Raw genomic sequence first — 115,343 nt, forward strand, 5'->3', positions numbered from 1 at the left:
CTTGCACCGTCTGTGGCACTTGACAGCGTTACTGTCTGCACCGAAGTATAAATTCCTCCCTCAGGTGAAGCTGCCGGTGCTTGGACCTGCAGTGGCCTGACCTGCAAACCGTTTATTGCGGCATTCAGGTTATTGAGAGCCGCAGTTACCTCTTCCTGTGTTGAACCCTTGTTGTCACTGACACTTACCGCTGCATTTAATGCGGTTTGCAATAAGGACCAGGATTCTGGGGTATAATCATCTTCTGCCAGAGCTTGCACTTCACTGATTTTGGGTATTAGCTCTGTCTTATCTGCCGGAATAATTATGTAATCTATGTTGGCGGCAACATCACCTGAATCAAATTGGAATTTGATACTTGCCCCGGCAGGGATATCAACATTAAAGGTTTTTTCAGCGTATTTGCCTGCGCCGTTCCAGCCTCCCGTATTTGTGAAGGTCACATCCTGATTGTCGACTCCGTTGATATATAGGCTAAGCTTCGGATTGCTTTTACCTGAAGCATACCCTATTATTATATTGTTTGTCGGTGCACATTTTATAAGTTCGAATGCCGCTCCGGCATGGTCTATGCTTCCGGCTATAAAGCCGCCTGATGCATAAGCATCCTCTTGTTTATACGCAGTTCCATACATCTTCCCGATTTCAGCCTCTATTTTCCCGGAATAGTTCCCAGGATACAGTTGTAATCCATCTATCACAGCTTGTAAATTGCTTAATGCCAAATCTGCCTCTTGCTGGGTAGGAATTGCTGCAGTAACATCTGTTGCTGTAGTTATTGCCGCTTGCAGGGTTTTCCACGCTGCTGCGGTATATTCCTGCTCAACAAGCTCTTTTGCATCATTAATCTTCTCTGTAAGTGCTGAAATATCAGTACTTGTTAAACCGATATAATCTATGTTTGCGGCAACATCTCCTGAATCATATTGGAATTTTATGGTTGCACCTTCTGGAATTACTACGTCAAAGGTCTTTTGTGCAAAGCTACCGCCCCATCCTCCGGTTTTGGTAAAGGTCAGATCCTGACTGTCTACTCCGTTGATATAGAAACTGAGCTTTGGATTGTCCAGGCCGGATGCATAAGCTACTATCAGCTTGGTTGCCGCACCGCAATTTTTCAGTTCAAAGGCCGCACCAATATGGTCTATACTTCCAACCATAAATCCTCCGGATGCCCCGGAGTCTGCCTGACTGTATGCAGTTCCATACTTTTTGCCTTTTTCGGCTTCCACTTTTCCGAAATACCGAACAGTTACCAGGCTGTCCACTACTGCTTTAAGAGCATCGACTGCCGTATCCACCTCAGCTTGTACGGTATCTGCCCTGTTATAAACCTCAAGTGCGGCATCTATGGCCGGTTGCAGTAAATCCCAGGTTTCGGGAGTATAATCGTTTTGTGAAAGACTCATTGCGCTGTTTATGGTTTCTGCAAGAATTGATTTATCTGCTTCCGCATCTGATATAAACCTTATATAGTCAATATTTGCGGCGGCACATCCATCATCATATTGAATTTTAACAGTTGCTCCTTCCGGAATACTTACATCGAATATTTTTTCAGCATATGTACCATCCCAGCTTCCTGTCTTATCAAAGTTCAAATCCTGACTGTATACTCCGTTTATATACAGGTTGAGCTTTGGATTGTCCAATCCCGAACAGTAACCCACTGCTAATTTCTGTGCTGCAGCACAGTTCTTAAACTCAATTGCAGATGCCGAGGTAGTTTCAGTTGCTGCGTGATCTATACTTCCCGCAACATATCCGCCTGAAGCAGCATGGTCAGCCTGTTTATATGCAGTTCCATATTTAACACCGCTTTCAGCCTCAACTTTTCCGGATAAATACCCGGGCTGTGATGCCAACAGGCTGTAACACATAAGGGTAAGTCCTGTAGCATTTGCCGTCGGTCTTACAGTTGTGCCGTCATATGGCGTATTCCAATAGGGAGCTGTGAGGTCGTCTCCGCTTCTGTTATTATAAGCGGCCTGAGCATTTTTTGTTAACCAGTCGGTATACTGTGTCTGTCCGCCAAGGGTGATGAGCTTGTATATTCCGCGCATCAAAATGCCCCTGAATACAATCTCATAGCTGTTGGTTGGATCCGGCATGTAAAGTCCGCTGCCACCCACATCATCTTCATACACTACGATTTGGTCAGCTCCCGTTGTAAAGCGTTTTTTTGCGAAATCAGCCGCCTTGCAGGCGTCTGCTATATAGCTGTTATCTTTGGTAAGGTCATACAGGTATGACGCAAGTTCAATGAATATTCCGGCGTTATAGGTGTAAAGATTATCATCCCAGCCAAGCTTACCTGTTGTTATTGAGTTTTCTATACCTCCATCGGGGCGCATAAAACTTGCCTTTACCCAGTTGTATATGTCAATAGCCGCTTCCTTATAAGTTCTGGAGACACCGTCTGCATCAGTGACCTTTTCATCAGGATAGTACTTTGCCAGCTGGGCAGCAACAATAGCCCATCCGTTGGTGGGCACATCCTTCTGATTCTGCACACTGCGTTCACGCCACATTCCGCCGCCCCAGGTGTCATCTACGCTTGTTTTATAAAAGAAGTCAAAGTGCCATTTGGCCTGATCCAGCATATGCTGGTCGCCGGTTATGGCATATGCAGACATTGTAAACTGCGACTGCCATGAGTAATCATCATTCCAGTCACCTTCACTTGCTATCCATGATTGCGGATTTCCATATTTATTTGCCGTGTGGTTATCCTCAAACCAATAAAATGTTTCGCTTATTTTATCCTTGTTCTTGCCCGTCAAATTATAGTATGCGCAGAGCAATTCACGGGAATAGGCGGCTTCCCAGAAATGGGAAGTATAGATATCGCCGCTTCTATAATGTGTGTTCAAGAAAGCGTCCATGCATCTTTCTACATCCGGCTGGTTAAAAGAATAAGCAGCCATTGTGGTGACTGGAAGGCTTAAGCTGAGGATACATGCGGCCAATATTACCGCCAGCAGCTTAATAACGCCTTTCTTTTTTAACATAGATATTTCCTCCTTTGACAATTTGATTTGATACTTTGATTTACCATTGTCTGTGCAACAATGCAGTCTGATATTTCGATCGTATTATGTAAATATAATGTTACATTTATTGTTTATAAAAATTAATGTAATTTTGTAGACACTCAAAGGTAAAAATGTGATATTTTATTGCAGTCTGTAAACTCTGGCTTCGTAGGGCATTAATACAAAGTCCCCGGCCATGCTTACATCAAATGAATCGTAATTCGCCAAAAGCAATTGGGCTTCCTGATATTTTGGAACAGCTTTTATATCAAATTGTGATGATTCCTTTGAAAAATTCATTATTATTAACACACAGTCACCCTCCAACTGCCGGATATATGAAATTATTCTGTTGCTGTCTTCAAGTAACGGAATGTATTGGCCGTAAATCAATACAGGATTTTCCTTTCTGAGTTTTATAAGCTTTCTGTAAAAATTTAAAACGGAATTTTCATCCTTTACTTCATTTTCAACATTGATATACCGGTGGTTGGAATTTACTTTTATCCATGGAGCCGCTGAAGTAAAACCGGCATTTTTACTGCCGTCCCACTGCATTGGAGTGCGTGCGTTGTCCCTTCCTCTTCTGTGGATCAGCCGCATTATCTCCCTTTCATCTTTTTGCCTTTCAAAGACCATTTCCCTGTAGAAGTTCAAGGTTTCTATATCCCTGTAGTCATCAATTGATTTGAAGGCTGCATTTGTCATACCTATTTCCTCACCCTGGTAGATATACGGAGTGCCTTCAAGGGTATGAGTCAGGGTGGCCAGCATTTTAGCACATTTTTCTCTGTAAAGCCCATCATCTCCAAACCGGGACACTGCTCTGGGATTGTCATGATTGTTCAGGAACAGGCTGTTCCACCCCTTCCCGTGCAGCACTTTCTGCCATTTTGACAAAATTTCTTTAAAATCGGTTAATTTCCAGTCAACAACATCCCACTTTCCGCCTTTACCCGTATCTATTCCCATTAATTCAAACTGGAATATCATATTCAGCTCATTTCTTGACCCATCAGTATATAAAAGACCTGTCTCGGCGGTAACATTAACTGTTTCCCCGACTGTCATGCAATCATACCTGCTCAATACCGTTTTGTTCATCTCTTGCAGTATTTCATGAATTCCGGGCTGATTGGCATATAGATCCTCATCAAAAACATATTTATCTGTTGTTGAAACAGCCCTTTCAGAGTTTCTCAAACCCTCGGGTTTACTCAGCAGATTAATGACATCCATCCTGAATCCGTCTATACCCTTATCCAGCCACCAGGTCATCATATTAAATATTTCTTCTTTTACTTCCGGATTCAACCAATTTAAATCCGGTTGTTTCCTTGAAAACAAATGAAGGTAATATTCATCCGTCGTTTTGTCATATTCCCATGCAGAGCCTCCAAAATACGATTTCCAATTGTTTGGTTCACTTCCGTCCCTACCCTGTCTCCAGATATAATAATCCCGTTTGTCACTGCCGGTGCCTGCTCTTGATTCAACAAACCATTTATGCTCATCAGAGGTATGATTTATTACCAGATCCATAATAATTTTCATATCCCTTTTATGGACTTCTGAAAATAAAGTTTCCAAATCCTCCAATGTTCCAAGTTCCTTCATAACTCCATAATAATTTGAAATATCGTATCCATTATCATCATTTGGGGATTCATAAACAGGACAAAGCCATATTACATCAATCCCCAGATATTTCAAATAATCCAGCTTGCGGATGATACCCTTCAAATCACCTATTCCATCGCCATTCGAATCATAAAAACTTCTGGTATAAATCTGATATACAATTGCCTCTTTCCACCATTTTTCACTCACAGTTTTGTCCCCCAATACCGGTAAAACTTTTCCAAGAAAAACATACATCCAGAGAGTAGTCTACCCCTGGATGTATTAAAGAAAATTCTCTTTGCCTTAAGGCCAATGAGTATTACTTTGCTGCACCTAATTTAACCCATGCTTTCTGTATCTCGTCTATAGCCTGTTCCTTTGTTTTTGCCTTTTCTATGTATGATTGCATTATTTCGCCAAACTTCTGATGGAAACTGTCAAGAGAATAGTTGACAGGTGCACCCGACGAGGGGGTAGTCTTTGTCAATTCAGCAAATGCCTTTGGCAGCTTCATGTCAGGTGCCGCAATATCCTTAACCGGTCCTATAACCTTGGCAACTCCGCCAAACCAGTTCTTTCCGTAATCAGATGTATATAACCAGTTAAGAAGATTCTTTGCATCTGTTAATACCTTTGAATCTTTATTTACTCTTAAACATTGTGCCGAACCTGCACATACATTTGCCTTGCCGGCATCCTCGCTTACAGGATACAACATCACTCCGAAATCAAAGTCCGGAGTTATCTTTGTAACACCTGATTCAATCCATTGACCCTGACCGGTGATCATTGCAGCCTTGCCATTTGCGAAAGTACCAACCTGAGCATTGAAATCACTTTCCAGAGGCTTTGGAGTACCATATTTTACTGTCATATCTATGAAATTAAAATAATTCATCAGGGTCGGATGCTCTTCAAACTTTGTAGTTCCGGCAATGAAGTCATCTACCAGTTTTGCAGAATCAGAGCTTTCTCCGGCAATAAAATGCTGGAATATGTGCTTTTGAACCCACCACTCCTTATATCCGTTTGAAAATGGAGTGATGCCCTTTGCAGTCAGCTTCTGGCAAACAGCCTCCAATTCACTGAGGGTTTTTGGTAATTCAGTTATTCCTGCTTCCGCAAACAACTTCTTGTTATAGATTAAGGGAAAGGTATCCATTACCAGCGGAGCTCCCATTAATTTGCCGTCATAGGTCATGTCTTTCTTTACTCCATCCAGCATGACACCTGCCAGGGGCTCATTTGTCAAATCTGCCGAGTATTCTGCATATGCTTTTAACTCTCCGCCTGCTGTTGTCATAAAAATGTCAGGAATTGTTCCGGCTGCAATTTTGGATTTTAAGACAGTTGGGTAATCTGCCTGCATTACCTGAAGATCTATAGTTACATTGGGAGCTACCTTTTTATACTCACTTACATATGCATTATATGCATCAGTATATTCTGCCTGACTTTGCAGAATAGATATTGTTACCGGTTCAGCCTCCTTTGATTCCGCAGCTGCTGTCGATACAGCCGATTGTGATGTCTGTGCAGCTTCAGATGTACCGGAAGGTGTGGATGAACTGCCGCAGCCACTGGACATTCCGGCCAGCACCGCCAGGCATACACCCAAACTTAATATTTTTTTCATCTTTGATTTCCTCCTTATAAAATGTAATTTGGTATAGTTACATATTAGCGAGATATCCGTATGTATAAAATATATATAAGTGATATTTTAGTGGTAAAAATGTGTACAATGTATTCTACCCTCTATTGACAATGCACAATATGTTTTTGAGAGGGTATTATCCAATTAAAGTATTTCTATAGTCAGAAGGAGATATTTTGAAAAAATTCCTGAAGGCCTTGCTAAAATAGTTATTGTCACTGTAGCCTAACATCTGGGCTATACTTTGAATCTTTATATTGGGATCTGCTATAAGTTCCCGGGCTTTTTCCATTCTTACCCTGAGTACATATTCGTATATTCCGCAGCCAAATTCATTTTTAAATAATTTCATCAAATACTCCCTGCTTAAAAAGTACTTGTCGGTAAAAAGAGAAATTTTTATGTCCTGATAATAATTATTGTCGATATACTCCTTAATCTCATAAATATTGAGATTGTCATTTTTGATCTGCTTCCTTGCCAGATTGTAAAATAATTCTGTTATATCAAGCAAATACTTTTTAAACTGTTCAAAATTGCAGACAGTTTTTGAAAGGTTTTGAAAGTAGGATAAGAGTTCGTTTGCTTCAAACCCCTTGACCATTGAAAAATTGTTTAATAAAAGCAGGAGTTCATCAAATATCCTGTTTGCATCTCTCAGACTGAGATATCCGGCTTGTTCTATCCTGTCGGCAAGTTCATTGACTATTCCCTTGGTATATGACAGGCTTCCGCCTTCAATTGCGTTAAAAATAAGATCCTTTTTCCCCAGCAGGGATACATTTTTTGTGTTTGCGTTTTCAGGCACAACATTTGAACCGCTTTCAATTTTATTTAAAATATTGAAACCATTTATACTTTTTTCTGCCTCTAAAAACGATTCCTTTAATGAATCTATTCCTTCAAAAAAGCCGCCGACACCTGCTATAATTACTAATTCAAATAATTCCTTAAGCTTTTTCCTGGACTTTTGTATCAAATGAAGATAATTGCTGCTCAGTTTTTCATTACAGTTATTCTCTATGGAAATTATTGCTATAATCTCGTTTTCAGCCTTGGGATTTATCAGATTGAAACATTCAACCTCATCATTAAACAGCTCATTAATGGCATTTGAAACAGCAAACTGCGCAAATCCGGTATCTCCGAAGTACTTCTCACTGACTTCCTCATAATTCATTATTCTGAAAATCACTATGGAATAATATTTTTTTCTGTTTCCGTCATCTATGATTTCCTTGTATATTTCACTCATCTGCCGGCTGATGCTGCCTTCAATGGCAGTAAGATAGACCTTTTCCTTTAAACTGGGCAGGGATAAATTCAGCAGGATATTTTTATCTATATACTGACTCTGCATTTTTCTTTTATTTGAAATAACATCAACAGCTTTTGCCAGTGCACCGTTGAGCTCATTTCTTTTAATGGGCTTTAACAGATAATCGATAACTTTGGAGTGTAGAGCCTGACGTGTATACTCGTAATTGTCATAGCCGCTGATGACAATAACAGCCAGGTCAGGATACCGGCTCTGAACCATACGGAGTAAATCCATACCATCCATTCCCGGCATTTTCATATCAACCAAAATAATATCCGGCCTTTTTTCTTCTATAAGTCTTACTCCATTTTTTCCATCCCATGCCTCAAAAACCTCATAAATATTTACACTATTCCAGTCAGCCAAAATCTTTATTGCTTCTCTTGCCGGTTCTTCATCATCAATAATTAAAACTTTATACATACTAATGCCCTTGCCCGGCATTTTTCAATCTTCATGACAAAAATGGCACGGGCTCGGTACCTCCTTGATACAATATTTTAATTATATTTCTCAACCTTATTTCCACCGTCCGGTATAATAAAGCTTATTGTAGTTCCCGTACCGTCAGATTCGATATACAAGCTGGACTTTTCCTTATATAGCAGGTGCAGCCGGGTATCAAGATTTTTTAAACCGATTGCTTTATTCTCATTCTGCCCATTTTCACTGTCCATATAGAATCTGATTTGCTTAAATCTTTCAGGCGATATTCCCGGTCCATTGTCACTGACCGAAATCAGTATATCATTACCTTCCAAATATGCTTTAATTATTATAGCTACTGATGTAAAGCTTTTTTCCAGCACGTGCTTTATGGAATTTTCAACAAGAATTTGTATGGATATCTTTGGTATGAGAACATCCAATACATTATCATCCATTTCATAGGTTACCGTCAGCCTGTTTCCGAATCTGGCCTTTTGAATAATAAGATAATCATCTATATATTTAATTTCATTTTCAAGTCTGACAAGGTTTTTTCCGTTTATGGTATATCTGAAAGTTGAAGCAAGAGCATCTACCATATCGCTTATATGAAAGGCTTCTATTTTTAAAGCAGTGGTTGATATGGCCTGCAGCGCATTGTATAAAAAATGAGGATTGAGTTCTGCTTCCAATGCTTTCAAAATAGCATTCTTTTCTTCAATCTTCGTTTTGTATTCCTCATTAATTAAATCATTAATTTTGGCTACCATCAGATTGAATTGTATTGTCAGTTCCGCAATTTCATCATTGCCTTCAACCTTTGCCTCCAGGTCAAATCTACCCTCGCTGAAGCTATGCATTTTTTTAGTAAGCTTTTTAACCGGCTTGGTTATTGCATTGGCTGACAGGACCACCAATATAACCGAGATAACCAGAATTATACAGCCTACAAATGTTCCCAACGACCTGTTTGTCTGTGCCGCACTGTATATTTTTTTATATGGAATGAGTTTAACCAGCCTGAATTTCATGCTGTCCGAAGCGTTGTAAATTGTCAGGTAACTCTTATCCTCACTTTTCCAGTCAAACATATTTGTACCCTGTTTTTGAAGTCTGGCTTTAAAATCCGGCTGGTTAAAGTATTTATAGTTGTCTTTATTATTGGAATAAAAGGTACTGCCATCTTCGCCCATGAATATAAGCTGCTCCCCGTCTGTAAGAGAAGTATTCCTTATTATTTCATTCCAGATACTGTAATTGCAAAAGAAGGATAATACGGCATATGGCTTTTTGTCTACAATATTTTTAATTGCTCTATGATATGCAAAAAAACATTTTTCCTGATTAATTGAATAAGTTCTTTTTTTTGCCATAAAAAGAGATTCAATATAAACATTGTTCTTGCTTTTTATAGTCCTGATATACCAGTCTTCGTTGGGAACATCAGTATTATAAGCTTTTCTGACCTTTAAAACCATTCCGTCCCCTCTCGTTATGTAATAGTAACAATTCTGCTCAACTATATACAGGCAAATACCTTCAAAATCATTACGGGAATAAAACATACTTCGGATATAGTCTTCCAAATAGACTTCTGCCGATAATTCATCCGTTACCCCTAACAGGGCATTCATAATATTGTCATACTTTATATTCGGCAGGGACACCTGGTTAATATCATTGAAATAGCTCTCAATATTCTTGTTAATCAATGTTAGATTGTCTCTGTTCCCATCAATAATATTCTTAACCGATTCTTTTTCTATTATTTTATAGGAAACAAAAGTCAATGAAATTATTGTAAGTATAATTATTGCAGAAAAAAGAAGTACCAGCTTGTTGGCAAGCTTTTTGAAAAACAAGCATTTTATTTTATTCAATACTATATAAACTATATTTTTCATATTAGTTTACATCCCTCTTTGTCAACACTGACAAAATACTACCCTCTATTGACAATGTATTGTACATTGTTAATAGAGGGTAGAGTCATTGCAGTTAAAACTACGACTGAAACCTTTATGTTTTAACCGTAACGACTCTATAAAATTAAACATCATTCTACATATTTCCCTTAAATAATACGATATTTCGACAAATTATTCAACTTCAATATCTATCCGTATGGTATTCTGCCATTGAAGTCAGAAGTGGTCAGAAGTTACCTATCCCTTGACTGCACCGGCTGTAACACCTTTAACAATATTTTTCTGCATTAATATAAAGAATAAAATTGATGGTATCACAGCAAGAACAATAGCCGTCATTGTATACTGCCAATCGGTTACATACTGTCCAATGAAGGTATATGCAGCAAGTGTCAGGGTTTTTGACTCCTTTGTCCCGTTAAGGAATATCAGCGGCAAAAGGAAGTCATTCCATACCCACATTACGTCTATGATAATAATTGTACTTGTAATAGGCTTCAGCAATGGGAATATTACGGAATAAAACATCCTTAGCGTTGATGCTCCGTCAACTACGGCACTTTCATCAATTTCTCTCGGAATGCTTTTAACAAAACCATGGTACATAAATATTGCGGTAGGTGCCGCAAAACCCCAGTATAGTGTACCTAATCCCCAGATATTATTCGGTAATTTAATAATATTTAAAAACTTTATCAATGTAATCATAATTGTCTGAAAAGGAATCAGCATTGGCGAAATACAAAAAATATATATCACCCAGCTCAATCTGGTCTTTGTTCTGGACAGCATAAATCCGGCAAGAGAGCTGAAAAGGATTATCCCTAAAATGGCCAAACCGGTCACTATAGTATTGTTCAAGAATAATTTGGGGTAGTTGATATTATTCCAAACGTAAGAATAATTTTCAAAATGCAGAATTGCAGGAAATGCTGTAACGTCTGTCATCACTTCTTTAAAACTCTTCAAGGAATTCAGCAATACCAAAAATATAGGGTATAAAAATAATATTACAGCCGCCAGCAGAACCAGTTCCATAACTATTAAGCTCTTTTTACTTTTATTCATTATATTTCAACCTCCCTGCTCTTGAAGAATGTAACCTGTACAAGCGTTATAACCAGTATGGCTATAAAAAGAACAAGTGCTTTTGCAGTTCCATAGCCATAGGTGTTATTCTGAAAGGCTTCCTTATAAATATCATATGTAATACTTGTAGTAGCTCCCCCAGGTCCGCCATTGGTCAATGAAACAATAACATCAAATACCTTGATGGAATTTGTCAATGCCAAAAATACGCATGAAGTTATAGAGGGCATTAAAAGAGGAATAGTCACACTGAAAAACCTCCTTATGCTGCCTGCCCCGTCAACAATTGCCGCCTCAATCAGTTCATAGGGAATAGACTGCAGACCTGCAATATATATAACAATATAGAACCCTATAGACTGCCATATGGAAACGAATAATATCGACCAAAAGGCCAGCTTTGCGTTACCAAGCCAACTCCATGAAAACATGTCCCAATTCGTAATTTCTCCAAGACTCTGGAAGCCTTGAATAAATATAAATCTCCATATGAAGCCTACAATTACCAGGCTTAAAATATAGGGAATAAAAAATCCCGCACGGAGAATGTTTGTGCTATGCAGCTTCTTGTCAAGCATCACAGCTATCAATACAGCCAGAACGTTAATTATAAGGATAAACAATACCGAGAACTTTATGGTAAATACGGCCGAGGATTTAAATGCAGTGTCTTCAGTAAATATTAATTTAAAGTTTTCTGCTCCGACAAACCTGGCTGCTTTGCTAATACCGTTCCATTCAGTAAACGAATAAGCCATACTCATAACAAAAGGAATATATACTACAAATGAAATGAGAACCACCACCGGTAATACATATATAAGATACTCAAATTTACCTATGCCTTTTTTAAACATACGTACCTCCACTTTCTTAATTTAACTCGTTATTTAACTCGTTGTGCCGGTTATTCCATATTTGCTTTACCAGTTGATTTCAATAAATCTATCTGTAAAGCAAAACACAATTTCAATTAGCAACACGTTAATTTATATTTATTATCCAATATGGATGAGATATGGAGAATGTATATTCGTAACATGGTATAGGTAAAAAAGTGTACACTTTTTACTGCAGGAAATGGGACTTTCCTTTTCAAATCCTGTGTATAGGAATTTACTGTTTGGAATTTTCTAGTGCGTACGCTCAAAAAGCCGGGAGCTTTTGGCGGCCTTCTTTTTGTATACAGTTTGAACCATGGGTTTAAATTCACAACCGAATTATAGTATGTCCTTGTCTAATATTCTTTGAACATTTTGTTTCCTATGGAGTATTCGATGAATTTCCACCGTCTCATTCGATTCATTTACTACATAAAAAGCGATAAAAGCGGCATTATCTTCTGTTGGGTAATGCCGCTCTTATCGCTTCGGAACCTCCAATTATTATTTGTCTCATAACTAACCTCTATCTAACATAAGCCAAATCAATAGACCTTACTTAATTCTATTAAAACAACTCCATGAGGTTTTATAGTTATATCCCTTTCATATGCGTCGGTATTTTCCAAATAACATATACTTCCTTTTGGCTTCATATTTGCTTTAAGGACTGCTAGATCGTCGGTGTCAGGGTTTTCCGTTGTACCATTTGCTACCCAGCTGTCAAAAACAGAGCCATTTTCACGGTCATTTACATAAGTTACAGCTTTATATCTTCCCTCCAAATTCTCTATTACAATCTGTAAATTTTCATCCTCTTTATTTTCAAATACAGAATACCTGTCGTAATCAGACAAACCCGTACGAACTCCATCTGAAAAAGCATGATTAAAGTGGCAGTAATTCCACATTAATATTTGAATTTTATCTTCTTTTCGTGTGACTATATAATTTTTGCCGCTATAAAGCTTTTCACAGCCAAGCCTGGATAAAAACCAATATCCATTGTAAGACGGTTTTTCAAGTCCCTGGGCATTTATTAACCCAAAGCCTCCATGAAAAATGGACCTGCCGGCGCCTCTTTCTTCAAAGATATCTGTAAATGCCCAAAAACCAAGTGAATCTGCCAAACCCAGGCACTTAATATTGTTCTGTATGATAAATGGAGCCATGTACATGGTATCGTGTATCAGATCTCTATCATTTGGAGAAGCATTCCACTCAGTTATATGTACTTCAGTGTCAATGTAACCGCAGTTGTTCATTATATCTTTGAGCCATATCAAGCTGTTGTATGTACCGTTTTCATCCCTGTAACCCTCACGTTGATTTCCATCAGAGCCAATTGGATAAGTATTTGGATATGGATGAGTAGAAACAAAATCTACCGGTACGCTATTGCTTGTGCAATAATTGAGGAAATCTTCAACCCATGGAGGGCTTCCGTCTATCGAGCCAGAAGATGCAGGACCGCCAACTTTCATATCAGTATCTATTTGCTTTATAGTCTCGGCTGTAACCTTGTATAATTTAAAATACTCTTCCTGGGTTCCAGACCAGAAAAGATTTAAATTAGGTTCATTCCACACTTCAAAATACCAACTTAAAACTTCCTTTTTTCCATACCTGTTTATACAGTGTTTTACAAATGTTCCAACCAGCATGGACCATTTTTCATAATCCTTCGGAGGTGTAATATTCCCCTTCCACCAAAATACGGTTTTATCCCCGCTTCGCAAATCATATGGTGTGAAGCTAAGCTCCATAATCGGACGGAGGTTAACACTATGCAGGAAATCCAGTAAGGAATCTATATACTGCCAGTTATACACAGGCTTTCCGTTTTCATCCTCATGGTAGACCATCATATCTTTATGAAAAACACCGTGGAAACGTATATATTCAAAGCCTATCTCCTGCTGTATTTTTGATAGCTGTTCACGCCATTCCGCTCTTAAGCCCTCGTTTGCTCTGCCCGCTGTTATAAGCTTTTTCCATATAGGCTTAAACAGCTCACCCTTATGTTGTAAATCAATTTTTATTTCTTCCATGCTTTTCAGCCTCCTATACATTATCCGCTATCGTTTATCAAAGCCTTAGATTGAGGCATTATAGTAACTTTTTTGCAATCCAGCGGTACGTTTTGCCCTATAATTTTGATATGCCGCAGGAATTTTATGCCTCGACATGGTCAATAGTACACACAACCTATGCCTTTTATTTTAATGGCCTTTTATGACTAAATTGGAGAGTTGATTTTGTATTCCGTTTGAACACAGATTTTAATATCATTTATTGAGAATCAGAGGTAAAGCATCTGTGAGATTTTTAAATTCCTTTAACAGTAAGGGTCTAACTCCACTTTTAGCAATGTTTCCTCCACCTATGCCAATGGCACTAAAACCCGCCAGTCTTATAGAAACTATTCCAGCCGATGAGTCCTCAATTCCGATAACCCGGTTGCTTATTTTTGGGTCCAGTCCAAGTCCAACTCTGGCAGTTTCCGAATAAAGCCAGGGGTGAGGCTTGGGAGCCAATTCACCTATTGTTCCGGTCTGTCCTTTGCGCAATGCCTGTCCTGCAGTAATTATAGCATCATAGAAGTCCAGAGGATCACCCATCTTCAGAGTATCAAAAGCAGATATTATTTCAGGCATGGCCTTTTCATACAAACCTGAAGTAACCAGTCCAATTTTTATTCCATTACCTTTTAGTTCATATAAGAATTCCTTTAAGCCCGGACTCGGAGTAAAAGCATTCTTTCTGCCCCTGCCTGCCATTATCTCCTTCATTTCAAAATGAGTTATATCATAGTATATTTTTCGAGCTTCCTCCACGCTTTTACCGGGGCAATACTTATCGGAGCAATACTGAAGATGTTCCGATACTGAATGCCCTGAGACAAACGGCTCATCCTCTTGTTCCAACGAAAACTTTGGATCTCCAAGCAATTTTGATGTAGTCTGTTCGATTATCCACATCCAAAAGGATTCACTATGTACACTTGTTCCATCAAGATCCATAAGGACTGCCTTGGCAGGGCCCTCGAAGCTCACATCCTTCAGTTGATAAATTGCTGGATATCCCATGGAAGACTTTACGTATACCAAGGTTTTGTCCTCATACACTATGAACTCTATCTTTTTATCAGAAGGTGTCAAAATCATTCTTACACCTTCTCTGCCTGCTTTCCACAACCCGCTTCCGCCTGATTCCAATTCAATAAAATCTCTCTTATACTTTTCATCAATCATGCCTATTCCTGGGATTTTGTTCATTATCAAATCTGTTCCTCCATTTCCATCTCCAATGTGACTATCTTATTGCTTACCGCACTTAAAATTACTGAGTTGGTATCCAGCAACATAACATCTCCTATGCGTTTCTCATTGAGATCTGTAAAATAAGCCGCTTTAATTTTGGCACTAAAATTTACAATTCCCCTTACCCTTTCACTGGCCGGATTGAACAATCTCATGATATAACTATTTCTGTCTTCTGCTTTCTTAAAAGCGGACATTACAAAACTTGACGGTTCGACTGAGTAGAAGCTGTGATTCAGAGGCAAAGCTCCGCCTGTATGTTTACCTGTTTGTATTAGTTTAAGTGGTACATTGGTCTTTTCTGCCTCATAATAAATATGTGCATTCTCCCAAGTTCCCTTATGAGGATAAATAGAGTACTCATATTCCAGAGTTCCAATGCACTGGCCTCCCTTCTGATGCGGGAATATTCCTGCCGAGCGGAATTCAGTACAAATGATGTTTCTTACACTTCTGAATAAAGTCAGTGCAATAGTACCTTTTTTATTATCCATAGCTTCAAATTCGGTTAAACAGTTATTTAAAAGAGCAAATCCTTTTTCTCCGTCACTCAGGTCTACAAAGGTTTGTTGAGGAAGTGTCTGCATTTCAGGCCAAAATTCATCTTTTATTGGAGAAACAGGTCGTCTGTCTACAGTAAAATGACCTGCCGCATCCGAATACTCGGCATTTATTCCGGTATCAAACATGACTCTGAATCTATGATCCTCAACAGTATTTTCAACTTTAAGCTTTACATCCACCTTTCTAGAGCCATACTTGAGTGTATAATAAACATTCGCTGTCAATTCCTTTTCTTCATCTCCACGCCTGCTTTCTCCCCTGATTTCATTTTCAGGTCTTAATGCATATGCCGGAAGCTTCATTTTTATCTCGGCTGCTATGGTTGCAGAGAGAGGGCCATTGTCCTCAAGCCATATTTTTGCCTGGCTTCCAAGGCTGGTAAAAGTCTTATTATAATGCGGCGGATAATACATCCAGTAATCTCCGCAATCACCTGTGTCTTCAAAATAATTTAATTTCGAATACTGTGTATTTGTTATCTTGTCATATAAATTTATGGTTCCATTATTTTGTATTTCAACCTTTAGATATTCATTTTCCATGGTGTTAACGGATTGGGATATATCCCTTCCTTCACTGGTTCTCATTTCAGCCCAGAATACCGCTTTTCTGTTGAAATTCTTTGTAGGTACAAGTTTATATACCTTGTAACCTCCTGCAGGAACCTCTCCTGTTTCCATATAGAGACAATGCCTGTCGACATAAAAAGGCAGCGGTCTTGAATGCAGATCATTTACCGGAATGGTTCCTTCTCTTCTGGAAACCCTTTGTTTCTTCATCTTTCTACCATTGCAGTCCACTATTTCAAAATCCCAAATATTATATTCGCTGGGTGTATCCAAGTAACACTTTATAATCTCGCTTCTACTATATGGTGAAGGATTGACTGCTACCAGCAATATGTCTTTACTATCAAAGCAGTCGGTATTAATATTTTTCACTATTTCTGCACATGCTGTATTATTGATTACGCCGCTTATCTCCAAAGCCTGATTCAGCATGTACATAACATCCTCAACGGTTTTGTCCTGAGTAACTCCATTTATGGAATCATGAGGGTGTGACAGCAGCATGTATTTGATAGCTATATCAAGAAAATTTCTGTCATATTTGCCTCCCACCATGGCACTTATCACCGACAAAGGCTCTGCTATATGAAATAATGAATTCTGAACCTTTTTATTAAGAATCTTAATATACGGCCTTGTCATTAAAGCATTTGCAGAACATGCCGGAGCAGGCCCGTCCCTCAATTCACCTTTTACAATCTTTAGTCTATCGTAATCCAAAAGTTCTTTTAGCTTTTCAGTGTATTCCTCCAGTGTTGTAAGGGCAAATTCCTTATCATCAAATATTCCATTTGCCTTCTTAATTATTTCGGTAAGCATTGGCTGCGAGGTAGTGGAATCGCTTCCATTCATTAATACTCTGTGTGATTTCACCATTGTGTCTTCCACAGCATCCCACGCAATTTGAACAGCATCTCTTACCATATCCTCATGCAGCTTTTCGGTATTCTCAAGTTTAAGATAATCCTGAAAGTAACCCTGTTCATCAGCCTGATGATAGATAGTCCCTGCTTTGTCCCATTCCAGTTTGTAAGCCTCAGAATGATAGTCCATACCGGTCATTATTTTCAGGTAGGAATTCATAAAAAAGTTTGCTCTTCCAAACTGGCCGAGTCTTGTTGCCAATATCCTTGTTCCATCAGGACCTTCCCAGATGAATTCACTGTCTGGAGCTCTTTCCTTTGACACATTCTTTGCAACAATTACAATATCAAATCCAAAACCCTTATAAATTTGTGGAAATTGTGATATCTGCCCCCAGCCGAAAGATTCATAAGCTATATGCAAATGACCTCCCAACTCATCAGAATACCTTATACCCTTCATCAGATTTCTTATAAGGCTTTCTCCATCTAATGGGTATAAGTCAGGTAACGTATACCATGGACCTACTGAAATTCTTCCTTCCTTTATATATCTTTTTATTTTTCCCATATTTTCAGGTCTGACCATAAGATAATCTTCAACAACGACACTCTGTCCATCCAATATGAAAGATTTATATTCGTCATTATTATCCAAGGTTTCAAGCAGTTCATCTATCAGATTAACAAGATACATCCTGTTTTCCCACAATGGATATCTCCATTCTCTGTCCCAATGGGTATGCGTTACTATATATCCTTTTTCTTTGTTACTGTCCATTCCACACCTCCTGGCTTTATTTTCCGAATTCAATTTTTATACTTTGGCTTGCCTTTACTTAGATTTTTCTACAACTCCAAAAGGCACCGTTATATACCGAGCCTGGCATAAGTACATGAAATCATATTTGAAATTCTATAGAAATCTAAAATGAACGGAGAAGTGCACACTTGTGCACTTTCCCGTTTATTCCGATTATTCTGATGCAGGCTTATTTATTAAATATCTTATAAATTATTACTGCTGTTTGCGCCCTGGTAAGCTTTCCTTTAGGATTCAGATTATTTCCTCCGCCCACAAGAATGCCCTCTTTAACCAGTGAAGCCAAAGCCTTTATGGCATATCCGGCAATTTGTGATTTATCATCAAATTTTCCTAGTTCAGATGTTGCTCCTTCTTCCAGAGATTTTCCCGCCAGTTCCATCGCTTTTACCACGAGTACTGACATCTCCTGTCTTGATATCTGAGCATCAGGGCTGAAGCTGCTATTGCCTGTTCCAGTTGTTATGAAAAGCTTCTTTGCAATTCCTACCGATTCATAGTAACTGTCTGTCTTTTTGACATCACTAAAGTTATTTTCAAACTTAGCTGTTAATCCCAGAGCTTTAACCAGTGCATCAATAAACTCTGCCCTTGTGATATTGGTCCCAGGGCTGAACTTATCGGCATCTGTTCCAATCATGATTCCTTTTGATGCAACCATTTCAATTGCTGATTTTGCCCAGTTGTAATTTTTCAGGTCACTAAAAGCTTTTAAATTGTATGCAACAGCATATATGCCAAAACATGTTGTCTTAAAAGTAACTTTACCTGTTGCGGCATCATATCTTGTATTTGGAACAGGTTGTATGCTGCCTTTTCCATCAATATACCAAATAACAATACCATCAGGATTTTTTAATTCATCTGTTGTAGGCTTATAGTCTATGCTTATGGTTACAGGCGCATCGTTGTTCTTCCATTCAATTGTTTTCCCGTCTAAAGTCGCATTAAATTCAATTACGGGTTTGCCCTTTAGCTTTTGTTTAATATCTGAGCCGAAATTGGATAAATCAGCCTGACCTATAGATATTGCAACCTGTTTTGCCTTTTCAACCTCCATGCCGCTAAACATAGTATCAGGTACTACAATAGTTCCCAAGTCGGTTTTTATCTCGATTTTCTTTGAGGTATTGTGGGTTTTATCTGTTGCAAAAACATCCTTAGGCAGTTCCAGAATATATTGTGTAGTAGCACTTATGACTTTGATCTTAATTACGGCTGTTTTAACACCGTTTTCATCCTCTTTCACCTGTTCAAAGATTTTGGAAAGTATGCCCATACCAATTGTTTCTTTAGCTGTACCATTTTTCACTTCTGGTTTTATTTCAATAGTACCATTAGATATTGTTGGCGTAGTTGGTGTAGCAGGTGCAGAGGTTATTGGCGTTGATGGTGAAGCAGCCGGTGGAGTAGGAGGAGTCGGTACCGCATTTACAGTAAAACTGACAGTATTGCTTGTTATACCGCCTACCGCAGCTGTTATGGTACCCGTTCCTGCACTTACAGGATTCAATGTATTTCCTGAAATTATTCCATAGGTTTCGCCTGAAGCAATCGCCCATGTAATCGGGAGACTCGCAATATCATAGGAAGCACTATGCTGATCCTTTCCTTCTATAGTGAGATTGCTTAAATCATAACCTGTTTCTCCAACAGTTAATGCCGGTATTGAACCGCTTACTGTAATCGAAGTAAGCGGAGCTGGTACTGGTGCAGGCTGAGTCAGAACCTCTATATAATCAACATTACAGCACCAATCATTACTATTTGCAATATTATCCTCACTGTTAATCTGGATCTTGACACTTCCAGTAATTGGTATGTTTAAAGTCAGGTCGGAATAATACGGCCAATCCCCGGTATTTGGTAAGGAAAGTTTCTGTACAAAAAGCCCGTTTACATATAAACTACATTGTTTTGTAGTACCAGAACCGTTAGAATAGTGTATTCTTAGGTGGTTACCGGAAACTACCGAACTGAAATTAATATTAAATCCTGAATCCCTAAAGAAACCAACAGCTTTTCCTCCCGAGCAGTTTGCATTAGGCTCTACCTGTGCTCCAGTTAATATAGCATTTTCAGCTTCATATCTATTTGAAACCTCATTTGAAACTTCAATAAAGTCAACATTACAACAGTAATTATTACTATTTGCTGTATTATCAGCAGCATCAATTTGAAGCTTGGCACTCGCAGTTATTGGTATATTTACATTAATATCGGAATAATTTGACCAACCTCCTGTACCCGGAAAGAACAATTTCTTAACAAAAATCCCATCTACATATAAACTGCATTGTTTCGGTTGTTTTGATGTAGACCCGTTAGAATAGTGTATTCTTAGGTGGTTGCCGGAAACTACTGATTTGAAATTTATATAAGTTCCAGAATCTTTAAAGTTATTGACATTTCTCCCTCCGGAACAACTTTCTGTGGATTCTGTAGTCACCCCGCTTAATTCAGCATTTTCAGCTTCATATCTCGCCAATCTTAGTTGTGGATTGACAGAGAAACTTACCGGGCTGCTTCTTATTCCGTCCACCATCGCTGTTACTGTTCCAGTTCCTGCACTTACAGGCTTCAAATTACTTCCTGAAATTGATGCAAACGATCCGCCTGATACTATTGTCCATGTAACCGGAAGATTCGTAATATCATATGTAGTACTATACTGATCCAGTCCTGCTATAGTAAGATTACTTAAATCAAAAGCTGTTGCTCCTTCAGTTAATGCCGGTATTGAACCGCTAACTGTGATTGAGGCAAGCCGTGGAGGTGCGGGTGAATTGACTGTGAAATTTATTGCGCTACTTGTTGTCCCGTTCACCGTCGCTATTAGTGTACCCGAGCCAACGCCTTCAGGAGTCAGATTGCTTCCTAAAACTGTTGCGATTGCTCCACCTGTTACAATTGTCCATGTTACCGGGAAACCAGCAATATTATAGGAAGCGTTGCCTTGATCTCTACCATCAATATTCATAGTTCCTAAATCAAAGCTTGCTCCTCCGGTAGTTAACAACGGAATTGAACCGTCAACTGAAATTGATGTAAGCTGTGGAGATGCCGGAATTTCAATATAATCAACATTACAGCACCAATCGTCACCATTTGCAGCATTATCATCACTGTCAATCTGAATCTTAACACTTCCGGCAATTGGCACATTTACGGTTAGATCAGAAAAATACGGCCAATCTCCGGTACTTGTTAAGTTCAGTGTCTGAACATCAGTCCCATTTACATATAAACTGCATTGCTTTATAGTGGAAGAACCATTTGAATAGCGAATTCTGAGCTGATTACCATTAACTACTGAACTAAAATTAATACTAAAACCCGTATCCTTAAAGAAACCTACAGCTTTTCCTTCCGAGCAGTTTGCATTACTCTCTACCTGCGCTCCGATTAATGTAGCGTTTTCAGCTTCATATCTATTTGATACCTCACTTGAAACTTCTACGTAGTCAACGTTACAGCAGTATTCACCAGCATTTGCAGTAACATCATCGTTGTCAATCTGAAGTTTGACATCTGCTCCAACTGGTATATTTACATTTACATTAAGATCTAAATAATTTGACCAGCTTTTTGTACTTGCCAGATGTAGTGTCTGAACGTCAACCCCATTTACATATAAACTACATTGTCTTGAATATTTACTATCACCATTTGCATAGCGTATTGTAAGGTGATTACCAGAAACTACTGATTTGAAATTTATATAAGTTCCAGAATCTTTAAAATTATTGACATTGCTCCCTCCGGAACAGCTTCCGGTGTTCTCTGTGGTAACTCCGCTTAATTCAGCACTTTCACCTTCATATCTTACCTTTGCTGTTGCTGCATTGACAGCGAAATTTATTGGGCTGCTTGTTATACCATTCATCGTCGCTGTTAACGTGCCCGTGCCTGCGCTTACAGGGTTCAGGATACTTCCTGAAATTGCTCCATACTCTTGACCTGAAGCAATTGCCCATGTAACTGGGAGACCCATAATGCTATAGGAAGCATTATTCTCATCCGATGCGACGATAGAAAGATTGCTTAAATCATAACCTATTCTGCTAACAGTTAATGCAGGTATTGAACCACTGAGTGTAATTGAGCTAAGCTGTGGCGGTGTCGGGATCTCAATGTAATCAAGATTACAACACCACTGGTCACCATTAGCAGCCAGATCGTCTGTATCAATCTGAAACTGGATGCTACTTGCATTAGGAATCGGTACATTTACAGTAATGACAGAATAATTAGGCCAATCCTGCGTTGTCGGTAATAAAATTGTCTGAACATCTGTTCCATTTACATATAAACTACACTGGGTTCCGCTTGCATTTCCATTAGAATAGCATATTCTAATTTGGTTACCAGCTACTACCTGACTGAAATTAATAGAATCTCCAAGTTCTTTAAAGTAGTTGGTAGCTTTTCCACCGGAACAAGCCCAATTATCTTCTGTGCCCACCCCATTTAATGAGGCGTTTTCACCTTCATATCTATTTGTAACCTCAATATAATCAACATCACAGCAGCCATTGCCACCATTTGCAGTTTCATCAGCAGCGTCAATCTGAAGTTTTATACTACTGTTACCGGCAATTGGTACATATAAATTCAGGTCGGAATAAGTAGACGCATCTCCTGTAGTTGGGAAGGAAAGGGTCTTATGGAAAGTCCCATTTATATACAAGCTGCATTTTGCTATGGTTGAGGCTCCATTTGAATAGTGTATTGTAAGGTGGTTACCGGAAACTACACGATTGAAATTAATAAAATCCCCCGTGGTATCAAAGCCTTTGATATTATACCCTCCAGAATAGCTTCCATTACCATGTTTAGTCACCCCGTTTAATAGTGCATTTTCGGCTTCGTATCTCCCCTGTATCGTGGGTAGCGCTGATGCACTGACAGTAAAACTTACCGGGCTGCTTGTTATTCCATCTACTGTGGCTGTTAGCGTGCCTGAACCTGCACTTACAGGACTTAGTGTATTTCCTGAAATCTCAGCAAAAGCATCGCCTGATGTGATTGCCCAGGTAACAGTATCCCCAATACTATAGGTAGCATTATATTGATCCCGTCCAACGATAATAAGATCATTTAAATCAAAACTTAATCCACTGGTTAATGTAGGTATTGAACCGATAACAGAGATTGAGGCAAGCGCTGCGGGTGCTGTCCTAAGACCCTTATTTATAATCTTGATGTAATCAACATTACAGCAGTAATGATCGCCATTTATAGCAGCATCATCAGCATCAATCTGAAGCTTTACACTTGCCGCAATTGGCATATCTACTGTATAGTCGTTATAATTAGCCCAACTTCCTGTAGATGGTAAAGAAATTGTCTGAACATCAATCCCGTTTACGTATAAACTGAATTGTGTTGCAGCTGTATCCTCTTTTGAATAGTGTATTTTAATTTGGTCACCGGTAGCTACTGCATTAAAATTAATATAATCTCCCGAAGCATTAAAGTAACCTATAGTCTTTCCTCCAGAGCAGTTTCCGTTATCTTGTGCACTTACTCCGTTTAGTATAGCGCTTTCAGCTTCATAGATATTAAAAACATCATTTGAGACTTCTATGTAGTCAATATCGCCGCAGTAATTGGTACCATTTTTAGTCTTATCAGCAGCATCAATCTTAAGCTCTAAACTTCCGGTAATTGGTACATTAATATCAAGGTCAGAATACTTCGACCAATCTCCTGTGTTCGGGAAGTAAAGGGTCTGATTGAAACTCCCATCTACATATAAACTACACTGTGTTCCACTTGAATTCCCATTCGCATAGTGTATTTTAAGGTGTTTGCCAGAAACTCCCGAAGAGAAATTAATAGAATCGCCTTCATCACCAAAGTATCCGACAGTATTTTCTCCAGAGGCCGTTACATCATTTATTATATTCACACCAGTTAATGTTGCACTTTCAGCTTCGTATCTCCCTTGAGGCACTGGTGTTAGCTCTGGTAATGGCAAAATCTGCGGCCATCCTCCAGCAAGGCTTGTAATTTCTTGACGTAAACTGTCATAGCCCGCTGGTTTTGAAGCACTTATAACATTCTTAGTCCAGTTATTGGTTGTATTACGGCTATTGTCAAATATCCCAGTTCCGCCACTCCAGAATATATTACTATCTATAGTATTATCTGATGTGTGGTTATCCATATATATGCTAACACCCCTAGTTAAAGTGCGCTTACCAACATTTTTGTACCACTTTGTATCAACCCCTGCTTCCCAAGTATAAAGGGCACCCCCATCCTCCATATCACGCATATAATCATCACAAATATTATATTGTACCAGATTATTGTCTGAATGTAGATATGGCTTGTTGGAAAAAGTAGCTGCATCAAATGGCCTGTGGAGTGCAAGTTCATTCCATCTTGCCTGGAACATTGCGGTACTGTTTCCGTACGAATCGGTATTTTCTATGTTTTTTTCATCATTCATTTGTTCAGCCATCATCCCTACAATTGATATGGATGCATACGCTGTTGTAGAAATCTTATTGTACTGGATAGTATTATCATGACTTCCATAAATCGATACAGCCCCTGAATGCATATACTCCAGGCCCATGTCATGAATATTGTTTCTCTCTATAAGATGGCCATAATTTAAATCCGCATCACCAGGTCCGTATCCAGTTATCTGTACACCGCCCGAGGAATTATATGCAATCTCATTACCGATTATTTTAATATTTTGAGCATAATGATCCAGTGCAATACCCTGACTTCCCGAATACGCAATTAAGTTACCATCAAATACACAATCACGCACTCCCTGCATATATATCATAGCATCTGGATTTTCCGCATTACGTGTCAGCCAGGTTGAATTAAACTCGTCTTCAGGAGTACGGTCTGTATACTTGAACTGGAGGTCTCTGATTTCAACATCATGCACTTGATTTTTCCACCCCTGTGCCTCCTCATCCCCTTGAAGACGTACAAGTTCTTTAAGTACCGGAGCAAATACAGTTTTCCCTGCCATTGTATCATCTTTAGGCCAGTAATATACCTTGCCTGCTGAAGAATCTACGACCCATTCTCCTGCCTCGTCTAATACTGGCAGTGCATTGAATATATTGAAATATCCCCCCAACAGTCCTTTAAAGTCCGGATATTCTACACAAGATTTACTCTGGAGGCGAGCAGTATTTTTACCCGAATTTATTGTATCTATTGGTGCTATAATATTCCACCACCATGCAGTGGTCACTGAAATCTCAGCATCCCTATTACTTGGCATATTATTTAATGCACCAGCAGGGAAAGTAATTAACCTTCCTGTAGTATTCGGATTGTCATGAGTTAAGGTTTCAACAGAAGTTAGTCTAGCCCAATTAAGCCATTCTTTACTTTGTGTACTCTTAGCTACTGGCTGACTAACATCATCAACATACATAAAATGAAATCTCCATGCAGTCGGTATAGTCGCTACATAAACATGTCCCTGGGCTATGGTTGGAAGACCTGCCGGATATTGATCACTGGTTAACAGACTCCAACCAGTAATAGCTTGCCTGCTTTCTAAAATTGCAGATTCATTGGCATACGATCTATAAACTACAGGTTTGCCTGGTTCACCTGAATCCTCTGGTGTTAACGTGAATGTGTTTTGCAGGTTGTACTCCCCACCCATTAAATATACCGTTACGCCGCCGTCAGGTAAGCCTTCCTCTGATTTTAACTTCCTTATGGTATCTCTGGCCTTCTCCAAGGTTGCAAAAGGTGAAGTTTCTGTACCTGGGTTTTCGTCACTTCCATTTGTTGCAACGTAATAGGCTTGGGTCGAAACCGCAGCCGCGGCAACCTTGTACATCCCCTTTGGCATTATCACCGATGTCAGAAGCATAGCTACAACCAATAAAGTGACTATGAGCTTCCGCTTAATCATATTCTTTCTTTTTAACATTATTATAACCCCCGTTGAATTTTTAGATTTTTCTCTCAAAACATATTGTTTTTTCAAAAAATTAATTTTAAGGGCAAGTGACTTCGTAGTCGTCAAGATTTAATAAATTCCATTATCACATTTGCTCCGGCTTTGATATTTACTTCCCTACAGCCCCAAAGCGCATTCTGTCCGAGTATCCTTGATATATCAGAAGATTTCTCAGAAAACATTTTGACTTTTGCATCAAATTCTGTAGGATTTATCAACTTTAATATGAGCTTTTTATAACCATTTTCTAAAATAACAGCTTCAATATTATCTATCACACAAATGAAACCAGTATCCAATTGTACATACAAACCCGGCACTTCCATATATGTAAGCATATTTGAAATTTCACACCAGCAGGAACTGTAGAAAACTTCTCCTATCGGCTCAAGCCAATCACTCATTTGAACTCTTTCATTCATCCAACCGGCAGGCATGAGTTTTTCTGACCAATGCTCCTTATTTTTACCAGGCCAATACCCCTCCAATGCTTTTATAGGCCTATCTTCTCTTGATAGATATTGGACTTGGTTATGCGCCATTTCACGTATTAATTCCAAGTATTTTACATCCCCGGTTGCTCTGTAGAGTTTGAACAGCGAGTCCCCTGACAAGGTGCATATTCCAGGTGCACTGTGCTTATTCTGTACATTGGCATAAACGGAACCTGCCGTACGCATATCCAGGCTTCCAAAAGTAGAATATGAAGGGAATTTGAAATCATAAGAAACACACCAGGTAAAGCACTGGTTTGCCATATCTCTGGCTTTATCAACCCAATGTCTGTTTCCTGTAACTTCATAAAGTACCACAAAGGACTCCAGTAGTCCAAAAGCCGATTCGCTATCGGGGCATTGGCATATTTCTCCCGGGCCTCCAGTGGTAAAACCCTTTTTTACAAAGTTTTCATAGAAAAAGTTTGCTGAGGCTTCAGCTACATCTAAATAAGTTTTTTCTCCAAAAAACTGTCCTGCCAGCGCCAGCCCGCCAGGCGCAATACCAGCACTTGTTGAGCCATCTACAATTATTTCTCCTGTCTCACTGTCTACAAACTGGCCGAACTGCCCATAAACTTTCCACAACCTCACAAATGCATCAGCACATTTACGTGTTCCATCCTTCCATTTCTTCGGTATAGTAAAATCCTCATACTGCTTTTTTAGCAACATGAACTGCTTAATCGTAAAGTATAGGGCATCACTGCTTTTTCTTATTAAATGCCAATTGCGATCAGTATCTTCCAAATTGTCACTATACCATTTTCCTTGATGACCACAGCCAAAAAAGAAACCTGCTTTGTCCTGCCCACCACTAAAAGCAAACTCAAAAGTCTTTAGTGCCCTCTCTTTAGATAGCTGTGAGCCTTCAAATATCATTGGGAAGGTAGACATTAGTCCTCCTACCCATCCTATTTGCAAGTCCGCAAACACATTTTCCCGCAGCCCTACAGAATAATAACCGTGCTCATCTTCCCAATTTTGTTCATTATATTTTTTCTGCTGTATATCCCAGGCCTTTGAAAATGGTATATGGTTGCTGAGTTTAACTTCGCCCGTCAGATCTTTTCGGATATCCACGAAATAATCGTACAAATCTTGAACACGGCTACACCTGAATAAATATAGTCTTATATTTAATTTAACTGAATCCCCTTCCTTAAAATCCGCACCCTTATCTTCAGAAGGGAACTTGGTATTGCAAATAATATATCTTTTGTCGCGCCGGACACCAGGCGCAGCTACTGATATAACAGCACTACTTCTGTCCTCATTCTCTTCGATTTTTATTCCTGAATCCCCCAGCACCGTAAATTGCTGTGTCATTAGCCACAATCCTCTGCTTTTCGCTGGTTTATAGCATCCAATCGCTGGAGTAGAAAGATCTCTGGTGAGCAATTGTATTTCAGATATTCCTTCATTGATATTTAGCCGCGGTACATCGGTAATAACTGCTTGTGCCCCTATCCCCAAATCCTCAGTTTCGGATACTTGTGGCGGATATGCAATATCTCTTGATTTGAACCTGTTTCCGTTATATACTGCAGCCGGCATTAAAACAAAATTGTCCTTTGACCATTGCTGTTCCCGAATGAGTATGGATACATTTGAATTACTGCATTTTCCCCTTTCCAGAACAAAATTAGCATGTATATCCACAATACCCTCTGAAATCTGGTCGGCTTCAACCGCTATACGCCATATGGTTCCATCCGGTTCAGACCTCATATATTCATCATTTGTACCTGACCATTCCGTCTCGCATGCATCAATCAGATGGCTATTTTCGTATTTTTCCGCCTTAAATCCCAGTTTGATATTGTTATTGTCCAGCAGCATTTTAATATTATTCAATATGATTCATTCCTTTTTATCGTTATGTTTAACTAAAGGAATACGACTATTTTCGTATTCCTTTAGCGAAACTTTACTTACAAACAGCTTTATATTTATTATTTTCCATTGTCCTTTTTCCACTGATCTATCTGTTTTTGTTCTTCTGCTAAAAGTTTATCTACTCCTGCAATCTTTAGCTTATTTAAGAATTCAGGCAGTTTCTTGTCGGGATCAACTGACCCGGTCTCCAGCATAATGCTATATTCCGACACTACTGAATTACAATTCGCCAATTCAGTTTTTACAGGCTCAGGATCAAAACTAAATCCAAGAATCGGTGAACCTTCAGCTGAATTGTTCAACTTAACAGTTTCATCCCAAATATTTGAAGCTTGACCTTTTAAGAATTTTGCATTAAACTGGTTACCAAACTCCCAGCCACATCCGCTGTAGTCATAGCCTGAGTTTTTAATCATTTCTATCGTACCATCTGAGTTAGTTTTATAATGTTTATTCTCAATACCAAAGGTAAGTGTATTATAGAGTGTTTTGTCTTTGAACAATAAGTCATAGAACATAACCGCTCTTGCAGGGTCCTCTGAAGTCTTGCTGACAGCTGTCATTGTTGCAATGATACTACTCGTAAGAAGGTATGATTTTGAAACAGGCACATCGTATACATCATTACCGCCGAATTGAGCCTTCCCCCCTACATCTGCTCCCGGGCTATAATTCCCTCCAAATTGAAATGCAACTTTTCCCGCTTTCTTGTCTGCTTCCATATCGCTAAGTGTAGCTGCATCCTTTCTGATATAACCCTTCTCATACCAATCTCTTACAATCTTAAGATTATTCTTAAACTCTTCAGATTCAAACTGGTTTACAACTTTTGTATCAGCATCCCCGAGCCTGATTACACCAGGTACATCACGACCTGCAATTTCATCAAACCCATTCATTACTAAAGTACGTCCCCATGGAAGACATCCTTTGGTAACACCATTTGGAGTAATACCTTGTTCGCCTTTTTTAACATTTTCAAAGAATGGGGTCAAATCCTCCAATTTAGTTACTGTTTTCGGGTCAAACTTATATTTGTCTGCCAGATCTTTTCTGACAACAATGTCGTTAGTCATTGCCCATATCTGATAATTAGGTATTGCATATATTTTTCCTTTTACTTTAGCAGCATCCCAACCTATCTTTGGTAATGTTTCATTTATTGTTGGAGCATATTGATTTAGCAAATCATCTAATGGCAGGAAAGCACCTTTATTCACATTTTGATAATAATTATTCGCCCAATTCGCAGTAAAGCACAAATCAAACTTTTCTCCTGATGCTATTACCATCTGCATTTTCTGATCATAATTTCCAAAGTCTACTGAAACGATATTAACTGTTGCATTTATAGATTTCTCCAACTGCTTATTTAATGCCTCCTGCACAGTATTAATATCAGCCTGTTGTGGGCCTGCATCTATATACCACTTGATTTCATAGGGTTCGAGAGTGCCCTGTGTGGTTGCTGCCTGCTGTGTTGAACTTGCCACTGAAGTAGCAGAAGAACCGTCAGCTGTGGAATTACTCTTTCCACAACCGCTTAGTACTAATGAAACCAGCAGTAATAGACCGGCAGTTAATGTCAATGCCTTTGATTTTTTTGATTTGTACATTTTAAATCCTCCTCATAAATTATATTTATTGTAACAGTTTCCTGTAACAAGCCGTATGGATGATTTAGCCTTTGACGGCGCCCACAGTGAGACCCCTTATAAAAAATTTCTGAAAAAACGGAAATACGAAAAGCATAGGCCCTGCCGCCAGCACACACATTGCCATTCTGGCTGTTTCATTTGGCATTTTTGAAACATCTATTGATATGTTTCCACTCTGCAGTGAGGAAGAAAGGTAGGTTATATTATTCATAATGCTGTAAAGCATAAGCTGAAGCGGTGTAAGGCTTTGTTTTTCTATAAAAAGCATACCTAACCACCAATCATTCCAGTACATAAATGCACAGAATAATCCTACTGTTGCAAGTGCAGGTTTTGAGATAGGAATAATAATTTTAAAAAAGGTGTTTAATTCTGATGAACCATCAATTTTTGCAGATTCAACCAAAGCAAGAGGAATATCTGCCAGAAAGCCTTTCATCAGAAATACATTCCACGGTACGATAACATAAGGTAAAATAAGGCATAAAAGCGTATTATTTATATGATAATACCTAACTATCAATATATACCATGGTACCAAACCAGTATTGAATATCATTGTAAAAAAAACAACAAATGAAATTAGCTTACTCAATTTGAAATCCCTGCGTGACATGGTATATGCAAGCATACTGGTAACGAGCAGACTTAATATTGAGCCAATAGCTGTAACTAAAATTGTAACACCATAAGAGGTAAGTACCTGTTTCGGACTGGCAAATACAAATTGGTAGGCATAGGTTGATACCAGCTTTGGAACCAACTTATAGCCGTAAAGCGACAATGAATTTTCGTCAGTCAAAGAAATTGATACTATATATATAATCGGAATAATGCAAAATAATGAAAATATCGACAACACTAAATGAAATACGATACTTGTTATAGAAATTCTATTTATTTTTCCCCTCATAATTTCCCCCATACTTAAATTTTTATTTGATCTGTAATTTAATAGCGCTTTAGAACATTGCCAGGTCAGGATTTAGTTTCTTTGTTATTTTATTTACAACTATTACTAATATAAACCCTACTGCTGTTTGATATAATCCAGCAGCAGCTGTCATTCCCAAATCAGGATTATTCTTGAGAGATCTGAATACAAAGGTGTCAATAACATCGGTTACAGGATATAGCGCTCCTGAATCCTTTGGAATGAAATAGAACAATCCAAAATCGGAGAAGAATATTCTCCCAATTTGAAGCAGGACAAGAAGCATTATTAATGGGGCAAGAAGTGGTATTGATATACTTTTTATTTGCTGAAATTTTGTAGCACCATCAATGTCTGAAGCCTCAAAATACGAAGAATCAATACCCATCAGAGCCGTATAATATAAAATTGTATAATAGCCTGCATTTTTCCAGAGACTGGCTATCACCAATATGAACCTCCAATGCTTTGGCTCAGAATACCAATTAATTGCTTCGCTTCCAAACGCCTTTAGAAATTGATTCAATATTCCCATGTCAGGATTTAAAAATATATAGACAATATAGCTAATTACTACCCATGAAAGAAAATAAGGAACAAATAAAGCCGTCTGGTATACTTTTACAGCTTTACGGCTCATATCAAACAACATTATGGCAAAGGCCATGGATATTATAAGCGTAGCGATAATAAATAACAGATTTGAAATAATTGTATTTGTGGTAGCCCTTATAATATCGCCAGAGCTAAAAAGGAATTTAAAATTATTAAATCCAACCCAATCACTTCTAATTATACCCTTTGCAAAATCAATACTTTTAAATGGTATAATAATCCCAACCATCGGCAAATAATTAAAAGCTAATAAAAACAGTAATCCAGGAATTGCCAGAAGCAAGAGACCTTTATTTTTTATTGTGTCTTTTATAAGTTCATTTTTTTTAAACATTTTGTTCTCCCTTAGAATAGTGTGTACAAGACTGCGGTCTATGATTTTATCCTAAGACACAAAGTTCAAAAAGAATAGTGCATTAAGAGTCTTTTTTATGCAAACGGCTACTGTACTTTTTTACTGTAAAATAAGTACATAAAAAAAAACTACCCGGTAAATGTGCATTACACACCATTTGCCTGACGTAGTTTTTATTTGAATTGATATACATAATACTTGCATATTTTATGATTTTTTAAAATTTTTATTTAGAGTATATTCCCTCGGTGTTACACCATATTTCATTTTAAACAATTTATAAAAATAGCTCTCGTTATCTATTCCTATCTTTGAAATAATTTCATGTATGCTTAATTTTGAATTTTCAAGCCATTCGACAGCTTTTTTCAATCGAACCTCATTTATATATTCTGTAACCGTCATATCTGTGACAGTCTTAAAAACTCTTGCAATATGTTTAGCAGACATATTTAATCTTGAAGAAATCTCCGGCAAGTATAATCCACTGTCGAAATAATTGGCATTGATAATTTCTTTTACAGCTTCGGCAAGAGCTGTCTGCTTTTCATTTTCCACACTTCCGGATCTGTCTATAACAGCCTTCAATAACTTCATTATTTTTGCCTGTAATTCATCAAGTGACTCAAGCTCAAAAATTTCCCTGGCCAGAAGATTAAAATCGATATATACGGATTCAAACCTTTGTGCATTTATTTCATCCACAGTAGCTTTTAATGAATTTATAAGCTGTAATAAGGCCAAAACAATGTTGCTGTAACTGAGTCTGGATATTTCTTTCAAAATACTATTGACGGTCTCGCCACTTTTCTCAATATTTCCAACTTTTATTTCCTGCATCAGTTTTCTTTCAAGGGCCGCTTTATATCCTATCTCCTGATTTTCTATGTTCTGTTTTACCATATCCTGCGTTATTATGGTCTCACTTTCAAATATAAGTCTGTACATAGAAGTGTTAAGCGCTTCATTATATAGTCTTGTAAGTTCTTTTGTATCGTTACTGCAACTGCTTATGGATGCAGAGACCTTTATTTTATAGTAATTAAAAATAAATTTCTGCGCCTGTTTTATCAATTCTTTTATGGTATTAATCAAATCCCCTGTTTCGCTATCTACATTCATTATAATGACAATTTGATCACTTTTAAGATCTATTGCCTCATTTTTGAATTTACCAGATAATATTTCAGATGTAATATTAATGATGGCAAACCTATAGATATCTCTATCTTCTTCATTATATTTTTCAATATACTTTTTATAATCATCAATTTTAATAACACAAACAATAAAGGGGGCTTCATTGGAAATTGTTACTTCCTTCTCCTTTATCATTGTTCTGAATTCGCTTGTTGACACGGAGTAGCTGTCAACAAGAAGTTTTCTAAGAAAGTAAGATTTTACTATTCCTTTATCTGACATCTTTTCAGACTTATACTCGTTCAACTTTTCTAAGGAATACTCGTATACCTCACTCAGGTAAGAAATTTCATCTTTAGCCTTATGATTATCAATTGGTATGTTCCCAGTTCTAAGCTGACCTACAAGCTTGCCTATGGGATTATATATAGATTTTGTAATTTTCAGTGAAAGGATAAATGAAAGAATAATAAAAATCAACGTAATAACTATGAATACAGTCTTGATCTTATTGACACTTTCAAAAACTAAACTATATGGCTGAGTTTTAATTATTACCCATTTAGCATTTTCCACATTTGTAAAAGTAATCAGATATTTCTTTCCATTGATATCACTCTCAAATATTCCTGCTGTCTTGTCTGCACTATTCTTAATATAATCTTTATACCTGAGTTTTAGCGAATTATAAAATATATCATTGCCAGGATCACCAATAAAGTTCCCATCGTTATCCATGATAAAAATTTCATCCTGCCCATTTTTATCAACCATGTTTAATTCTCTGATATTTCTTAGCAGCCAATCCGAATTACAATTGACAATAACCGCGCCATCCATATAACCATCAGAACGCATAAATTCATACATAAAGTATGTAAAAACATTCTTGGTTGTCATGGTGTTGCCATCCGTCAGGTTTAGTTTTCTATATACCGGTACCAGCTTTGGAACCTCTTCATATGATTTAATAAGTTTATTCAAGGAAGCATCCTCATAAATAACGCCATCAAGAGTTGTATAATACTTTCCGATTTGTCTATTATAAATATAAATCGACTGGATAAACGGATTGGTATTCACAATGGAAGTTTTTATGGTTTCAATTTCTTTTGTTACCTCACCAAAATCTATATTTGCATTATTAATCAGATTTCTGACATTTGAATTGTAATAGGTTGAAAAACATACGCTGACAAGCATATCATCCATATAATTTATATTAAACTTTATCTGGTTTAAAATTTTTCTGTTTGCGGTATATTCATTTTTTAATATTTCATTCTGAACATTATAATAAGAAATGCCTGAAAACACTATTAAAACCAGAAACATTCCAAGGGTAACCCATAAATAGATTTTGTTTAAGTATTTTTTAGGACTGATAATATTTTTAATACTCATAAAGCACTCCGTTTCGCCGCTATAGTGCAATTAAGTAATGAAAAAAGTTCACGGTCTTATTATTATTTACGCTAATTAAAAAGTAATTCCTACCATTAACAATTCTTCAATTTCAAATTAAACATTATTTAACTGCAACTGGTTAAAATGTACATGGTTTTGAACAGATATAAGTTTAGCATCGAAAATACCTTTAAGTCAAGTTGAAAAAAATCCATCAATCCCATGGCTCTCTTTGTTCTTCTTGACTCTCTTAAAGGCTGGCAGTTGCTACTATCAGCCCTCATCCCGGATTTTCACCGATGAGAAAGCGCACATGCTTGGAGCACTAAAAAAAGCCGGGAGCTTTTCGCTCCCGGCTTTTAAACTTTATCCTCTATGTAAATTTTCTTTTTCAGTGTAAACTTCATCTATGTAAACTTACTTACCCTGATATTTTGCCTTTGTTGCTTCTCCGCCTCGTATATGCCGCTCTGCCTTATTCTCCTCGAGAATGACCCTGACATCGTTCATAAGTGTTGGATTTATTTTCTCTAGTCTTTCAGTAACATCTTTGTGTACTGTGCTCTTGCTGATCCCAAACTTTTTAGCAGCAAATCGTACTGTTGTCTTTTTCTCGATAATATAATTCGCGAGCTCCAAAACTCGTTCTTCTATATATTCCTTCAACCTATACCCCCCTTTGATAAGGCAATTCTGGGAATGATCAGATAATAATACCTGCTTTTCAGGGATTGGTTCATTATCCGTCATTCCAGTGTGCAAAGTAGGCAAAGTCAATTACAACAAGCCCGGTCAGCAATGCGATTTTGCTGTAATTGACTTCTAAAGCTACACAGGCAACGTCTACAGTGTATATATATGCCTTAAGGGGTAGTCTTATGATTATAACGCATAAGTTCAATAGAAAATTTTTCGGCTGTAGAAAAATTTTCTTTCCTGAGGTGCGTTTCAACGAGGTTGAGGAACATTTATTTATGTTTTTTTATAAAAGTTCTGCTATTTTAAACTGATACTTTCAGTGTTTGAATTTCAAAAGGTTTGAAGGTCAGCATTCCGGTATCCTTATCAAAGCTTTCCTGGCATGTTTCCTTCTCCATAAGGTCTACAAGCCTGATATCCTTTGTTTTAAATCCAAAGTCAACCTTTGTACTTATACCTGTGCCATGGCATTCATACATTCTTATTATTAAATCATCACTGTCCTCGCACTTTTTGACCGATTCAACAATTATATTCCCAGCCTCTACCGTAAGAAGTGATGCAGATTTTACAGCAGGGTTTGCAGAAATTGTTTTAAGCGGTACATTCAGTTCGTAGCCGGCCTTGACAACACCGCCCCGGATATAGTCTCCCTTGTGAGGGAACAGGGAATAGGTAAATACCTGCCGGCCCAGGTCTGCCCCGGTGTCGGGAAAACTGGTGCTCCTCAGCAAATTCAGGTCCAGTATGTTGTCCAGAACTTTATGTCCGTACTTACAGTCATTCAATAGTGCAACTCCGTAGTCACCCTGTGAGATGTCCACCCACTTGTGGGCATAGACCTCATATTTTGCCATGTCCCAGGAAGTATTCCTGTGTGTGGGGCGCTTTACATTTCCAAATTGTATCTCACAGGTGGCCTCCTGTGCATAAACATTTACCGGGAAGGATGTCCTGAGCATTTTGGCATTTTCATTCCAGTCCACAGCTGTTATGAAATCAATCTGCCTTTTGCCCAATGTCAAAACAACTTTCTGCTCAAGGGTGGATTGTCCCGATGGTGTCCTGAACCTGCTCTCTCTTATGATCTGCGGACCGTCGGTATAAACGGTGCTGTCTGTGAGCGTCAGCAGCTCACCGGGTTTTTCATCATAATATACAGGGAAATCCCATGCATCGCCCTTATCTTCGTATAGCGCCAACCCGTTGGCCACAACTCCTTCAGGTATAATGTGACGCTTTTCGGCTTTATCGTATATTGATTTTATAAATCCGTTCTCCGAAAAAACAATTGAGAAGATATCATTTTCCATCACATCACCCGTACTGAGCAGTTGTCCTCCCGAATACGCCCCGGCAGCTTTTCCGGCAGTATTCCCAGTCCCTGCGTTTAACAGTATTACTGCATATCCCATGGGAGGAACCTTTGCCTTGCACCAGTTTCCTTCATGGGAAATCCATTCCTCCCGTTCCCAGGATAACGAATTGAATACCTGCACATGCCCTGTATCTCCGGAATTAGTACCGGAGTGCTCATAGGATGCCTCTCCTTCGCACAGTGACAGATACCTTTTCCCGGTCTCAGCTTCCACCTGGCCTAGCATTGAGGCATACCGTTCCAGGGACTCCTTATAAACCCTGCCTATGGAGGATCCCGGCAAAATATCGTGGAACTGATATAAAAGCATCTCCTTCCAGGTTTTATCCAGGAGCTCTGAGGGGTAAACTTCTTCGGCCATTTTACGGCCTCCCTGCTTTACCACGGACAGCACCGAAGCAAATTCCAGTTCACGCAGAGCCAGCTCAAGTTTTCTGTTGTATCTTTTGTTCCTGCTCTGGGTGGTATAAGTGCCCTGGTGGTATTCAAGATATAGCTCTCCGCGCCAGGTCTTCAGCATAGGAGATGCTTCTTCAAGCCTGTCGAAAAATCCCTGTGCGGTTCCCTGGGTTACCGGAGCCAGACCGTTCAGATTCCGTTCCCTCTTCAGCCTCTCCAGATGCTCCTCTCCCGGCCCTCCGCCGCCATCTCCTATGCCGAATAACAGCAGACATTCATCCGAAACACCCTTGTCCAGGAATTCCTGTTCGGAGAAAGCGACAGCTCTTGGTGCGGCAGAGCTGTTATAGGTTCCTTCGGGCGGCATATGCGCCAGAATCCGGCTGCCGTCAAGGCCCTCCCACCAGAAGGTATGATGAGGATGCTTGTTGAACTTGCTCCAGGAAAGCTTGATTGTCATAAAATAATCCACGCCGGATTTTTTCAGTATTTGAGGCAGCGCAGCAGAATATCCGAAAACATCGGGCAGCCACAGATTTCTGATTTCCTGTCCGAATTCCTGCTGAAAGAAACGCTTTCCGTGAAGTACCTGTCTTATCAAGGCTTCTCCCCCCGATACATTTGTATCTGCCTCCACCCACATGGCGCCCTGGACCTCCCAGCGGCCCTCTCTGATACGCTGTTTTACCTCTTCATAGAGCGCAGGATAATATTCCTTGACCCATTGATACAGCTGTGCCTGACTGGCTCCGAAGATATATTCCGGAAAACGTTCCATATTTCTCAAGGCAGTAGAAAAAGTTCTGGCACCCTTGCGAATGGTTTCACGGATGGGCCACAGCCATGCCAGGTCAATATGGGCATGCCCTATTGCATTAATCTTAAGGGAAGGATCTCCGCCTTTTTTATCGAGTTCAACGGCTAAGATCGCTCTGGCCCTTTTTGCTTCTGCATTGTCATACTTCGTTAAAATATTTGCCGCTTCATTCAGGGCTCGCAGAATGCCATGGTATCTGGCCTTATCTTCTGGCAGCTGCTGCAATAAATCCAGCAGTACCTCAAAGTCGTAATAAAGCTGCTCCATTTCCTTATTTGCAACAGCAATATAAGCTTCTTTTAATGTTCCGCTGTCCTGATATTTTCCAAAGAGGTCATTACAGCCTGCATCGGCCCAGATATCTATTTTGTTACCTGCTTTTAAAGGCCTGTCAAACCGGTAAACTATTTTTCCCGGCCTTCCCAGTGAATAATCAAATTCCGAGGAGAAATTTGTGAGACCTCTTACCGGATTTCCGGCACTGTCCACTACATAAAGCTCTCCACTTATGTCAACGAGTAAAATAATTTCCTCATCATCCGCTCCTGTTTCAGAAGCATCTGGTACGGCCCCTGTGAAATGGAACCAGCCGCAATCCCATAAATTCCCCCAACTTTGGCCGATGGCAACATCCTTTTTTATACCCGACATCCTATCCTCAAAGGTCACGGGCTCCGGCGTGATCCACACCGAAATGTCAAGTTCCGAAACCCTTTTATACATTGCCGATTTTATTTGCTCAAGTACTCCGGGCAATCTGTCTTTCATGTTTTTAAAATAATATGGCATATTGACCTCCATAAATAAAAAATTATCTTTATAACAATCTTAAAAAATATAAGACATTAAGTCATGTCAAAATTTTATTAAATATCTCAAAATTTAATATTTATAATTCATTGTTATAATTGATTATCGCAAGACAGCCCCAGCATTCATGAATTGACTCCTCAACAGCTTTACCTTATAATTTAACTCATAGTGCTGTTTAAATTAACTTTTAACTTTGCAAGTGAACAGTTTAGGCCCGATTATACGGGTACGTGAGTACAACTTCATGAAATAAGATGCACGATTAAAAACAATATTTTATGAAGTTAGTCCGGGAGTGCCAGTTGATTCTAAAAAGTTATATAGGTAAAGCAAAATTTAAATTAATTAGCATAACAAGTTAATTTACGAAGGTAGAAAGCTTTTTATTATTTTGTGGAAGGTGAGCACATGGAACCGAATTTTGTCTCGTATAAGGAATGGATAAGTGAGAACCTCCCCTTTGCACTCAGGGTGGACTGTTTAAATTTTCATGTATTTCCGCACTGTCACAATTACATAGAATTTAATTTTACAGTTAAAGGTCAGGCAAAGGAAAAAATAAACGGTATGGAGCATACTCTCAAGCCAGGAACCTTTACACTGTTATTTCCTCATCATATCCATGAGATTGAGACTTCTCCCGAAAATCCCCTGCTTATGTTTGTGGGCAGTATACGGATAGAAAGCTTTTACGACAGGAAGGGGGATTTCCTGGCATTGACCGAGCTTCTGAGCAAAGCGGCCTTTGATAAAATCCCCTACAATTATTTTAATGAACAGGTCACCGAAGAAATTACAAATATATTGAATTTTATGCTGAAGGAGCTTTCCGACAGCAGGCTGTGGAGCACGCTGATGTTTAAAAGCAAATTGACAGAGCTGCTGATTACCTTTGACAGAAACAGGTCCAACAGCAGCTTTACCGAAGTGAATCAGACACTTTGTCAGAAGAGCGGAGTTTGGGATATTATTACCTACGTTTCACAAAATTATTATAAGGAAATTTCACTTCAAAGCCTGTCCGAAAAATTCCACATGAGCATTCCCCATATAAGTTCATCCTTTCATCAGCTCCTCGGGGAAAACTTCCACCGGTACCTTGAAAAATTGAGACTTGCGCAGGCTTGTGATCTACTGCTCTCCACAGATTCTTCAGTGCTTGACATCTGTTTTGAGACAGGCTTTACCTCCTATAAAACCTTTTCAAGGGTATTCTCCAAAAATTTGAAGTTAAGTCCCACAGAATATAGAAAGCTCAAGCTGAATCATTAGAAGAAAACATATTAGTATAAAAAAACTCCTAAAACTCCGGCGGCCAATATCAGAAATATGGGCTGTATTTTTGTTTTGATCAATATGAGGAATGTAGCGGCAATGAGAATCAAACTCTTGACTTCCAGCAGGTTCACTCCTGCCGCTGTTATATTCCAGCCGCCTGTAATGAGAGTATTTCCTGCTGCCAGAATCATACCGTTTTTTATTGCAAGACTTACGGCAGCATACAGGATTATTCCGGTTATAACCGGTCTCAAACCGTTTAAGGCAGCCTGCACCAACGGATGATTATACGCCTTGAAAAAAAAGGTGGCTACAACAATAACTATTACGGCACAGGGGATTGCTATACCAAGAAATGATACGACAGCTCCCGGAAATCCCGCCACCCTGTATCCAAATCCTACGGCGGCATTTACCGCTACAGGACCGGGCGCCATGCCCGCAATGGCAATGACATCCGTCAACTCGGCTGCAGAAGCCCAGTGGTTTGCTTCAGAGACTTTTACCATGCTGGGAATCATTACATACCCTCCGCCAAATGCGAAGGCACATAACTTTACAAACATGATGAACAATTTAAAAAGGACACCCATTTACAGCTCACGTCCTTTCTTTTTTTCCTTGATGCAATTAAGTGTTTTAATCCAGTGGACTACCAATCCGCACACTATACCGGCGATAATCAAAGGTATCGGATCCAGATGCAAAAACAAAGATGCTGCAAAGGCAGCAGCAGCAATAACGACACTGGCTAAATTATTAATTGCTGTTTTACCGATTTTATATGCGGCATAGAGAATTAACCCCACAACCACGGGATATATAGCCTTGAAAATGGATTTGACGGCCGGATACCCGCTTATCCTTGTAAACAGAACCGAAAGTGTCATTACGGTCACCACAGACGGAGTCACATTTCCAAGCAGTGCGGCAATGGCCCCCGGAATACCTGCCACCGAATAACCTACGAAGGTTGATGCATTAATAGCAATAGCTCCCGGCAATGCCTGGGCCACCGAAAAAATATCAATTATTTTTTCCCTTTCCAGCCACTTTTTGTTTTCTACAACCTCCTGCTCGATCAAAGGTATTATTGCATAACCTCCGCCAAAGCTCACAGCACCTAATTTAAAAAAAGCCATGTATATTTCAATCAACTGCTTTAGTCCAGCTTTCAGAATCTGTCACCTCTTTTATCTGCATACAGCCTTGCAAAAATATTTAAACTTCTCTGTGGTACAAATTTAGATGTTACATTCCCCCAGTACCACCCTCAAAATTCCCGGTATCTCCATTTCTCTTTTTCCAGAGCCGTATCCAACCTGTATTACCGACATGGCAGGTACATTTCCGAAAGCTTCGGCCAGAGTTGCGATTATTGTTGCTCCCGTGGGTGTAATCAATTCATTTTCAACCTCAATGGTATGAAAGGGTATTGAGGCCTGCGTCATAATTTCCATGGTGGCAGGTACCGGAACGGGAATAATGCCGTGCCTGCAGGTGATAAAACCTGTTCCGTCGTGCAGCGGGGAACTCATTATCCTGTCGGGATTCAATATATCTATACAGACTGCCGTTCCTATTATATCCGCAATTGAATCCAATGCCCCAACCTCATGAAAATGTATATTTTCCATTGTGGTTCTATGTACTTTGGCTTCGGCCCTGGCCAGCCTGTTGAACATTGCCTTGCTGAGGCTTTTAACTCGCTCAGACAATGAACTGCTGTCAATAATCTTTTCGATATCGAATAAGTTTCTATGTTCATGGTGTTTTTCGTGACCATGCTCATGATGAGGTTCATGATTATGCTCATGGGAAGGTTCCTCATCCTCCAATATTACATTTACATCGGTGCATCCGATGCCATTTTTGTATACTGTTGAAAATTCAAACTTCAGCCCTTCAAGGTTAAGCTTGTCCATTTCCTCCAGAAACCTTTTATGGTCTATACCCAGATCTATCAGCGCACCCAGGGTCATATCACCGCTTATTCCCGAACAGCAGTCAAAGTACAAAAGCTTCATATGTATCTCCTCTCCGGACCGTTTTGTAATGGTATTTATAATTAAATGGTTAAAAAAAGACTGGTTCAAGAGAACCCTTGAACCAACAAGATAAAAACAGCATTAGCAGGTGTATATTTAAACCATGCCTTTCACCTGAAGATAAGATCCTATCGTTTTTGATGTCAGGCATGGACTTAAATCTATTGTTCATCCTTCATTCCAAGATGTACGGCAGTTAGCTTGAAGGTTTTTGGCAAAGCCAGTATATTCGGATTTTCTCCCACATATTTTCCGGCATCCTTCAGAGCTTCTTCAAAGGTAGCTCTGGTTTTCATACCCATGCTTCTTGCCAATCCCGGCTCAATGGCTCCAACAATATAAATGGCGGAACAGTTCATTTCTGCTATATGCCCGCAGGATATCATTGAGAACGCATGGTACGGGTGATATCCGTAGTTGAAGCGGTATTTGTCTATATACTCCTTATTGTTCGAGAAATACTCCCCATACTTCTCCAGGTCCGGCAGAGTATTGTGATAATCCTTTTGGAACAGTTCATATAAAGCCCTGTATGACGGGAATTCTTCATCATGGAAGTAGCCGTTGCATATGGATGAGCATATAACCACACAGTTATCCTTCATAACTCTCTTGTGGCGTATAATCTGTGCGGATATGGCCTGAAGCATAAGCAGAGGATTTGTTCCCATGCCGTTTCCGTAATGGAAGGCCTGGGGCATGCCAAACACCATGATATCATACTTCTTTTCTGCCCACGCTATGTTGGTCCTTCTGTCACACACCTCCCAGGACAGCGGCTGTATTTCTCTGGCATAACCTGTAAATACTCCGATTTGTCTTGAATTGGTATCAAGGCAGGCGTCACAGGTAAAAAATTTCTTGCCCATGCATTTCTCCATGTGCATGCCTATTGAATCGAATTTACTTCTCATGAGGCTGTCCTTGCTCACAGGTGTGAAGTCCTTCCGGTGCATAACATGGGGTACATGATGATGCATGATGGATTTCCAGTGCGTAATACCCGTTGTACAATGCTTGTAGCCTCCGGAATAACCGCCGTACGGATTGCCCATTGCATGTCCTATAAGTATGGCGAAGTCGGAATCGTATACCTCTTTGTTCATGATTACTCTGTTGTTCATTTCGTCATAACCCAGGTCCACCAGATTGTCGTAATCTTCGCTGTCATGGTTGACTATCTGGTTTGACCACCAGAAATCGTTAAATACCTTTGCTCCCAGCAGGCTTTTGATTTCCTCACGGGTATTTTTCCTGTGAAGACCATTGCTGCAAATGAGTTTGATATCCTTTTTTTCCACTCCTGCCTTGTACAGTTCCTCCAATATTATGGGAATTGCCACTTTCCTGTGGGCTGTCTCCTGGAAGCCGCCCTTAACCTTGTCAGGGAATACGATTACCACCTTCATGCCTTTTTTTACAGATTCTGAAATAGGAGGCATTCCTATAGGGTTTAATATGGATTTTCTGGTCTCTTCCTCAATATTTTCAATAAACGGCGGGTCGGGAACCGTCTCACCCGGTATGAATACATCAGTACTATCCGGCAGTTCGGCTTCCATCAAGCCCTGTCCATATTCGAACGCAATTTTCATTTTATCCTTCCTCCTTTTTAATAAGTTTTGGCTTCAAGCCTGTTTATAAGAGTCTTATCCCTGCTCCCGACCAGTTCATTACCTGATCAAAAGTATTGTTCCAAGAACAGCCATCAGTATGTATACGGATTTTTTCAGAATATCCTGTGGAAGCCGGACAAAAACTTTCATTCCCAGTACTGTGCCTGAAATTATGGCTGCAATGCATACAGCAGCATATTTCATCACTCCGGGCTCTATATTTCCGTACGCCTTATGCAGAATTACCGTTACGCCGCCGGCTATCATAAAGGAGAACTCCAGCGCCGCCTTATATTCCATTTTTTCCTTGACCGTATTGAGATAATATATTACCAGCGGAGGCCCTCCAATATTGAACATACCTGAAAGTAATCCGCTGACGGCTCCAAAGGTTATCCCGTTTATTCTGCTGTCCCTGATAGACAGCTTTTGTGCCGGGCTTTTTAAAAACATAATTGACAGCAGTATGATGATTAAGCCCAGTACCTTTTTCAGCAGGTTTTCATTGCAGACTGTAAGCAGGTATACACCCAGAGGCATAATCAGCAAGGATGACAGGACCGGCAGAATGATGAGCTTAAGTTTTAAATGCTTTCTTATGGTCATACACACCCAAATTCCGATTATACAGGCCGACAAAGCAGACAGAACCGCCGCACTTTTAAGGGGCATTAACATTGGGAGCAGTGACATTACAAACAGTGAAAAACCAAAGCTTGCCGATCCCTGAATTACACTTCCCACAAAACAGATTACAAACACCAATAAATAGGTTTCCATTAATATGCATCCACTTTTTATTCAATCTTTTAATTCAATTAATAATCAATTTTTTATTTGATGTACTCATTCAATGTATTTATCAATGATGATCTTCAGATCTTCCGGGTAAAAGCCTATTTCACCGGTGAATTTTGTCAGGGCAACCAGCCCTCCGTCTATACTGCCTATCTTTGAAATGGTTCCGGCATTTTCTTCCTTCAAGCCTCCGCCATATACTACCGCCGGTTCAAATCCGAAATTCTCCTTGACGACCTGCTTGATATATGCCGAAACAAAGCTTATATATTCGGCTCCCGGAGGAGTTTTTCCGGGTCCTATGGCCCAAATGGGTTCATAGCCTATTACCACCGCCTCGTGGCATTGCTTTGCTTCTATTCCTGCCAGTGATCTTAACAGCTGGGCTTTTAAAACTGCTTCGATTCCCGGCTGTTGTTCCTCAAAACTTCCTTCGCCTTTTTCCTCTGCAGTTTCACCAATACATACCAAGGCTTTCATTTGCGCATCAAGAGCACATAATAATTCCTCGTTTATGAGCTTGTCTACCGCTGCATTTGCAGTATTCCTTGCCTGCTCCTCCCGAAGAACAGTCGGATCGTAATGAGCAATTATCCCCAGTTTATCCCTGCGTTCCTCAGAGTGTCCGATAATTGTCCATTTGCAGTCCATATTGCTGACAGCCGCAGCAGGACGGTTTGTGGTGAACGCTCCAAAATTTCCGCCCTTGGCCGCATTCTCTCTGAATACACCCTGGCAGCCTATTTTTATGCTTTTTGTATCGTTCACGGCATAGCCGGCAAGCTTCTCCCTTGCAGTGATCAGCAGGTTCTCCTGGAGCAGGAAGCATACTTCGACAGCTTCATACCTTCCAATTCCCAGGCTTACGCATTCACCGACTATCCATTCGATCCATTCCTTCGGGTCATCCTTCTGGCATATGCCGCCCAGGCTTTTTGGGATCTCAAAACGTTTTAAATTTACAAATATCTGTTTCATTTTCAAGTTATCTCCCATTTTTTCAGACTTCGATTACCTCTATATCCAACAGCTTGCACATAAGGCGCATTTCATCAGCCACATCCTCCCAAACAAGGCTATAATGGTGCGGAACCCCTTCTTCTGCTATCCTGTACAAAACTTCGCGGACAGGGGTCTCCATTTTAACATTTACCATTACACCTTTGGTTACAACCTTGGTAGGTACTGCCTCACCTTTTGCAAGGAACAGCTTGTAACGGTCTCTGATCTTGCACATTCTTGCTATTGTCACCCTGCCGGATTTCAATGCAGTGTAGAAGGCTGTTCCCTGTCCTGCCAGAGGGTGGTTGGACAGCTTGATGTCACTTCCGGGATCCTTCAGCTTTCTGCCGGCCTGACCGCAGTGCCAGAATAATGCGGTGTTTTCCATTTCATCAATATTAATGAGGTCGCTCATAAATACCGTTGTATCTGTCAGGTAATTTTGTATGAGCATGGCAATGGTAGCATCCATATCTCCCTCACAACCGATTATAAAGCCCTCATCGGCCATTCTTGACAGGACGGCACACGGCGTGGTCTTCAGGACTCCCATCTCGGGCCAGCACTTGATGATACCCGCATTCAGTCCCTGCTCCTGGATCAGGTTCCTAAGTGTAAGGTACAATCTGGAATGGTTTTCGAGATATTCGTCAGATATTTCAATGGTTTTGATTTCACTGCGGATTTTCTCCATATCCTTTTTGACTTCTTCTGCATCAATCGCTGCCATGCTGTCAAATATGGGTTTTAAATCAAATTCTTCAATTTTGATGCCGAAAAGTCTTCTTATCAATGTTTCATCAAAGGTTGAACTGTAGAAGGCAGTGGGTCTGTATCCCAAAAGTCCCAGAAAAGTCTGTCTGAGCCTTTTCAGTGTATTGTAAACTCTGACATACTGTCTTACTTCCTTTGCAGCTCTTTCATCGGTATTGCTTCCATATACAAAATGGAATTTATGTTCCAGTCTGTGCATTGCAGCCGCATTCATGGTCGCCGCAACCAGACTGTTTGCCATGAGTCTTCCTCCGTCGAAGGGTGGTTCGTATGGTGCCCAGATAATTACGGGTACCTTGAGCTCTTCACCTATATACGTAGCTGCATAATCACCTGTGAAGGCACCGAGTACAAGAACAACCAGATCTACAGATTTGGTCCTGAAATATTCTGTTGTATCTTCTACATCCTTATTATTTACAGCTATATTTTCAGTTTTAACTATATTTATTCCCGGGCAGTTGTCTTCAAGTCACTTTCCATATTCGGCATGCCTGTTGGTGGGCAGCTCACGCGGCCATCTGCCTGAAACGGTGGTTATTAAACCAACATTAAGCTTTTTTTGTTCCATGATTTTTTCCTCCTGTCAGCGATTAGATTACTATGCTTTGTTTGCCGAACCCGAAAGTTCGATTATTTCCTTGATGGTACCTTCCAGCTTCTTTTCTGCAAACTGTGATATCTTCCAGGAGTGTCCCTGATGGTCAAGAGTATCTATGCCTTCCTTGTAGAATTCCACGTATTTATGTCTTACAAGTGTACCGAAGTTTATCTTGGCAACACCTGTTTTGATTGCCTCCCTGACTGTCTCATCGGGCATTCCGGTACAGCCGTGCAGTACAAGCGGAACATCCGTAATATCTCTGACCTGTTTCAAAATATCAAGACGGATCAGCGGCTTGCCCTTATAAAATCCGTGTGCATTTCCTATTCCAACGGCAAGCATATCAGGTGTACATAATGAAAGGAATTTCTTTACATCCTCAACATTGGCTATGTTCTTGTTGTCCATTACAGCTCCGGCGCCATCAAGCCTTACAAGCTCTCCGACTTCGGCTTCAACGGGCACTTCAAAGGATTTGCAGGCCTTGATGACCTCGTTTGTATGCATCACATTGTCTTCAATGGATTCTGCAGAGCAGTCAAGCATAATTGAAGTAAATCCGTATTTCAGTGATCTCATACAGGTATCAAAGGAATCTCCGTGATCCAGATGTATGGCTACAGGTACTGAAACCTTGTTTGCAAGCCATTTGCACACCTCAGCAAACCAGTCGTCTCCCGAATACTTTCCTGTTGCCACATAGTGAGCCAATATTATAGGAGACTTCATTTCTTCTGCTGCATAGCAGATTGATCTTATAATGTCATAATTTCCGCCCTGGGTATTTATGGCTGGGACTGCATAACCTCTTTTTTGAGCATCTAATATCATTTCTTTACTTGTAACCAACATATTATTTAACATCCTCTCAAATATATTTTTTATTGTTTAAAGTTTTGGAACACTTATTTTGGATAATGCTGCGTATTGTGGAAGCGGAGCTCCTATAAGGGGCATACAGTAATCAATGAATTCCTTCCTTATTCCGTTTCCTCTCTCATTTATCCACTCAAGGGGGAACTTTCTTTCGGCATTTGCGACCTTTTCAAGGGGAACCAGCTCAAATTCATAGCTGTAAGGCTTGCTTGAAGTTCTCCTGATTGCTGCCATAAAACCTGTTTTGCCTTCCACTGCTGATTTAACGGCAAATGCACCTGCTCCTATTGCTTCCTCCCTGTCAATACCTGACTGCATGGGGATGGATGCCCTTCCAAGAAGTCCTGGCTTTTCGGCCCTCGATTTTATTCCCAGCCTGTTTATGATTTTATCCGACAGTGCCTGTGCAACCCCTCCCGGAACCTTATGCCCGAAGCCGTCCACCAGACCGGTATCGGCAATGGAAACCCCGTTTGCATCCACCAGGCCTTCGCTTGCAACTACCAGAACTCCTTTTGTTTTGGAGTGCCACATCCTGACATCTTCAAGAAACTCCTCCTCATTGAACGGCCTTTCTGGCAGATAAATAAGCTGGGGCCCCGCTTCTGTATTTGTTTTTGCAAGTGCTGTGGCTGCCGCAAGCCAGCCTGCATTTCTGCCCATTATTTCAAGCACTATAACGTGTATGGGAAGCGCTTCTACTTCTTTTGCAAGCTCCATGGCCGATATGGCGGCATATCTTGCGGCACTTCCGAACCCGGGGCAGTGATCTGTAAATTCAAGGTCATTATCTATGGTTTTCGGAATGCCGATAACTTTCATATCGTAGCCTGATTCCCTGGCAAGCAGGGCCACTTTGTTGCAGGTGTCCATGGAATCATTTCCGCCGTTGTAAAAGAAATATCTTATGTTGTATTTTTTGAATATTTCTAAAAGAACAGGATAGTCCTTATCATTTAATTTTCTTCTGCAGGAGCCTGTTGCCGATGCAGGTGTATAGGGCAGCAAATCAATGTTTTCCTGGGGTTCTCTTCCCAGGTCAATGAATTCTTCCTTAAGAACTCCTTCAATTCCATATCTTGCACCGTAAATACCCTTAATCTGCGCGTGTTTTTTCGCTTCGGTTATTACTCCGTATAAGGATGAATTAATAACTGCGGTTGGACCGCCGCCATGCGCCACAAGCAAATTTCCTTCCATTTTTCTGCCTCCCGAATATATTCATTATATTGTTGCGTATTTAATTGACTTGATACAAGTATAAGCCTATAATTATATTAAATGAATGCATAGTTTTGCCGTTTATATACACAATATTGCTGTTCACATAAATGGCAGGGCAGTTAATTACAGAAATCAGAGCCTGCCTGGCATCCCGGTTTGGATGGAAAAGCGCCCGGATTTGGATGGATTTTAGGTGCGGAGGAATTAAGCTTATGATTGATATCTCAGGCCATTTGAGAGATTATAAACAGGAATGCGGATTTGAGGATAAAGATAATTTTCTTACTGTTAATTGCTGTGGATTTCAGAAGTTTATAACCAAAAATTTTGCCAGGCACCGTGAAAAGGGACGGCTGGACTACCAGGCTATATATATTATAAAGGGCAGAGGCTGCTACAAGGTTGATGGTGATTTTGTAAACGTTGAAGAAGGGAATGTTATTATATACAAACCTGAAGAGGAACAGCACTACATATATGACTTTACCCATTGCCCCGAGGTATACTGGGTTCACTTTACAGGTTCCGGAGCGGCTTCATGTCTTGAAAATGCCGGCCTCACCGGAAAAAAGGTCTATAATATCGGCTTAAGCAATACCTGCATTGAGCTCTATAAAAAAATAATAAATGAACTCCAGATAAAAAGATCACTGTTTGATCAGATTTCAAACGGGATGTTAATTGAGCTGCTGTCACAGATGGGAAGACGGCACAGGGAATTGTCAAACGGTACAAACCGCCTGAAGGATGCCAGCCTGCAAAAAGTCATAGAAAACATGCACTCCAGCTATAATCTGCAATGGACGGTCAAGGATTTTGCAAGAGAATGCAATCTGAGCACCTACAGGTTTATTCACAATTTCAAGGAGTACACCGGAATGTCTCCCATTGAATATCTCACAAAAATAAGAATAGACAAGGCCAGGGAATTACTCCTGGACTCGTCTCTCAACATAAGTGAAATATCAAATGTTATTGGCTATGAAAACCCTCTTTATTTCAGCCGTGTTTTTAAAAACTCCACGGGGCTGCCTCCCAGTGATTTCAGAAAAGGGGTCCATTCATAGCAGTATTTTAAAATCAATTGCGTATACCGAATGGGCCTTAAGCACAAAATGCGAGCCTTCCGCCTTGCTTGTTTTTGGCTTGATCCTTCCGGTATCCAGGGCATGGTTGATGTCTCTGTAATGCTCTCCTGTCAATTCCCACATTTCAACCTCTTTACCGGAGTTAAAACCCTCCAGTTCAATATGGACCTCCACATCCTCAAGACTCCTGTTAGCCGCAAACAGTGTCAGTATGGTTCCAGCTCTGTTCAGACAGGCCACAGAATCAATTATTGGCAGGTCTATCAAGTCAACGTCGTTACCTTTAGCCTCTACCGAATATTTTTCGCAATTAATATCTGTGTCAACCATATATGCAATATCTTTTTGGGCATATATTTGTAAAATGTAATAAGCGGGAGTGCCGTAAACAACAGAATCTTTTCCGCTCCAGCCTGGAACTCTTCCCTTCGATTGGTCCGAACAGCTGTCTCCCACTCTGATACAGCCTCCGGTCCAGCCGTTTACCAAATCAGAAAAATTGGTTATGGCCACCATACTGCTGTTTCTTATAAACTCATTCAGATTTGCTGCTACAGCCACTCCTGCCTCAAGGGTATGCTCATCCGGCAAACCTTTTCGGATTGTATTGGGCAGATACATTGTGTTATATTCCGTTATGGCATATTTGATATGCCGATACTTCGGATTGCTGTTTATAATATCCGTTGTAGCGTTGAGGATATGCCTTGTCACCTCAGGGAAGGAAACAATGCCTTTAAATTTCTCCTCATCACTTGAGCTCTTGTCCATGCCCAGCCGCCCATAGCCGTGGTATATGTGTATTGCCACAAAATCAAGATATTCTCCTGCTTTTTCAAGCAAGGTACCGTTCCATTCAGGTACCACATCCCCGCAGCCTATCAGCAGTATACCGGGGTCGGCTTTTTTCATTGCCCTGGAGAACTCAGCACACCTTTTTCCGTATTCTTCGGCGTTGCAGTGTCCAACCTGCCATTCCCCGAATATTTCATTTCCTACCTGCCAATATTGCACATTGTAAGGTTCCACGTGTCCGTTCTTGGCTCTGAGGGCTCCCATAGGAGTATTGCTGGCTCCGTTGCAGTACTCTATCCATTGCACAGCTTCTTCGGGTGTTCCCGATCCTGCATTGATACATATCATAGGTTCTGCATCCAGCTTCCTGCACAATTCAATAAATTCATCGGTGCCGAAATACTTGTTGGACATGCCTCCCCATGCTTCATTGTACATGTTCGGTCTCTGGTAAAAGGGCCCGACTCCGTATTGCCAGTGATATGCGCTTATTACGTTCCCTCCGAAGCGGAGCATACGCGGCTTTAAGGCTTCGATGTATTCATACACCTCTTTTTTTACATATGCCACATTGTCGGCAGGAAGCATTGATACGTGATCAATCCAAAGCATACCGGTGGATACCGAATCCCGCCACGGATATTCCGCCGAGTTCACGCCAACCCTGAATTCGGCATTACTGCAGTCTTCTGATATTTCCAGTCTGCATTCACATTCCTGCCAGTCATGGCAGGGCAGCTGGACTACAGTTCCTGCAAGCCTTTTATTTTTTTCACAATCAAATATTTCAATATTAATATTGTTCAGCTCGGGAGAGGATCTGGCATACATTTTAATACTGTATTCAACATTTCCTTTTACCGAAATTCTCTGAGCAATTCCCGAGTAAGCGCAATCATCGCTGATCATGCTGATTTTCTGGCTGTTGCCCGAGTGAAGATAAGCCGCAGGTTCCAGTGCATACTTTGTATTTTTGCCGTTGGTTACGGGATACCAGGATCCTGAAACACCTCTATGGCATATGTCTTCTTCCTCAAAGTCCATATCCTTCAGAACATATGCCAGCATGCCATCCATAAAATCCCGTATATCCTCGATGAAATGTGAAAATATGTACGGGCTTATTTCATTATCCGCTTTTTTTGAACCCTTAACTTTTATTATTGTATTTTTCAGTATTTTTATCATCCCCTTTTTAATTTATGTTTTATCTTTTAGGATACAGCCTGTCACTTTCCCATTCCATGGGAATAACTGCTGGTCTGGCGTAAAAAGGTGCAAAGCTGTCATTAACCGGATTTCCAAACATAGTAGCGTAAAATGTGCCGTCTTTTCCGGTAAAAAAGCTGTTATGACCTCCTCCTGTAATTGATGTATATCTTTCTCCGTATGGTCCGTAAATATTATCTGCCGTGGCTATGACACAATCATAGCTGAGCTTTTGCCGGACACTTCCAGGGAAGTATCCCACCTGGCCGTTCTCCAGCATTGTCCATATTGCCAGAGCCATGTGATATTTGTTATTATGCTTGAAAATAAATACTCCCTCGCAATAGGGTTCGGGGTCAAAATGCTGCTGGATCACTCTGCGGGGATCCTCAGCGAATCCCGACATATCCTTTTTCAGCTTTGCAATACGGCCATCCTGCCATACATAATATACATCGCCATTGTCATCAGTAAAAATACTTGAGTCTATGCGCTTTGTCAACGGGCCGTTACATGCATCCACATATGGTCCCTCGGCCCTTCCTGTCGCACTTTTCAGTAAAAAGGTACAGCTGCCCTCTTCCCCTTCGTTTTGAGGTTCCCAGTTTATGCTTGCCGTTATATAAAAATTTCCGTTTATATGATAAATCTCCGGAGCATATAACGCCCTGCAGCCTGTATTCCGAGATTCCTCACTCCAATTGCCGTGCTTTACATAGAATTTGTTTTGCCAGGTGCCGTCCTTTTCAAAGCTCCAAACCAGGCCCATACTCTCCCAGACCTTCAGGTCTTCCGAACGCCAGAGCTGAATACCGTCATTCCACCTGAACGCAGCCTCTTCACCTTTGGCTCTGGTGGTACCGGTACAATAATAGTACCCATCTTCGGCCAGGGTAATGTGTGTATCCCTTATCCAGGTATCAAATAGCGGAACCGTATTATCGGGTATCAGGGTTTTGGGATCGGCAAACGCCAGCAGCAGTTCTTTGTTTTTTTGGTTCATTGTCAGTCTCCGTTGTATTTATTTTTTTAATAATTTTAATAGCCTGAAGTTATTGCATAATTAACCGATTATCTCTACGCCTTCCGGGGCATTTATAGTGACTCTTCCATTTTCCCACTTCACTGCAATATTACCCTGCGGTATGGGACATTCTATGCGGTAGTCGGTGCCGATATCTTTAGGTTTAAGCTTTATCTTCACACAGCCGGGCTCCATTATTTGCAGGCCGATGGTATTTTGTATCATAAACTGGGCAGGTCCCGCAGACCATGCATGGGATATGGAACGCATAACACTGGTATAATAGCCAAGCCTCCAGCTTCCGTTCATTCCCCATTCCTCAAATGTGGATGCTGCACCCTTGTCGACCATCCACGCACACCAGCGTTCATGGATAATTTTGTACGCAAGGTCGTAATGGCCGGCAAGATCAAGCGCCCTGAGAGTAAATGCGGTTGCAAAAGGTTCTGCTATGGTAAATTCCTGTTTCTTTTCTACAAATAAGTGATTAATGACAGCCTCCGCCTCATCTCCCGTACAAAGACCCCAAAGTATGGCAGCCATGTTTGAATGCTCACTTACACGTAAGGACAAACGTCCATTAAAATTGGCATCCACATAGCAGCCCTTCTCACTGTCAAAGAATCTGGAATTAAAGGCTGCCTTTATACCTCCACGTATATCCTGAAGTACTCCTGACATATGTGTGTCATTCATCAGCTCTGCCATCCTGATCATTTTATCTGCCACCCCATAAAATTGAGCATTTAAGAAAGCATTTTCGCCGGCAACATAACTTTTCATCCAGTCTACGCCATCAATAAGTGCCCAGTCAATGAATGCCTTATACGGCAAATTGCCCAGCAAGCCATGTTCATCCAGCTGGTCTGCAAGGGCATACGCAAGTTTGCATACATGAGGCCAGTACCGGTGTATCCATGCCATATCTCCTGTATATTCATAATGGTTCCATAATGCGTCTGCCCACCATAAGGAGTAATCTACTGTAGATGCTCGCCAGTCCCCGTTATCCCAGCTTTGAGTGGTAAATTTTATAAGTCCGTGAGGTAATTGAACCAACCCCGTCTGGTGCAAAAATTTACCCGGAAGTTTTGTGTCGCCGAAGCAGGCGTAAATGCCTCCCAGCAGCACTGCGCAGGTATCGCCGCACCATTGGCTTTGTTCACGCCATGGTGTGTCCATAATATAATCGTTGCTGCACAATCTCAGTGTATGCCTGCATATACTGAATAATTTGTCCAACCGGGCATCTCCGCTTTTAAAGGAGCCCCTCAGCTGATATGGATATGTGCGGCTTAATGCGTGCAGGGAATATACCGTTATGGGACTAAAGCAGTCCCTGAAGCGAAGTTTGACAAATCTAAAGGATTCCCATGCAAAAAAACGGAATTGCTGTCTGCCTTTTCTCAATATATACCGGCCGGAGCAATGAAGGGTTTCAATACTGTTTACGAAATGCCCGTCTACCAGGCGTTCGGCATATCCAACATCCACCATGGCCCCGCCGGGGCCTTCCATATCAAATTCAATGTATCCCGTCATCACCTTTCCAAAGTCTATCACAATACAGGGATCGTAATATCCATCCAATAAAAAGGTATGGGTTTGGTGGGCTGTGCTGCTGCCAAAACACGAAAATCCGCTTTCCTCCAGCAAATTTTCAGGGGAATCAACCAGGCTGTTCTCCACAGGTTTTCCAGCCAATGAAAGCGCTACGCTGAGATCCTGGCTGCGGACACGGTTTTCAAGCGACAGTGCCTCTTCTACATAACATATGGAATGGGCATAAACTTTTTCCTCAGGCAGAAACGGAATATCACGTTTTATCAAGGGCAAAGGTGCTGCTGTTTTTACCTTATTCCAATAGCTGTCGTCAAAGCCAGGCAGCGTCCAGCCTTCGGGACAGAGCCGTGCATCGTAATGCTCCTGGTAGCTTACATTGCTGTTTTGTCGGTCATGCTGTGTGTCGCAGCTCCACATGGGAGCACGTAAAACATGCCAGCCTTCTTTGCCGCTGGAGAGCAGCACCTTGTTATGCGCATCTGTAATCCATGCAATAAAGAATGCATCCTGGCTGCCGTTCATGTTTTGAACCTCGGCAGCCAGGCAGTTCTGCCGGTCTGCCGAAATAAAATCCTCTACCGTGTAGCTGTCCAAAATGTTGGCATATGGTGCTGCCGGCGGCGGTCCCTGTCCGATCAGCTGTCCATTAAGGTACAGCCGGTATTTTTTTATTGCCGAAACATGCAGGGTAAACGGCGGATGAAAGCCTTCTGAAGCAAACTCCCTGCGAAACAGATAGTAGCTGTTGGTTGAAGGCTTCTCTTCATCCGCCCAAATAAATTCTGCCGCCGGACAGATATACTGTAAAATTTTATCAACCATATTGACCTCCATGAGCCGAATTTTCATCAACGTTAATCCTTTAATTCCCCGATCTTATACAGACAAGGGCGTTCCCATCCAGGCGTGGTAATTATGTTTCCCTCGGGTGTTGTTTCGGTGAGCATATGCCAGTCTCCGGCCGGATACCATGTTCCGCTGAAATATCCCGAACCGTGTCCGGTAAAGTTTATACGGTAGTCGTTCATCAGCGCTATGGTAACATTGGTACTATTTTCAATATGATACAGCGAACCTCCCGGATAAGTGGATGCATCTCCCCCGCTGCCAAATATGGCAATGTTGTCTGAATCACGTATCAGCACATTGGGAGTATTACATTCGCTCTTTAGATTATATATCCGCACATTGCTTGCATTAATAATTTCCATTTCATATTCGGAGCGTGAATGCTCAGGGTTACAGGCATAAATGCTGAATGGGTTTTTGGTGCCCTCTATACGCAATATGCGGTAACCTTCTCCGCCCTGTGTTATATCACACCAGAAATTGTACCAGCGTCCTCCGCCATTGTCGCTTACAATAATCCATGGATGATGCCTGTCTTTTGTAATCCATGTAATGCGATATGCGGGGTCCATATAAAACGTAAAATTACGCAGGACAGAATTGCCTCCCACACGCCAGTGCAATGCATATACCATGGGTAATTCTCTCGCGGTTACCAGACCGCAATAAGCCAGAATCAGCTCTGCATTTGCAGTATCAGGCGTATCCAGAGCCGGTATGGGTTCATTGGCCTGACCAAAAATACCTTCAGGCTTTTGAGTGACTATAATTTGTGAAAGATTTTGCGCTACTCCTATTAAGCGTGTATTGGCACGCAGTTTCAGTGTTCTTGTTATCCGATAATAGCCTTTGGGCAAAAACACCGTATCCCCAGCATCAATTGCTGCCTGCAATGCATCGGTATCATCCCCGATACCGTCACCGGCAGCACCATGACATCTTTTAACATCCCACTGCAGTACATCCTGCCAAATCGGCAGATGGTAAAGATGCTTTTCCATAAGATTTTTGGGTGGTTCAGCTTTCAGTACCGGTTTCGCATACGTGCAAGTGTCAAGTTTTTTTCGGTCCACATAGACCGGTGCTGTATAAATGCCTCCATGATCAGGCATTGAATCAATACCATGGGCAAATTCCTCTACCTTGCACCACCCGGCCGGATTTGCCTCCAGCTTTGTTCCGTCCGGATTGCATACCGCATGAGATGCATTTTTTACATATACATTACGCAGATAGACACTTTCACGGCTGCTTACCGCCGCTTGAATCTCTCCCTGTTTCGGCGGGTTGTCAAATTCAATGGTACTGTCTATCATGGCAAGCTGTCCCTGCTGGATAAACATGTATGTACCGCCATATGAAACCACCGGAGGTCTGGGTGAGTCTGTAAGAATTCTGCAGCCGACAAACTCCACACCCTGTTTGGCGCCGGCTACAATGGCATGATTCCTCTGATGATCAAACACAAAACCGGACATTGATGAGCCTGGAGTACCTTTGGATATATCAATACCTATACTGCCGCCCCTGATAATATTCTGAGCATGACTTCCGCCGTTGCCGGCACAGCCCCAGATTCCGCACCAGCCATCGCCCACATCAATAACGCAGTCCTCAACAGCTGCTCCCTGGGCGGCATAGCACCGTATGCCGATGGCGCCATGGTTTCCCTCACCGATTACTATGTGCAGTCCTGTCACCATGTTCATAATGCTGGCCGGAGCAGCATTGTTCTCCGAGCTGTGTCCAAAGAAAACATCAATTACAGGTCTATGTGTTTCAGTATAGGTAAAACGTTCGGTATTGGGTGCCAAAACTATTTTGGGCCTCAGAGTTTCTCCATTGGCATCAAAATTTCTTTGTCCCGTAATAACCACCGGAAACATACGCGGCACAGTGCGGTATTCATCGTAAGGATAACCTTCCCACCAAATATATTGCTGTGCATAAAGAGTATCGGTTACGGTATAAGTTCCCAGTGGAATATAGCATACAAGCTGATAACGCTGTGCGGCGGCAAGGGCTTCATTCAGTGCGGCAGTGCTGTCCAGGACACCTGTGTTATCCGCGTTGAAAGGAGGTTTTGTTACGTCCAGCAGTCCCAATGCCTGCAGCGGCTGTTCCTCCAGGGAGAATGGATTTTCAAAACGAATACCTCCGGCATATGGTTCCAAATCCGGCTGCCGGCTCACAGGAACCGGGCCTTCGTAGGTTTGCTCCGGATATGGAAAAGAATATGCTATCTTCTTTGTAAGTTTCATTACTTTACTCCTTTACAGAGCCAATCATAACTCCCTTGGCAAAATATTTTTGTAAAAACGGATAAATAAGCAAAATAGGTAATGTAGAAACTACTATGGTACAGTATTTCAACAAGCTGAGAGTAAGTGCATTATTCACGTCTTCTCCGCCCGCCGCCGTTACATCCATCATACTGCCGCTCAGCAGTATTTCACGTAAGAAAAGCTGCAGAGGATACTTTCCCCGTTCACGCAGAAAAATCATGGCATTAAACCAGGAATTCCAATGTTGAACTGCGTAAAATAGTATAATTACTGCCATAGTACTTTTAATTACAGGTATAAAAATGCGGAATAAAATTCCAAAGTCGTTGGCACCGTCGATTTTGGCTGCTTCCTCAAGACTGGCCGGTATCTGGGCCATGGAAGTACGCATTACTATCAAATTCCACGTGTTGATAGCCACCGGTAAAATAAGTGCAAGACGGGAATCATAAAGTCCAAAACCCTTAACTGTAAGATAAAAAGGTATAAGACCTCCTGAAAAATACATTGTAAAAACCACTCCCATGGTTAAAATACGACGAAGGTAAAAACCTTTTCTCGAGAGTACATAAGCACCCATGCTGGTTAACAGAAGATTTATTGCCGTACCGACAATTACGTAGAAAATTGTGTTCATATAGCCTTTTCCAATGTTCGGATTGCTCCATACCATTTCGTAGCCCGATAGGGAAAATCCCTGCGGCCAGAGAAGAATACCCGTATGCCTGACCAGTTGAGCCGGGTCGCTTAATGAAGCAAAAGCAACGTATACAATTGGGTATAAGAATACCAAACTCAATACTCCCAACAGCAAAACATTAAATAAATCAAATATCTTTTCAAAATTGCTATGTTTTACTACCATCTCATCACCTCACCACAAGCTTTCGCCGGTAAACTTTTTACACAGCCTGTTAGCAATCCACAAAATTACAAAATTAATTACCGAGTTAAACATTCCTACAGCTGTACTGAAACCATAATCCATATCCAAAAGGCCCCGGCGATAAGTGAAGGATGAAATAATATCAGCCCTCTCCATGATTGTTGGATTATACAACAGGATAACTTTTTCATATCCAAGGCTCATAATATTACCGATTCTCATAATAAATAACACAATGATGGTAGACATCAAGGAGGGAATTGTCACACTTAATATCTGGCGGAAACGACCGGCACCATCAATGGTAGCCGCTTCATACAGTCCGGGATCTATGGAGGATATGGCCGAAAGATAAACTATACTGCCCCATCCGATTGTCTGCCATATATCGGTGGTTACAAATAGCGGCTGAAACATTTTCGGCTGCATCAAAAAAGTTTTTGGCTCAATTCCGATATAACTTAACAGTTGGTTTACAAGCCCTGTGGAGGAAGTAAAATCGCTTATAAGCCCACAGACCACCACAAGTGATATAAAGTGCGGCAGATAGCTTAAAGTTTGCACTGTTTTCCGGTATCTTTTCCATCTTAATTCATTAATCAGAAGGGCCAACAGTATAGGTGCAGGGAATCCGAATATAATCAATTTAAGACTGAGTAAAATTGTGTTTCGCAAAAGTCTTGTAAACTGGTAGTCATGAAAGAAATTGATAAAGTTTTGAAAACCTACCCATTCGCTGCCCAAAATACCTTTGGCAGGAGCATAATCCTGAAAGGCAATAACCAGACCTCCCATTGGCAAGTAGCAAAAACAAATATAAAATGCTGCTACAGGGATGGCCATAAGGTATATATATTTGTTTTTTATTATATCTCGCTTTAAATTTTTTAGTATAGACATTGCGACCTTCTTTCCCATAAATGCTGGCAGAGTGAAGCGGATTTACTCCGCTTCACCTCCGCATTTGTAAGTAAAATCAGCGTTTTAAATACCTGCCGAGTGCGTCCTGATAAATTTTTATGGCGTCGTTGATACCCATTTTATCCATTTGTTTTACGTAGCTATCAAATTTATCAAGTGATTCTGCGCCCATAATGAATTTGAGTACCATTTCATTGCGATAAACATTTGCAGTACTCATTATGTTGGAATAAGCTTTTGCTTCATCTGCAGTAAGAGTTACCGGCGGCATGGCCAAATCAGCAGTGCACTGCTCGGTCCATGCGATTTTTTGTTCCATTACCGCAGGTTTTCTCAATGTACCCGGGTTGGCATATGCTCCATAGCGCAATTGCGGGAACGACTGCATTTTGTACAAAAACAATGCTGTTTCTGTGGAAATGTCGGGATTATTAAGAACAGTATCTGTAAATACCGGCTTACCTTCCTGCAAGGTGTAACCCTCGCCCTCCAGTCCGAAATTATACAAAAGAGAGCCTTTTTCCGAAAATGCGTAATCCAACCAGGCCACAGCAATTTCAGGGTTTTTGCACTGAGTTGAAATACTTACTGAATTGGCAATAGGAGATGCTACGGCATCAAATGCACGATAATTGATTTTATCTCCCTCTTTTAAAACAGGGTATGGTGCAGTTACATAATCTATTTTTTGACTTCCGAACAGGTTGGATGCGATATCCACAGAACCTACCATGGCACCCGCTTTGCCTGATGTGATAATGGCATTCAGGCCCTCTTCGTCACGTGCAGGAAAATCTGCATCAATTAAACCATTTTTGTACCAGCGGTTTATTAGTTCAAGATAATCTTTATAACCCGGCTGTATAGCACCAAGCTTTACAGTTCCATTGTCATTATAAAGACTGGGGCCCATGCCGTAAGCCGAAAGGAATACTCCCCAGTGATCTTCACCGCGATTTTTAAAGCCCTCTCCAACCGGAGCACCTGCAAAATTGAAAATCAATGGTGTGGAGTCCGGATGATTTTTCTTCATAGCTGTCAGCATTTCTTCCCAATCACTGATTGTTACAGGTGTATCGAGGCCGGTCTCCTTCAGCCAGTCAGCCCTGATGGAAGGACCATGCCAGCATAGGTTGTCCTGGCGCATAATAGGCAAAATCGCAGACATAATGCTGTTGTCTGATGAGCACTGCCGTGCGGCATCCGGGTTATTTGCCAGCAGCTTGCTGTAATTTGGTGCATACTTGGCAATCAAATCATTCAGTTTTATAAAAATACCATCTGCAACAGCTTTGTCACCTCCTCCGGAATAAAAGCTTATACCGCCCATAACCATGTCAGGGTATTCATTGGAGGCAATCATCAGGTTAAATTGTTCAACCTCCTGTCCGATTGCGGGATGTATAAATTTGATTTTTGTATTGGTTATCTTCTCCATCTCCTGAAAAACATGACTGCCGCTGAAATCAGACATAACCTTTGAGGCATTTACATTGAACCCGCACCACATGGTAAGCGTCGCTGATTCCTTTAATGGAAAAGATACGTCTTTGGCTGTGGAAGCAGTATCGCCGGCAGTGGACTGAACTGCAGTATCCGTCTTTCCTGAGTTGCCGCAGGCTGTCGAATAAATAAGAATGATACACAGAATGACGGACAAAATTGCTCTCTTCATTTTCATAAATCTATTCCTCCTTAGATAATAAAAAGATATTTATGACATCCCGCTTTTCGGCGGGTTATCAACATTATAAGATGAAGTCATTATTAATTATCTTTCAAAACAACCCTTTTTAATAATCATTGAATGTGCGGTATTTATATGGTTCCTGATATTTAAAGACATGCAATATTTTTTCAATATATTATGTATACATAAACTTAATAATTGACTAATTGATTTAAATCTTTTACAATGGCACTTATAATAGTAAGCTAGGTTGGAGTGTAAAGTAAATGTCCTTTTTTTGACCCATTTCATCTCATTTTTTGGGTAATTTGCACAAAATGCAATATGTTTTTTTATAAATTTTACTATAAAATTATCAATTTTTTCTTCAAATTATCATTTTGTAACTTAACAGAAAGGGTTTCCTATTATGAGAAAAAACAGTTTTCTTATCAGACTGAAAGCAGGGAGCTTTTACAAAAAATTACTGATTTCCTACATTGTATTACTTTTAATAGTTGCATTTGTTATTTCCATTGTAACGACAAAATTAATTAATACCATTTCAGATTATACAGTCGAATCAGGCAGATACTCGGTATCCCAATATCAGGTTCATCTGGAAAATAAATTACGGGCAATAGAAAGCCTGCCGACAGATCTGCTTTTCGATGACCGGGTAAAAGCTTTGTTGTCACATAAAGGGGATTTTGACCCTCTCATAAGATATGGCTTTACAGAAATCATCTCCAAGCTGAATAGTTATAAATTTTTAAACGGATATATCAAATCAATATTTATATATTTGCCGGAGCAGCAATATATTATAACCGGTAATTCTGTCTATACTGTGGAACAGTGGAGTTATCAGTATCTGCGCAGTGATTCTTTTTTCAATATTTTAAACAGCTACAATTATAATAATTGGTACACTTTGGAGGGGGATGGAGAATATGCGAAAACAACTGCAATGATATGCTCTCTTCCATTGGGTGAACATTCAGGCACCAAAGGAGCTCTATGCATAATTATCGATCCCGCTAAAATTTCCTTTGATTCATCCATATCGGCAGATACCAGCGATTGTCAGATGTTTACCTTTAACCCAAATGGTAACATTATGTTTTCAACCCAGGATAAAGATACCCTGTTAAAAAATTACCCTGTGAATATAAGTGAACTGACTCCGGGTGTACATAAAAAAGAAGGATATGCCTTCTGTGTGGCACACTCATCGGAGTTTGATTTAACCCATGTGGTAATGCTTCCTCTCACAGACTATGAGCAAACACTTACCGCCAGTACAACTATTGCAATAACCTGGATTGTTCTCCTCCTACTTACATGTCTTATTGTGAGTCTCGCCCTGGCGAGGTATAATTATAGTCCCATACAGCGTATTGCAAAGCTGATGGATACTGAAAGGCACGGTGTTCAGGAAAATGTCTCAAGTTTGGAATATATCGAAGCCTCCATCAATCAGTTATTGGCCGAAAGAAAGCAAACCCGGGCAGATATGGCCGTTAACAAGCAACAATATATGGATGCTTTACTTACCAAACTTATTCATAACGAAATACTGAATGAAAGCTTGATACATGAATATATGGAAAAGTTCGGCCTGGAAATCAAAGGTGAATATGTTCAGATTATATATATACAATGTGATGAACCTTCTCTGCTGCGACAATCCAAGCTGCTGTTGGAGCAGGTTTTAGTTTCAGATATGAATATGGAGTTTGACTTTTATTTGCTGGATGGTATGAACAATTTTAAATTGTTTCTATTCCTGAAGTCCAAATATAGCGGTTCAAAAATATACGGCACTTTGGAACATCTCTTTGCCGAACAGCTGGACAATATAATTGTATCCATGGGTGAAATATACAATGGGCTTCCGTTATTGAACCTGTCCTACGAAGAAGCAAAAAAGGTTGCGGATTATATGACCTTTTTAGGCTTGCATGGTATTATGCGCTATAGTGAGCTGAACCAGGCAGACCACTTTAACGAAAACAGCCTTGTGTTTGAAACATGGTTCAGAAAATTTGCCAATCTGATCATTGATCAGAATCTTTCTGCCGCGCAAAGTATTCAGGGACAAATATTTGAGGAATTAACGAGTAAACAGTACACACTTCAATTTGTCAAATGCAAAATTTTCAGTTTTATAGACCATACAATATCAGTTATTGGGGGAATGGATGCCAGTTACGTCAATAATATATGGGAAGACTTTTCATTGGCAGACAGGCTGTTGAACTGTATTACCATAGAAGAGTTGGAGAAGGAATACCACGCAATTTTCAGTTTTTTATCAAATATACTTTTATCGTCTGCATCCAAAATGGATGTTATTGAGCATATACGCAAAATAACCAATGATAATTATCTCAATCCCGATTTTAATGTATCATTTGTTTCAGACCAGTTGAATGTAAGCCATTCCTATGTATCAAAAATCTTTAAAAAGGAAACGGGCAAGAATCTGCTGGACCATGTACATCAGCTGCGCATTGCATATGCCAAGCAATTAATGGCCGATAAGCCCAATCTTACGCTGGCGGATATTGCTTGCCAGAGCGGATTTTATAATGATGTCACATTGATAAGAGTATTTAAAAAATATGAAGGTATTACACCTGGAAAGTACCGCAGTCAGCTTGAACGCCTCTCTAAAACATAAAAAGCATTAATGCGTTGTGCTAATTAATTTAGATTTGCTTTACCTGTGTAATTCTTTATATCAACTGGTAACTTCCGTACTAACTTCATAAAATAGATGCACCCAAAACAATTACGAAAATTGTATCGCCTCATTATAAAGCGATTTTGCTGTCGCTCAAACTCGACATCCTGTCTCGATTTGAAGCTCAAAGCAGCGTCCTGCTGCTTTGCCGGCAAAACCGCTTTACTTTCGTCGACAATTATCGCAATTGTTTTTAACCGTGCATCTATTTCATGAAGTTGTCCTCACGTACCATTTGATTCTAATTGAATCTATCTGCAAAGCAAAACAAAATTTCAACTAGCACAACGCGTTAACTTACTCAAGAATGATAAAAAAATTTCTATTTAACTTCAATACTATAGCCGCACTCAAATAACCCGTTAGGGGCAACGGATAAAATACCTTCCCTGTCCCTTATATCTTCAACCCTGTTTTTTGAGGAGGTTATCCCGCACCATGGCTCAATGCATACAAAAGGTGCACCTGTTTCCGGCGACCAAATGCCCAGATAGGGATAACCGCTGAAGTTCACCTTGACAGTTCTGCTGTTTTTAGTGTTTTTTAATTCAACGTAATTTGATTCAAGCCCCTTCATTATGACTACCCTGTTTTCAAATAGTTTCGCGGAAAGGCTTACAGTATTTTCATTACCCATAAATAATTCCTGCCTACCCGTTTGTAATCCGTCCTCGACAAATCTTCTGTTTATATGCTCCCTTTTTTCAAAGGCAAGATAATAATCTTCCATAGTCTCATTCTCAAACAGCGGGCATCTGAAACCGGGATGCTCACCTATAGAAAACCACATTCTTTCATTGCTTCTGCTCACAATCTTGCGTTGTATTTTTACCCTGGAATCTGCAAGCTGATAGCTCACGTACAAATCGAATTCAAACGGATATTTGACAAAGGTTGCCTCGTTAGCCAAAAACTTATATAACAAGCTGGTCTCATTACTTTCAAGCAATTCAAAAGTACAATCCTTTATAAATCCGTGAAGCTCAATTTCATATTCTCTTCCCTTATACATATATCTGTCTTTTTCAAAAATGCCGACAATCGGAAAAAGCAAAGGGGCACGCCTTTTCCAATACTTAGGGTCCCCCTGCCACAGAAATTCCAGACCTTCCTTCCTGGTTTTAAGGCTAATGAGCTCGGCACCGATTGAATTTACCTCAACTGCTATGTCAGCGTTAAAAATTTTAGAAATCATTGTCTTACCCCCGTAAGCCTTCCGGCTGTAAAATGTTTTATTTGATCCAATTACCCTCTATCGACAATGTATTGTACATTGTCAATAGAGGGTATATTTAATTATACTCACAGTCAGGATATATCCCAATGAAGTATCCTGCCGACTATATACACAAAATTGCCTGTATTTAAGGCAAGCTAGCCCCATATACCATATGGAAAGTGCTTTTTACTTCCTACAACAATTTAAGAGCAGGTACACAACCTTTTACCATGGCTGTGTACCTGCTCTTAAATTGTATGCAGTAAGCACTTTGTGTGCCATCATTGTTTGAAGTTTGTAAATTGATTACCCTTTTACAGCACCCGCAGTAAGCCCTGCCACCATATATCTCTGCAGGAACATAAACAGAATCAATACGGGAATTGTTGCAGTCACACAGACAGTCATTACGTTGGCCCAGTCATATGCGAATTCGCCCATATATCTCATTGAGATTCCCGAAGGCAAAGTCCTCAGTTCATCCTTGTTTACCAGGGTTATGGAATACAGCAGGTCGTCCCAGGCCAGCAGGAAGGTGTATATTCCAACAGCCAGGAATCCGGGCTTTGCCAGCGGGAATATGATTCTCCACAGTATGCCGAACCTGCCACAGCCATCAATTCGTGCGGCCTCTTCCAGGTGTATGGAAATATCGTCGAAGAAGCCCTTTATCATCAGTATCGAGAATGGCAGGGACGCGGTTGTCATGGCAAGCACAAGTCCAAACCTGTTATTCAGAAGTCCGTAATTCTTATACATCGTATAAAGCGATATCAGCAGTGATACTACCGGAAACATCTGAGTAGACAGGATCAGCAGCATAATCAGGTTCTTGGCTCTGAACCTGAATCTTGAAAAGCCGTATCCGGCAAACATTGCCACAAACATAGTGAGCACTGTTGCTCCTCCCGATACTATAAAGCTGTTTTTATAATAGGTTAAAAAATAATTCTCGCTTAACAGCTTTACATAGTTTTTTATTGTGGGGTTTTGCGGAATCCATTCCGGAGGTATTTTAAACAGCACACTGTTATCCTTGAAAGATGTGGAAATCATCCAATATACCGGAAACAGCAGGAATATCAGGAATACAACCAGCAGAACCCTCGTAGAAACAAGAGTAAAATAGTCCTTTTTATTGTTCATCTCTATAACTACCTCCCTAGTCCTCTCTCAATGAAAATAATTTATTGTACCCCCATGAAAAGAGGATAAGTATCAGAAGCCACAGTACGCCTATTGCGGCACCTTTGCCCAGGTTAAGCGATGTAAACGCAGTCTGGTAGCTTAAAATGGCAAGGGTTGTTGTTGCCATAACCGGTCCTCCGCCTGTCATGATCCAGAAGAGGGGGAACATTTTAAAGTTCTCGATAACTGCAACCAGAGTTACTGTCTTAATAACATTTGCAAGGAAAGGAAGCGTTATATGAAAAAACATCTGTTTTTTGTTTGCGCCGTCAATAACTGCTGCTTCATACATGTCTTCAGGTATACCCTGCATGCCGGATAGCAGCATGATAGTCATAAACGGAAGCTGCCGCCATAATGCAGCTATCATTACTGAAGGCATGGCCAGTTTTAAATCCGAAAGCCAGGTCTTGGGCTCGTTTATTATTCCGGTCCCCATCAATATATGGTTCATAACACCATACTGTGGTTGGAATATCCACATCCACAACAGTGCTACAACTATTGTAGGTACTATCCACGGTATAAGTACCAGAGTCCTCAGAAGTTTTCTTCCGGGAATGTTCATGTTAAGGATCATGGCTAAAGCCATACTCAGAATAAACTGTATAATAACCACACTTGAGGCATAAAAAACGGTATTTTTTAATGCTGTGCCAAAATCACCGGTTGAAAATACATCTCTGTAATTTGCAAAATTATTCCATGCAGCTGATTTAATATTTGTTAATGTAATATCAAAGAAACTCATATAAACCGATTTCATAATCGGTATAAATATTGTGAAGCACAAAAGAATAAAAGCAGGTGCCAGAATGGTTATCAAAAAAATCCTGTCCTTAACGCTGTTGGATAACAATAACCTGTTTTGCCTGAAACTTATGGAACTTGCTTTTGCGCTGTTTTTCCCACTCATTTTAACCTCCATGTCCCCATATGTGCATGGTCAATTATATTGACCTCAATGAATTATCCCATCGGACACACAAAAAGTATTTTCAATACTTTTTTATGGGGTTAAATTTATTTTATTGCGGCAAAAATATGATGATTTTTGTGGCAGGTATTTTAAGAGGATAACCTGTAAGACCCATCGAGAGGTCTATCAGGTCATCCTCCCAAAAAAATTTGCAAAGCGCCGGCAATTATTTAAGCAATCCCTTCAGCTTTGCATCCAGGTCCTGTGCTACTTTTGCAGGCTCTTCCTTGCCAACGGTCACTCTTTGAAGAGCTGTGGCAATTTCAAGATATCCCTGCTCCATTCCCGGATTATTTGCAGGCAGAGGCTGAATGTAGCTATTCAACTGTTCTACACAAATCCTGGCAAAATCACTGTCATTAAGGTCAGGATCGGCACTGAGTGATTTTCTTGCTGAAAGCACGTCATTGCTCTTATGATATTGCGTAATCATCTCTTTACTTGTTATATACTTGAGAATATCAGCTGCCTGGGTCTTAACCTTTGAATCCTTCGAAATGACAAGTCCATGAGCTTCACCGATGGATACGCTTTTTCCGGTCTTATTGACAGGAACCAGGGCAACTCCCCAGACCTTGTCATAAGCTTCTCCCTTGCCGCTCAAATTTCTGAATACTGCCTTTCCGTAGTAACCGTCCATATACATACCAAGCTGGCCGATTGAAAACAGATTTCTTAAATCTTTCAGCTTGGCACCTGCAGGTGATAAGCCCTCATTTGAAATTGTCTGATAGAATTTAAGAGTTTCTATTACTTCCGGAGTATTAACATTTACTTTTGAGTCCTTATCATATACCGAACCATTAAAGCTGTATATGTTTCTAAGCGCGACCAAACCATTTATAGGCAGTTTGTCGGTGGCCTCCCCGAAGCCGTAGATTTTATTTCCGTCATCAGCCTTAACCTTTGATATGGTTCTTGCCATGTCAAGCATTTCATCGTAGGTTTTGGGAGGAGCTTCAGGGTCCAACCCTGCTTTTTTGAAAATTTCCTTATTATAATAAAGTACGTAGGGTGAAGGAGCCCATGGAATACCCATCAATTTCCCGTTATACGTATAGTCCGCCTTGTAGGAATCGATGATGTCATCTATGTATTCCTTTCCCAAAAGGTCATCAAGGGGTTCAACAATATCCGAAGTTGCATAGGTGGAAAACCAGGCCGTATGAGTCTGAATGATATCAGGCGCATTTCCGGAAGCTGCCATTACAAATGTCTGCTGCTTTATATCTCCATAAGGGATTCCTACATATTCTATAGTGGTATTGGGGTGCAGTGCCTTATATGATTCGGCTATCTGTTCAAAAACTGGCTTTGTAGCTGCTTCACTCATTCCCCAGTTTGCAAACTTGACCGTAACAGGAGTATTATCACTGGTCTGTGCCGCTGTCTGAGGGGCTGTTGATTGGGAAGCTGAAGAATTCTGTGCCGCTTTTTCTTCACTGCCGCATCCTGCCAGCATGGAAACCGAGATAATACCTGCCAATAGTAAACAAGCTAGTTTTTTCATAAATCTTCCTCCAGAATTATTTTGTTTTTTAAGTGCCGGCCACTTTGTGTTTTCATTTTGTCACATATGTACCAATAAGTAAATTTTACATTTAGTGTTTTTATACAAAAAATCTTACTTTTTATATGATACATTTTTTACTTTGTTGTATATTACCTTACTTTTTAATATTTTTCACTTACTATTTTCCTCACTTCATGTAATAATATAAATAATCTACGACTAATTTCCGAGGTCAAATTAACATGTTGAAGCCTTCCATATTCCTGAGCAAATTTAACAGAACATTTTTAATTTATTTTGTATCGTACTTTCTTGTCATAATAATACCTATTATTGTGATAGGTTCATTTTCATATCTGGTTTCAATTAATGCACTTGAAAACGAATTGAGCAATTCAAGCGGCAATTCACTTATACAAATCCGGACAGCCATCGAAAATACTCTGGATGAAATTGACAAGCTCTCAATACAAACAGGGATTGATGCAAGAATATATGCATACGGCAATAATACAGACAGCAACTATTTCCTGACCGAACTTTTAGATCTTACCAGAGATATACCCAGTAAAAACAGAAACATTCAATCCATAAAAATGTACTTTAAAGCAAATAATATGATAATATCCTCTTCAGGTATTCTAAGTGCGTATAAGGGCGAGGTAGCAAACCGCTGGGTTGAAAATTCCGGGAATACTTCCCGCAAGGCCATTTGGCTGCCTACCCAAAGCATACCTAACTATGACGGTGATATCGACAAGGTCATTACCCTTGTGCGCAGCGTGCCCGTCAACACCGAAAAGAAGCTGGGGCTTCTGGCGGTAAATATCCACGAAGCAAAATTATCCCAGGCCATGGAAAACATGAAAATTAACAGCCATTCGGCCATATATATCACTGACGATCACAAAAATTTGATATCCGGGAAACCTTTAAATACGGATATTACAAATGACAGAAGCAGTGAATATATAAATAAAATCCTCGGTTCGGGCAATCAGGGGCATTTTATTGCCGGTATCAATAAAACTCCTACCCTTGTTTGCTATGCAAAATCCTCCTACACCGGCTGGATTTTTGTATCTGAAACACCTCTTACTTATTTGACGCAAAAACTGTCCTTCATACAGAACCTTACTTTCGGCTTATGCCTTTTACTGGCCTTCGTGGGAATTTTTATATCGTATCTCCTGTCAAGAACCATGTACAATCCCATAAAGAAGCTTATGGATATGTTCAAATCCCAGCCGGACAGCTCAAATACAATGTTTGAGGCCAAAAGCAGGGATTCCTTCACCTTCCTGTCAGGGGCCTTCCAACAGGTAATAGTAAGGAATAAAGATCTTGAAAAGTCCTATTATTCCAGCCTTCCTGTACTCAATGAGAGGTTTGTACTGAGTTTGCTAAACAACAAAATAGTTGATACCCTGGAAATTCAAAGCCAGATTGACTTTCTCGGCATTGATTTTATGTACCCCAATTATTGCGTTGTTCTCATTGAAGTTGACAATTTTGCAGAGCTGGCGGATACACTGACACTCGCCGACCTCAATCTGTATATATTTGCAATACGCAACATTGCTGAAGAGCTTTTAGGCACAAGCTTCAAATTTCTATCGGCCGAGGTATCGGAAAGCAGGCTGGCCTTCATCGTCAACATTCCGGATGAGAATGTGAACACCTTCAACTCTGACATTACAGATATTCTGGAACAAATAAAGGAATCGGTAAGTAAATTCTACACCCTGACCGTCTCTGCAGGTATCGGCAATATATACCATGAAATGGCAGACTGCGGTCTTTCCTACAGGGAAAGCCTGAATGTCATGAAATACAAGCTTATGTCGGGTACTGATACCATTCTTTTTTATCATGATCTTTCGGACAGCTATAAAATTGCATATTATTATCCTGAAAAGACTGAAACCCTGATAAAAAACAATATTAAGTCGGGTGATATACAAAAGGTTAAGGAATATCTCAATGAAATATATTCAAACATAAAAAGTAACTACAGCGTGTCCTACGAAGAAGTCTACAGCACCTATAACAGACTCCTGGATGCTTCGCTGTCCGTTCTGTCGGATTCCGGAATACAGCATTCGGATATTTTCGGAGAAAACTACATTGTATATAAGGATCTGGCAAAGAAGGAGACCCTTGACGAAATTCATCTTTTCATAGGCAGGCTGTTTGAAAGTATTGTTTCATACATTTCAAGCATTGATAAGGGAGATAAAAATATTGAAAAAGCCATGGATTTCATAGGTAAGAATTTTCAGAGGGACCTATCGGTGGAATCCATAGCCGACTATGTAGGCCTCAATGCTTCATATTTCAGCAGAGTGTTTAAAAATGTGACCGGCAAGACCGTTCTGGAATTTATAACTCTCAAACGGCTTGAGTCCAGCAAGGAACTGCTGAAGGAAACAAATCTCAACATTGCCCAGATTGCCCAGAAGGTGGGCTACAACAATGTTCACAGCTTCATGCGTTTCTTTAAAAAATACGAGGGAATTACTCCTGGTGATTACCGGAATGGACAATAATATATAATAATAAAATCTTTTTGAAGGCCAGCAAGCTCGTCCGGCAGTTGCGGACGAGCTAAGGTTTTATGAGATTTGGCCGCTAATCAACCAATCTTTTCAACAGTTTATTTCCATAAAAGTACTCTTCCGAAACACCGCATTCACCTATAAACCGCGGCCTGGCTGATCCTTTTTTAAAGTCGGCATGATAATCCGAGCCACCTGACATAATAGAAACCCTGCTTTCATATTTTTGCCTGATTTCGGTATAAATCTCCTCTTTGGATTTATTCCCGGAATAGCTGGTCTTGTCATAGGTGTAGCAGGCTTCTATTCCATCCAGCCCGGCATTTATCAGAATATCTATATATTCTTCCCGGCTGATTATTTTCTGGTTTATAACTACACTTTCCGATATGAGGTGAGGATGTGCAAGAATTGTGATACCGCCGCAGCGGTGTATTTCCTTTATTACATTCACCGGATCGGGCTTACGCCTGTTGATTCTGTATCTCTCATTATTCTTTATCATCAATTTGGCAGAACTCCAGTCAGAGGAATAACCCTTTGTGGCTATGAGTTCAAATATCATCTTTTTCTGAATCTGACTTTCTTCAATGGGCGTTCCGTTATTCTCCAGCAGTTCTTTCCAGGAAATATCAATCCCGTCGGAATTCAACCTTTCCACAAGAATACGGTAGCCTTCTATTTTTGAAGCTGCAACGGCTTCCTGGAGCTGTTTGAAAAAAGCATCCTTCCAGTTACATCCCAGGCACACAATATGGACGTCTTCGACTTCAGTTTCACAGGAGATCTCTATTCCTTTGAGCAGGATGACTCCCTTTTCCTTTGCATACGCTTCGGGAGAGATCTCCAGCCCGCCGGCAATAATTCTTTCCGGAGGAATAATATCATGATCAGTGATGGCGACTATTCTCATCCCCTGTCGGGCTGCGTGATCAATCAGCTCCTGAACAGAATCCGCCCCATCGGACCGGGTGGTATGACAATGGAGATCGCATGGAAAATTTGGTGACATTAACGGTATTTCCATTAAATCAATCCTTTCTGAATAATCTGATATGCTTTATTGCAGCACTTTCAATTTTTTTGTACAGAAATTCATCCATTCCAATAGGATCCAACCTGTCTGGATATAATTTAAGATATTCTCTGGCACCATCAATGTAAGCATGTTTTATAGCAGTAGAAACATTTATTTTGGATGCTCCGCTTTCAATCAATTTTAGAAATGTACCGTCTTCAAGCCCGGTTCCTCCGTGTATAACTATGGGCTGCGATATTCTGTCCTTCAACTGCTCTATCAAACCGAAATTGATATGGGGCTGGCCCTTATACATTCCGTGTGCGGTGCCTACCGCCGGTGCAAACATGTCAACTTCCGATTCTCCGGCATACCTGATGGCTTCATCCAGTGATGTTTTCTCGGCATCATCTTCCGAAACGCTTATATCGTCTTCCACTCCGGCAATTTTCCCAAGCTCGCCTTCAATAAATACACCCCGCGCATGTGCGTATTCTGCCAGGGTTTTGCTGTTTCGTATGTTTTCCCCGATTGGCAGAGCAGATCCGTCATACATGACAGAATCCCATCCGTTGTCAATACAGGACTTTACCAACTCCAAATCCTTGCAATGATCCAAATGGATAAAAACATTTACTTCGGCAGAATCAGCCAATTGCCTGAGCATACTGCCCAGAGCCTTAACCCCCAAAGTGACCGCAGTCTGGGATGAAGTCTGCAATATAACAGGGCATCCCTCCTTCCGAGCAGCACTTATCACTGCCTTTGCCGACAGATAATTAAATATGTTAAAGGCTCCAATGGCAAAACTGTCTTTTTTTGCCCTCAATAACTCTTCCAAGATTGACCTTTTGTTCATTATATCCTCCAAATACGTGCTAATATCTTATCAACCGTTGCCATACTCCATACCCGGAAGACTTTCCCGTACAGCCCTGACAATCCCATCGACATCCAAGCCGTAAAACGACAGTATTTCTTCATATGGACCTGATGTAGCATAAACTTTGGGGATTCCCAGTCTTTTTACTGGTACGGGGTATTCTTCGCTGCAAACTTCTGAAACTATTGAGCCCAGGCCACCTTCGGTATAATGCTCTTCCACAGTTAATATTCTGCCGGTTTTCCTTGCAGCTTCCACTATAATTTCCCTGTCGACAGGTGATATTGTGGGCATACCGACCACTTGAACCGCTATTCCCTGTTTACGCAATTTTTCAGCCGCCTTTACCGCTTTTGCCGTCATAAGTCCGGTTGAAATAATGGCCATATCACTGCCTTCACAAAGCACCTGTCCTTTTCCTATTTCAAATTGTTTTTCCTGAAGAAAAACCTCCTGAGGCTCATTTCCAATCCTCATATAAACCGGACCATTGTATTCCAGCATGGCTTTGGCCGCTGCAGTTATTTCCGATGGGTCCTGCGGCGCCAGTACAACCATACCGGGAATCATCCTCATTATTGCATAATCCTCCAATGAATGGTGGGTTGCGCCGAGGTCAGAGTATGTAATACCTCCGTTTCTTCCTACGATTTTAACATTTTGCTTCATATAACCACAGTCATTGCGCAGCATTTCAAAAGGCCGGGCTGTAACAAAAGGTGCTATGGCGCAAAAAACCGGCACTTTTCCTGTTGTTGCCAACCCTGATGCAATACCTACAACCCCCTGCTCCATGATGCCAAACTCAAAATAGCGCTCAGGATGTGCCTTGGAAAACTCACCAAATCCCGAACTGCCTCCGCTGTCAGCTGATAGAATAACAACATCTTTATTTTTACCGGCTATTTCCGATACTGCCTTGCCAAACGCTTTTCTTGGATCTATTTTTTCCAAATTCAGCTCACCTCTTTTACTGTACTTTCCAAATGATGAATTATTTCTTCAGTTTCCCTGATAACTGTTTCCAGTTCTTCTTTTGAGGGCTTCCAATAGTGGTATGCCACCTTTCCTTCCCCCATAGACAGCCCTTTTGCCTTTACGGTATTGGCAACCACCAATGTTGGTTTGCCGTTTTTTAATGGCAGCCGGTCCATCAGCTCAATTATTTGCTCCATATCATTTCCATCCACTTCCATAACATTCCAGCCAAAGGCCTCAAATCTTTTGTCCAGTGGTTCAAAATTCATAATATCAGAAGTTTTTCCGCTGATTTGCAGGCCGTTTTTATCTACAAATGCCACCAGATTTTCAATATTGTGATGTGCCGCTGCAGCCGCAGCCTCCCAGTTTGACCCTTCTGCCAATTCCCCGTCTCCCATTACAACATAGACAGTTGAATCACTTCCCCGGGAGCGAAGCCCGAGAGCCATTCCGCAGGCAAGTGACAAGCCGTGTCCCAGGGCCCCGGTATTGCCTTCCACCCCATTCAGTTTATGCATGTCAGGATGCCCCGGTAATTTTGAATTAAGCTTTCCGTATGTATCCAATATTTTCTTGTCAAAGAAGCCCCTCTCGGCAAGTACACCATATTGGGCCATACACTTGTGTCCCGCTGACAATAAAAAGCGGTCCCTGTCGGGCTTTTTCGGATTAGCCGGATCTATGTTCATTTTATAAAAATAAAGTGCCGTAATGATATCTATACAGGAAAATGCCCCTCCGATATGGCCGCACCCTCCGGCCTGTATCATACGCAGAACATTGCGCCGGCTTTTAGCGGCACATAATTTCAGATTTGTAATAGTTTTATCTCCCATTCTTATTCCCTCTTCCATTAATTAAACATTATCAGTGAGCTTCATATTTTTGAATGCTTTCCACTTTTGGAGCCGATCTGGAATTGGGATCGAAGGATGATTCCAGGTACTCCTTTACCAGACATTTTGCCAATTCCACCCCGGTAACCTGTGCTCCTAAAGTAATTATATTTGCATTATTGCTTCTTGCCGCCCTCTGGGCCTGGTAGATATCACCCACCAATGCCGCATAAGCACCTTTTACCTTATTGGCAGCTATACTTACGCCGATACCCGTACCACAGATAAGAATGCCTCTATTAAACTTTCCGGCAGCAACAGCTTCTGCAACCTTTACCGCAGTATTTGCATATATGGGATCATTACTTCCATAATCTTCACAGGTATATCCCAAACCGGTTACATAACTTATCAGTTCTTTCTTTAATTCAGCCGCATTTGGATCACATCCGAACACTATTGACATTTTGTCAGACATAGAATCACTCCTTTATAAAATTATTTATCTCTTCAACACCCGATTTTAAATTCCAGGTCATTTCATACAAAGCCATACCCGTTACTTCCTGAAGAGGCCTTCTGGGAACTCCGCAGCTATACCCGAATATGTTCATTGCGGCTTTAACTCCTGCCACTCCATATTGAGCTGTAGTTTTTTTTGCCAGCCCGCACAACCTCCTGTGCAGCTCCCGGGCCTTATCAATTTTTCCTTTAACCAAAAGCTCATACAGGGAACAGCAAATTTCCGGAATGTAATTCGCCGATGATAAAACACCGCCGGTTGCCCCTGACAGGATGCCTTCATAAAATTTATCCATGGTTCCGGCCAGCAGTGAAAAGTCTTTCCGTTCCGGCAGCATCGAAGCATATTCATTCACAGGCTTTGATGATGTATCTTTCATCCCTGATATATTTGAAATACCTGCCAGCCTGGCCATAAGCTCAGGTTCAATATTGACACCCGATGCATAACCGGGTGCGCTGTACAGAATAACAGGAACAGATATTTTTTCTGCAACTTCGCGATAATATTTTTCAAGAACTTCTGAAGACATCTGTTTTGGAAAATAGTGCGGTGTCAGTACAAAGACCGCATCCACGCCAATTTCCTCAGCCTTCTTTGAAAATTCCACAGTATTCTTTACCGATTCCCTGCCGGTTCCTGCAAAGACCAGTTTATTTTTACCGGCAGTTTTTTTAACCACATTGAGTATATCCAATGCTTCATCATCAGATATATACGCAAATTCACCATTACTTCCAAGCGGCATATAGCCGCTTACCCCAGTCAGGTTCAGCTTTTGAATGTTTTCCTTAAGTAAACCCGGATCAACCTTCTGGTCAGCCTGGAAAGGTGTGATAACCGGAACGAAAATTCCGTTCAACAGCATGTCTATCTACCTCCGATATGCAATAGATTATTTTTTTTAAGCATATTCCAGGCCAAAACAGCACAGCCTTTCAGAGGACAATTATCTACTACTTCTATCTCTGCATCATCGAATATACTTCTTTTTCTTTTTAAATAAGAAGGATTTTCAACAAGATTTCCGGTGGCTTTCATATACTTATTAACATTTATTATTTTTTTACATTCCTCAAGTGTAATTTTTGCAGGATTCTGAATTCCGTCTATTACCGCATTCAGCAGATCATCTCTTTTTGTACCGAGCGATAAACCGCTAAACGCTCCTTTTTTTACTCTAAGGCTCTGCCTGTCTCCGGTAAGATACGGCAAAAACCTCACACCGTCTGACTGGTATTCATTTTCCAGCACCTCAGCCAGGTGTTTCTGAAAAAACCCTTCCTTGCTCATTTCCCTATAGAATTCATTTTGAAACCATTCCAAAATAAATCCTGCTGTTGTTATTGAGAATATCTGCCACTTTCCCTTTACAGGTGAGCAGCGTAAATAATATTTATCGTTTGTCACGGGACGGTCCGACAATACCGAGATCATCTCACTGCTGCCCGAAATAAACAATACGTCGCCTGTTTGGGTATTCCCGGCTCCAACAATCGCTCCGGCAACATCCTGCATTCCCAGCATTACCGGAATGCCCTGTTTTACACCCATTATTTCAGCCATTTCTTTCTGAAGTATCCCGGAGCAGTCCCCGGTTTCAAATATTTCGGGCAAAAGCCTTTCAGGTACATTGAAGAGTTTGCATATTTCATGGGACCACCCCTTGTTTTTAACAGTTTCGTACATACCCGTTATTGATGCATTGGTTAAGTCAATTGCCCATTCCCCTGTCATCCGCTTGAATAAATATGTAGATAAATGTCCTATCTTTTCGGTTCTGTCAATAAGTTCGGGACGATGATCCATAAACCAGAGCAGGGTGGTCAGGGTAACTCCTCCGGCATGCGGAAGTGTACCGGTTATATTTCTGAATTCATCCTTGCCTATATTTTCTATTATTTTTTTTGTATATTGACGGCTTCTTCGATCAAGATGGGTTATTATACGGGAAACCGCATTCCCCTCTTTATCCATTAGTAGGAAGGACGGTGCAAAGGTGTCAAAGCCGATGGCTTCAACATGGGGTAGATATTCTTTTAATTCATGCAAGGATTGGATAAAAGCATTCATTACTTCATCCACATCTATTTCAACTCTGTTTTTCTCAGTTACCTTAAATTCATAATTATGTTTGGCTGTTTTTATTAAATTAATATTTTCATCCAATATTGCAGTTTTTACCGATGATGTACCAAAATCCGCTGCCAAAACATACATTGCATCTCCTCCTTTCTATAAACATGGGGAATAGAGCCAATACCCGATTCCCCATGTTCAGTCTGTTATGTAAGTATTACGTTACAAGTTTTCAGTTATTTGCTTCCAATACAGACTTCAGTCTGGTTTCAACGGTTTTCATTATCTCATCTATTGTTCTGTTTGTTGCCAGCATTGTATTATATGAATCACCCATGATGTCCAGTATTTCAGTATAGGCAGGGAATGAAGGCTGTGGAAGGGCGTATTGCATGCAGTCCAGGAAGCCTTTGAAGCTGTCAGTCTGCAATTCAGGTGCACTTATTGCTTCTTTTGTAACCGGGAGTCTCCCTGATTTTATTGCAAAATCAACCGCAATATCCTTGCTTGTCATAAACTTAAGGTAATCCGCCATGGCTTCGGGATTTTTACACTCTGTCGTAATTGCATAGCCTGATGTCTGCAAATTTGTTACATGTCTCTCGTCGGCAGGCATGGGTATGCTTACCAGCTTTCCTTTAAGTGCGGGATTAGCACTCTCTATTGCGCCTATTGCATTTGAACCTGATATCATCAAGCCTGTCTGTTCCTTTGCAAAATATGCAACAGCTTCAGGATAACCCGTTTCAGTCACTCCGGGAGGTACAACGCCGTCTTTCTTTGACAGGTCCACAAAAGTTTGAAGTGCTTTTTTGTATTTATCGGTGGTTAAATCAGAAACCCATTTGCCGGAAGCATCCTTATATACTTCATTAACTCCAAATGTCCTTATAAACTGACAGAACCTGGCTTCTCCGGAACCGTTTTTAGTTCCTACCATACTGAATCCCCAGTGTCCGTCTTTTGTAAATGCCTTTGCAGCCGTTTGGAAATCTGCTACAGTCTCTATTTTGTCAATTCCGGCATCCTTCATCCAATCGGCTCTGGCAATGAGAGCCACGGGTATAACGTGCCAGGGCACCAGCATAAGTTGGCCTTCAATCTTTCCAAATTCAACAACTTTTTCATTAAGTGTTGATATAAATTCCGGTCCCAGCAACTTTTCATGATCAACTATGATTCCCATATCATGTGCCTGCGCCATGAATTCCGTAGGCATAAAAAATGCATCGGGAAGGTCTCCGCTGGTATTTAATGCAATTATCTTCTTTGCCATTTCATTGACAGGCTGTTCTAAAAATTTAATCTTTACATTTTGATGCTCTTTCATATACGCATCTGCCATGGCCTGTTCAAGAGGTGCTTCTGTTTCGGTAATAAGTGTAGACATAACCGTCAATGTTACTTCTTCATCAGAATTCGCGGCGGCAGCTGACGAAGTTCCCGAAGATGCCCCCTGGCTGTTCTGCGAATCTCCGGCCGAAGAACTGCCGCAGCCGGCCAGCATTGATGCTGCCATTGCAAAACACAATACGATTACCAACAATCTTTTTTTCATAAATTAATCCTCCTCTAAAATTAATTATTTATTGTTTTACAGCTCCCGCTGTTAAACCGCTGATAAATGATTTCTGCAGGAATATGAATAATATTACCAAAGGCAGGCTTGCAATTACCGAAGCAGCCATCATATCATTCCACAGAATTTTATAAAATCCGTTAAGGTCGGCTATTCCCAATGGAACTGTTTTAAGTTCGGGTGAGGTTATTAATACCTGCGCAAACATATATTCATTCCATGCAGTTATAAATGAGTATATTGCAACTGAGGAAATACCCGGCAAGGTCATGGGAAGCACGATTTTATAAAATGCCTTCCATCTGGAGCAGCCGTCAATTATGGCCGCTTCGTCCAATTCAAGAGGTATTGTTCTAAAAAACCCAACCATCATCCACGTGCAGAAGGGAATTGTAAATGATGTATAGACAAGAATCATTCCCAGCAAACTATCCTTTAATCCGTATAAATCAAGAACCTTATAAAAGGGAATCAACAGCATGATGGAAGGAAACATCTGAGTTACAAGAACAAATGTTAAAAAGCTGTTTTTGCCTTTAAACTTGAATCTTGTTATTCCATAGCCCGACAGACAGGAAAAGAATACCGACAGTACCACTGCTCCAATTACGATAATAATGCTGTTTTTAAAATAAGTCAGAAAAGGGTACTCGGTCCAAAGCCGGCTGTAAGAATCAAAAGTAGGATTGTCCGGTATCCATTTAGGCGGTATTGTGATGGTTTCAGATTCAATCTTAACAGAAGTGGATATCATCCATAGCATGGGCACCAGGACAAGAATCGATGAAATTCCCAGAACAAAATATGTCAATATATTACCGGTAATTTTACCTCGTTTTAGTTTTATGTTAACTTCTTTTTTATTCTTCATTGTCCAAGAACCTCCTATACAATTTGCTTATTACCAGGCAAATGAAGAATACAATGACAGACATTGCTGCAGCCTTTCCAAAATTGAAATATTCAAATGCCTGCTTGTATATCTCTATACTGATTATCGAGGTATCGCTTCCGGGACCACCTTTTGTCAGCAGATACACTATTGTATAGTGCTTGAACCACCATACGGTATCTAAAACCAGTGTGGTAGTAAGTACGGGCTTTATCGACGGAAGTACAATTCTGAAAAAAGTCTGAACCTTATTGGCACCATCCATTTTTGCGGCCTCATATATATCTTCCGATACACTTTGCAGTCCTGCCAGCACATTTACCATAACAAGCGGATAGCCTTTCCATATACATACAAGTACTACTGCAATAAAGGCAAACCGCGTATCCCCAAGCCAGGATATATGATCATTTATTAATCCTGCATCAAGCAGATAATTATTTACCAACCCGTATAAGGGATTCATGATCCATTTAAATATGAGTGCGACTACTACCTCGGGAAAAAGCCACGGAAGAACTAAAACAGCCCTGAAAAAGGTTATTCCTGCCTTTTTCTGGTTCAGTACCATTCCCAGTAACACACCGATTACAAAATGTGCTGCTACAACCAGAAAAGTAAATTTTAGTGTTACCCATATCTGTGAAATAAAGGTCTTATCGGAAAAAATGCTGATATAATTCTTTAAGGCTACAAAATCCCATTTGTTAGACAGGTTTGTTTTGAAGAAACTGATGAACACCCCGTAACACAGGGGATATATCACTAACATAATTAACGCTATTAAGGCTGGACCAATAAATATATAGGGGGTCAAGCTCTTAAGTGAAATTTTTCGAGAATCAAAAGCCGCCGTCTTATTCGTCCCGCTTCTATTATTCATGAACAATTGCCTCCTCCATTAAAATTACCAATCTGCTACAGAATGATCGTCTTCGTGATAATATACCGGGCAGCTCCAACTTCCATCATATATATAATCTTTAATTGCATCTTCATTAACTTCAAAACCCAGACCGGGAGCGGTCGGGACGTCAATATATCCATCTTTTATTTCAAAAGCCCTTTTGAAAAGATTTTTCCCCAAATCCGAACCGTCTTCCAGACGTATATTTTCCTGAGCGGTAAAATTGGGAATACAGGTATCGATTTGCAGACAGGATGCCAATGCTATAGGTCCAAGAGGATTATGCGGAGCAATATTTACATAATAGTTTGCCGCCATGGCAGCTATCTTGAAAGTTGATAATATACCTCCGCAATGGCTTAAATCCGGCTGAAGAACATTCGCGGCCTGTTTTTCCAGTACCTGCCGGAAAGCCCATGGTGTGAACAACCTCTCTCCGGTTGCAATGGGAATTGTAGTGGATCGAGCAATCCTTGCCATGCAATCAACATTTTCAGGAAGGACGGGCTCTTCTACAAACATGGGATAATACTTTTCCAGTTCTCTGCAAAAAATAGGCGCCATGGCAGGTGAAACTCTACCGTGAAAATCAATGGCAATATCAATATCCTTGCCGACAGCTTCTCTTAAAGCAGCAAATTTGTTTACATAAGTCTCAACAGTCTTCATTGTATCAATATGTCTGAGAGGAACATGTATGGGTGTCTTCAATGCTGTGTACCCCTGTGCGACTTTTTCTTTTGCAGCTTTGCAAAGTTCTTCCACCGATGGATTTTCAACAGGTGTGATGTGTGCATACATTCTTATTCTGTCTCTGCATTTGCCCCCAAGCATTTGCCAAACGGGCATCCCGTATACCTTCCCCTTGATATCCCAAAGCGCCTGTTCTATCCCGCTTATTGCGCTGCATATAATTGCACCGCCCCTGTAAAAGGAACCACGGTACATCAGCTGCCAGAGGTGCTCGATATTCATGGGGTCCTCACCGATTATCATTTTCCCCAGGGTGTGTACGGCTTCCTCAACAACTGTACTCTTACCTTCAATGACAGGTTCCCCCCAGCCGCAGACCCCCTCATCCGTTGTAATTTTTAAAAACAGCCATCTGGGTAAAAGATTGTATGTTTCAAATTTTACAATTTTCATTTATCCGTCCTCCTTACCAGTCCCCTAATGAATTATCATCGGAATGATATTCCACGGGGCAGATATAATATCCGTCATAAGCAAAGTCTTTCAATACCTCTTCATTAACCTCAAAACCAAGTCCGGGCTTTTCAGGTATATCTATGTAACCGTCAACTATTTTAAACGGCTCCTTAAACAGTATATTTCCGAGATCTGTTCCGTCAGGCATTGTAGGATGCTCCTGGGCAGTAAAATTCGGAATACATGTGTCAATTTGAAGACATGCAGCCAAAGCAATCGGGCCAAGCGGATTATGCGGAGCCATGGAGCAATAATAGTTGGCCCCCATGGCTGCAATCTTGTAAGTTTGCAAGATTCCGCCGCAATGACAGACATCCGGCTGCAAAACTTGTGCCGCCTGCTTTTCTATAACTTCTCTGAAACCCCAGGTTGTAAACAGCCTCTCCCCTGTCGCTATGGGAATACTTGTTAATTTTGCAATTTTAACCATGGCATCTACGTTTTCGGGTAATACCGGTTCTTCAATAAACATGGGATAGTACGGCTCCAATTCCCTGCAAAGGATGGGTGCCATAGCCGGTGAAATACGTCCGTGGAAATCTATGGCTATATCAACTTCCTTACCAACCGTCTCCCGTATTGCCGCAAATTTTTCTATATATTTTTCAACGGTCTGCATGGTATCAATATGTCTTACAGGGGCAAACATGGGTGTTTTTAAAGATTTAAAACCAGCCTCCAACCTTTTTTTTGCCCACTCCCGGACTTGTTCGACAGTTGGATTCTCCACATTGGGAGTGATATGGGCATACATTCTGATACGGTCTCTGCAGCGCCCGCCTAAAAGCTGCCATACAGGCACGCCGTATGTCTTTCCCTTAATATCCCATAGAGCCTGTTCAATACCGCTGATTGCGCTGCATAAGATTGCTCCCCCGCGATAGAATGCTCCTCTGTACATCAGCTGCCACAGGTGTTCTATATTCATCGGATCTTCTCCGATAATCATTTTGCCCAGAATATGTACTGCTTCTTCCACAACCTTTGTCTTACCTTCCAGATCAGGCTCACCCCAACCGCATACCCCTTCATCAGTAGATATTTTCAAAAACAGCCATCTTGGCCGGATATGAAATGTTTCCAATTTCGTTATTTTCATGCATGTCTCCTTCCCATCAAAATCAAAATTCCGTTCGCCATTTCGTACGTTGTTCGCAATTTTAATTATATCAACTAAAAACTTTTATGTCAACATATTATAAAATATTTCAAAAAATCGGCCTTAAAACTATGCATATTTATTAATTTTCATACAATGTGTTGACTTGTTTTAAATATGAATGATATAATTTTATTCATAGGTCGTTCGGATATCCGGACGGATAATCGTAATTGTGAATGAGGGAGATAATATGGAAAACCAGAATATCAAGATTAACAAGACTGTAGCCCGCGTTGCAGATATATTGGACTATATTGCCAAGTCGCAAAAGCCGGCAGGTTTGGCTGAAATCAGTAAGGAACTTAAAATACCAAAAAGCAGTGCTTTTGATATAATACATACACTTGCAAGCAAAAAAATGTTAATTATAAATGAAGAGACCAAAACATTTCAGTTGGATGTTAAATCCTTTGAAATCGGAAGTGCATATCTTGGGCGTTCCCATATCCATAGCGCCGCACGTCCCTATTTAAAGGATCTAAGCCTGCAAACCGGTGAAACAGCATTTCTGGCTGTTCCAAACAATGGCTTCCTTGTATACCTGGACAAAGTGGAAGGAAGATCCCCTACCAGGACTACATGTGTAATAGGCGACCGGAATTATATGCATTGTACCGGCCTCGGCAAAGCCATGCTGGCATCCATGCCTATTGAAGAAGTGAGAATGATAACAGGCGGCGGAAAACTGCAAACGCATACGGCTAATACTCTCCCCGATTTCAACAGTCTCATAGCAGACCTTGAAAAAATCAGGGAAAGAGGTTATTCTATCGACAACTGTGAAGACAATGATTTTGTATTTTGTGTCGCTGCTCCCATACTCAATCATTCGGGTAAATGCATAGCCGCAATAAGCATTTCTACCATATATACGCCTTCTACCAGGGAGAAGGAGCCGTTTTACAGCAAATTAATAACCGATGCCGCCCTGGAAATCTCCCATAGATTCGGCTATACTGAAAACTTAATTTATTCCGTTCGCTCATATAATATTTAATCCGGCATAACAATGTATTTCCATTTCGTACGGTTCAGTATCCCTAAATCAATTGCCGTGGACTCTCACGGTAATTGATTTACGAAAAGAGGAAAGATTATGAACCAGACCTTATACCTTATCAGGCAATTTGGAGTACTTCCGTGTATCCCGACTCTGCAGGGTATTGATATATCAACTTTAAACAATACCCTTATTAATTCCGGTATCCCTTATATCTGTTTGGAAACCGAAAGTTCTCATGTGTCACCGGTTTTAGATTCCGATGTAATATTATTAAATTTATCTTCAAGTGAAAAGCAGTACCTTCTGAAAGAAAATGTAAGGTTTATCACCATTCCTTCCCAGCTCTGTTCACCAAATGAGTCTGAAAATTTATCCAAATTTCTCCGGTCTGAAATTGATAAAATTCTGGATCTGAAGCTGATCCATATCGGCATTAATTCAAAAAATGAAGGGGAAGCCGGTGAAATTACCCGACAATACGGCAGCCTTCTTAACCTTCCTGTGAAAGATACCAGGGATTCTTTTTTTGTGGGAACGCTTATTGAGGTTATGAAGCATCCCTTTCTGGGAAAAAACGGCCATATTGCATTGGGAACCGGTAATATACATCTGGCCGTCAGCTATTACCATGCACTTGGATATGAATTCAATTTTGATACAGCAGTATACAATGCTTCAAAAGAACTGGTACTCATTTATCTGAAAGAAGAGTACGGGGGCTTTGCCTTGCATTTTAAGCAGGTTTAAGTATAAACGATAATACAATTTCAAAAGGAGTAATTATAGTGTCTGAAGTCTTAACTTTTGGTGAATCCATGATTGTGTTTGCACCGTCTCAATCGGGATTACTCCGTTATATAAATAATTATGAGGCAAAATTTGCCGGTGCCGAAAGCAATACGGCCATAGGTCTTTGCAAACTGGGGCACACTGCCCGGTGGTTCAGCCGTATCGGGAATGATGAACTGGGTCAATACATACTGTATAAAATACGTGCAGAAGGGGTCGATGTCGATAATGTCATTATCGATAATGAACATCCGACGGGTATAATGATTAAAGAATTATCCGGGTCGGGCCAAACCAGGGTCTATTATTACCGCTCGGGTTCTGCCGCATCCTATTTAAGTCCGACAGATCTGCCGCCGGAATTGTTTGAGAATGTAAAAATACTCCATGTCACCGGAATTACTCCGATATTAAGTGACAGTTGTCACTCCCTGACCACTTCCGCAATTAAAACAGCCAGACAAAAAGGTATAAAAGTCAGTTTTGACCCAAATATCAGGAAAAAGCTCTGGAATAATTCCGATCATTCTGAAATGATCAGAGGACTTATTCATAATTCAAATATTGTGACCCTTGGTTTGGAAGAAGCTGAAATACTATATGGAAATAAAAATTTTGAGCATCTGAATGAAATTCTGTTCCGTTCTCCCCATTTGGAGTATTTAGCCATAAAGAACGGCGCCGAAGGAGCTTTTGTCTCAGATGGTAAAACCCAGTATTCCATTGCACCTTATCCCTGCAACTGTATTGACAGTATCGGAGCGGGTGACGCCTTCAACGCGGCATTTCTGGCAGGTATTCTGGAAAACAGGCCTGTTGGGGAATGCGGAAAAATGGCGGCAATTGCGGGAGCCCTAAGTACTGAAACCACAGGGGATACCGAAAGTCTTCCTACAAGGCAGCAATTGAATTCAATTTTAGAACCGGAACAATCAATTTATCGATAAAAAGGAGGAAAATCAGATGAAAACCCTGATACAAAAATATCCTGTCATTTCTATTTTAAGGAACATACCGGAAAAATATCTTGTTCAGTACGTCAATGCAATTATTAACGGAGGGATACACTGCTTTGAGGTAGCACTCAACACTCCGGACGGAGATAAACAAATTAAATTACTAAAACAGGAGTTTAAAAATAAAATAGTTGTGGGAGGCGGAACTGCCATAACTAAAGAGCGTATTGACAGAGCCGTTGAAGCCGGAGCCGAATTTTTACTTACTCCGTCTTCCTCAGAAAAAATAATCCGGTATTGTCATGATCAAAAAATTAAAATTCTTCCGGGCGTAATGACCCCTACAGATGTTGAATTGTGCGTATCATACGGCTATGACACCATGAAACTTTTTCCGGCCGGAGATTTACCTTTAAACTACGTCAAAAGTCTGAAGGGTCCTTTTGATCAAACCGATTATGTGGCCGTAGGCGGTATCTCCCTGTCCAATGCAGCACAATATCTTGACAGCGGTTATTCAGGTCTAGGAATTGCAAGCGGCCTGGTTCCCGACGAATATATTATTAATATGGACTGGCCGGCAGTAACAGCTTATATTCGTGACAGGCTGCCGGCAATCATGACTGGTAAATACATTATTCAATAGGCTGATACTCAGCTTGAGACAAGACAGCTTCTTTTTAATCTAAAATACGACATATGCTGTTCCCAGGGCAGCCGCATATGTCGTATAAATTTGGTTTTCTTTCTGATTTATGTTCCTCTTATTTTATTACAGTCATCCCGCCCATGTACGGCTGCAGCGCTGCCGGAATATTCACAGAACCGTCGGCATTCAGGTTGTTCTCCAGGAATGCAATCAGCATCCTTGGAGGAGCCACAACAGTATTGTTCAGGGTATGTGCAAAATATTTGCCGCTTTCCCCGTCAACACGGATTTTCAGGCGGCGGGCCTGTGCATCGCCGAGGTTTGAACAGCTTCCCACTTCAAAATACTTTTTCTGCCTTGGTGACCAGGCCTCGATGTCAACTGATTTCACTTTTAGGTCAGCCAGATCTCCCGAACAGCATTCCAGAGTTCTGACAGGTATGTCAAGGGAACGGAACAAATCCACTGTATTCTGCCAGAGCTTGTCATACCACAGCATGCTATCTTCGGGCTTACAGACAACAATCATCTCCTGCTTTTCAAACTGGTGGATTCTATAAACGCCTCTTTCCTCAAGTCCGTGAGCACCTTTTTCCTTTCTGAAGCAGGGTGAATAGCTGGTCAAAGTCTGGGGCAGTGAGCTTTCGGGCAGTATGGTATCAATGAACTTACCTATCATCGAGTGTTCACTGGTTCCGATCAGATACAGATCCTCTCCCTCTATCTTGTACATCATGGCATCCATTTCAGCAAAGCTCATAACACCTGTCACAACTTCACTTCTGATCATAAACGGAGGGATGCAGTATGTAAATCCCCTGTCTATCATAAAGTCTCTCGCATAGGAAATTACGGCCGAATGAAGTCTTGCTATATTGCCCATCAGGTAGTAAAACCCGTTTCCAGCAACCTTTCTGGCACTGTCCAGGTCTATTCCGTTCAATTTTTCCATTATTTCAGTGTGGTACGGAACTTCAAAGTCCTTTAAAGCAGGTTGGCCATAGCGCTGAACTTCCACATTTTCGCTGTCGTCCCTGCCGAGGGGTACACTTGGGTCTATTATATTGGGGATGGTCATCATTATTGTCTTTACTTTTGCTTCCAGTTCGTTTTCCTTTACTTCAAGCTCTGCCAGACGCGCAGCCTGATCATTGACTTTTTTCTTCAGCTGCTCGGCTTCCTCTTTTTTACCCTGGGCCATAAGTCCGCCGATTTGTTTGGAAATCTTGTTTCTGTCGGCCCTTAAAGCTTCCGCTTCCTGTTTGGCACTTCTCAGCCCGGCATCCAGAGCTATAACCTCGTCAACCAGGTCCAGCTTCTTGTCCTGGAACTTGTTTCTGATGTTCTGTTTGACTATTTCGGGATTTTCTCTTACAAATTTCAAGTCTAACATAATTTCACTCCTAATTTTGATTTTATTATAATAAAAAAACTCTCATCCCAAAAAACCACTGGGACGAAAGTATTCCGCGTTGCCACCCAAATTGCCGGTACATACGTGCCGGCCACTCAAATAAAGTACTATACAGGGTACCAGCCTTCCGACTTTTAATCGAAAGCTCAAAAAGTGGACTGATTTATACTCCCACCGATTCCCACCAGCCGTCGGCTCTCTGAAGAAAGTTCTAAATCTTGGCTTTTATCATCGCTTATTATTAGCTTATTATTATTAGTATCATTATGCATAATTATATATATTTTTATTCTTATTTTCAAGAAAATTTTAAACAATCATCTCCTATTCAAGCCCAATACCCTGGCCAACGCCTTGTCCCGGGTGACAATAGCACCTTTGGGACACAGTTCCTGACAGCAGAAGCAGCGGATACACTTGCTGTAATTCCATTTAGGAATTATTTTGCCATCATGCTTTATAAAAGATATTACTTTTGATTTTTCAGGACATGCCTCATCACATTTTTTACATCCAATACACTTTTCCTCAACCAAAACAGGATCTGGCGCCGTCAGGGAAGATACAAGACTGGTCAGACCCGGAGTCAGGAAGTTAACCACTTTTGCATTCCTGGAGAGCTTAAAATCCCTTGATTTCATATTTTCAATGCTCTCTCCCAGGACTTCTATTTCCTCCGGAAGCACTGTTCCCCACTTTGAATCCTGTGCAGCCTTTAAAACAGGTATGGACAAAACATTCTCGTACCCTATAAGCCTCACTGCCGTGGAGTCAACTGCAGTAACGGACTTTCCCATGATCAGGGTATCCATTTGCCTGGGAGTCCCGTTTCTGGGCCCGTTTCCCTCCATAGCAACTATCCCGTCCAGAATTGCAAAACTGGTTTTGACCAAAGAGTTCAAATCCAAAAGCATTTTGGCAAAGCTGGCAGAATCGGGCAGTTTGGTATGCCAGCCGGCTTTTTGCCCTCCGGGAATACAGCCGAACTGGTTTTTAACCGCCCCTGTATAATACATCATAGCATGGGTCTTAAGCTTTGGAAGAGTTATGACCACATCAGCCTCATGGGGGGCTTTGGCAATATCCCAGTATTTGTACATAAGCGGCTTATCAAGTTCACAGTGCACAGCCTGGTTAAAATCCGCAAACTTGACACCGTATTTATCCGCTATTTCCATAAAACCTGACTTTTCGGCGGCTTTCCTGGTATCCTCCTGTCCGGGGGAATCGCCAAAAGAAATGTTGTCACTATACTCTTTTACAATTCTGACAACCGCTTCAAAAACAGCATAATGGGTAATAATCGGAGACCCTTTCTCAACCACACTGAGAAAATTCGGCTTTAAAAGAACTTTGCTGTCCGCCGGAATGAGCTCCCGCAAAAAAGCCTGGCCTCCCAAAAGTTCAAAACCTTCTCTCAGCTTTCTTTCTATCTGATCAACCTCATACCCGGTACATTTTAATAAAGCTACTTTTTCCATAGGCCTCACACTCTTGAAATTTATTATAGTTAATATTCTACCCTTATGAAAATGTTAAGGCAACAGTCAAATTTACTAACCTGACTAAGGGATAAATCCATAAAACATCCCGTCATAATACCTGCCTTCAATGAAATAGTAATCCTTCAAACGTCCTTCCAGTACAAAACCGTTCTTTTCGAGAACACTGCAGGAGCCGGTATTTGCTTCAACTACGCGCGCATGGAGTTTATGCAGCTCAAGGACTTCAAACGCAAAAGCTTTTAACAGCTCTACCACTTCGGTACCAAAGCCCTTTCCCCAACAGGACTTGCTCAAAACATAACCTATTTCTGCATGTCCTGCCTCTCTGTCTAAATTAAATATCATTGCGGTTCCGATTATTTGACGGCTGTATTTTTCTGTGACCGAGGCATAAAAATGGGTGCCCTCAGCCTCCCTTTTCAACATCTGCTCCACATGCCGTATGGTTTCATCGGGACTTTCCATCAGGCTCCAGCCGATAAAACGCGAGACCTCCTTATCGGAGGCATATTTGTGTATTTGGGCGGCATCATTCCGATTCAGAGCTGTAAAGCAGATTTTATCACCCTCCATTTGGTGTAACAGTTCAGTTGTCATTTAGTCTCTCCTATACTTTTGATGCAGGGTATCCAGACTTCAACAATATGGTATATCCGGCTGTTCAGATATTTTTCAGCTCCAGCCACATAACGGTCTGATTCCCGTTGCCGTCAAGCTCGGTAAATCCAAGCTCCCTATACATGTTAAATGTACCTCTGTACTGTTTCCGGGCATCATCCGCGTTTTTGAAGGGAAGGGATATTACAGCATCAAAACCCTGTTCCCGGAAGCCTTCTACAGCTTTTTTCAGCAAAAGCCTGGCGACGCCCTGCCCCCTGTATTCAGGGTGAATGACAAAGCAAATGACGCAGCCAACCTTCCTGTCCCCGGTTATATGACTCAAATCCCCGTCTATTCTGATAAACCTGTGTATGTCGTTTGCTCCGCACCAACCGATGCATTTGTCACCGTCAAAAGCCAGGTATCCCTTCATTGTACCGTTATTTATGCTTTCAACAGCTATGGCGCGGTTCTCCTCACCTGTCCTGTTCATCCAGACCTCCTGAGAGCAATCCGAATAATAAAAGGCACAGAAGCAGCCGGCCCAGTGCGGGGCATGTCCGAAATCCAGTCCTCCCAGATATTCCGTAAATGTCCCTGCAAGCTGGGGACTCAGTGGTTTAACAGTGTAATTCATAATTGCACTCCTTTTTTCAACTTTTATTGTCCTTTCAGGCTGGTAGTCTGTGATATCCCGGGGAAATTTAACCGACGGCAATATGTGAATTCAGATGTTACAGACTGCTAACTTGTATCCCAGGTTTATGATTATGTTATGGAGTATATTTACCCTGGACTTTTTTATTCTGGTAAATATGGACCTAATGGAATAGAATTCTCTCCTGAACCACATATATCCTTCAAATAATTCCTCTTTGCTCATATTTTTAGGAAGGAATGCAACTTCCGTTTTTCCGTTGTAATTGCTCCAATTCCCGGTCAAAAGCCTGTTTTCCTCCTTCAGCCGGTCATATATGGGTGTTCCGGGCAGAGGGGTCAATATGCTGACCGTCGCACCGTCAATACCCAGATTATTGCATATCTCCAGAGTATCTTCAAATACATTTCTCTTATCGCCGTCAAAGCCGAAAATTATCCCTGCCTGGACACAAATACCGTTGTTATGGATTTTGTCTATTATAGCTTTATACCTTTGTACCACATTTATGCCTTTATTGACACTGCCCAGACTTTCCTGTGAAAAAGACTCAATTCCCACAAAAAGGTATATGCAACCGGCAGACCTGGCCAGTTTTAACAGCTCATCATCGTTGCACCTGTCCAGTGTAACCTGTGCCGCCCACTTTTTATTAAGCGCTTTCAGTTCCTTCATTAATTCTCTGGCATAATCTGTATCTCCCCAAAAATTGTCATCCCAGAATACAAAATATTTGTTTTTTATTGTTCCGATCTCGGCTATAACCTCCTGCACCGGCCGCTTCCTGAAAGGTTTACAGTATATCTGCTTCAGGTTGCAATAGCTGCAGGAATACGGGCAGCCTCTGGAAGAAAAAACTGCCCCCTTTGAAAACGGCCTCTTCTTAATCAAATCTCTTCTGGAGATGGGCAGGTTCTTCAAATCCGGAACAGTCTCGCAGGCATATCGTGTTCTTGCCTTTCCGTTGTAAAAATCCTCAAGAAATTCCGGCCAGATCAGCTCACCTTCACCTGTCAAAACATAATCGCAGTTTTTTCCCACCTCATCCGGAAGCAGCGTTGCATGGGGACCTCCCATTACGACTCTTGTGTTTTTTGCCCTGAGTCTTTCGGCTATTTTATAGCAATGTTCGGCATTAGAGGTATTTACAGTGATTGCGGCCAGGTCGAATTGTTTTTTATAAGGAATCTTTTGATTGTACTCGTCTATCAGGGTTATATCGTATTTGCTCTCATCTATAAAAGCTGCCAGATAAGGCATTGTAATCTGGATAAAATTGTTGAACTGCTTTTTTCTGAATCTGTTGATTTCTTCATTCTCAGGTGTTATTAATAAAATTTTCTTCTTCATTACTTTTCTCTCCCTTTATATCCATCTTACCTTCCACACCTGAATTATACTCCAACTCATATCAAAAAACAACATTTAATTATCGTTTTTCAATAACTAAATGTTGTTTCTTAATAATCCTTCTTCAAAGTCCTATTCACAGGCTCAATCAGCAAACCTACTCCACAACCTCACATTCCCTCATTGCCAAAATAGTCTGTTCAATCAGGTAATCCAGTTCCCAGCCCAGCATTGCAGCGCCTCTCTCAATTACCTCACGGGAACAGCCCGCCGCAAAATTGGCAGTTTTGTACTTTTTCCTTACCGATTTTACCTCCAGATCCGATACACTCCTGGACGGCCTCATCAGTGCCACTGCCCCGATCAGTCCGGTCAGTTCATCAACGGCATACAGCACCTTCTCCATTTCATGCTGGGGTTCAATATCCACAGTAAGCGCATAGCCATGGCTGGCAGTCGCACGGATGATCCTGGGGTCAATGCCCCTTTCCCGCATGATTTCCTGCTGCTTTATACAGTGCTGCTCAGGATAGAACTCAAAGTCCAGATCATGGAGCAGGCCGACTATTCCCCAGAAATCCTCCTCATTTTCATAACCTAATTTCCTTGAAAAATACCGCATTGTACTTTCAACTATCAGGGCATGTTTCAGATGAAATTCCTCCTTGTTATACTCCGTGAGCAACTCCCACGCCTCGCTTCTTGTCAGTTGACTCAAATTTGATCACCTCTTAATAATTAAAATTATATTAGTAGTCTGTAACATCTAAATTCATACACTGGAGCAGTATCCGGTATGTCACTTCCGCAGTCTGCTGACTGCCGCCTCCAATTGTTCAAAGGCCCTCACCAGTATCTGTCTGGGGCAGGCGATATTTATCCGCTGGAAACCCCTCCCCTCCTCACCGAACATCAAGCCGTTGTCCAGCCAGAGCCTGGCCTCATTTGCAACAAGGTCTTCCAGGGCATTGTCCGACAGGCCCAGCTCATTGAAATCCAGCCAGATAAGGTATGTGCCCTGGGGTTCTACAAGCTTTATTCCAGGAAGCCTTTCATTTAAAAAATTTCTCACAAAGGAAAGATTTCCGGCAAGATAGGTTTTGAGCTGTGAAAGCCATTCTGCTCCATATTCATAAGCCGCATGACATGCAGCCAGTCCCATTGTATTCAGCTGGCTGTAACCGCTTTTAACTATCTCCTGCTCAAACCGGAATTTCATATTGACATTTTGAATAAATATGTTTGAAACCTGAAGGCCCGCAAGATTAAAAGTTTTACTGGGTGCGGTACAGGTTATTGTCATGTTTGCGAATTCAGGCTTCAATGCAGCAAATATCAGATGTTTATACCCCTCAAAAATGAAGTCCGCATGAATTTCATCAGATACTACCATTACACCATGTTTTAAGCATATTTCCCCCAGCCTTATCAATTCCTCCCCGGTCCATACCCTGCCCACGGGATTGTGGGGATTGCACAAAATGAATACCTTCACATTGCCCGAAACTATTTTTTCCTCGAAGTCTTCAAAATCTATTTTATAAACACCGTCGTCATAAACAAGAGGACTATTTACAAGCACCCTTTTATTGGCTAATATGGCCTCCGAAAACGGATAATAGACAGGCTGCTGGATTATGACACCGTCTCCCTTTTGGGTAAAGGCTCTGATTGCCATAGCAATGGCAAAAACAATTCCGGGAGTTTTGACCAGCCATTGGGGCCGGATATTCCATCCAAAGTTATCGGAATACCACTTATATAATGTAGAAAAGTATTCCTCTCTTACTTCAGAATACCCAAAGATACCATGCCGGCTGATTTTAACCAGTGCATCGGTCACCTGCGGAAGTGTTTTGAAATCCATATCTGCCACCCAGAGAGGAATTGCATCTTCAGGCTTTCCCCTCTGCTTTGCAAAATCATATTTTATTGAGTTTGTATTCCTTCTGTCGATTATTTCATCAAAATCATATGTCATATGCATTCTCCTTGTAATAGCAGCAGCGCTTATTTTTAATTATGGACTTGCAAAAATATATCCAACCGCCAATTAAAAATTTTTTATTATCCATTATATTACTCTGTTAAAAAAGCAAAGTCAATATCATACTAAACATATATTAATAATATATGTTTAGATTTATTGTTGACATTTCATATGAGTTGTTTTATAATCAAATCATACTAATTATATATGAAATATAGGAAATGTATTAAACTGTATAAAAAGAAAATATAATAAAATAATTAATTATAAAAGGAGAGTATTGATATGTCCAAAATTTATAAAAGTCTCACTGATTTAATAGGTAAAACACCTTTATTGGAACTTTCGAATTATGAAAACAAGCATGACCTCAAGGCCAAAATAGTAGCCAAGCTGGAATATTTCAATCCGGCAGGAAGTGTCAAGGACAGAATAGCCAAAGCTATGATAGATGATGCAGAAGCAAATGGAGTATTAAAACCCGGAGCGGTAATTATTGAACCTACCAGCGGTAACACAGGAATCGGCCTTGCATCCGTTGCTGCTGCAAGAGGCTATAAAATAATTCTCACAATGCCTGAAACAATGAGTATAGAACGCAGAAACCTTTTAAAGGCCTACGGTGCCGAACTGGTGCTTACCGAAGGTGCAAAAGGAATGAAGGGCGCCATTGCCAAGGCTGAGGAACTCGCACAGGAAACACCGAACAGCTTTATCCCGGGACAGTTTGTCAACCCTGCAAATCCGGCTGTTCATAAAGCTACAACAGGTCCTGAAATATGGGAAGATACCGACGGAAAAGTTGACATTTTTGTGGCAGGTATCGGAACCGGCGGAACTATCAGCGGTGCAGGAGAATACTTAAAGTCAAAGAACCCCGACGTAAAAGTAATAGCTGTAGAACCCGCCAGCTCTCCGGTGCTTTCAAAAGGAACTCCGGGACCGCACAAAATTCAGGGAATCGGAGCAGGTTTTGTTCCGGACACTCTCAATACTAAAATTTATGATGAAATTATAACTGTTGAAAATGATGACGCATTTGCTTCGGGCAGAGAAATATCCAAAGTTGAAGGCTTGCTGGTGGGTATTTCATCGGGTGCCGCTCTCTGGGCAGCCGTGCAGTTGGCAAAACGTCCCGAAAATGCAGGTAAGACAATTGTTGTTTTACTTCCTGACACCGGTGAAAGATATCTCTCCACTCCATTATTCTCGGAATAAAACTATATTGTTTAAAAAACAGGCAGCAGCAAGACTTGATCAACTTGCCGCCGCCTGTTTTTTTCTTGCCCGTTTGTTAAGAATAAGTAATAAAAGCTCCAAAAAAGTACTAAAAAGCTGAGCACTGCAAAATTTCTTATGTTAAAATATATACTAATAGTCTGTACCGTCTGAAACGTGCATTGTCTGTCGGCAGGGAAAGTTTTCTCAGGGCCGGGCGGATGCTGCTGCAGACTCCAGCAGTTTTTAAAAAGGAGCGCTGACTTTGAATATATTAATAACAGCCGGTGGCACAAGTGAAAAAATTGATAACGTCAGGACCATAACCAACAGCTCTACCGGAAAACTGGGCTCGGCAATAGCCCTGGCTTTTGCTGAAACCTATACCCAGCCCACCGATAGGATATATTACCTTTGCGGACAAAATGCGGTTATACCCGAAGCAGACCGTATCAGTATAATCAGGATCGGAAGCGTAAATGACCTTATGGAAAAGTTGACCGGGATACTGACAACCGAAAGAATTGATGCAGTGATCCATTCCATGGCCGTCAGCGACTATACCGTTGACACACTGACCACCAAAAGCAGTATTGCCTCTTCCATAGCCGATTTTATAAGCCAAAACGGACCGTCAGCCGCCCTGGAGCCGGAGACGCTCACTGCACAGCTTATTGAGAAAGCCTTCTCCGGGACAGACACCCTGGGTTCTGAAAATAAAATCAGTTCCGACATAGAAGACATAGTTATTGTAATGAAAAAAACTCCAAAGGTTATCGGCATGATAAAAAAGCTTCAGCCTGCTGCTCTTCTGGTTGGTTTCAAACTGTTAAGCAATGTATCTCCGGAAACCCTGATCGATACAGGGTATAATCTTTTATTAAAGAATAACTGCGATTTGGTGCTGGCAAATGATCTGTCCGGAATAAATGAATTAGGACACAGGGGCTTCCTGATTTCCCCCGATAAGACCTATGAAACCTTTGAAACCAAATCCCAGATCGCCAAAGGCATAGTAAAGCGCGTACATGCAATACTAAATAATCAGTAATATTTAAATCATATAAAATCAAATATAAAATGGTGTAAAGGAAGCAGTTTTTATGAAAAATATTATTTTAGGAGTTACGGGCAGTGTTGCCGCCTATAAGGCAGCCGACATTGCAAACAACCTTACAAAAAAGGGCTACAACGTGGAGGTCATAATGACAGGAAGTGCCCGGGAATTTATAACTCCCCTCACCTTTCAGTCTCTGACTAAAAACAAGGTATATTATGACATGTTTGAAGAAATCACTCCAAAGGATATCAAACATATATCCCTGGCCAGGAAAGCCGATCTGTGCCTCATAGCACCCGCATCGGCAAATATTATAGGAAAGCTTGCAAACGGCATAGCCGATGATATGCTCTCGACGGTGGTCATGGCTATGAACAATGTCCCGGTATATATCTGTCCTGCAATGAATACCAATATGTACATCAACCCTATAGTTCAGCGGAATATCAAGACCCTTGCCGAATTCGGATATCATTTCATAGAACCCAGGGAATCGGTACTGGCCTGCGGAGATCTGGGCACAGGGGCCCTGGCCGATGTAGATAAAATCGTCAACACCGTGGAAGCCCACCAATGGAGGGCATAATGGAAAAAATAGATATAACCCGGCTGCAGGGCATACATATCGGACATGCCCAGAATACCGGGGCAGGAACCGGCTGTACTGTTATCTTATGCCCCGAGGGCGCTGTCTGCGGCGTCGATGTCCGCGGCGGTTCGCCCGGCACAAGAGATACTGATGCACTGAACCCGGTCAACAATAGGAAAAGTGTTCACGGCATACTGCTGGCGGGCGGAAGTTCCTTTGGGCTTGACGCCGCCGGCGGGGTCATGCAGTTTCTGGAGGAGCGCGGCATTGGAAGGGACGTTGGTAAAACCATGGTTCCCAACGTGTGCGCCGCCATACTGTTCGACTTGAAGTGCGGAGACCACAGGGTGCGTCCCGACAAGGAAATGGGGTACGGCGCCTGTGCCGACGCCTTTCTCCAGCACAGCTTCAAAAGCGGCAGCGTAGGCGCCGGAACAGGTGCGGTTCTCGGAAAGGTCAGGGGCAGCACTCATGCAATGAAAGGCGGTGTGGGAAGTGCCGCCTTCAGTTATGGAGAGCTTATGGTGGGAGCAGTTATAGCTGTAAACTGTGTGGGCGATGTATATGATTCCAGAGCGGGCAAAATAATAGCCGGTGTACTTTCGGATGACCGGAGCAGCCTGGCTTCCTCCGAAGAACTTATGCTTCGGGAATATGACAGCCACAGGGATTTCTTCAGTGAAAATACCGTTATCGGCTGTGTTATGACAAACGCCATGTTAACCAAAGCACAAGCTACAAAGCTTGCGGCACTGGGTCAGAATGGGATCGCACGTACAGTGAGGCCCGCCCATTCCATATTTGACGGAGATACCATATTTGCCCTGTGCACCGGGCAGGTAGACGCAACTTTTGATTCGGTGGGTATTCTGGCCGCAAGAGCAGTCGAAGCGGCAATAATTGATGCTGTGGTAAGTGCCGAATCCCTGCATGGTTTCATTTCCTGCAGGGAGCTCATGAATAAAAAAATTTAGACCTGTCTCTTGACAAGTATACTTTTTTACAGGCATATTTTGCCGGTATTTTTTCGTTATAATATTAACAATCTTGTTACAAAGTATGGTTCAGGCACTCTTTCGGTGGTATAATGTAATTATTAAGCGTGCCGGCATGCCGGCCGGAACTGGTACAATATTCTGCATATTGTACCAATTGCCTGCTGTTTGAATATTCCTGAGAGGTTACGATAATTATATGAAACATTTAATTGATAAATTGTATGAAACACATCAATTGTCACGGGATGAATATATACATATTCTCAATGGCATTGATGCCGCAGCAAGTGAATATCTTTTCGAAAGGGCCAGAAAAGTTACCCGCAATAATTTTGGTAACGCAATTTATACAAGGGGTTTGATTGAATTTACAAATTACTGTAAAAACAATTGCTATTATTGCGGAATAGGTTCGGGCAATACCCGCGCAGACCGGTACAGACTCACTCTGGAGGATATACTGTCCTGCTGCAGTACGGGGCACGAGCTGGGCTTCCGCACCTTTGTGCTCCAGGGAGGCGAGGATAACCACTATTCCGATGAGGATATGGTCAATATAATCACTGCCATAAAGCAGAACTATCCTGACTGTGCCATAACCCTGTCAATCGGAGAAAAAAGCTATGACTCCTACAGGAAGTATTATGAGGCAGGAGCCGACCGCTATCTTCTCCGCCATGAGACAGCAAACGAAGAGCATTACAAAAAGCTTCACCCGCAGAATTTATCTTTGGCCAACCGGAAACAGTGTCTGTACAATCTGAAAGAAATAGGCTTTCAGGTTGGAACGGGTTTCATGGTCGGTTCACCATATCAGACCACCGAAAACCTGGCCGAAGAGCTGCTGTTTCTAAAGGAATTCAACCCCCAAATGGTGGGTATAGGACCTTTTATACCTCACAGCGAGACCAGATATGCAAAGGAGGCTGCAGGCAGCCTCGAATTGACTCTGGTTCTTATCGGCCTGATCCGCCTGCTGCTTCCAAAAGCACTTATTCCTGCAACCACAGCTCTAGGCACCATTAATTCCCTGGGCCGTGAAAAAGGTATTATGGCCGGTGCCAATGTCGTCATGCCAAACCTGTCGCCGGTGGCCGTACGGAAAAAATACTCCCTGTACGACAATAAGATTTGCACCGGCGAAGAGGCTGCCGAATGCAGATTCTGCCTTTCCAACAGAATGAAGAATATAGGTTACGAGCTGGTGGTGGACAGAGGAGATTACATTGGATAAACAACAGACATGTCGCAAAACTAACATTATTTAAATACTTGTAATACATTTAATAGTGCTCCCGTACCAACATCAAAAAATGAAAAGCTTACAAAGTACATGCTTGAAATTTGTACGTCTCATCACAAGTATTTTTGCTGTCGCAGAACACTCAACATCCTGTTTCGGATTGCTGCTCAAATCGGCTTCCTGCCGATTTGCCAGCAAAAACACTTGCGTTTCGCCTACAATTTCAGGCATGTACTTTTAATAGAGCTTCTCATTTTTTGAAGTTGCACTCGCGCACTATTATCGAGCAGTACATTATTATCATTTGTCCTGTTTTCAGACAGCCCCCTACCATGTCATATGCTATGCTTACCTGACAACCCTTGCCCCCAGCCCCTTCATTACACCTTCAACTTCTTTCAGGCTGGCCATGGAAGTGTCACCTGGAGTGGTCATGGCCAACGCGCCATGTGCCACACCATAGTTTACGGCCTTCTGTGCATCATCAGCAGTCATCAGCCCGTAAACCAGGCCCGATGCAAAACTGTCTCCACCGCCCACTCTGTCATATATCTCAAGCGCCGGGAACTCAATTGATCTGTATATATTGCCTCCGGCCCAGCAAATGGCGCTCCAGTCGTTTACCGTTGCAGTCTTAACCCCTCTGAGTGTGGTGGCTACCACCTTCATATTGGGATATTCCTTTACAACCCTGTCGATCATTTTTTTGTAGCCTTCAATATCCAGCTCCTTCAGATTGGAATCATTTCCTTCCACCTCAAAACCCAGACATTGAGTGAAATCTTCTTCATTTCCTATCATAACATCAATGTACTTTGCTATTTCCCTGTTGACTTCCTGCGCCTTTTTGTTCCCGCCTATGTAGTTCCACAGGGAAGGCCTGTAATTGAGGTCGTAGGAAACAATGGTATTATATTTTTTAGCGGCCTTGACAGCTTCAATTACCACCTCTAGAGTGGTCTCCGACAATGCGGCGAAAATACCTCCGGTGTGGAACCATCTTGCTCCCAGATTTCCAAATACATATTCCCAGTCTATGTCCCCTGCCTTCAACTGCGATGCAGCCGTATTGGCCCTGTCGGAAACCCCCAGGGCAGCTCTTATGCCAAAGCCTTTTTCTGTAAAATTCAAACCGTTTCTGACGGCACGTCCTATTCCGTCAAAAGGCATCCACTTGACTAAAGAAGTATCCACCCCGCCCTGCAGTATCAAATCCTCGATCAGTTTGCCGATATCATTATCTGCAAATGCCGTCACAACGGCACAATTCATTCCGAAGCACTTGCGGAGTCCTCTGGAAACATTGTATTCTCCCCCGCCCTCCCAGGCTTTGAATTCTCTGGTGTTCTTAATTCTGCCGTCTCCGGGATCAAGCCTCAGCATTACTTCTCCCAGGGATATGCAATCATATTTATAACTTCCTTTTGGTTTTAAGTTAAGAATTGACATAACCGACCTCCTAAGATTTATCTGTTACTTTGAAGCTCTTGCCTGCTTTACTTTTTCAACAAACTGCTTTCCTATGGTAACTATGGATTCATAATCACCCTTTTTAGCGCCGGCTGTCAGATTTCCTCCAACGCCAACCGCAACACTGCCCGCTTTGATCCATTCGCCCACGTTATCCAGATTTACACCGCCTGTAGGCATAAGCTTTATGTATGGCAAAGGTCCTTTGAAAGCCTTTATGATTGCCGGCCCGAATAACTCTCCCGGAAATACCTTTATAATATCCGCACCTGCTTCCAGGCCTTCTACGGCCTCCTTCACCGTCATTGCCCCCGGCATGCAGGCAACCTGGTATCTGTTGCAAACCTTAACCACTTCGGTATTCAGGCAGGGACTTACAATAAACTGCGCTCCTGCCAGTATTGCTGCTCTCGCGGTTTCAGGATCAAGAATTGTTCCTGCGCCGATAAGGATTTTTCCGTCCTTGTTGGATTCAGCAAGTTTTTTAATGACCTCCAGAGCACCATCTACGGTAAAAGTTATCTCAATAGCACATATTCCGGCTTCAACGCAGGAATCAGCTATTTTCATGGCCTGATCGGCACTTTCTGCCCTGACAACGGCCACTACTCCACAGTCACAGATCTTTTGCAAAACATCGTTTTTGTTCATAATACCTGGCTCCTTTTCCCAAACGGGTGATTTTATTTATTCTATTGAAAGTTATTGATAAATTATCCCTTATATATTAATATACTAGTATACAAGTTAGGTGTCAACCACAATAAAAATACTTAACAGAAAAAAACATGAAGAATACATAGTATTTCATATAGAAATTTTTGCAGTTACTCAAATTTATGTAATTGTAAAATCAGTTATGTTAAAATAGAAAGTGCTATGTAATAATACAAACAGGGAGTTTTTATGAACAGAATGGAACGGAATGTGCTTCCCTTGAAGGAAGTAATCTATCAGGAGCTAAAAAATAAAATACTTAATCTTGAATATAAACCCGGTCAGATGATCAGCGAAACCGAGATATCAGATCTGCTGAAGGTCAGCAGAACACCTGTCAGGGAGGTTTTTATCAGGCTGTCCCATGAAAAGCTGATAAATATATACCCGCAGAAAGGCACCTTTGTGTCCTTGATAGACCTTTCCTATGTCAGCGAAAGCGTCTTCATGCGGAATCTCCTGGAAAATCAAATTGTACGTGAGATAATGGAAAATGGTGCCGAACTGCCCCCGGAGATAAGGAAAAATCTGCGCCAGCAAAAGGAAGTAGTTGAGGAGGCCGGCACGGTGCAGGAATTTCTTGATCTGGATAACGAATATCACAGAATGATATTCAAAGCCGCAGATCATGCTGTCTCCTGGGATATTTTGAGCACAACCCGGATTCATTACAATAGATACAGGGTTTTAACAATGTACCTGCCTGAAATGCTGGGAAAGGTTTATAATGAGCACTGCCAGCTGGTTGAACTTATCCGTAACCGGGATACCGCCTGCTATTCTATTTTAAAACGGCATCATTATTCCGGTCTGGATCATCCGAAAGCTCTGAAGGAGAAGTATCCTGACTATTTTCTTTAGGAAAATACCGGGTAACTTCAAACTTTTCAAGCCAGCCCTTTTTGAATTTAAGGGAAATATAGCCCATTATGCTTGTACCCAGAGCGCCCAGTGCATCGACGATCAAATCCTTCATGGTGTCCGACAGGGCGTCCCTGCCCATTCTGAGAGTACCATCCTCATAGGCAAACTTCTGCATGTTCAGACCTAAAAGTTTGTCAAAGGAAAATTCGTAGACCTCCCAGAGCGCTCCAATAGCCAATGCAAAAGAAAAGGCAAAAACGGCAACAAACAGGGGACTTAAATTGATATCCACTTTTTCAGAATCATTTAACAGTCTGACAACCGAAAACCCCAGCGCTCCTATCATAGCACCGCTGAAGGTATGTAACACGGTATCCCAGTGCGGTATGTGGTAGTAAAAGCTCCTCACTTCCCCCAAATATATGGCAGCGTAAAGGAATATGACAAAAACAATATGCATGAAGCCCGGCACGTTTATCTTCCACCTTCTTTCAAGCATTGAAGGCAGAAACATAATGATCATACCCATTATACATTGGATGAGCATGAGAACATAATCGGTCTTGAGCTTTTGAAATTTTACGTGCTGGACGGCACCCGAAGGTGACAGGATAACGTTTATAAGAGAGAATATCGTTGAGGCCACAAGAGTTGAAAACACAAACCAAAAAGTTATCTTCTCCCAATTAGCATTTCTTAAACTAAATTTTTTCTTCATATATCTATTGGTTTTCCTTATAAATTTAATATAAACAAATAAACAAATCTATTTTTTATATTATAGCATTTATTCATTTGTTATGAAAACAGAAATAACTGCTATAAAAACAACTGCCATAACCTGACTCCATGTGTAAAAATAACCGCCTGCCGGTTTGAATGGTCAAACTCTGCAAGCGGTTATTTTTTAATGCTGTTAAAGGAGATTGTGAAATTGGCAAGACATAAATACAGGAGTCAACAATGAAGAAAGCATTTCGGATTGTCCTGCCAACGGATGTCGGCTATAATTACTTACCATAATACGCTCTCAAGTACATATCCTTTAATTCGCTCATCAGTGGATATCTGGGATTTGCACCTGTGCACTGGTCATCAAAGGCCTGTTCAACCATTTCATCAAGGGTTTCGAGGAATTTGGCTTCATCAACTCCGGCAGCTTTGATTGTAGCAGGAACTCCGATCTTTGCCTTTAATTCATCTATTTTTACAAGCAGCTTATTGAACTTATCTTCATCGCTTGTACCGTTTATTCCCACAAAAGATGCTATTTCAGCATATCTCTTCAATATTTCGGGGTATTTGTACTGCGAGAAGGTACCCATTTTAACAGGGGCTTCGGCAATATTAAACTTCATGACTTCATTGATGAGAAGTGCATTTGCAATACCATGGGGCAGGTGATGGAAGGCACCCAGCTTGTGAGCCATGGAGTGGCAGATTCCCAGGAAGGCATTTGCAAATGCCATACCAGCCATGGTTGAAGCATCAGCCATCTTCTCTCTTGCCACAGGGTCCTTTGCGCCGTTTTCATATGCTGAAGGCAGGTATGCAAATATACTCTTTAAGGCTTGCAGAGCCAGTCCATTTGTATAATCCGTTGCCAGCATGGATGCGTATGCTTCAACCGCATGGGTCAGAGCATCAATACCCGAAGCGGCGGTCAAGCCCTTTGGCATGTTCATCATTAAATCAACATCAACTACAGCCATTTTAGGCATTAATTCATAATCGGCAAGAGGATATTTTACACCTGTCTGTTCATCGGTGATAACTGCAAAGGGAGTTACCTCCGAACCTGTACCTGCCGATGTTGGGATGGCCACAAAGTAAGCCTTTTCACCCAGCCGTGGGAATGTATAAACTCTCTTTCTGATGTCCATAAATCTCATGGCCAGATCCTGGAAATCAACTTCCGGATGCTCATACAGGGTCCACATGATCTTTCCTGCGTCCATTGCAGAGCCGCCGCCGAGGGCAATGATAACATCAGGCTTGAACTCCCTCATAGCTTCGGCACCCAGCTTTGCACATGCAAGAGTAGGATCGGGAGCCACATCGAAGAAGGTGTGATGCTTGATGTCCATAGCATCCAACAGGTCTGTAACGGGCTTTGTGTAACCGTTATTAAAGAGGAAGGAGTCGGTAACTATAAATGCCCTCTTTTTATTCATAACGTCTTTAAGTTCTCTCAAAGCAACTCCCAGGCAGCCTTTTTTGAAATATACCTTTTCAGGACTTCTAAACCAAAGCATATTTTCTCTCCTTTCAGCAACAGTCTTAATATTGATAAGGTGCTTAACTCCTACGTTTTCAGATACGGAGTTTCCACCCCATGAGCCACAGCCAAGAGTGAGGGAGGGAGCCAGTTTGAAGTTGTAGAGATCTCCTATTCCGCCATGTGAGGACGGAGTGTTTACAAGAATTCTGCAGGTCTTCATTGCAGCTGAAAATTTATCTATTTTTGCTCTTTCATTTACAGCATCAACATATAATGAGGATGTATGACCGAAACCTCCGTCGGCAACCAGCTTTTCAGCCTTTGCTACAGCTTCGTCAAAAGTCCTGGCTTTATACATGGCAAGTACCGGAGATAGTTTTTCGTGTGCAAAGGCTTCAGACAATTCTACCGATTCAACCTCGCCCACCAGTATCTTTGTTTCAACAGGAACGTTAAAACCTGCCAATTTGGCAATGGCGTGGGCAGTCTGACCGACTATCTTTGCATTGAGAGCACCGTTTATCAGCAGTACTTCCCTTGTCTTCTGAGTTTCCTCCTTATTCAGGAAGTAAGCGCCTCTGACTGTAAATTCCTTTTTAACTTCGTTATATACCTTATCCAAAACTATTACTGACTGTTCGGAAGCACATATCATACCGTTGTCAAAGGTTTTTGATACAAGTATGGAGCTTACGGCAGTTTTCACATCGGCGGTGTCATCAATGATTGCAGGTGTGTTTCCCGCTCCCACTCCGATGGCGGGTTTTCCTGAAGAATAGGCCGCTCTTACCATTCCGGGTCCGCCCGTAGCCAGTATTATATTTGCCTCTTTCATTACTCTTTCGGAAAGCTCTATGGTAGGCTCATCGATCCAGCCTATGATTCCCTTTGGGGCTCCTGCGGCAACTGCTGCCTCAAGTATGATATTTGCTGCTTCTATTGTTGATTTTTTCGCCCTCGGATGCGGGGAAAAGATGATTCCGTTTCTTGTTTTAAGAGCCAGCAGGGCCTTAAATATAGCAGTCGAAGTTGGATTGGTGGTCGGTACGATTGCCGCTATAACGCCTAAAGGTTCGGCGATTTTAGTTATTCCGAAAGCTTCGTCTCTTTCAAGAACACCGCAGGTCCTTGTATCTTTGTATGCGTTATAGATATACTCTGCCGCATAATGATTCTTTATGACTTTATCTTCTATAACACCCATGCCGGTTTCAGCCTGTGCCATTTTTGCCAGAGGGATTCTTTTTTTGTTTGCAGCCAGAGCAGCAGCTGTAAATATTTTGTCAACCTGTTCCTGTGAATATGTGGCAAACACTTCCTGCGCCTGTTTTATTTCAGTAATTTTTTCCAAAAGAGTGTCAACGCTGTTTACTATCAAATTCTTCTTAGCCATAATATTCAACCTCCATTTAAATTTTGTGTTATCGTTATTTTTTTAACAATCACTTTTAAAAAATTAAGCCACTAATCTTTTTTCATACATGGCTTAACAGAGTTAAAGCTTCAAGTTGTTATGCCGTATAGTGTTAATTATTTAACAATGTTTTATGATATTATTTTAGCTCTTTGTTAATTATTTGTCAATATTATTTTTAATATTTTTTCTTATTTTTTATGTAACCATATTATAAATAAGGTTGAATATTCTGGCATATTACAGCTGTCTTGCAGCACTATGCCACCCGCGTTGGAGGAATTAAAAAAGGCATGGTGCAGAAAGCTTTAATTCTGAACCGTGCCTTGAATTTTATATTGCATGCTATTGTAAAAAACTTTAAACTGCCGGGTTCCCGGAACACAGGATATCAGTCAGCGTTGGACTTTGATTTCGTGTACACGTCAAATGCCACAGCTGCAAGGAGAACCAGGCCCTTGATTGCCTGCTGCCAGTCTATGCCCACACCCATGATTGACATACCATTGTTCAATACACCCATTACAAGTGCACCGATTATTGCTCCTATTATTGTACCGATACCGCCCGAGGCTGAAGCTCCGCCTATGAAGCAGGCTGCGATGGCATCCAGCTCAAAGTTGGTGCCGGCCTTCGGTGTGGCAGCGTTCAAACGCCCCGCAACCACCAGCCCTGCAAGTGCGGCAAGCAGTCCCATGTTTACATATACCCAGAACATAACTCTCTTGGTTTTGATACCCGAAAGCTTGGCTGCCTTTTCATTTCCGCCCAGTGCGTATATATGACGTCCTGCAATGGTCTTCTGTGTAATGAAAGTATATATGGCAATAAGTGCAACTATCAGGATAAGAACTATTGGGATACCCTTGTAAGCGGCAAGGCTTACCGTCAGAAGGTTTATTGCGGCTACTATGACTGCTGTCTTGCCTATGGTTATGGGGAGAGGAAGTGTTTCAAAATTATACTTCTTCATGCTTTGAATATTTTTGTATTCAAGGAATATGAATACCAGAGACAGTATAATACCTGTTATCACGGCTATCATGTTCAAACCGCCCACCTTGAAGACATCTGAAAGGAAAAAGCCGTTTGCCATGGCCTGGAAGGATTCTTCATAAGGTGATATGGTTTGGCCCTTGAGAAGAACCATTGTCAAGCCTCTGAATACCAGCATGCCTGCAAGAGTTACAATAAATGCCGGAATCCGGATATATGCTATCCAGAAGCCCTGCCATGCCCCTACCAGCGCACCGATAACCAGACAAAGGACAACTGCGATCACCACAGGCATGTGCATCTGGACCATAAATATTGCGGATATGGCTCCGATAAAAGCGGCCACTGATCCAACAGACAGATCCACATTGCCTGTCAGTATTACCAGAAGCATACCTATTCCAAGAATAAGTACATAGCTGTTCTGCAATATAAGGTTGGTGATATTCAACGGTTTAAAGAGTATTCCTCCGGTCATTATCTGGAATAGTACCATAATAACAACAAGAGCTAACGCCATGGCATACTGGCGTATGTTATTTTTAATAAAAGATTTAAAATTTGTCATTTATAACCTCCACGTGACGCAAGAGCACGTCACTTACATATAAAGTAAAGATTGAATATACACCTGCTCACGCTGTTCCTTTGGCGTGGTTCATTATACATTTCATAATGCTTTCCTGGGTAGCCTCCGAACGGGGAAGCTCTCCGGCAATTTCGCCTTCGTTCACAACGTATATTCTATCGCATAAGCCAAGTAATTCAGGCATCTCGGAGGATATTACAACTATCGATTTTCCGCTGTCTGCCAGTTGGTTTATTATGGTATATATTTCATACTTTGCGCCGACGTCTATACCTCGCGTAGGTTCATCAAGAATCAGGACATCAGGATCGGTAAAAATCCATTTGCTCAATACCACCTTTTGCTGGTTGCCCCCGCTGAGATTACCGGCCTTCTGCATTATGCTGGAGGATTTGATGTTGAATTTTTTACGGAAGTCTTCAGCAACCACATTCTCATCATGTTCTCCAACAACTGAATTTTTGCTTACCTTCCTGAGATTGGCCATTGTAATATTATTCTTTATATTATCTATAAGAACAAGACCATAATTCTTTCTGTCTTCTGTCACATAAGCTATACCCGACTCTATTGCCTTACTCACACTCGACAGTTCCACAGGCTTTCCCTTCAGCTTGATGGTTCCGGTAATTTTGCTGCCGTAGCTCCTGCCGAATATGCTCATGGCCAACTCGGTGCGCCCTGCTCCCATCAGTCCTGCAAGCCCTATTATCTCTCCGCTTCTCACCTTCAGATTAACATTGTTTATTACCTTCCGGTCATGTATCGGATGGGTAACATTCCAGTCAATAACTTCCAATATGGTATCCCCGATTTTCGGCTCTCTGTGCGGGAACCGGTGGGACATGTCGCGGCCGACCATTCCTTTGATGATCCGGTCCTCGGTAATCTGATCCTTGCCCTTTTCAAGGGTTTCAATGGTCCTGCCGTCTCTGATGACGGTTATCCGGTCGGAAACCTTTTCTACCTCATTAAGCTTATGGGATATCAGTATGGATGTAATTCCCTTTGCCTTCAGGTCGGTAAGCAGCTCCAGAAGCTTGTTGCTCTCTTCATCGTTCAATGCCGCCGTCGGTTCATCAAGAATGAGCAGCTTGACATCCTTGGCCAGAGCTCTTGCAATTTCCACCAACTGCTGTTTACCCACACCTATATTGGTTATAAGTGTGTTGGGACTTTCATGCAGACCCACAAGTGATAATAATTCATTAGTCCTTGTAGTCGTTTCATTCCAATCTATGACACCGGTTTTTGCCTGCTCATTTCCTAAAAATACGTTTTCAGCTATGGACAAATAGGGAATTAAGGCAAGTTCCTGATGAATTATAACAATACCAAGTTTTTCGCTGTCTTTTATTTCTTTAAAGTGACACAGATTGGAATCAAATATTATGTCTCCCGAATATGTTCCATAGGGATAGATACCACTTAAAACATTCATGAGGGTCGACTTTCCGGCACCGTTTTCACCAACCAAAGCATGTATTTCTCCGCTTCTTACCGTCAGGTTAACATTGTCCAATGCTTTGATGCTAGAAAACGTCTTGGTAATATCTTTCATTTCGAGTAATAGTTTAGACATTTTCTCAGCTCCCTATCCTTTATAAATTTTGTAAACTATACTGCTGCTTATTACAGAGAGCGCCATCTCACCAACTGAAGCTCTTTATGGATCAGTTACCGCAAAATGGCGACTCTGCAATCTATAAAAATTATTTTTTAGGGGATGCTGTTATTTTAAATCTGCTTCCTTGTAATATCCGCTGTCAATCAATGTCTGCTTGTAGTTTGACTTGTCAACCGGTACCGGCTCACAAAGATATGATGGAACAACCTTCTTACCGTTATCGTAAGTCTTTGTATCATTAACCTCAGGTTCCGAACCGCTGAGAACTGCATCCACCATCTTAACGGCTTTTTCAGCAAGAGTTCTTGTGTCCTTGAAGATTGTTGAATACTGTTCACCTGCAATTATTGATTTTACGGATGCTACTTCTGCATCCTGTCCGGTTACTATTGGCATTTCCTTATCGCCTTTGCCGTAGCCGACACTCTTAAGGGCTGAAAGTATGCCTATTGAAATACCGTCATATGGTGATAAAACGCCATCAACCTTTTCAGTTGTGTAATTTGCACTTAAGATGTTCTCCATACGGGACTGGGCTGTGGCTGCATCCCAGCGGAGAGTTGAAACCTTATCCATACCCGTCTGGCCGCTCTTTACTACCAGAACACCTTTGTCGATTAACGGCTGTAATACCGACATGGCACCGTCATAGAAGAAGAAGGCATTGTTGTCATCAGGCGAACCTCCGAACAATTCGATATTGAACGGGCCAGGCTTGGTATCGGCTTCCAGTCCCTTTACCAGGGAAGTAGCCTGCTGAACGCCAACCTTGTAGTTGTCAAAGGTAGCATAGTAGCTTACATTTTCGGAATTTCTGATCAAACGGTCATAAGCTATAACCTTTACATTTGCATCTGCTGCTTTTTTAAGTACATCTGTGAGAGCAGAACCGTCGATGGAAGCAACAACCAAAACCTTTGCTCCCTTTGAAATCATGTTTTCAATCTGTGCAACCTGGTTATCGATATTGTCTTCACCATACTGAAGATCAACTGTGTAACCCTTGGCTTCGAGCTGCTTTTTCATGTTGTCGCCATCCTGGATCCATCTCTGGGAGGATTTTGTCGGCATTGCAACTCCAACCAGTTTGCTGTTGTCCTTGGTTCCGCAGGCTGTAAAGCCTAAAGCCACTGAAAGAGTCATAACCATGGAAAGAGTACCTGCAATAATCTTTCTCAATTTCATTTAAACACTCTCCTTTTCCCGCAAACGCTTTCTTTTATGATCGTTTGCTTTCGTTTTGTAAATACATGTTATCACCAGCATGTATAATTGTCAATAAAATTGTGCATAATTTATAATTTACATATTTTTATATAAGCTGTTTTGTGCATCATTACCACATTTTATTAATTCAGCTTACGAAAAGTATTGTTTTTGAGCGTTTGTGAATGTTTCCACAATGATTTAAAACGTATCCGGCACTGAAAACCGCTAAAACCATAACATAACTTATAATTTCAACAATGTTATTTATTGATTTTAGTTGGGATATGCTTTATACTCAAAATAACTCCTTTCGATAGGTTTCATTTTATTATTGTAATCACTCAATCCGGTAGTCTGTAACAGTTCTTTAAATAGATGAAACTGATAATATTATTGTTAATAAGGAAGAATATATGTTTGCTATTGAGAGAATAAGAATAATTAAAAACTATCTGCTGGAAAATAAACAGGTTGAAGTAAATCAGCTCAGCCAGATGCTGGGAGTATCAGAGGTTACAATACGCCGGGATCTTGAAAAGCTGGAAGGTGAGGAGTTTCTTACGCGGACTCATGGAGGTGCGGTTCTGGGCAGCATAAAGGACGCTGTCTCGGAGAATATGGAAGCGGGATCATTCCAGGATTATTTTGAAATCTCAAAAATTGCCATCCGCATGATCAACGACGGCGATGTAATAATGCTCACCAACGGAGCCATTAACCTGGAAATTGCAAAACAGCTGAATTCCAAAAACCGGGTCACCGTCCTCACAAACGACCTGAATATAGCGTTTCACATAATGGAAGCACAATCTGCAAAAGTAGTCCTCCTGGGAGGGGATATTGATTATAATACCAAAGCCGTTTTCGGAACACTTACTGTAAACAATCTCAACAATTTTTTTGTGAACCGCCTTTTCATAGAAATAGACGGCATATCAAACAACCTTGAACTGACTGTATCCAATATCGACATGGCAACTTTCATTAAAGAAGCTGCCAAAAGTGCAAATGAAAAAATAATCGTCTGCACATCCTCGGCCTTTGAGAGGAACTCTTTTTACAGAGCCGGATTAATAAAAGATTTATGTGACAAACTAATAACCAATCATACATTATCGGATCAGCATAAAAATAATATTTTTAATGCAAACATACAGTTATTTACCTCTATAGATTTGTTTGAAGGTAGAGTTTAATCTTCTTTTGGAGGTTGTCGACCATGAGAATTCCCAAACTGGAAGTCAGGAATATAAGTAAACACATCAGTGACGCTTTTTCTCTGCACAATGTCTCATTGGATCTATGTTCCGGTGAGGTGCACGCCTTCATAGGTGAAAACGGCTCAGGTAAATCCACTGTCATCAAGATCATAAGCGGTGTCGTCAAACAGGACAGCGGCGAAGTTTTGATCGACAATGAGCCGGTCGTCATAGAAAGCGTGGCAGAGGCAAAGCGCCACGGAATATATTGCGTATGGCAGGACATAAACCTGTACCCCAATCTGTCTGTTGCTGAAAACATTTACATGGATCATCCCAAGAGTCAGAACAGTTTTTTGGCCCGCAACAGGTTCAGAATGTTCCGGGACTGCACCGATATATTCGACGAATTCGGCATTAATATCGATATCCGCACCAATGCCGGAGAATTGGGTTTTGCACAAAGGCAGCTTGTGGAAATGGTGAGGGCCTATGTTTCCAATGCCCAGATTGTCATATTCGATGAGCCTTCAGCTGCCTTCACCTCCAAGGAGAAGGACATATTGTACAGGATAATCCGGGCATTGAAGGAAAAAAACACAGCAATCCTGTATATAACACATCTGTTGGATGAAATCGAGCTGATAGCCGACCGGGTTTCAGTTATCCACCAGGGCAGGATGATAGGAACCCAGACAGTCAACACTACCTCCAAGGATGATATTATCAGGATGCTGGCTGTTCCGGCAGAGAAAAACCGCTATCCCAAACTGAATATTTCGGTAGGAAAGGTGATAATGTCTGTTAAAGATCTCAGTGCGGCCAACATTCTGAACTCAATCACCTTTGAACTCAAAAAATCTGAAATTCTGGGAGTTACTGGGCTTATGGGCTCGGGGAGGTCCCTCCTGGCGCAATGTCTTTTTGGCATTACCCCCATCAAAAGCGGAAGTATAGAAATCAATGGCCAAAAGGTAAAATTATCGTCACCGGAGGATGCCATCAGGAATGGAATAGCCCTGTTGCCCGAAGACCGAGCCTCAAGCTCAATTTTTGGCTGCCTCAATCTTGAAAATAATGTGACTCTTTCATCCCTCAAGAGATTTGAACAGTATAAATATCTGCATAACAAGATTATGACCGATGTTACGGATACATATATAAAAAAGCTGAGTATCCGGCCGGGCAATCTTCATGATCTGCTGGAAACATACAGCGGCGGCAACCAGCAGAAAGCTGCCGTAGCCCGGTGGATGATGAGCCGTTCAAAAATATTTATTCTTGATGAACCTACCAGAGGTGTTGATGTGGCATCAAAGACAGATATATATAACTGTATCCTGGATCTGGTATCCAAGGGTGCTTCAGTCATACTCATCTCCTCCGATATTGAAGAAATACTCGGGATGTGCGACAGGGTGCTGGTATTGTCCGAAGGTGAGATATCAGGTGAATTCCGGCGCAGTGAAGCCACAAAGGAAGCTATAATGTACAAGGCAACCATAAAAACAGCCGGCAGTTTAAATCAAAAGTAATAAAATGTTTATACAAATATTCAAATTTGTATTACAATATATATCAAACTTATATTACAATGTGTATATGTATAATAGCATTAATGTACTAAAGCGACTTAAGACGAATGTATTTTAACACAAATGTATAAGCATTGATCGTACCTCTCACGCAGCAAAATCCGCAAAGCGGCTTTTCACTACTATTTGTGTACGGCTATGCACGCAGATGGGAGACAATATGAGTATACTTAACGAAATTTCGCAAAATCTTCAGATAGGTAAGGCAAAAATTGTAAAGGAGCTTGTACAAAAAGCCCTCGATGAGGGCTATAAGCCCCAGGAGATACTGAATGAAGGGCTCCTTCCCGGAATGGCCGTTATCGGGGAAAAGTTTAAAAATGATGAAATTTATGTCCCGGAGGTCATGATTGCGGCAAGAGCCATGAATATGGGAACAGAGCTGCTCAAGCCCCTGTTGGCCTCAAGCGGTGTCAAGGCCGCAGGAAAGGTTGTCATCGGCACTGTTGCAGGAGATCTGCATGATATAGGAAAAAATCTTGTTAAAATGATGATGGAAGGCAGAGGCCTGGAGGTAGTTGATTTAGGAGTTGACGTATCTGCCGGCCGTTTTGTTGAAACAGCCATAAATGAAAATGCCCGGATAATTGCATGCTCCACCCTGCTTACCACCACAATGGCAGAGATGGAAAATGTGGTAAAGGCGGCCGAAGAAGCCGGGATTAGGAATAAAATATCCATAATGGTAGGCGGAGCGCCTGTGACCCAAAACTTCTGTGAGACAATTTCGGCAGATTTTTATACCGCCGACGCAGCTTCTGCTGCCGACGTGGCGGCAAAAATCTGCGAAAACCCGTAACGGGCACCCCATTCATGCCTGTTTATTATTCACCCCAAGACAGTAAACAAAGGCTGTAAAGTATATTGAAAATTACTTTTACAGCCTAATTTAACCTGTTGTGCTAATCGAAATTTTGTATTGCTTTACAGAAAGATTTAATCAAAATCAACTGGTAACTAATAAATGTGCATATACTCGTCCAGTTCCTTAAACAGCTTGCCGGTATCCTCATCATCAGGTACTACAATTGACAGCGGCTCATCCAGCTTGAGGATGAACATTCCCAGTATAGACTTTGCATCAGCCATGCCGCTTTTTCCATGAATCCAGATATCAAAGGGATACCGGCTGACAATCCTGTTGATATTCTCAATGTCCTCTATTCTTTTGATTTTAATTGGTCTTACCATTTTAAACTCCTTTCTGCCTGTTCAAAATCAGGTCTTTCAGTATAAAATGTAAGTATTATTGTATGCGTAATCCTTATGTATTATGAATTGCTTATTATTTACCCGTTAACATGGAAGATGAAACACCGTGCCAAGATTAAAAATTATTGCCTGTGATATTAAAAATTCAAATTTAAATTTGCGTATGGAAAGTTTACTTGACATGAAATAGCTATTATGTTATTTTATTTACGGAAAGTATACTTTCCATTTTGCATTATAAAGAGGTATATATGAAGAACAGACTTGAAGAAATACGTAAGCAGCGCGGAATCAAACAAGAGGACCTGGCATCCGCACTGGAGGTATCCAGACAAACTATAGGCTCTCTGGAAAACGGGAGATACAACCCGTCTATTACTCTGGCTTTTAAAATTGCCCGTTATTTTGGCATGAGCATTGAAGAAATTTTTATTTACGAGGAGGAATAACAGTGAAAAAGAAATTTCCCTTTGGTATTTTACAACTGATTACAGGTATTTGCCTCATAATACTCAGCTTCCTGTTAAAAGCTGAAATTGCAAAGCCCATATGCGGTGTTTTTATAGGTGTTGGAGGAGGTCTTTCGGGACTGGGAATAATCAGGCTGATTACATATCATATTGAAAGCAGTAACCCCGCCATTAGAAGGGCGAAGGAAATTGAAAATAATGATGAAAGAAACACAATGATCCGGAACCGTGCAAAAGCTAAAGCCGGTGACATCACCCAGTGGCTCATTATCGCAATCACT

The 115,343-nt window shown here is 41.1% G+C and carries 84 protein-coding genes (1 of these 84 running past the window's edge); 19 read left to right on the forward strand and 65 right to left on the reverse strand.

All coding sequences use genetic code 11. The features are described 5' to 3' along the window. From CTER_RS28090 to CTER_RS26215, 18 genes are all read right to left on the reverse strand, one after another. Positions 1 to 3,011, reverse strand: a 3,011-nt coding sequence (locus CTER_RS28090; protein ID WP_004631189.1) for a glycoside hydrolase family 76 protein, incomplete at its 3' end; no start/stop codon positions are given. A 165-nt stretch (positions 3,012 to 3,176) separates the two neighbouring features. Then, positions 3,177 to 4,865 (reverse strand): glycoside hydrolase family 13 protein, encoded by a 1,689-nt coding sequence (locus CTER_RS26135; protein ID WP_004631179.1) that lies wholly within the window; start codon positions 4,863 to 4,865, stop codon positions 3,177 to 3,179. 112 nt (positions 4,866 to 4,977) lie between these two features. Then, complete coding sequence (locus tag CTER_RS26140; protein WP_004631201.1) at positions 4,978 to 6,294, reverse strand: ABC transporter substrate-binding protein; 1,317 nt, start codon at positions 6,292 to 6,294, stop codon at positions 4,978 to 4,980. Between the two features lie 157 nt (positions 6,295 to 6,451). Then, positions 6,452 to 8,059, reverse strand: a complete 1,608-nt coding sequence (locus CTER_RS26145) for a response regulator transcription factor (RefSeq protein WP_004631183.1) — start codon at positions 8,057 to 8,059, stop codon at positions 6,452 to 6,454. Between the two features lie 77 nt (positions 8,060 to 8,136). Continuing rightward, positions 8,137 to 9,969, reverse strand: coding sequence for a sensor histidine kinase (locus tag CTER_RS26150; protein WP_004631172.1), 1,833 nt, complete (start codon positions 9,967 to 9,969; stop codon positions 8,137 to 8,139). A 261-nt stretch (positions 9,970 to 10,230) separates the two neighbouring features. Continuing rightward, a complete protein-coding gene (locus CTER_RS26155; RefSeq protein ID WP_004631152.1) occupies positions 10,231 to 11,061 on the reverse strand; it encodes a carbohydrate ABC transporter permease in 831 nt (276 codons plus the stop codon). Next, positions 11,061 to 11,939 carry a carbohydrate ABC transporter permease gene (locus CTER_RS26160; RefSeq protein WP_004631060.1) on the reverse strand — a complete coding sequence of 293 codons (879 nt, stop codon included), beginning with the start codon at positions 11,937 to 11,939 and terminating at the stop codon, positions 11,061 to 11,063. Before CTER_RS26160 ends, CTER_RS26155 begins: the two co-directional genes overlap by 1 nt. A gap of 569 nt (positions 11,940 to 12,508) precedes the next feature. Then, entirely contained in the window at positions 12,509 to 14,014 is a 1,506-nt protein-coding gene (locus CTER_RS26165; RefSeq protein ID WP_004631072.1) for a GH39 family glycosyl hydrolase, read from the reverse strand. Positions 14,015 to 14,251: 237 nt separating this feature from the next. Next, positions 14,252 to 15,241 carry an HAD family hydrolase gene (locus CTER_RS26170; protein ID WP_040762288.1) on the reverse strand — a complete coding sequence of 330 codons (990 nt, stop codon included), beginning with the start codon at positions 15,239 to 15,241 and terminating at the stop codon, positions 14,252 to 14,254. Positions 15,242 to 15,243: 2 nt separating this feature from the next. Further along, positions 15,244 to 18,063, reverse strand: coding sequence for an alpha-mannosidase (locus CTER_RS26175; protein WP_004631233.1), 2,820 nt, complete (start codon positions 18,061 to 18,063; stop codon positions 15,244 to 15,246). A 211-nt stretch (positions 18,064 to 18,274) separates the two neighbouring features. Continuing rightward, complete coding sequence (locus CTER_RS26180) at positions 18,275 to 26,035, reverse strand: carbohydrate-binding protein (protein ID WP_004631143.1); 7,761 nt, start codon at positions 26,033 to 26,035, stop codon at positions 18,275 to 18,277. Positions 26,036 to 26,127: 92 nt separating this feature from the next. Further along, positions 26,128 to 28,416 carry a hypothetical protein gene (locus CTER_RS27335; RefSeq protein ID WP_004631132.1) on the reverse strand — a complete coding sequence of 763 codons (2,289 nt, stop codon included), beginning with the start codon at positions 28,414 to 28,416 and terminating at the stop codon, positions 26,128 to 26,130. 98 nt (positions 28,417 to 28,514) lie between these two features. Beyond that, positions 28,515 to 30,074 carry an ABC transporter substrate-binding protein gene (locus CTER_RS26190; protein WP_004631206.1) on the reverse strand — a complete coding sequence of 520 codons (1,560 nt, stop codon included), beginning with the start codon at positions 30,072 to 30,074 and terminating at the stop codon, positions 28,515 to 28,517. Between the two features lie 64 nt (positions 30,075 to 30,138). Then, positions 30,139 to 31,029, reverse strand: a complete 891-nt coding sequence (locus CTER_RS26195) for a carbohydrate ABC transporter permease (protein ID WP_004631099.1) — start codon at positions 31,027 to 31,029, stop codon at positions 30,139 to 30,141. A gap of 49 nt (positions 31,030 to 31,078) precedes the next feature. Beyond that, positions 31,079 to 31,999 carry an ABC transporter permease subunit gene (locus tag CTER_RS26200; protein WP_004631231.1) on the reverse strand — a complete coding sequence of 307 codons (921 nt, stop codon included), beginning with the start codon at positions 31,997 to 31,999 and terminating at the stop codon, positions 31,079 to 31,081. Positions 32,000 to 32,227: 228 nt separating this feature from the next. Next, complete coding sequence (locus CTER_RS26205; RefSeq protein WP_004631187.1) at positions 32,228 to 34,564, reverse strand: AraC family transcriptional regulator; 2,337 nt, start codon at positions 34,562 to 34,564, stop codon at positions 32,228 to 32,230. A gap of 420 nt (positions 34,565 to 34,984) precedes the next feature. After that, positions 34,985 to 35,233 (reverse strand): sporulation transcriptional regulator SpoIIID, encoded by a 249-nt coding sequence (spoIIID, locus tag CTER_RS26210; RefSeq protein ID WP_004631103.1) that lies wholly within the window; start codon positions 35,231 to 35,233, stop codon positions 34,985 to 34,987. Between the two features lie 335 nt (positions 35,234 to 35,568). Beyond that, positions 35,569 to 38,649, reverse strand: a complete 3,081-nt coding sequence (locus CTER_RS26215; RefSeq protein ID WP_004631271.1) for an alpha-mannosidase — start codon at positions 38,647 to 38,649, stop codon at positions 35,569 to 35,571. A gap of 432 nt (positions 38,650 to 39,081) precedes the next feature. On the opposite strand from CTER_RS26215, the gene CTER_RS26220 reads away from it, so the two are divergent. Next, positions 39,082 to 39,945, forward strand: a complete 864-nt coding sequence (locus tag CTER_RS26220) for an AraC family transcriptional regulator (RefSeq protein ID WP_004631217.1) — start codon at positions 39,082 to 39,084, stop codon at positions 39,943 to 39,945. A gap of 11 nt (positions 39,946 to 39,956) precedes the next feature. Here CTER_RS26220 and CTER_RS26225 read toward each other — a convergent pair whose 3' ends face one another. From CTER_RS26225 to CTER_RS26265, 9 genes are all read right to left on the reverse strand, one after another. Then, positions 39,957 to 40,544, reverse strand: a complete 588-nt coding sequence (locus tag CTER_RS26225) for a chromate transporter (RefSeq protein WP_004631097.1) — start codon at positions 40,542 to 40,544, stop codon at positions 39,957 to 39,959. Further along, positions 40,545 to 41,108, reverse strand: coding sequence for a chromate transporter (locus tag CTER_RS26230; RefSeq protein WP_083909102.1), 564 nt, complete (start codon positions 41,106 to 41,108; stop codon positions 40,545 to 40,547). Between the two features lie 87 nt (positions 41,109 to 41,195). Further along, entirely contained in the window at positions 41,196 to 41,978 is a 783-nt protein-coding gene (gene larC, locus CTER_RS26235) for a nickel pincer cofactor biosynthesis protein LarC (RefSeq protein WP_004631176.1), read from the reverse strand. Between the two features lie 182 nt (positions 41,979 to 42,160). Further along, positions 42,161 to 43,594, reverse strand: a complete 1,434-nt coding sequence (locus CTER_RS26240) for a lactate racemase domain-containing protein (protein ID WP_004631134.1) — start codon at positions 43,592 to 43,594, stop codon at positions 42,161 to 42,163. Between the two features lie 78 nt (positions 43,595 to 43,672). Then, positions 43,673 to 44,395, reverse strand: a complete 723-nt coding sequence (locus CTER_RS26245; RefSeq protein ID WP_004631093.1) for a sulfite exporter TauE/SafE family protein — start codon at positions 44,393 to 44,395, stop codon at positions 43,673 to 43,675. Between the two features lie 66 nt (positions 44,396 to 44,461). Then, positions 44,462 to 45,391 (reverse strand): triose-phosphate isomerase, encoded by a 930-nt coding sequence (locus tag CTER_RS26250; RefSeq protein ID WP_004631058.1) that lies wholly within the window; start codon positions 45,389 to 45,391, stop codon positions 44,462 to 44,464. 22 nt (positions 45,392 to 45,413) lie between these two features. Continuing rightward, on the reverse strand, positions 45,414 to 46,430 hold the full coding sequence (locus CTER_RS26255) for an L-arabinose isomerase family protein (protein WP_004631253.1): 1,017 nt from the start codon (positions 46,428 to 46,430) through the stop codon (positions 45,414 to 45,416). 360 nt (positions 46,431 to 46,790) lie between these two features. Next, positions 46,791 to 47,645, reverse strand: coding sequence for a class II fructose-bisphosphate aldolase (locus tag CTER_RS26260; RefSeq protein ID WP_004631174.1), 855 nt, complete (start codon positions 47,643 to 47,645; stop codon positions 46,791 to 46,793). A gap of 36 nt (positions 47,646 to 47,681) precedes the next feature. Then, a complete protein-coding gene (locus CTER_RS26265; RefSeq protein ID WP_004631170.1) occupies positions 47,682 to 48,869 on the reverse strand; it encodes a 6-phosphofructokinase in 1,188 nt (395 codons plus the stop codon). Between the two features lie 236 nt (positions 48,870 to 49,105). Here CTER_RS26265 and CTER_RS26270 point away from each other — a divergent pair, with 236 nt between their 5' ends. Beyond that, entirely contained in the window at positions 49,106 to 49,960 is an 855-nt protein-coding gene (locus CTER_RS26270) for an AraC family transcriptional regulator (protein WP_004631259.1), read from the forward strand. Here CTER_RS26270 and CTER_RS26275 read toward each other — a convergent pair. The 7 genes from CTER_RS26275 to CTER_RS27340 all read right to left on the reverse strand — a co-directional run bounded on the left by CTER_RS26275 (position 49,955) and on the right by CTER_RS27340 (position 61,194). Beyond that, a complete protein-coding gene (locus tag CTER_RS26275) occupies positions 49,955 to 51,964 on the reverse strand; it encodes an alpha-L-arabinofuranosidase C-terminal domain-containing protein (RefSeq protein WP_004631249.1) in 2,010 nt (669 codons plus the stop codon). The two genes, CTER_RS26270 and CTER_RS26275, sit on opposite strands and share 6 nt — an antisense overlap. 19 nt (positions 51,965 to 51,983) lie before the next feature. Continuing rightward, positions 51,984 to 52,988 carry a family 43 glycosylhydrolase gene (locus tag CTER_RS26280; RefSeq protein WP_004631237.1) on the reverse strand — a complete coding sequence of 335 codons (1,005 nt, stop codon included), beginning with the start codon at positions 52,986 to 52,988 and terminating at the stop codon, positions 51,984 to 51,986. 60 nt (positions 52,989 to 53,048) lie between these two features. Continuing rightward, positions 53,049 to 55,394 carry a family 78 glycoside hydrolase catalytic domain gene (locus CTER_RS26285; protein ID WP_004631269.1) on the reverse strand — a complete coding sequence of 782 codons (2,346 nt, stop codon included), beginning with the start codon at positions 55,392 to 55,394 and terminating at the stop codon, positions 53,049 to 53,051. 32 nt (positions 55,395 to 55,426) lie between these two features. After that, positions 55,427 to 57,682, reverse strand: coding sequence for a glycosyl hydrolase family 28-related protein (locus CTER_RS26290; protein WP_004631273.1), 2,256 nt, complete (start codon positions 57,680 to 57,682; stop codon positions 55,427 to 55,429). A 4-nt stretch (positions 57,683 to 57,686) separates the two neighbouring features. Further along, entirely contained in the window at positions 57,687 to 58,571 is an 885-nt protein-coding gene (locus tag CTER_RS26295) for a carbohydrate ABC transporter permease (RefSeq protein WP_004631261.1), read from the reverse strand. Positions 58,572 to 58,580: 9 nt separating this feature from the next. Next, the gene (locus tag CTER_RS26300) at positions 58,581 to 59,492 is read right to left on the reverse strand and encodes an ABC transporter permease (protein WP_004631085.1); all 912 of its coding nucleotides are present in this window, start codon (positions 59,490 to 59,492) and stop codon (positions 58,581 to 58,583) included. Positions 59,493 to 59,568: 76 nt separating this feature from the next. After that, a complete protein-coding gene (locus CTER_RS27340) occupies positions 59,569 to 61,194 on the reverse strand; it encodes an extracellular solute-binding protein (RefSeq protein ID WP_004631048.1) in 1,626 nt (541 codons plus the stop codon). Between the two features lie 418 nt (positions 61,195 to 61,612). On the opposite strand from CTER_RS27340, the gene CTER_RS26310 reads away from it, so the two are divergent. Beyond that, entirely contained in the window at positions 61,613 to 63,868 is a 2,256-nt protein-coding gene (locus CTER_RS26310) for a helix-turn-helix domain-containing protein (protein WP_004631225.1), read from the forward strand. A gap of 385 nt (positions 63,869 to 64,253) precedes the next feature. Here CTER_RS26310 and CTER_RS26315 read toward each other — a convergent pair whose 3' ends face one another. From CTER_RS26315 to CTER_RS26330, 4 genes are all read right to left on the reverse strand, one after another. Continuing rightward, a complete protein-coding gene (locus CTER_RS26315; RefSeq protein ID WP_004631229.1) occupies positions 64,254 to 65,126 on the reverse strand; it encodes an aldose 1-epimerase family protein in 873 nt (290 codons plus the stop codon). 330 nt (positions 65,127 to 65,456) lie between these two features. After that, the gene (locus CTER_RS26320) at positions 65,457 to 66,296 is read right to left on the reverse strand and encodes a carbohydrate ABC transporter permease (protein ID WP_004631199.1); all 840 of its coding nucleotides are present in this window, start codon (positions 66,294 to 66,296) and stop codon (positions 65,457 to 65,459) included. Between the two features lie 16 nt (positions 66,297 to 66,312). Then, a complete protein-coding gene (locus CTER_RS26325; protein ID WP_004631265.1) occupies positions 66,313 to 67,254 on the reverse strand; it encodes a carbohydrate ABC transporter permease in 942 nt (313 codons plus the stop codon). A 229-nt stretch (positions 67,255 to 67,483) separates the two neighbouring features. Continuing rightward, positions 67,484 to 68,827, reverse strand: a complete 1,344-nt coding sequence (locus CTER_RS26330; RefSeq protein WP_004631065.1) for an ABC transporter substrate-binding protein — start codon at positions 68,825 to 68,827, stop codon at positions 67,484 to 67,486. A gap of 245 nt (positions 68,828 to 69,072) precedes the next feature. On the opposite strand from CTER_RS26330, the gene CTER_RS26335 reads away from it, so the two are divergent. Beyond that, a complete protein-coding gene (locus CTER_RS26335; RefSeq protein WP_004631247.1) occupies positions 69,073 to 71,379 on the forward strand; it encodes a helix-turn-helix domain-containing protein in 2,307 nt (768 codons plus the stop codon). An 82-nt stretch (positions 71,380 to 71,461) separates the two neighbouring features. Here the strand turns inward: CTER_RS26335 and CTER_RS26340 are convergent, their stop codons facing one another. The 12 genes from CTER_RS26340 to dgoD (CTER_RS26395) form a co-directional block, all read right to left on the reverse strand. Then, positions 71,462 to 72,415 (reverse strand): PHP domain-containing protein, encoded by a 954-nt coding sequence (locus tag CTER_RS26340; RefSeq protein WP_004631235.1) that lies wholly within the window; start codon positions 72,413 to 72,415, stop codon positions 71,462 to 71,464. 4 nt (positions 72,416 to 72,419) lie between these two features. Next, the gene (locus CTER_RS26345) at positions 72,420 to 73,265 is read right to left on the reverse strand and encodes a class II fructose-bisphosphate aldolase (protein WP_004631045.1); all 846 of its coding nucleotides are present in this window, start codon (positions 73,263 to 73,265) and stop codon (positions 72,420 to 72,422) included. A gap of 30 nt (positions 73,266 to 73,295) precedes the next feature. After that, on the reverse strand, positions 73,296 to 74,243 hold the full coding sequence (locus CTER_RS26350; protein WP_004631219.1) for a transketolase family protein: 948 nt from the start codon (positions 74,241 to 74,243) through the stop codon (positions 73,296 to 73,298). Between the two features lie 2 nt (positions 74,244 to 74,245). Continuing rightward, positions 74,246 to 75,106, reverse strand: coding sequence for a transketolase (locus CTER_RS26355; RefSeq protein ID WP_004631161.1), 861 nt, complete (start codon positions 75,104 to 75,106; stop codon positions 74,246 to 74,248). Between the two features lie 31 nt (positions 75,107 to 75,137). Next, the gene (locus tag CTER_RS26360; protein ID WP_004631162.1) at positions 75,138 to 75,584 is read right to left on the reverse strand and encodes an RpiB/LacA/LacB family sugar-phosphate isomerase; all 447 of its coding nucleotides are present in this window, start codon (positions 75,582 to 75,584) and stop codon (positions 75,138 to 75,140) included. 4 nt (positions 75,585 to 75,588) lie between these two features. Then, positions 75,589 to 76,497, reverse strand: a complete 909-nt coding sequence (locus tag CTER_RS26365) for a dihydrodipicolinate synthase family protein (protein WP_004631241.1) — start codon at positions 76,495 to 76,497, stop codon at positions 75,589 to 75,591. A gap of 2 nt (positions 76,498 to 76,499) precedes the next feature. Continuing rightward, positions 76,500 to 77,849 carry a xylulokinase gene (locus CTER_RS26370; protein ID WP_004631063.1) on the reverse strand — a complete coding sequence of 450 codons (1,350 nt, stop codon included), beginning with the start codon at positions 77,847 to 77,849 and terminating at the stop codon, positions 76,500 to 76,502. Positions 77,850 to 77,940: 91 nt separating this feature from the next. Next, positions 77,941 to 79,266: an ABC transporter substrate-binding protein gene (locus CTER_RS26375; protein WP_004631074.1), complete on the reverse strand. Its 1,326-nt coding sequence runs from the start codon at positions 79,264 to 79,266 to the stop codon at positions 77,941 to 77,943. Positions 79,267 to 79,294: 28 nt separating this feature from the next. After that, the gene (locus tag CTER_RS26380; protein ID WP_004631087.1) at positions 79,295 to 80,158 is read right to left on the reverse strand and encodes a carbohydrate ABC transporter permease; all 864 of its coding nucleotides are present in this window, start codon (positions 80,156 to 80,158) and stop codon (positions 79,295 to 79,297) included. Continuing rightward, positions 80,148 to 81,062 (reverse strand): carbohydrate ABC transporter permease, encoded by a 915-nt coding sequence (locus tag CTER_RS26385; protein ID WP_004631213.1) that lies wholly within the window; start codon positions 81,060 to 81,062, stop codon positions 80,148 to 80,150. The genes CTER_RS26380 and CTER_RS26385 overlap by 11 nt, the downstream gene beginning before the upstream one ends. Before the next feature lie 24 nt (positions 81,063 to 81,086). Then, complete coding sequence (gene dgoD, locus CTER_RS26390; RefSeq protein WP_004631195.1) at positions 81,087 to 82,232, reverse strand: galactonate dehydratase; 1,146 nt, start codon at positions 82,230 to 82,232, stop codon at positions 81,087 to 81,089. Between the two features lie 13 nt (positions 82,233 to 82,245). Further along, positions 82,246 to 83,394: a galactonate dehydratase gene (gene dgoD / locus CTER_RS26395; protein ID WP_004631082.1), complete on the reverse strand. Its 1,149-nt coding sequence runs from the start codon at positions 83,392 to 83,394 to the stop codon at positions 82,246 to 82,248. A gap of 253 nt (positions 83,395 to 83,647) precedes the next feature. Here dgoD (CTER_RS26395) and CTER_RS26400 point away from each other — a divergent pair, with 253 nt between their 5' ends. The 4 genes from CTER_RS26400 (at position 83,648) to CTER_RS26415 (ending at position 86,851) form a co-directional block, all read left to right on the forward strand. Continuing rightward, positions 83,648 to 84,454 (forward strand): IclR family transcriptional regulator, encoded by an 807-nt coding sequence (locus CTER_RS26400; RefSeq protein ID WP_004631255.1) that lies wholly within the window; start codon positions 83,648 to 83,650, stop codon positions 84,452 to 84,454. Between the two features lie 99 nt (positions 84,455 to 84,553). After that, entirely contained in the window at positions 84,554 to 85,207 is a 654-nt protein-coding gene (locus CTER_RS27345) for a hypothetical protein (RefSeq protein WP_004631122.1), read from the forward strand. 38 nt (positions 85,208 to 85,245) lie between these two features. After that, entirely contained in the window at positions 85,246 to 86,196 is a 951-nt protein-coding gene (locus CTER_RS26410; protein ID WP_004631151.1) for a sugar kinase, read from the forward strand. A gap of 16 nt (positions 86,197 to 86,212) precedes the next feature. Continuing rightward, positions 86,213 to 86,851, forward strand: coding sequence for a bifunctional 4-hydroxy-2-oxoglutarate aldolase/2-dehydro-3-deoxy-phosphogluconate aldolase (locus tag CTER_RS26415; RefSeq protein WP_004631129.1), 639 nt, complete (start codon positions 86,213 to 86,215; stop codon positions 86,849 to 86,851). Positions 86,852 to 86,969: 118 nt separating this feature from the next. Here CTER_RS26415 and serS read toward each other — a convergent pair whose 3' ends face one another. The 7 genes from serS to CTER_RS26450 form a co-directional block, all read right to left on the reverse strand. Further along, positions 86,970 to 88,247: a serine--tRNA ligase gene (serS, locus tag CTER_RS26420; RefSeq protein WP_004631095.1), complete on the reverse strand. Its 1,278-nt coding sequence runs from the start codon at positions 88,245 to 88,247 to the stop codon at positions 86,970 to 86,972. A 338-nt stretch (positions 88,248 to 88,585) separates the two neighbouring features. After that, positions 88,586 to 89,749 (reverse strand): DUF362 domain-containing protein, encoded by a 1,164-nt coding sequence (locus CTER_RS26425; RefSeq protein ID WP_004631267.1) that lies wholly within the window; start codon positions 89,747 to 89,749, stop codon positions 88,586 to 88,588. 84 nt (positions 89,750 to 89,833) lie between these two features. Beyond that, entirely contained in the window at positions 89,834 to 90,370 is a 537-nt protein-coding gene (locus CTER_RS26430; RefSeq protein WP_004631166.1) for a GNAT family N-acetyltransferase, read from the reverse strand. A 64-nt stretch (positions 90,371 to 90,434) separates the two neighbouring features. Next, a complete protein-coding gene (locus tag CTER_RS26435; protein ID WP_004631227.1) occupies positions 90,435 to 91,010 on the reverse strand; it encodes a GNAT family N-acetyltransferase in 576 nt (191 codons plus the stop codon). 90 nt (positions 91,011 to 91,100) lie between these two features. Beyond that, positions 91,101 to 92,381: a B12-binding domain-containing radical SAM protein gene (locus CTER_RS26440; protein ID WP_004631185.1), complete on the reverse strand. Its 1,281-nt coding sequence runs from the start codon at positions 92,379 to 92,381 to the stop codon at positions 91,101 to 91,103. A gap of 157 nt (positions 92,382 to 92,538) precedes the next feature. Next, positions 92,539 to 93,099 (reverse strand): hypothetical protein, encoded by a 561-nt coding sequence (locus CTER_RS26445; RefSeq protein WP_004631083.1) that lies wholly within the window; start codon positions 93,097 to 93,099, stop codon positions 92,539 to 92,541. Between the two features lie 81 nt (positions 93,100 to 93,180). After that, a complete protein-coding gene (locus CTER_RS26450) occupies positions 93,181 to 94,362 on the reverse strand; it encodes a MalY/PatB family protein (protein WP_004631124.1) in 1,182 nt (393 codons plus the stop codon). A gap of 294 nt (positions 94,363 to 94,656) precedes the next feature. Between CTER_RS26450 and cysK the strand changes: the two genes are divergently transcribed. The 5 genes from cysK (at position 94,657) to hydE (ending at position 99,470) form a co-directional block, all read left to right on the forward strand. Next, the gene (gene cysK / locus CTER_RS26455; protein WP_004631245.1) at positions 94,657 to 95,589 is read left to right on the forward strand and encodes a cysteine synthase A; all 933 of its coding nucleotides are present in this window, start codon (positions 94,657 to 94,659) and stop codon (positions 95,587 to 95,589) included. A gap of 265 nt (positions 95,590 to 95,854) precedes the next feature. Continuing rightward, complete coding sequence (locus CTER_RS26460) at positions 95,855 to 96,640, forward strand: phosphopantothenoylcysteine decarboxylase domain-containing protein (RefSeq protein WP_004631221.1); 786 nt, start codon at positions 95,855 to 95,857, stop codon at positions 96,638 to 96,640. Positions 96,641 to 96,692: 52 nt separating this feature from the next. Next, positions 96,693 to 97,235, forward strand: coding sequence for a bifunctional phosphopantothenoylcysteine decarboxylase/phosphopantothenate--cysteine ligase CoaBC (gene coaBC, locus CTER_RS26465; RefSeq protein ID WP_004631105.1), 543 nt, complete (start codon positions 96,693 to 96,695; stop codon positions 97,233 to 97,235). Further along, complete coding sequence (locus tag CTER_RS26470) at positions 97,235 to 98,212, forward strand: P1 family peptidase (RefSeq protein WP_004631197.1); 978 nt, start codon at positions 97,235 to 97,237, stop codon at positions 98,210 to 98,212. Before coaBC ends, CTER_RS26470 begins: the two co-directional genes overlap by 1 nt. 220 nt (positions 98,213 to 98,432) lie before the next feature. Then, positions 98,433 to 99,470 (forward strand): [FeFe] hydrogenase H-cluster radical SAM maturase HydE, encoded by a 1,038-nt coding sequence (gene hydE, locus CTER_RS26475; RefSeq protein ID WP_004631117.1) that lies wholly within the window; start codon positions 98,433 to 98,435, stop codon positions 99,468 to 99,470. A 357-nt stretch (positions 99,471 to 99,827) separates the two neighbouring features. On the opposite strand, the gene CTER_RS26480 is transcribed toward hydE, so the two are convergent. Further along, positions 99,828 to 100,928, reverse strand: a complete 1,101-nt coding sequence (locus CTER_RS26480) for a sugar kinase (RefSeq protein WP_004631137.1) — start codon at positions 100,926 to 100,928, stop codon at positions 99,828 to 99,830. Between the two features lie 24 nt (positions 100,929 to 100,952). After that, positions 100,953 to 101,600, reverse strand: coding sequence for a bifunctional 2-keto-4-hydroxyglutarate aldolase/2-keto-3-deoxy-6-phosphogluconate aldolase (locus CTER_RS26485; protein ID WP_004631157.1), 648 nt, complete (start codon positions 101,598 to 101,600; stop codon positions 100,953 to 100,955). Between the two features lie 255 nt (positions 101,601 to 101,855). Here CTER_RS26485 and CTER_RS26490 point away from each other — a divergent pair, with 255 nt between their 5' ends. Next, positions 101,856 to 102,527, forward strand: coding sequence for a GntR family transcriptional regulator (locus CTER_RS26490; RefSeq protein ID WP_004631239.1), 672 nt, complete (start codon positions 101,856 to 101,858; stop codon positions 102,525 to 102,527). Here CTER_RS26490 and CTER_RS26495 read toward each other — a convergent pair. From CTER_RS26495 to chvE, 5 genes are all read right to left on the reverse strand, one after another. Further along, positions 102,448 to 103,248 carry a DUF2238 domain-containing protein gene (locus CTER_RS26495; protein WP_004631062.1) on the reverse strand — a complete coding sequence of 267 codons (801 nt, stop codon included), beginning with the start codon at positions 103,246 to 103,248 and terminating at the stop codon, positions 102,448 to 102,450. The genes CTER_RS26490 and CTER_RS26495 overlap by 80 nt on opposite strands. 292 nt (positions 103,249 to 103,540) lie before the next feature. Then, positions 103,541 to 106,144, reverse strand: a complete 2,604-nt coding sequence (gene adhE / locus CTER_RS26500; protein WP_004631243.1) for a bifunctional acetaldehyde-CoA/alcohol dehydrogenase — start codon at positions 106,142 to 106,144, stop codon at positions 103,541 to 103,543. Positions 106,145 to 106,556: 412 nt separating this feature from the next. Further along, on the reverse strand, positions 106,557 to 107,729 hold the full coding sequence (gene mmsB / locus CTER_RS26505) for a multiple monosaccharide ABC transporter permease (RefSeq protein WP_004631148.1): 1,173 nt from the start codon (positions 107,727 to 107,729) through the stop codon (positions 106,557 to 106,559). 67 nt (positions 107,730 to 107,796) lie between these two features. After that, positions 107,797 to 109,332 carry a multiple monosaccharide ABC transporter ATP-binding protein gene (gene mmsA / locus CTER_RS26510; RefSeq protein ID WP_004631100.1) on the reverse strand — a complete coding sequence of 512 codons (1,536 nt, stop codon included), beginning with the start codon at positions 109,330 to 109,332 and terminating at the stop codon, positions 107,797 to 107,799. Between the two features lie 150 nt (positions 109,333 to 109,482). After that, positions 109,483 to 110,562 carry a multiple monosaccharide ABC transporter substrate-binding protein gene (chvE, locus tag CTER_RS26515; protein WP_004631091.1) on the reverse strand — a complete coding sequence of 360 codons (1,080 nt, stop codon included), beginning with the start codon at positions 110,560 to 110,562 and terminating at the stop codon, positions 109,483 to 109,485. Between the two features lie 437 nt (positions 110,563 to 110,999). Here chvE and CTER_RS26520 point away from each other — a divergent pair, with 437 nt between their 5' ends. From CTER_RS26520 to CTER_RS26530, 3 genes are all read left to right on the forward strand, one after another. After that, positions 111,000 to 111,782: a DeoR/GlpR family DNA-binding transcription regulator gene (locus CTER_RS26520; protein ID WP_004631053.1), complete on the forward strand. Its 783-nt coding sequence runs from the start codon at positions 111,000 to 111,002 to the stop codon at positions 111,780 to 111,782. A gap of 23 nt (positions 111,783 to 111,805) precedes the next feature. Beyond that, positions 111,806 to 113,320, forward strand: coding sequence for a sugar ABC transporter ATP-binding protein (locus CTER_RS26525; protein ID WP_004631223.1), 1,515 nt, complete (start codon positions 111,806 to 111,808; stop codon positions 113,318 to 113,320). 220 nt (positions 113,321 to 113,540) lie between these two features. After that, positions 113,541 to 114,179: a corrinoid protein gene (locus CTER_RS26530; RefSeq protein ID WP_004631079.1), complete on the forward strand. Its 639-nt coding sequence runs from the start codon at positions 113,541 to 113,543 to the stop codon at positions 114,177 to 114,179. Positions 114,180 to 114,337: 158 nt separating this feature from the next. Here the strand turns inward: CTER_RS26530 and CTER_RS26535 are convergent, their stop codons facing one another. Next, positions 114,338 to 114,571 carry an HPr family phosphocarrier protein gene (locus CTER_RS26535; RefSeq protein ID WP_004631209.1) on the reverse strand — a complete coding sequence of 78 codons (234 nt, stop codon included), beginning with the start codon at positions 114,569 to 114,571 and terminating at the stop codon, positions 114,338 to 114,340. Between the two features lie 272 nt (positions 114,572 to 114,843). Between CTER_RS26535 and CTER_RS26540 the strand changes: the two genes are divergently transcribed. Both CTER_RS26540 and CTER_RS26545 read left to right on the forward strand, forming a co-directional pair. After that, positions 114,844 to 115,041 (forward strand): helix-turn-helix transcriptional regulator, encoded by a 198-nt coding sequence (locus CTER_RS26540; RefSeq protein WP_004631111.1) that lies wholly within the window; start codon positions 114,844 to 114,846, stop codon positions 115,039 to 115,041. Positions 115,042 to 115,043: 2 nt separating this feature from the next. Continuing rightward, positions 115,044 to 115,343 carry the 5' portion of a hypothetical protein gene (locus CTER_RS26545; RefSeq protein WP_004631067.1) on the forward strand. It continues 117 nt past the right edge of the window, so the window shows 300 of its 417 coding nt (coding positions 1-300); it begins with the start codon at positions 115,044 to 115,046; its stop codon lies off the right edge, out of view.

Source organism: Ruminiclostridium cellobioparum subsp. termitidis CT1112 (assembly GCF_000350485.1).
Classification (GTDB): Bacteria; Bacillota; Clostridia; order Acetivibrionales; family DSM-1351; genus Ruminiclostridium; species Ruminiclostridium termitidis.

What these genes read in the sequence shown, in the direction of transcription:
- serS (WP_004631095.1), bottom strand. Translation starts at nt 88,247, where the DNA reads ATGTTAGACTTGAAATTTGTAAGAGAAAATCCCGAAATAGTCAAACAG.
- hydE (WP_004631117.1), top strand. Translation starts at nt 98,433, where the DNA reads ATGAAACATTTAATTGATAAATTGTATGAAACACATCAATTGTCACGG.
- coaBC (WP_004631105.1), top strand. Translation starts at nt 96,693, where the DNA reads ATGAAAAATATTATTTTAGGAGTTACGGGCAGTGTTGCCGCCTATAAG.
- CTER_RS26470 (WP_004631197.1), top strand. Translation starts at nt 97,235, where the DNA reads ATGGAAAAAATAGATATAACCCGGCTGCAGGGCATACATATCGGACAT.
- CTER_RS26340 (WP_004631235.1), bottom strand. Translation starts at nt 72,415, where the DNA reads ATGGAAATACCGTTAATGTCACCAAATTTTCCATGCGATCTCCATTGT.
- CTER_RS26490 (WP_004631239.1), top strand. Translation starts at nt 101,856, where the DNA reads ATGAACAGAATGGAACGGAATGTGCTTCCCTTGAAGGAAGTAATCTAT.
- CTER_RS26365 (WP_004631241.1), bottom strand. Translation starts at nt 76,497, where the DNA reads ATGCTGTTGAACGGAATTTTCGTTCCGGTTATCACACCTTTCCAGGCT.
- CTER_RS26160 (WP_004631060.1), bottom strand. Translation starts at nt 11,939, where the DNA reads ATGTTTAAAAAAGGCATAGGTAAATTTGAGTATCTTATATATGTATTA.
- CTER_RS26450 (WP_004631124.1), bottom strand. Translation starts at nt 94,362, where the DNA reads ATGACATATGATTTTGATGAAATAATCGACAGAAGGAATACAAACTCA.
- larC (WP_004631176.1), bottom strand. Translation starts at nt 41,978, where the DNA reads ATGAAGCTTTTGTACTTTGACTGCTGTTCGGGAATAAGCGGTGATATG.
- CTER_RS26165 (WP_004631072.1), bottom strand. Translation starts at nt 14,014, where the DNA reads ATGGAAGAAATAAAAATTGATTTACAACATAAGGGTGAGCTGTTTAAG.
- CTER_RS26280 (WP_004631237.1), bottom strand. Translation starts at nt 52,988, where the DNA reads ATGAACCAAAAAAACAAAGAACTGCTGCTGGCGTTTGCCGATCCCAAA.
- CTER_RS26150 (WP_004631172.1), bottom strand. Translation starts at nt 9,969, where the DNA reads ATGAAAAATATAGTTTATATAGTATTGAATAAAATAAAATGCTTGTTT.
- CTER_RS26535 (WP_004631209.1), bottom strand. Translation starts at nt 114,571, where the DNA reads ATGGTAAGACCAATTAAAATCAAAAGAATAGAGGACATTGAGAATATC.
- adhE (WP_004631243.1), bottom strand. Translation starts at nt 106,144, where the DNA reads ATGGCTAAGAAGAATTTGATAGTAAACAGCGTTGACACTCTTTTGGAA.
- CTER_RS26260 (WP_004631174.1), bottom strand. Translation starts at nt 47,645, where the DNA reads ATGTTGGTTACAAGTAAAGAAATGATATTAGATGCTCAAAAAAGAGGT.
- CTER_RS26145 (WP_004631183.1), bottom strand. Translation starts at nt 8,059, where the DNA reads ATGTATAAAGTTTTAATTATTGATGATGAAGAACCGGCAAGAGAAGCA.
- CTER_RS26495 (WP_004631062.1), bottom strand. Translation starts at nt 103,248, where the DNA reads ATGAAGAAAAAATTTAGTTTAAGAAATGCTAATTGGGAGAAGATAACT.
- CTER_RS26415 (WP_004631129.1), top strand. Translation starts at nt 86,213, where the DNA reads ATGAAAACCCTGATACAAAAATATCCTGTCATTTCTATTTTAAGGAAC.
- CTER_RS26385 (WP_004631213.1), bottom strand. Translation starts at nt 81,062, where the DNA reads ATGAATAATAGAAGCGGGACGAATAAGACGGCGGCTTTTGATTCTCGA.
- CTER_RS26175 (WP_004631233.1), bottom strand. Translation starts at nt 18,063, where the DNA reads ATGGACAGTAACAAAGAAAAAGGATATATAGTAACGCATACCCATTGG.
- CTER_RS26245 (WP_004631093.1), bottom strand. Translation starts at nt 44,395, where the DNA reads ATGGAAACCTATTTATTGGTGTTTGTAATCTGTTTTGTGGGAAGTGTA.
- CTER_RS26155 (WP_004631152.1), bottom strand. Translation starts at nt 11,061, where the DNA reads ATGAATAAAAGTAAAAAGAGCTTAATAGTTATGGAACTGGTTCTGCTG.
- CTER_RS26250 (WP_004631058.1), bottom strand. Translation starts at nt 45,391, where the DNA reads ATGAAACAGATATTTGTAAATTTAAAACGTTTTGAGATCCCAAAAAGC.
- CTER_RS26540 (WP_004631111.1), top strand. Translation starts at nt 114,844, where the DNA reads ATGAAGAACAGACTTGAAGAAATACGTAAGCAGCGCGGAATCAAACAA.
- CTER_RS26525 (WP_004631223.1), top strand. Translation starts at nt 111,806, where the DNA reads ATGAGAATTCCCAAACTGGAAGTCAGGAATATAAGTAAACACATCAGT.
- CTER_RS26440 (WP_004631185.1), bottom strand. Translation starts at nt 92,381, where the DNA reads ATGAAGAAGAAAATTTTATTAATAACACCTGAGAATGAAGAAATCAAC.
- CTER_RS26270 (WP_004631259.1), top strand. Translation starts at nt 49,106, where the DNA reads ATGATTGATATCTCAGGCCATTTGAGAGATTATAAACAGGAATGCGGA.
- CTER_RS26200 (WP_004631231.1), bottom strand. Translation starts at nt 31,999, where the DNA reads ATGTTTAAAAAAAATGAACTTATAAAAGACACAATAAAAAATAAAGGT.
- CTER_RS26345 (WP_004631045.1), bottom strand. Translation starts at nt 73,265, where the DNA reads ATGAACAAAAGGTCAATCTTGGAAGAGTTATTGAGGGCAAAAAAAGAC.
- CTER_RS26275 (WP_004631249.1), bottom strand. Translation starts at nt 51,964, where the DNA reads ATGATAAAAATACTGAAAAATACAATAATAAAAGTTAAGGGTTCAAAA.
- mmsA (WP_004631100.1), bottom strand. Translation starts at nt 109,332, where the DNA reads ATGTCTAAACTATTACTCGAAATGAAAGATATTACCAAGACGTTTTCT.
- cysK (WP_004631245.1), top strand. Translation starts at nt 94,657, where the DNA reads ATGTCCAAAATTTATAAAAGTCTCACTGATTTAATAGGTAAAACACCT.
- CTER_RS27340 (WP_004631048.1), bottom strand. Translation starts at nt 61,194, where the DNA reads ATGAAAATGAAGAGAGCAATTTTGTCCGTCATTCTGTGTATCATTCTT.
- CTER_RS26300 (WP_004631085.1), bottom strand. Translation starts at nt 59,492, where the DNA reads ATGTCTATACTAAAAAATTTAAAGCGAGATATAATAAAAAACAAATAT.
- CTER_RS26520 (WP_004631053.1), top strand. Translation starts at nt 111,000, where the DNA reads ATGTTTGCTATTGAGAGAATAAGAATAATTAAAAACTATCTGCTGGAA.
- dgoD (WP_004631195.1), bottom strand. Translation starts at nt 82,232, where the DNA reads ATGAAAATTGTAAAATTTGAAACATACAATCTTTTACCCAGATGGCTG.
- CTER_RS26375 (WP_004631074.1), bottom strand. Translation starts at nt 79,266, where the DNA reads ATGAAAAAAAGATTGTTGGTAATCGTATTGTGTTTTGCAATGGCAGCA.
- CTER_RS26435 (WP_004631227.1), bottom strand. Translation starts at nt 91,010, where the DNA reads ATGAATTACACTGTTAAACCACTGAGTCCCCAGCTTGCAGGGACATTT.
- CTER_RS26325 (WP_004631265.1), bottom strand. Translation starts at nt 67,254, where the DNA reads ATGAGTGGGAAAAACAGCGCAAAAGCAAGTTCCATAAGTTTCAGGCAA.
- CTER_RS26265 (WP_004631170.1), bottom strand. Translation starts at nt 48,869, where the DNA reads ATGGAAGGAAATTTGCTTGTGGCGCATGGCGGCGGTCCAACCGCAGTT.
- CTER_RS26315 (WP_004631229.1), bottom strand. Translation starts at nt 65,126, where the DNA reads ATGATTTCTAAAATTTTTAACGCTGACATAGCAGTTGAGGTAAATTCA.
- dgoD (WP_004631082.1), bottom strand. Translation starts at nt 83,394, where the DNA reads ATGAAAATAACGAAATTGGAAACATTTCATATCCGGCCAAGATGGCTG.
- CTER_RS26530 (WP_004631079.1), top strand. Translation starts at nt 113,541, where the DNA reads ATGAGTATACTTAACGAAATTTCGCAAAATCTTCAGATAGGTAAGGCA.
- CTER_RS26360 (WP_004631162.1), bottom strand. Translation starts at nt 75,584, where the DNA reads ATGTCTGACAAAATGTCAATAGTGTTCGGATGTGATCCAAATGCGGCT.
- CTER_RS26485 (WP_004631157.1), bottom strand. Translation starts at nt 101,600, where the DNA reads ATGAACAAAAACGATGTTTTGCAAAAGATCTGTGACTGTGGAGTAGTG.
- CTER_RS26425 (WP_004631267.1), bottom strand. Translation starts at nt 89,749, where the DNA reads ATGGAAAAAGTAGCTTTATTAAAATGTACCGGGTATGAGGTTGATCAG.
- CTER_RS26320 (WP_004631199.1), bottom strand. Translation starts at nt 66,296, where the DNA reads ATGAACAATAAAAAGGACTATTTTACTCTTGTTTCTACGAGGGTTCTG.
- CTER_RS26430 (WP_004631166.1), bottom strand. Translation starts at nt 90,370, where the DNA reads ATGACAACTGAACTGTTACACCAAATGGAGGGTGATAAAATCTGCTTT.
- CTER_RS26290 (WP_004631273.1), bottom strand. Translation starts at nt 57,682, where the DNA reads ATGAAACTTACAAAGAAGATAGCATATTCTTTTCCATATCCGGAGCAA.
- CTER_RS27345 (WP_004631122.1), top strand. Translation starts at nt 84,554, where the DNA reads ATGAACCAGACCTTATACCTTATCAGGCAATTTGGAGTACTTCCGTGT.
- CTER_RS26310 (WP_004631225.1), top strand. Translation starts at nt 61,613, where the DNA reads ATGAGAAAAAACAGTTTTCTTATCAGACTGAAAGCAGGGAGCTTTTAC.
- CTER_RS26215 (WP_004631271.1), bottom strand. Translation starts at nt 38,649, where the DNA reads ATGCCATATTATTTTAAAAACATGAAAGACAGATTGCCCGGAGTACTT.
- CTER_RS26140 (WP_004631201.1), bottom strand. Translation starts at nt 6,294, where the DNA reads ATGAAAAAAATATTAAGTTTGGGTGTATGCCTGGCGGTGCTGGCCGGA.
- CTER_RS26225 (WP_004631097.1), bottom strand. Translation starts at nt 40,544, where the DNA reads ATGGGTGTCCTTTTTAAATTGTTCATCATGTTTGTAAAGTTATGTGCC.
- CTER_RS26255 (WP_004631253.1), bottom strand. Translation starts at nt 46,430, where the DNA reads ATGGCAAACAGTCTGGTTGCGGCGACCATGAATGCGGCTGCAATGCAC.
- CTER_RS26195 (WP_004631099.1), bottom strand. Translation starts at nt 31,029, where the DNA reads ATGAGGGGAAAAATAAATAGAATTTCTATAACAAGTATCGTATTTCAT.
- CTER_RS26220 (WP_004631217.1), top strand. Translation starts at nt 39,082, where the DNA reads ATGGAACCGAATTTTGTCTCGTATAAGGAATGGATAAGTGAGAACCTC.
- CTER_RS26295 (WP_004631261.1), bottom strand. Translation starts at nt 58,571, where the DNA reads ATGGTAGTAAAACATAGCAATTTTGAAAAGATATTTGATTTATTTAAT.
- CTER_RS26330 (WP_004631065.1), bottom strand. Translation starts at nt 68,827, where the DNA reads ATGAAAAAACTAGCTTGTTTACTATTGGCAGGTATTATCTCGGTTTCC.
- CTER_RS26370 (WP_004631063.1), bottom strand. Translation starts at nt 77,849, where the DNA reads ATGTATGTTTTGGCAGCGGATTTTGGTACATCATCGGTAAAAACTGCA.
- mmsB (WP_004631148.1), bottom strand. Translation starts at nt 107,729, where the DNA reads ATGACAAATTTTAAATCTTTTATTAAAAATAACATACGCCAGTATGCC.
- CTER_RS26380 (WP_004631087.1), bottom strand. Translation starts at nt 80,158, where the DNA reads ATGAAGAATAAAAAAGAAGTTAACATAAAACTAAAACGAGGTAAAATT.
- CTER_RS26355 (WP_004631161.1), bottom strand. Translation starts at nt 75,106, where the DNA reads ATGGGAGATAAAACTATTACAAATCTGAAATTATGTGCCGCTAAAAGC.
- CTER_RS26170 (WP_040762288.1), bottom strand. Translation starts at nt 15,241, where the DNA reads ATGAACAAAATCCCAGGAATAGGCATGATTGATGAAAAGTATAAGAGA.
- CTER_RS26400 (WP_004631255.1), top strand. Translation starts at nt 83,648, where the DNA reads ATGGAAAACCAGAATATCAAGATTAACAAGACTGTAGCCCGCGTTGCA.
- CTER_RS26240 (WP_004631134.1), bottom strand. Translation starts at nt 43,594, where the DNA reads ATGAAAATTGCGTTCGAATATGGACAGGGCTTGATGGAAGCCGAACTG.
- CTER_RS26205 (WP_004631187.1), bottom strand. Translation starts at nt 34,564, where the DNA reads ATGAGTATTAAAAATATTATCAGTCCTAAAAAATACTTAAACAAAATC.
- CTER_RS26180 (WP_004631143.1), bottom strand. Translation starts at nt 26,035, where the DNA reads ATGTTAAAAAGAAAGAATATGATTAAGCGGAAGCTCATAGTCACTTTA.
- CTER_RS26335 (WP_004631247.1), top strand. Translation starts at nt 69,073, where the DNA reads ATGTTGAAGCCTTCCATATTCCTGAGCAAATTTAACAGAACATTTTTA.
- CTER_RS26190 (WP_004631206.1), bottom strand. Translation starts at nt 30,074, where the DNA reads ATGTACAAATCAAAAAAATCAAAGGCATTGACATTAACTGCCGGTCTA.
- chvE (WP_004631091.1), bottom strand. Translation starts at nt 110,562, where the DNA reads ATGAAATTGAGAAAGATTATTGCAGGTACTCTTTCCATGGTTATGACT.
- CTER_RS26480 (WP_004631137.1), bottom strand. Translation starts at nt 100,928, where the DNA reads ATGTCAATTCTTAACTTAAAACCAAAAGGAAGTTATAAATATGATTGC.
- CTER_RS26285 (WP_004631269.1), bottom strand. Translation starts at nt 55,394, where the DNA reads ATGGTTGATAAAATTTTACAGTATATCTGTCCGGCGGCAGAATTTATT.